General features: G+C 55.8%; 93 protein-coding genes, 1 tRNA gene and 1 pseudogene (2 of these 95 running past the window's edge). 35 read left to right on the top strand and 60 right to left on the bottom strand.

Annotation, left to right across the window (positions count from 1 at the left end):
* From mglA to ACL2XO_RS18865, 9 genes are all read right to left on the bottom strand, one after another.
* On the bottom strand, positions 1 to 322 hold the start of the coding sequence (mglA, locus tag ACL2XO_RS18825) for a galactose/methyl galactoside ABC transporter ATP-binding protein MglA (protein WP_413725073.1). Its footprint begins 1,202 nt before the window's first position; 322 of the gene's 1,524 nt are visible here — the first part of the coding sequence; its start codon is at positions 320 to 322; the stop codon falls past the left edge of the window.
* A 69-nt stretch (positions 323 to 391) separates the two neighbouring features.
* Positions 392 to 1,393, bottom strand: a complete 1,002-nt coding sequence (gene mglB / locus ACL2XO_RS18830; RefSeq protein WP_132927397.1) for a galactose/glucose ABC transporter substrate-binding protein MglB — start codon at positions 1,391 to 1,393, stop codon at positions 392 to 394.
* Between the two features lie 212 nt (positions 1,394 to 1,605).
* Positions 1,606 to 2,646, bottom strand: coding sequence for an HTH-type transcriptional regulator GalS (galS, locus tag ACL2XO_RS18835; RefSeq protein ID WP_132927395.1), 1,041 nt, complete (start codon positions 2,644 to 2,646; stop codon positions 1,606 to 1,608).
* Positions 2,647 to 2,971: 325 nt separating this feature from the next.
* Positions 2,972 to 4,024, bottom strand: a complete 1,053-nt coding sequence (gene pmrB, locus ACL2XO_RS18840; RefSeq protein WP_413726977.1) for a two-component system sensor histidine kinase PmrB — start codon at positions 4,022 to 4,024, stop codon at positions 2,972 to 2,974.
* 29 nt (positions 4,025 to 4,053) lie between these two features.
* A complete protein-coding gene (pmrA, locus tag ACL2XO_RS18845; RefSeq protein ID WP_132927393.1) occupies positions 4,054 to 4,728 on the bottom strand; it encodes a two-component system response regulator PmrA in 675 nt (224 codons plus the stop codon).
* Positions 4,725 to 6,380, bottom strand: a complete 1,656-nt coding sequence (gene eptA, locus ACL2XO_RS18850) for a phosphoethanolamine transferase EptA (RefSeq protein ID WP_413741284.1) — start codon at positions 6,378 to 6,380, stop codon at positions 4,725 to 4,727. The genes pmrA and eptA overlap by 4 nt, the downstream gene beginning before the upstream one ends.
* A gap of 54 nt (positions 6,381 to 6,434) precedes the next feature.
* Positions 6,435 to 7,595: a DUF418 domain-containing protein YeiB gene (gene yeiB, locus ACL2XO_RS18855; RefSeq protein WP_413725075.1), complete on the bottom strand. Its 1,161-nt coding sequence runs from the start codon at positions 7,593 to 7,595 to the stop codon at positions 6,435 to 6,437.
* 92 nt (positions 7,596 to 7,687) lie between these two features.
* Complete coding sequence (gene folE / locus ACL2XO_RS18860; protein ID WP_413725076.1) at positions 7,688 to 8,353, bottom strand: GTP cyclohydrolase I FolE; 666 nt, start codon at positions 8,351 to 8,353, stop codon at positions 7,688 to 7,690.
* Positions 8,354 to 8,480: 127 nt separating this feature from the next.
* Positions 8,481 to 9,605 carry a YbfB/YjiJ family MFS transporter gene (locus ACL2XO_RS18865; RefSeq protein WP_413741285.1) on the bottom strand — a complete coding sequence of 375 codons (1,125 nt, stop codon included), beginning with the start codon at positions 9,603 to 9,605 and terminating at the stop codon, positions 8,481 to 8,483.
* A 103-nt stretch (positions 9,606 to 9,708) separates the two neighbouring features.
* Between ACL2XO_RS18865 and ptrR the strand changes: the two genes are divergently transcribed.
* The 3 genes from ptrR to fghA all read left to right on the top strand — a co-directional run bounded on the left by ptrR (position 9,709) and on the right by fghA (position 12,773).
* Positions 9,709 to 10,644, top strand: a complete 936-nt coding sequence (ptrR, locus tag ACL2XO_RS18870; RefSeq protein ID WP_413741286.1) for a putrescine utilization regulator PtrR — start codon at positions 9,709 to 9,711, stop codon at positions 10,642 to 10,644.
* Positions 10,645 to 10,715: 71 nt separating this feature from the next.
* Positions 10,716 to 11,840 (top strand): S-(hydroxymethyl)glutathione dehydrogenase/class III alcohol dehydrogenase, encoded by a 1,125-nt coding sequence (locus ACL2XO_RS18875; RefSeq protein ID WP_132927381.1) that lies wholly within the window; start codon positions 10,716 to 10,718, stop codon positions 11,838 to 11,840.
* 87 nt (positions 11,841 to 11,927) lie between these two features.
* Entirely contained in the window at positions 11,928 to 12,773 is an 846-nt protein-coding gene (gene fghA, locus ACL2XO_RS18880; protein ID WP_413741287.1) for an S-formylglutathione hydrolase, read from the top strand.
* 12 nt (positions 12,774 to 12,785) lie between these two features.
* Here fghA and ACL2XO_RS18885 read toward each other — a convergent pair whose 3' ends face one another.
* Together ACL2XO_RS18885 and yieE are read right to left on the bottom strand one after the other, a co-directional pair.
* Entirely contained in the window at positions 12,786 to 14,306 is a 1,521-nt protein-coding gene (locus ACL2XO_RS18885) for an amino acid permease (protein WP_413741288.1), read from the bottom strand.
* Between the two features lie 263 nt (positions 14,307 to 14,569).
* Positions 14,570 to 15,457: a DNA-binding transcriptional regulator YeiE gene (gene yieE, locus ACL2XO_RS18890; RefSeq protein ID WP_132927375.1), complete on the bottom strand. Its 888-nt coding sequence runs from the start codon at positions 15,455 to 15,457 to the stop codon at positions 14,570 to 14,572.
* Between the two features lie 96 nt (positions 15,458 to 15,553).
* Here yieE and nfo point away from each other — a divergent pair, with 96 nt between their 5' ends.
* Complete coding sequence (gene nfo, locus ACL2XO_RS18895; RefSeq protein WP_413725081.1) at positions 15,554 to 16,411, top strand: deoxyribonuclease IV; 858 nt, start codon at positions 15,554 to 15,556, stop codon at positions 16,409 to 16,411.
* 47 nt (positions 16,412 to 16,458) lie between these two features.
* Here nfo and fruA read toward each other — a convergent pair whose 3' ends face one another.
* From fruA to fruB, 3 genes are read right to left on the bottom strand one after another with little or no spacing between them, the layout of a single operon-like run.
* A complete protein-coding gene (fruA, locus tag ACL2XO_RS18900; protein WP_132927371.1) occupies positions 16,459 to 18,159 on the bottom strand; it encodes a PTS fructose transporter subunit IIBC in 1,701 nt (566 codons plus the stop codon).
* Entirely contained in the window at positions 18,156 to 19,112 is a 957-nt protein-coding gene (gene fruK / locus ACL2XO_RS18905) for a 1-phosphofructokinase (RefSeq protein ID WP_132927369.1), read from the bottom strand. Before fruK ends, fruA begins: the two co-directional genes overlap by 4 nt.
* Positions 19,109 to 20,242 carry a fused PTS fructose transporter subunit IIA/HPr protein gene (fruB, locus tag ACL2XO_RS18910; RefSeq protein WP_132927367.1) on the bottom strand — a complete coding sequence of 378 codons (1,134 nt, stop codon included), beginning with the start codon at positions 20,240 to 20,242 and terminating at the stop codon, positions 19,109 to 19,111. The genes fruK and fruB overlap by 4 nt, the downstream gene beginning before the upstream one ends.
* Before the next feature lie 447 nt (positions 20,243 to 20,689).
* On the opposite strand from fruB, the gene ACL2XO_RS18915 reads away from it, so the two are divergent.
* The 9 genes from ACL2XO_RS18915 to yejF all read left to right on the top strand — a co-directional run bounded on the left by ACL2XO_RS18915 (position 20,690) and on the right by yejF (position 31,342).
* The gene (locus ACL2XO_RS18915) at positions 20,690 to 21,940 is read left to right on the top strand and encodes a sugar efflux transporter (RefSeq protein WP_132927365.1); all 1,251 of its coding nucleotides are present in this window, start codon (positions 20,690 to 20,692) and stop codon (positions 21,938 to 21,940) included.
* A 30-nt stretch (positions 21,941 to 21,970) separates the two neighbouring features.
* On the top strand, positions 21,971 to 22,543 hold the full coding sequence (yeiP, locus tag ACL2XO_RS18920) for an elongation factor P-like protein YeiP (RefSeq protein ID WP_132927363.1): 573 nt from the start codon (positions 21,971 to 21,973) through the stop codon (positions 22,541 to 22,543).
* A 34-nt stretch (positions 22,544 to 22,577) separates the two neighbouring features.
* Positions 22,578 to 23,558 carry a CobW family GTP-binding protein gene (locus ACL2XO_RS18925; protein ID WP_413725083.1) on the top strand — a complete coding sequence of 327 codons (981 nt, stop codon included), beginning with the start codon at positions 22,578 to 22,580 and terminating at the stop codon, positions 23,556 to 23,558.
* Positions 23,559 to 23,605: 47 nt separating this feature from the next.
* Positions 23,606 to 24,319: a phosphatase PAP2 family protein gene (locus ACL2XO_RS18930; RefSeq protein ID WP_413741289.1), complete on the top strand. Its 714-nt coding sequence runs from the start codon at positions 23,606 to 23,608 to the stop codon at positions 24,317 to 24,319.
* A gap of 403 nt (positions 24,320 to 24,722) precedes the next feature.
* Positions 24,723 to 25,295 carry a bifunctional murein DD-endopeptidase/murein LD-carboxypeptidase gene (mepS, locus tag ACL2XO_RS18935; RefSeq protein ID WP_132927358.1) on the top strand — a complete coding sequence of 191 codons (573 nt, stop codon included), beginning with the start codon at positions 24,723 to 24,725 and terminating at the stop codon, positions 25,293 to 25,295.
* 513 nt (positions 25,296 to 25,808) lie between these two features.
* Positions 25,809 to 27,617, top strand: a complete 1,809-nt coding sequence (locus ACL2XO_RS18940; RefSeq protein WP_132927356.1) for an extracellular solute-binding protein — start codon at positions 25,809 to 25,811, stop codon at positions 27,615 to 27,617.
* 13 nt (positions 27,618 to 27,630) lie between these two features.
* Entirely contained in the window at positions 27,631 to 28,728 is a 1,098-nt protein-coding gene (locus ACL2XO_RS18945; RefSeq protein ID WP_413725085.1) for a microcin C ABC transporter permease YejB, read from the top strand.
* On the top strand, positions 28,725 to 29,750 hold the full coding sequence (locus ACL2XO_RS18950; protein WP_132927352.1) for an ABC transporter permease: 1,026 nt from the start codon (positions 28,725 to 28,727) through the stop codon (positions 29,748 to 29,750). The genes ACL2XO_RS18945 and ACL2XO_RS18950 overlap by 4 nt, the downstream gene beginning before the upstream one ends.
* Before the next feature lie 2 nt (positions 29,751 to 29,752).
* On the top strand, positions 29,753 to 31,342 hold the full coding sequence (gene yejF / locus ACL2XO_RS18955) for a microcin C ABC transporter ATP-binding protein YejF (protein WP_413741290.1): 1,590 nt from the start codon (positions 29,753 to 29,755) through the stop codon (positions 31,340 to 31,342).
* Positions 31,343 to 31,374: 32 nt separating this feature from the next.
* On the opposite strand, the gene ACL2XO_RS18960 is transcribed toward yejF, so the two are convergent.
* The 3 genes from ACL2XO_RS18960 to rsuA form a co-directional block, all read right to left on the bottom strand.
* Complete coding sequence (locus ACL2XO_RS18960; protein WP_132927348.1) at positions 31,375 to 31,716, bottom strand: YejG family protein; 342 nt, start codon at positions 31,714 to 31,716, stop codon at positions 31,375 to 31,377.
* Between the two features lie 416 nt (positions 31,717 to 32,132).
* Positions 32,133 to 33,338: a Bcr/CflA family multidrug efflux MFS transporter gene (locus ACL2XO_RS18965; protein ID WP_132927346.1), complete on the bottom strand. Its 1,206-nt coding sequence runs from the start codon at positions 33,336 to 33,338 to the stop codon at positions 32,133 to 32,135.
* 42 nt (positions 33,339 to 33,380) lie between these two features.
* Positions 33,381 to 34,091 (bottom strand): 16S rRNA pseudouridine(516) synthase RsuA, encoded by a 711-nt coding sequence (gene rsuA, locus ACL2XO_RS18970; RefSeq protein ID WP_132927344.1) that lies wholly within the window; start codon positions 34,089 to 34,091, stop codon positions 33,381 to 33,383.
* A 399-nt stretch (positions 34,092 to 34,490) separates the two neighbouring features.
* On the opposite strand from rsuA, the gene ACL2XO_RS18975 reads away from it, so the two are divergent.
* Together ACL2XO_RS18975 and rplY are read left to right on the top strand one after the other, a co-directional pair.
* Positions 34,491 to 36,251, top strand: coding sequence for a DEAD/DEAH box helicase (locus ACL2XO_RS18975; protein ID WP_413725087.1), 1,761 nt, complete (start codon positions 34,491 to 34,493; stop codon positions 36,249 to 36,251).
* A gap of 126 nt (positions 36,252 to 36,377) precedes the next feature.
* Positions 36,378 to 36,662, top strand: coding sequence for a 50S ribosomal protein L25 (gene rplY / locus ACL2XO_RS18980; RefSeq protein ID WP_132927341.1), 285 nt, complete (start codon positions 36,378 to 36,380; stop codon positions 36,660 to 36,662).
* A gap of 151 nt (positions 36,663 to 36,813) precedes the next feature.
* Here rplY and yejK read toward each other — a convergent pair whose 3' ends face one another.
* Positions 36,814 to 37,821 carry a nucleoid-associated protein YejK gene (yejK, locus tag ACL2XO_RS18985; protein WP_132927340.1) on the bottom strand — a complete coding sequence of 336 codons (1,008 nt, stop codon included), beginning with the start codon at positions 37,819 to 37,821 and terminating at the stop codon, positions 36,814 to 36,816.
* Positions 37,822 to 38,044: 223 nt separating this feature from the next.
* On the opposite strand from yejK, the gene ACL2XO_RS18990 reads away from it, so the two are divergent.
* From ACL2XO_RS18990 to ACL2XO_RS19000, 3 genes are all read left to right on the top strand, one after another.
* A complete protein-coding gene (locus tag ACL2XO_RS18990) occupies positions 38,045 to 38,272 on the top strand; it encodes a YejL family protein (RefSeq protein WP_132927338.1) in 228 nt (75 codons plus the stop codon).
* Positions 38,273 to 38,291: 19 nt separating this feature from the next.
* Positions 38,292 to 40,067: an LPS biosynthesis-modulating metalloenzyme YejM gene (gene yejM / locus ACL2XO_RS18995; protein WP_203523456.1), complete on the top strand. Its 1,776-nt coding sequence runs from the start codon at positions 38,292 to 38,294 to the stop codon at positions 40,065 to 40,067.
* A 78-nt stretch (positions 40,068 to 40,145) separates the two neighbouring features.
* A tRNA-Pro gene (locus ACL2XO_RS19000) sits at positions 40,146 to 40,222 on the top strand.
* Between the two features lie 608 nt (positions 40,223 to 40,830).
* Here ACL2XO_RS19000 and ACL2XO_RS19005 read toward each other — a convergent pair.
* Positions 40,831 to 42,657 (bottom strand): hypothetical protein, encoded by a 1,827-nt coding sequence (locus ACL2XO_RS19005; protein WP_413741291.1) that lies wholly within the window; start codon positions 42,655 to 42,657, stop codon positions 40,831 to 40,833.
* A gap of 867 nt (positions 42,658 to 43,524) precedes the next feature.
* On the opposite strand from ACL2XO_RS19005, the gene ACL2XO_RS19010 reads away from it, so the two are divergent.
* A complete protein-coding gene (locus ACL2XO_RS19010; protein WP_413741292.1) occupies positions 43,525 to 44,424 on the top strand; it encodes a class I SAM-dependent methyltransferase in 900 nt (299 codons plus the stop codon).
* 100 nt (positions 44,425 to 44,524) lie between these two features.
* On the opposite strand, the gene ACL2XO_RS19015 is transcribed toward ACL2XO_RS19010, so the two are convergent.
* The 3 genes and pseudogenes from ACL2XO_RS19015 to ACL2XO_RS19025 form a co-directional block, all read right to left on the bottom strand.
* A complete protein-coding gene (locus tag ACL2XO_RS19015; protein ID WP_413741293.1) occupies positions 44,525 to 44,794 on the bottom strand; it encodes a DUF481 domain-containing protein in 270 nt (89 codons plus the stop codon).
* Positions 44,712 to 45,062 (bottom strand): annotated as a pseudogene (locus ACL2XO_RS19020) (DUF481 domain-containing protein). Before ACL2XO_RS19020 ends, ACL2XO_RS19015 begins: the two are co-directional and overlap by 83 nt.
* Positions 45,008 to 45,211 carry a hypothetical protein gene (locus ACL2XO_RS19025; protein ID WP_413725091.1) on the bottom strand — a complete coding sequence of 68 codons (204 nt, stop codon included), beginning with the start codon at positions 45,209 to 45,211 and terminating at the stop codon, positions 45,008 to 45,010. The pseudogene ACL2XO_RS19020 and the gene ACL2XO_RS19025 overlap by 55 nt, the downstream one beginning before the upstream one ends.
* Before the next feature lie 1,737 nt (positions 45,212 to 46,948).
* Between ACL2XO_RS19025 and ACL2XO_RS19030 the strand changes: the two genes are divergently transcribed.
* Together ACL2XO_RS19030 and ACL2XO_RS19035 are read left to right on the top strand one after the other, a co-directional pair.
* On the top strand, positions 46,949 to 47,797 hold the full coding sequence (locus ACL2XO_RS19030) for an oxidoreductase (protein WP_132927332.1): 849 nt from the start codon (positions 46,949 to 46,951) through the stop codon (positions 47,795 to 47,797).
* 142 nt (positions 47,798 to 47,939) lie between these two features.
* A complete protein-coding gene (locus ACL2XO_RS19035; RefSeq protein ID WP_413741294.1) occupies positions 47,940 to 49,109 on the top strand; it encodes a M20 peptidase aminoacylase family protein in 1,170 nt (389 codons plus the stop codon).
* A 216-nt stretch (positions 49,110 to 49,325) separates the two neighbouring features.
* On the opposite strand, the gene cbl is transcribed toward ACL2XO_RS19035, so the two are convergent.
* The 4 genes from cbl to ACL2XO_RS19055 all read right to left on the bottom strand — a co-directional run bounded on the left by cbl (position 49,326) and on the right by ACL2XO_RS19055 (position 53,553).
* Positions 49,326 to 50,282 carry an HTH-type transcriptional regulator Cbl gene (gene cbl / locus ACL2XO_RS19040; protein WP_132927328.1) on the bottom strand — a complete coding sequence of 319 codons (957 nt, stop codon included), beginning with the start codon at positions 50,280 to 50,282 and terminating at the stop codon, positions 49,326 to 49,328.
* A gap of 452 nt (positions 50,283 to 50,734) precedes the next feature.
* Entirely contained in the window at positions 50,735 to 51,460 is a 726-nt protein-coding gene (locus ACL2XO_RS19045) for an aspartate/glutamate racemase family protein (protein ID WP_413741295.1), read from the bottom strand.
* Positions 51,461 to 51,466: 6 nt separating this feature from the next.
* Complete coding sequence (locus ACL2XO_RS19050; RefSeq protein WP_132927324.1) at positions 51,467 to 52,468, bottom strand: D-cysteine desulfhydrase; 1,002 nt, start codon at positions 52,466 to 52,468, stop codon at positions 51,467 to 51,469.
* 53 nt (positions 52,469 to 52,521) lie between these two features.
* On the bottom strand, positions 52,522 to 53,553 hold the full coding sequence (locus ACL2XO_RS19055) for a malate/lactate/ureidoglycolate dehydrogenase (RefSeq protein ID WP_413741296.1): 1,032 nt from the start codon (positions 53,551 to 53,553) through the stop codon (positions 52,522 to 52,524).
* A 285-nt stretch (positions 53,554 to 53,838) separates the two neighbouring features.
* Here ACL2XO_RS19055 and ACL2XO_RS19060 point away from each other — a divergent pair, with 285 nt between their 5' ends.
* The 4 genes from ACL2XO_RS19060 to ACL2XO_RS19075 are packed head-to-tail and all read left to right on the top strand — an operon-like array spanning position 53,839 to position 57,813.
* On the top strand, positions 53,839 to 54,843 hold the full coding sequence (locus ACL2XO_RS19060) for an ABC transporter substrate-binding protein (protein WP_203523464.1): 1,005 nt from the start codon (positions 53,839 to 53,841) through the stop codon (positions 54,841 to 54,843).
* Between the two features lie 33 nt (positions 54,844 to 54,876).
* Positions 54,877 to 55,725, top strand: coding sequence for an ABC transporter ATP-binding protein (locus ACL2XO_RS19065; RefSeq protein ID WP_132927318.1), 849 nt, complete (start codon positions 54,877 to 54,879; stop codon positions 55,723 to 55,725).
* A 24-nt stretch (positions 55,726 to 55,749) separates the two neighbouring features.
* Entirely contained in the window at positions 55,750 to 56,616 is an 867-nt protein-coding gene (locus ACL2XO_RS19070; RefSeq protein ID WP_132927316.1) for an ABC transporter permease, read from the top strand.
* A gap of 18 nt (positions 56,617 to 56,634) precedes the next feature.
* Positions 56,635 to 57,813, top strand: a complete 1,179-nt coding sequence (locus ACL2XO_RS19075) for an iron-containing alcohol dehydrogenase family protein (protein WP_413741297.1) — start codon at positions 56,635 to 56,637, stop codon at positions 57,811 to 57,813.
* On the opposite strand, the gene ACL2XO_RS19080 is transcribed toward ACL2XO_RS19075, so the two are convergent.
* The 3 genes from ACL2XO_RS19080 to ompC (ACL2XO_RS19090) form a co-directional block, all read right to left on the bottom strand.
* Positions 57,795 to 58,796: an ABC transporter substrate-binding protein gene (locus ACL2XO_RS19080; protein ID WP_132927312.1), complete on the bottom strand. Its 1,002-nt coding sequence runs from the start codon at positions 58,794 to 58,796 to the stop codon at positions 57,795 to 57,797. The two genes, ACL2XO_RS19075 and ACL2XO_RS19080, sit on opposite strands and share 19 nt — an antisense overlap.
* Positions 58,797 to 58,961: 165 nt before the next feature.
* A complete protein-coding gene (ompC, locus tag ACL2XO_RS19085; RefSeq protein WP_413725097.1) occupies positions 58,962 to 60,065 on the bottom strand; it encodes a porin OmpC in 1,104 nt (367 codons plus the stop codon).
* A gap of 749 nt (positions 60,066 to 60,814) precedes the next feature.
* The gene (gene ompC, locus ACL2XO_RS19090) at positions 60,815 to 61,951 is read right to left on the bottom strand and encodes a porin OmpC (protein ID WP_132927308.1); all 1,137 of its coding nucleotides are present in this window, start codon (positions 61,949 to 61,951) and stop codon (positions 60,815 to 60,817) included.
* A 926-nt stretch (positions 61,952 to 62,877) separates the two neighbouring features.
* On the opposite strand from ompC (ACL2XO_RS19090), the gene ACL2XO_RS19095 reads away from it, so the two are divergent.
* From ACL2XO_RS19095 to rcsB, 4 genes are read left to right on the top strand one after another with little or no spacing between them, the layout of a single operon-like run.
* Entirely contained in the window at positions 62,878 to 63,252 is a 375-nt protein-coding gene (locus tag ACL2XO_RS19095; RefSeq protein WP_413741298.1) for a DUF4186 domain-containing protein, read from the top strand.
* Complete coding sequence (locus tag ACL2XO_RS19100; protein ID WP_413741299.1) at positions 63,249 to 64,400, top strand: MFS transporter; 1,152 nt, start codon at positions 63,249 to 63,251, stop codon at positions 64,398 to 64,400. The genes ACL2XO_RS19095 and ACL2XO_RS19100 overlap by 4 nt, the downstream gene beginning before the upstream one ends.
* A 24-nt stretch (positions 64,401 to 64,424) precedes the next feature.
* Complete coding sequence (gene rcsD, locus ACL2XO_RS19105) at positions 64,425 to 67,160, top strand: phosphotransferase RcsD (RefSeq protein WP_413741300.1); 2,736 nt, start codon at positions 64,425 to 64,427, stop codon at positions 67,158 to 67,160.
* A gap of 8 nt (positions 67,161 to 67,168) precedes the next feature.
* A complete protein-coding gene (gene rcsB, locus ACL2XO_RS19110) occupies positions 67,169 to 67,819 on the top strand; it encodes a response regulator transcription factor RcsB (RefSeq protein ID WP_132927300.1) in 651 nt (216 codons plus the stop codon).
* Between the two features lie 86 nt (positions 67,820 to 67,905).
* Here rcsB and rcsC read toward each other — a convergent pair whose 3' ends face one another.
* Together rcsC and gyrA are read right to left on the bottom strand one after the other, a co-directional pair.
* A complete protein-coding gene (rcsC, locus tag ACL2XO_RS19115) occupies positions 67,906 to 70,776 on the bottom strand; it encodes a two-component system sensor histidine kinase RcsC (RefSeq protein ID WP_413725101.1) in 2,871 nt (956 codons plus the stop codon).
* 176 nt (positions 70,777 to 70,952) lie between these two features.
* Positions 70,953 to 73,670 carry a DNA topoisomerase (ATP-hydrolyzing) subunit A gene (gene gyrA, locus ACL2XO_RS19120; protein WP_132927296.1) on the bottom strand — a complete coding sequence of 906 codons (2,718 nt, stop codon included), beginning with the start codon at positions 73,668 to 73,670 and terminating at the stop codon, positions 70,953 to 70,955.
* Between the two features lie 201 nt (positions 73,671 to 73,871).
* On the opposite strand from gyrA, the gene ubiG reads away from it, so the two are divergent.
* The 5 genes from ubiG to ACL2XO_RS19145 all read left to right on the top strand — a co-directional run bounded on the left by ubiG (position 73,872) and on the right by ACL2XO_RS19145 (position 80,754).
* Positions 73,872 to 74,603 (top strand): bifunctional 2-polyprenyl-6-hydroxyphenol methylase/3-demethylubiquinol 3-O-methyltransferase UbiG, encoded by a 732-nt coding sequence (ubiG, locus tag ACL2XO_RS19125; protein WP_203523472.1) that lies wholly within the window; start codon positions 73,872 to 73,874, stop codon positions 74,601 to 74,603.
* Positions 74,604 to 74,936: 333 nt separating this feature from the next.
* The gene (gene nrdA / locus ACL2XO_RS19130) at positions 74,937 to 77,222 is read left to right on the top strand and encodes a class 1a ribonucleoside-diphosphate reductase subunit alpha (protein WP_413741301.1); all 2,286 of its coding nucleotides are present in this window, start codon (positions 74,937 to 74,939) and stop codon (positions 77,220 to 77,222) included.
* Positions 77,223 to 77,270: 48 nt separating this feature from the next.
* Positions 77,271 to 78,401 (top strand): class Ia ribonucleoside-diphosphate reductase subunit beta, encoded by a 1,131-nt coding sequence (gene nrdB / locus ACL2XO_RS19135; protein WP_132927290.1) that lies wholly within the window; start codon positions 77,271 to 77,273, stop codon positions 78,399 to 78,401.
* A gap of 3 nt (positions 78,402 to 78,404) precedes the next feature.
* Positions 78,405 to 78,668, top strand: a complete 264-nt coding sequence (yfaE, locus tag ACL2XO_RS19140) for a class I ribonucleotide reductase maintenance protein YfaE (protein ID WP_132927288.1) — start codon at positions 78,405 to 78,407, stop codon at positions 78,666 to 78,668.
* Between the two features lie 595 nt (positions 78,669 to 79,263).
* Positions 79,264 to 80,754 carry an MFS transporter gene (locus ACL2XO_RS19145; RefSeq protein WP_413725103.1) on the top strand — a complete coding sequence of 497 codons (1,491 nt, stop codon included), beginning with the start codon at positions 79,264 to 79,266 and terminating at the stop codon, positions 80,752 to 80,754.
* A gap of 69 nt (positions 80,755 to 80,823) precedes the next feature.
* Here the strand turns inward: ACL2XO_RS19145 and ACL2XO_RS19150 are convergent, their stop codons facing one another.
* Positions 80,824 to 81,546 (bottom strand): HNH endonuclease, encoded by a 723-nt coding sequence (locus ACL2XO_RS19150; RefSeq protein ID WP_413725104.1) that lies wholly within the window; start codon positions 81,544 to 81,546, stop codon positions 80,824 to 80,826.
* Positions 81,543 to 82,844, bottom strand: a complete 1,302-nt coding sequence (locus ACL2XO_RS19155) for an AAA family ATPase (protein ID WP_413741302.1) — start codon at positions 82,842 to 82,844, stop codon at positions 81,543 to 81,545. Before ACL2XO_RS19155 ends, ACL2XO_RS19150 begins: the two co-directional genes overlap by 4 nt.
* A 536-nt stretch (positions 82,845 to 83,380) precedes the next feature.
* Between ACL2XO_RS19155 and ACL2XO_RS19160 the strand changes: the two genes are divergently transcribed.
* Positions 83,381 to 85,552, top strand: coding sequence for a glycosyltransferase (locus ACL2XO_RS19160; RefSeq protein WP_413741303.1), 2,172 nt, complete (start codon positions 83,381 to 83,383; stop codon positions 85,550 to 85,552).
* Positions 85,553 to 85,589: 37 nt separating this feature from the next.
* Here ACL2XO_RS19160 and ACL2XO_RS19165 read toward each other — a convergent pair whose 3' ends face one another.
* The 27 genes from ACL2XO_RS19165 to nuoE all read right to left on the bottom strand — a co-directional run.
* Positions 85,590 to 86,858, bottom strand: coding sequence for a nicotinamide mononucleotide deamidase-related protein YfaY (locus tag ACL2XO_RS19165; RefSeq protein WP_413741304.1), 1,269 nt, complete (start codon positions 86,856 to 86,858; stop codon positions 85,590 to 85,592).
* A 64-nt stretch (positions 86,859 to 86,922) separates the two neighbouring features.
* Positions 86,923 to 88,305 (bottom strand): o-succinylbenzoate--CoA ligase, encoded by a 1,383-nt coding sequence (menE, locus tag ACL2XO_RS19170; protein WP_413743090.1) that lies wholly within the window; start codon positions 88,303 to 88,305, stop codon positions 86,923 to 86,925.
* 38 nt (positions 88,306 to 88,343) lie between these two features.
* Entirely contained in the window at positions 88,344 to 89,348 is a 1,005-nt protein-coding gene (gene menC, locus ACL2XO_RS19175) for an o-succinylbenzoate synthase (RefSeq protein WP_413741305.1), read from the bottom strand.
* Positions 89,348 to 90,205 carry a 1,4-dihydroxy-2-naphthoyl-CoA synthase gene (menB, locus tag ACL2XO_RS19180; RefSeq protein WP_132927270.1) on the bottom strand — a complete coding sequence of 286 codons (858 nt, stop codon included), beginning with the start codon at positions 90,203 to 90,205 and terminating at the stop codon, positions 89,348 to 89,350. Before menB ends, menC begins: the two co-directional genes overlap by 1 nt.
* An 11-nt stretch (positions 90,206 to 90,216) precedes the next feature.
* Positions 90,217 to 90,987: a 2-succinyl-6-hydroxy-2,4-cyclohexadiene-1-carboxylate synthase gene (gene menH / locus ACL2XO_RS19185; protein WP_413741306.1), complete on the bottom strand. Its 771-nt coding sequence runs from the start codon at positions 90,985 to 90,987 to the stop codon at positions 90,217 to 90,219.
* Entirely contained in the window at positions 90,984 to 92,705 is a 1,722-nt protein-coding gene (menD, locus tag ACL2XO_RS19190) for a 2-succinyl-5-enolpyruvyl-6-hydroxy-3-cyclohexene-1-carboxylic-acid synthase (protein WP_413741307.1), read from the bottom strand. The genes menH and menD overlap by 4 nt, the downstream gene beginning before the upstream one ends.
* Complete coding sequence (locus tag ACL2XO_RS19195; RefSeq protein ID WP_413725112.1) at positions 92,662 to 92,850, bottom strand: hypothetical protein; 189 nt, start codon at positions 92,848 to 92,850, stop codon at positions 92,662 to 92,664. Before ACL2XO_RS19195 ends, menD begins: the two co-directional genes overlap by 44 nt.
* A 4-nt stretch (positions 92,851 to 92,854) precedes the next feature.
* Complete coding sequence (gene menF, locus ACL2XO_RS19200) at positions 92,855 to 94,198, bottom strand: isochorismate synthase MenF (protein ID WP_413743091.1); 1,344 nt, start codon at positions 94,196 to 94,198, stop codon at positions 92,855 to 92,857.
* 193 nt (positions 94,199 to 94,391) lie between these two features.
* On the bottom strand, positions 94,392 to 94,712 hold the full coding sequence (gene elaB, locus ACL2XO_RS19205; RefSeq protein WP_132927264.1) for a stress response protein ElaB: 321 nt from the start codon (positions 94,710 to 94,712) through the stop codon (positions 94,392 to 94,394).
* 115 nt (positions 94,713 to 94,827) lie between these two features.
* Complete coding sequence (locus tag ACL2XO_RS19210) at positions 94,828 to 95,130, bottom strand: c-type cytochrome (protein WP_132927262.1); 303 nt, start codon at positions 95,128 to 95,130, stop codon at positions 94,828 to 94,830.
* Entirely contained in the window at positions 95,127 to 95,639 is a 513-nt protein-coding gene (locus tag ACL2XO_RS19215; RefSeq protein ID WP_132927260.1) for a TlpA family protein disulfide reductase, read from the bottom strand. The genes ACL2XO_RS19210 and ACL2XO_RS19215 overlap by 4 nt, the downstream gene beginning before the upstream one ends.
* Entirely contained in the window at positions 95,617 to 96,342 is a 726-nt protein-coding gene (locus ACL2XO_RS19220) for an ABC transporter ATP-binding protein (protein WP_132927258.1), read from the bottom strand. Before ACL2XO_RS19220 ends, ACL2XO_RS19215 begins: the two co-directional genes overlap by 23 nt.
* Positions 96,343 to 96,345: 3 nt before the next feature.
* Positions 96,346 to 97,458: an ABC transporter permease gene (locus tag ACL2XO_RS19225; protein WP_413726978.1), complete on the bottom strand. Its 1,113-nt coding sequence runs from the start codon at positions 97,456 to 97,458 to the stop codon at positions 96,346 to 96,348.
* Positions 97,459 to 97,507: 49 nt separating this feature from the next.
* Positions 97,508 to 98,797 (bottom strand): ABC transporter permease, encoded by a 1,290-nt coding sequence (locus ACL2XO_RS19230; protein WP_132927254.1) that lies wholly within the window; start codon positions 98,795 to 98,797, stop codon positions 97,508 to 97,510.
* A gap of 3 nt (positions 98,798 to 98,800) precedes the next feature.
* Positions 98,801 to 100,192, bottom strand: a complete 1,392-nt coding sequence (locus ACL2XO_RS19235) for a Fe-S-containing protein (RefSeq protein WP_413741308.1) — start codon at positions 100,190 to 100,192, stop codon at positions 98,801 to 98,803.
* 101 nt (positions 100,193 to 100,293) lie between these two features.
* Positions 100,294 to 100,818 carry an iron transporter gene (locus ACL2XO_RS19240; protein WP_132927250.1) on the bottom strand — a complete coding sequence of 175 codons (525 nt, stop codon included), beginning with the start codon at positions 100,816 to 100,818 and terminating at the stop codon, positions 100,294 to 100,296.
* Between the two features lie 123 nt (positions 100,819 to 100,941).
* Entirely contained in the window at positions 100,942 to 102,888 is a 1,947-nt protein-coding gene (locus tag ACL2XO_RS19245) for an FTR1 family iron permease (RefSeq protein ID WP_413741309.1), read from the bottom strand.
* Between the two features lie 749 nt (positions 102,889 to 103,637).
* Positions 103,638 to 105,095 carry an NADH-quinone oxidoreductase subunit NuoN gene (gene nuoN / locus ACL2XO_RS19250; protein ID WP_132927246.1) on the bottom strand — a complete coding sequence of 486 codons (1,458 nt, stop codon included), beginning with the start codon at positions 105,093 to 105,095 and terminating at the stop codon, positions 103,638 to 103,640.
* 6 nt (positions 105,096 to 105,101) lie between these two features.
* Positions 105,102 to 106,637: an NADH-quinone oxidoreductase subunit M gene (gene nuoM / locus ACL2XO_RS19255; protein WP_132927244.1), complete on the bottom strand. Its 1,536-nt coding sequence runs from the start codon at positions 106,635 to 106,637 to the stop codon at positions 105,102 to 105,104.
* A gap of 147 nt (positions 106,638 to 106,784) precedes the next feature.
* Complete coding sequence (gene nuoL, locus ACL2XO_RS19260) at positions 106,785 to 108,629, bottom strand: NADH-quinone oxidoreductase subunit L (protein ID WP_132927242.1); 1,845 nt, start codon at positions 108,627 to 108,629, stop codon at positions 106,785 to 106,787.
* Entirely contained in the window at positions 108,626 to 108,928 is a 303-nt protein-coding gene (gene nuoK / locus ACL2XO_RS19265) for an NADH-quinone oxidoreductase subunit NuoK (RefSeq protein WP_132927240.1), read from the bottom strand. The genes nuoL and nuoK overlap by 4 nt, the downstream gene beginning before the upstream one ends.
* Positions 108,925 to 109,485, bottom strand: a complete 561-nt coding sequence (gene nuoJ / locus ACL2XO_RS19270; protein ID WP_413725118.1) for an NADH-quinone oxidoreductase subunit J — start codon at positions 109,483 to 109,485, stop codon at positions 108,925 to 108,927. Before nuoJ ends, nuoK begins: the two co-directional genes overlap by 4 nt.
* Positions 109,486 to 109,495: 10 nt before the next feature.
* On the bottom strand, positions 109,496 to 110,038 hold the full coding sequence (gene nuoI / locus ACL2XO_RS19275; protein WP_203523487.1) for an NADH-quinone oxidoreductase subunit NuoI: 543 nt from the start codon (positions 110,036 to 110,038) through the stop codon (positions 109,496 to 109,498).
* Between the two features lie 14 nt (positions 110,039 to 110,052).
* Positions 110,053 to 111,030, bottom strand: a complete 978-nt coding sequence (gene nuoH, locus ACL2XO_RS19280; RefSeq protein WP_132927234.1) for an NADH-quinone oxidoreductase subunit NuoH — start codon at positions 111,028 to 111,030, stop codon at positions 110,053 to 110,055.
* On the bottom strand, positions 111,027 to 113,756 hold the full coding sequence (nuoG, locus tag ACL2XO_RS19285; RefSeq protein ID WP_132927232.1) for an NADH-quinone oxidoreductase subunit NuoG: 2,730 nt from the start codon (positions 113,754 to 113,756) through the stop codon (positions 111,027 to 111,029). Before nuoG ends, nuoH begins: the two co-directional genes overlap by 4 nt.
* A gap of 106 nt (positions 113,757 to 113,862) precedes the next feature.
* A complete protein-coding gene (gene nuoF, locus ACL2XO_RS19290; protein WP_132927230.1) occupies positions 113,863 to 115,212 on the bottom strand; it encodes an NADH-quinone oxidoreductase subunit NuoF in 1,350 nt (449 codons plus the stop codon).
* Positions 115,209 to 115,343, bottom strand: the 3' end of a protein-coding gene (gene nuoE, locus ACL2XO_RS19295; RefSeq protein ID WP_413741310.1) for an NADH-quinone oxidoreductase subunit NuoE. It continues 399 nt past the right edge of the window; 135 of the gene's 534 nt are visible here — the last part of the coding sequence; the start codon falls outside the window, past its right edge; it ends in the stop codon at positions 115,209 to 115,211. The genes nuoF and nuoE overlap by 4 nt, the downstream gene beginning before the upstream one ends.

Below are 115,343 nucleotides of genomic sequence, written 5' to 3' on the forward strand. Positions count from 1 at the left end.
TGTCCATTACGGTGCGTTGCAATACCAGGTTCAGTTCCTGGTGCACCATGGAAACGCCATGCTCCAGCGCCTCCTTGGAATTCTTGAAATTGACTTCCTGCCCTTGAAAGACAATTGTTCCGGAATCTTTGCTGTAAATACCAAATAGGCACTTTAATAAAGTGGATTTTCCCGCACCGTTTTCTCCCATTAATGCATGAACGGAATGCGAGTGAACTTTCAGGTTCACATTATCCAATGCTTTGACGCCAGGGAATGACTTACTGATATTGGTCATTTCCAGCAGCCACTCACGGGGCTGTTCGGTCGTAATGTCGGCCATGATAATACCCGGCTAAATTTGATACAGATAAAATCCCCCGGCGCGGAATGACGCCGGGGGGAGTCAGGACTATTTCTTGGTGAATTGCGTTAAGTTATCTTTGTCGACGCCTACATAAGGGATACGGACGATTTTATCTTCCAGTTTCCATTTGGTGCCGTCGGCGGCCGGTTTGCCCGCCGCCAGATTCTTCGCCAAATCGAAGGTGGCTCTTGCCTGGTTGTTGGCGTCGTTCAGCACAGTACCCGCCATGGCGCCGGATTTAACCAATGCCAGAGCTTCAGGGAGGGCGTCCACGCCAAAGACCGGGATAGCCGTTTTGCTATGGGCTTTTAATGCTTCAACCGCACCCATGGCCATGGCATCGTTATTAGCGATAATCACTTCAATCTTGTCGGCATTGGGGCCGGACAGCCAGGCATCGGTTTTATCCTTGGCCTGCGCGGTATCCCACATGGCGGTATCCAGCTGCAGCTGCTGGGTTTTCAGCTTTTCCTGCTCATTAAGGGTTTTGACCACATAGGTGGTGCGGGCTTCAGCATCGGGATGTCCCGGTTCGCCTTTCAGCAGAACGTACTGGATGGTGCCGTCTTTATTCAAGTCCCATTGCGGGTTGGCGCGCCAATGCTTGGCGATCAGTTCGCCCTGGATAATACCGGACTCTTTGGAGTCGGTGCCGACATAATACGCCTTGTCATAGCTGTCCAGATCTTTGCGGCTCGGTTCCTTATTATAAAATACCACCGGAATACCGGCGCCGCGGGCTTTGGAAATAATCACCGGCGCAGCGGCCGGGTCAACCAGGTTTATTGCCAGCGCTTTAACGCCTTTGGCAATCAGCACGTCTACCTGGTCGTTTTGTTTGGACTGGTCGTTTTGGGAGTCATTCATCAACAGCTGAACGCCGGTGCTCTCTTTGGCGTCTTTTTCCAGGGCTTTACGAACCTCCGACATAAAGTTGTCATCGTATTTATAAATAGTTACCCCGATACGGGTGTCGGCAGCCCGCGCCACGACTGAAAATAACAGTCCGGCGGCCACGGCGGTAAGAACAAAAGCCTTTTTATTCATTAGATTCTCCGGAAATTTGTAAGGTTACGTTTTGGGTAGAACAATTTCCAAATACTCATACACCGGTAATGCCAGCAAAGAGAGCAAAGGCCGGGGTAAAAATTTTCAGGGTCCGGCTGGACAAGTGTTTTGTCCATGTCAGGCGTAAAACATGGCTAGCATAAAGGGATAAATGTTAATAAACTGTGAATATTCTCACACTTTGAAAACGGTTACATCTCATCTTGTGATGAGGAAGTGATCGCCGCCACATTTCGCAGCGGAGCCACCGAATGGCGGCGAACCACCGTCGGCATAAACAGATGGGTCTGCTTGGGATCCAGCAGCCCGGCGGTACCTTGCAGCGCCAATTCGGTGGCCGCCACCGCCATGGCGAAAATCGGGTAACGTATGGTGGTGAGGTGCGGGCTGGTATAACGGGAAATGGGGATATCGTCGAATCCCACCACCGAGAATTGATTCGGCACCGCAATGCCGTTTTCCCGCAGGGTGGCCAGCGCCCCCACCGCCATGGCGTCGTTATAGACAAACACCGCCGTCAATTGTTGATTACGGCCGAGCAGCTCCACCATGGCCGCTTCTCCTCCCTGCAAATCCGGCGAGGCCAGCACCTGCCAGCTTTGCGGCGGCGTAATGCCCTCTTCCTGCATCACTTGCAAATAGCCCTGGTGCCGCTGCGCCTCATCTTCTATGGGATGATTGGAGCCGATATAGCCAATCTGCCGATGCCCCTGTTTTATCAATGTCCGGCTGGCCATCAGGGCGCCGCTGACGTTATCCAGCCCGACACAGCGGTGTTCATAGCCCGGGATGATTCGGTTTATCAGCACCATGCCCGGCTCCCGCTCCATAAAAGGAATCAATTCCTCGTCGGAGAGGATTTTGGCATGCACCACCAGCGCGCTGCAGCGCTGGCGAATCAGAACCTCAATGGCGTGCCGCTCTTTTTCCGCCTGGTGATAGCTGTTGCTGATCAGCACATTCTTTTTATGGCGCTGCGCCACCGTATCCACCGCCTTTACCAGCGCGCCGAAAAAGGGATCGGACACATCCATCACCACCACGCCGATGGTGTCGCTGCTTTGCGTGGCCAGCGCCTGCGCGTTGGCATTGGGACGATAGCCCAACTCATTCACCGCCTTCATCACCCGGTCACGGGCTTCCTTGCTGGCGATGGCGCTGTCATTTAATACTCGTGAAACGGTCGCCACCGAGACTCCGGCCAACCGCGCCACATCACGTATGGTGATCATGTCATCCCCTGTTATTTATGACGTCCGCCCAGGATAATATTTGACCAAACGGGTGAAGCACGTTTTGTTCAGGCACCGGTGGTGTTACCCATTGCCGTCACAGGTCTGAAACATAAGGCGCTATCCTAACCGTTTTCTTGCCGCCGCAGCGTGAAACAGCTCACAGGACCGAAAGCGCTTACATAAGAAAAACGGAATCGCTTTCATCGGGGAAAAAAGAGGCGTCGCCGCAAGCGTTTATGAGCAAACGGGAAGATATCCGGAAGGTAACAGTTGCTCTGCCCGGTCAGCCAAGGCGGCTAAAAGGGGATGAAGGAGCGAGAGGTCAGAGGGACTCCGGCAGCAGCAGGCGGGCGATGGTGCCCGGGATATCCTGCCGATTGACCAGTTCAAATTTGCCGTTGTGCAGTTGGGCAATGCGCGTCACGATGCTTAAGCCCAGACCGATACCGTTAAAGCGCTGATCCATGCGGACGAATTTTTTCGTCAGCTCCACGGCCTTGGCAGGATCAATCCCCTGTCCCTGATCAATCACTTCCAGCAGAATGCTGCCATCTTCGCTGCGCGCCAGCCGGATATCGATTTGGCTCTCTTGCGGGCCGTAACGGTGGGCATTTTCCACCAGATTGCGCAGCAGCAGGCGTATAAGTATTGCATTGCCCTGCAGCAGGATTTCTTCTTCCGGCAGGATCCAGCACAGGGTTTGCCGGTGCAGCCGCGCCATTTCCTCCAGTTCCTCCCGCTGCGGCGCGATTACATCCGCCATCAGTTTCACCGTCTGGTAATGGCCGGAAGTAAAATCATGCCGGATACGGGCCAGCATCAACAACTGCTCCACGGTATAGGACATATTGTCTACCCGCTCAATCAGCGGCTGGTTATCGACGGCGGCCTGTTTTTCCTGCAATTCCAGGTGCAGCCGGATACCGGCCAGGGGCGTTCGCAGCTCATGGGCCACATCGGAGGTAAATTGGCGGTCCTGCTGCAGCGTGTCGTTGAGCCTCGCGAGCAGCTGATTAAGACTGCGGGTGACGGCAATGACTTCTTTGATGTTGCTTTGTTCCGGCAGCGGCTCGAAATTCTCGGCGCCGCGCTTTTGCAACGCATTCTGCAAGCGGGAAAGGGGCAATGTTATCCAGCTCACCGCCTGAAAACAAAACAGCAGGGTGACGATGATCATCATCAGCGCCGGCACGCTTAATGCGGCAATAGCCTCGCGGATCTCCTGGTTGACGTGTTCGTTGCGCACACTTTCCGCCAGCGTGCGGTTCACCAGCAGATCAATCTGTTCTTTGCTTTCGTGCCACAGCCAGATGACGGTAATAAACTGGCAGCATAATAAAATAATGCCCAGTACCACAATTAACCGCCAGCGCATGCTGATAAGCGGGGGCGCGGAGGAAGGCGTCACGTGTTTTCACCGTTTTCCTTGATAAGCAGATAACCGAAACCGCGCAGAGTGCGGATCCTGTCTTTGCCAATCTTTTGCCGCAGGTTGTGGATATGGACTTCCAGGGAGTTGGATGAGGGATCATCGTCCCAGTTATACAGGTCCTGATGAAGTATTTCCCGGTGGATGCGGTGCCCGGCGCGCAGCATCAGGCGGGAGAGGATGGCGAACTCCTTCGGCGTGATATCGATGGGGCTGCCGTTGACGGTAACCTCATGACTGTTTAAATCCAGCGAAATATTATCCACGCAAATATAATTGTTGCTTACGCCCTGGTGACGCCGGATAACCGCCCGCGCCCGCGCCAATAATTCGGCCAGGGCAAAGGGTTTGATAAGATAATCGTCCGCGCCGAAATTCAGCCCGCTGACCCGCTGATCCAGACCGTCCCGGGCGGTAAGAATCAATACCGGTACGTCGTTGCCTTTTTTTCGCCATTTCACCAACAGCGACATGCCATCCCCGTCCGGCAAGCCTAAATCAAGGATTACCAGGCTATAGGGGGCGGTTTCCATCAGGTTTTCCGCTTCGCGCATGCTGCCCGCGCAATCGCTGGCATAGCCTTCCTGTTGCAGCGCCAGCTGCAGACCCTCCTGCAGAAACCTGTCGTCTTCGATGATCAGAATTTTCATGATTGCGTCATCCTGCAGGGTTGCACGATATCCAGGGCCGGCTGATAGAGTTTGGTACCCACATTCATGAGTCCGAGCAGGGTGGCAAAAAGATTGTCCTGGGAGTACGCCTGCTGTTTAGCCCGGCTTCTCAAGCAATCATCCTCGATACCCTGCGCCTGGACAAAAGAGGGCGACATCCATAACAGCATCGGGATGTGGGTCTGCTGCGCCGGCGCCACGGCATAAGGCATACCGTGCAAAAACAGCCCGTTTTCACCCAGAGATTCTCCGTGATCGGATAAATACACCAGGGCGGTATTGAATTTGTCCTGATGGGCCTGTAACAGCTTTATGCTCTTGTCCAACAGGTAATCAATATAGACGATTGTATTGTCATAAGTGTTCACCAGCGCCTGATTTGAACATTTTTGTATCTCATTTGTATCGCAGGTGGGTGAAAAAGCCGCCTGGGCGGCCTGATAACGCTGATAATAGGAGGGGCCGTGGCTGCCCATGGTATGCAGGACGATGACGGTATCATTATTTTGCTCATTGATATAAGCATCAAGATTATGGAGCAGCGCCTCGTCCAGGCATACCCCATCGCTGCAAAACTGCGGCAGATCCTTCCACTTCGACAAATCTTCGGTGGCGACGCGGTTGCAGACATATTTACAGCCGCCGTCGTTTTCACGCCATAAAATATTGACGTGCGCGCGCTGCAGAATATCCAGCACATTATCTTCATGGGCCGCGGTATCGTCGTCAAAATGCGCCCGCGTCATGTTGGAGAACATGCAGGGAACCGAGACCGCCGTGGCGGTGCCGCAAGAACTGGTATTGGGGAAATAAACCACGTTATCCCGGGCCAGTCGGGGATTGGTGAGCTTGTCATATCCTCCCAGGGAGAAATCCTGCCCCCGGGAGGTCTCCCCCACCACCACAATCAGCAGGTTTTTTTTCTGATTGTCATTAATGGGCACCGTTTTATGCGCGTCCAAACCGATTTGCACGAACGGCATATTTTTAATGTAGTCATGTTTATAATAAGAATAACCGCCAACCGCCATGTCGCTGGGCACCAGATTTTTAATTAGCTGCGGATTATTCCGCATCAATGATGCGTAGTCTTTATAAAAGAACGTGGCCACCAGTGCGATAACGCACAAAGAGAGCAGTATGTTCAGAAAATAAAAACCCGCGGTGTGCCAGGAAAACGAGACGGGCTTGACTTCGATCCAAAGAATAATCAAGGACGGTAACACGCCGAGCACCAAAAAATGATAAATCAGCTGCGGCGATAATAGCGAAAAACTTTCCATCGGCGTGGTATCGAGGACATTCTGCACCATGCCGCGATCGATTAAAACGCCATAGCTAAGCATAAAGTACTGCGCCAGCGCGTCGCTGATAAAAATCAATATAATGATTGGCTTACGAATATAGGGCAGCAGCAGAAAGCTGAAAATAAAATTCAGCGCAAACAGCAGGGTAACCGGCATACTGAGGAAAAACAGCAGGTTGTTCAGCTGCGATATATCCACCAGCCCTAAGATTTTTTTAAAGAAAATAATATTTTGAAAAAAAGTAATTATTATCGCAATAATTATATTGAAGATCCAAGGATGAACAACCGGTCGTGGAAAGGCTTTAGCTGAGTGTAGCGACATGTGCTTTTTTATCTTCTGCCATACTGAAAAAAAATTAGTCAAAGAGTAGCATTGCTACATTAATTGAACCTTAAGCCCGCCGCCGGTCAAACGCGTGAGCTTACGCCATAACCACTCCATTGGTCCTTGCCTGAATATCCGCAGCCACAGGGTGGAGAAAATAATATTCACCAACCAGACGGCCGGTACAAATAACAGCAAATCGGCCCGGCCAAAGGTCATAAACAGACCGAACCGGTTAAATAGCAAGGTACACAACAAGGTTTGCAACAGATAATTGCTCAGCGCCATGCGTCCGACATTACTCAGCCAACGGCCGATGCCCAGGCGGGAGAGGGTCGGCCACCAGCCATAGCATAGCGCCACATATCCCAGCGCTTGAAAAGGCGCGCTCAATTCCCGCGGGATCTGCAGCGCAAACGCGCTCCAGCGAAAGGCCCAGTGCACATGCCATTGCAGCAGTACGCCCGGCAGGTTGATGATGATGCCCGCAACAATCAACAACCCGGCCGCTTTTCGGTAATGGGCAAGAGGCATCTCGCCGGACAACCAGCCGCAGCGCATCAGCGCGGCCCCCATCAGCATCGACCCGGCCAGCAGCCAGCCGTACTGCATGCCCAGCGAACTCAGGCTGTCATGCAGCAGTCCCAGGCGCACCCGCCAGGCCTCGGGACCGCCGGTGGTCTGCCAGTAATATTCATAAATCCGATCGGCGATATCGGGCTGCCAAAAGCGTCCCGGCGGCGCATCCGCCACCAGCCACTGAAGCAGCAGCAGAATAATGAGTCCGAACAGATAGAGCGCCGCGCCGGTTATAAACAGCATTCTCGGATTGGGCATGCGGCGTATCACCCCCAGGCAAAGCAGGCCCACCAGTCCGTAATCCAATAAAATATCGCCGTCCCAGAAAAAAACCCCGTGGATAAAACCAAAGCCCATCAGCCAGAGCAACCGCGAGGTTATCCAGCGGTTGCCGCGCGGCAGCAGCATATGCAGCCCGGCGCCGAACAGCAGGGCGAACAGGGTAAGAAATTTCACCTGCGCCACCATATCCATTACGGCCCAGGCCCAGGCGTCGGGGAGCGACGGTTCTCCGGCAAAGGCGGGATTGAGATACGCCGCCTTGGGTAGGCCAAAAGAGGTGATATTCATCAGCAGGATGCCGAGAATCGCCATTCCCCGCGCGCAATCCAGCATGAGTATGCGCTCGCGCATGTACGGTCCTTATTCAAATAAGAACGTTCAGTTAAGAACGTTCAGATAAAGAACGGCGCCGAGCGCCGTAACGCAGGCACGGGATCGGTTCGTTAGTCGTCATGGTGCCGGACGGCACGCAAAAACTCCTGCCGGGTATTCTGGCTGGATTTGAACAGTCCCCCCAGCGAGGTGGTGGTGGTGGCGCTGGTGGCATCGCGGATGCCGCGGGCTTTGACGCAATAATGCACCGCGTCGATGGATACCGCTACGTTATTGGTCCCCAGCAGGGTTTGCAATGCAATAAGGATTTGCTGGGTAAGACGCTCCTGGACCTGGGGCCGCTGGGCGAAAAACTGTACTATGCGGTTGATTTTCGACAGTCCGATGACGCTTTCCTTGGGGATATAGGCCACGGTGGCCTTGCCATCGATGATCACAAAATGGTGTTCGCAGGTGCTGGTGAGGGTGATATTGCGAACCGCCACCATTTCATCCACTTTCATTTTATTTTGAATCAGGGTTATCTTGGGAAAATTGGCGTAATCCAGGCCGGAAAAAATTTCATCCACATACATTTTGGCTATGCGGTGGGGCGTTTCCGCCAGGCTATCGTCGCTCAGATCGAGATTCAGTAACTGCATGATCCCGGTCATATGCTCGGCGATTCGGCGCTTACGGATTTCCCCATCCAGGACTTCTCCCCGCAACGGCGTTTCCAGACCGCGGGCCAGCAGGGTCTCATGCACCAGTGATGCTTCTTTTGTCAGCGATACCATTTCTTTCTCCGGCAGGAAAATCAGCTCTTGATCTCAATGCGTCAAGAGGCGTTTCCACTCTAGAGGAGCCCGCGACGATTATCCAGTGATTGTATCGCATGAGTGATGAAATTATTGCAAATTGACGTCAAGGCTGGCGCCACACCAGTCCCCCCGCCAGCAACAGCGCCGCCAGGGCCACCGTCAGCGCCGGTTCCAGCCGGCCCGTCGCCGCGCTGGACAGCGCCGACAATACCGGCCCGATCAATTGCCCGACGGCATAACCGCAGGTGAGCAAACCGGCCATATAGCGCATATGTTCCGGCGCCTGGCGACGGCTGCATTCCAGGGTCAGCTGCACTACGCTGAGAAAACCGCCGCCGGTGAGCAGCGCGCCCACCACCAGGCTGCTTACGCCGGGGAGTTCCAGCATCATCGCGACGCCCAGTCCCTGCGCCCATAGCGTCAACGCCAGCCGTTTGCCGGGGGTCAGAAAGCCGCGGGTCAGAATACCCACGGCAATACCCGCCACGCCGGCGGCGCCAAACACCGGCCAGACCCATTGCCCGAAAGCGCTGCCGGGAAAACGCTGCGCCGCCATTTGGGATAAAAACGTCGCAGGCAGGATATAACCGAAGCCCGCCAGGGAATAGCTCCACAGCAGTTTTTTCAGCGCCGGGTTGAGACCGGGCATCGCCTCCAGGGGCGTACGGCGCATAAAATCCCCGCGGCGGGGAAGATACCCGCTGATAAGGGCGATGGGCAGCAGCGCGGTGATACCGTAGACCCACCAGGCATGACCGGCGCTGACGTGGTAATGATGCATGATGAGGGCCAGCAACCCGCTGACCATGATGCCGGTGCCCGGTCCGGCGAAGACCGCCGCGCTCAGCGCCGGCCGGCGCAGGAGCAGCAGTTGATCGTGGGTCCAGGCGGAGACCAGCACCATGGCCCAGCCGCTGGCGATACCGATGACCAGCCTCAGCGCGCCGTGCATCAGGGCGTTGTGGATAACCGCCGACAGCAGCGTCAGCGCCACCGCCCCCCAAACGCCCAGCCAGATCCGGCGCTCAAGCCCTGTGGACGCCCTCATGGCATCATAGGCGCCGATAAGATAGCCAAGATAATTCGCCGCCGCCACCAGGCCGGCGCTGGTGAGAGTCAGCTGACCGGCGTGAATCATCAGCGGTACCTGAGGGGTAAAGGCAAAACGTCCGATCCCCATCGCCACCAATAATGCCAGAAAGCCGCTAAGGGCCACTTTTACCGCCATACCTTCTCCGAAAGACCATTTTTCTGTTGCTAACAGCATGCACGATCAATAAACTCACGGAAAATGAATAATACAGACGAAGTTGCTGACAAAACGAGAAGATATGGATCTGACCCAGCTCAAGATGTTTTGCACCGTCGCAGATACCGGCTCGCTGGCCCGCGCCGCCGAACTGCTGCATCGCGTACCATCCAATCTCACTACCCGCCTGCGCCAGTTGGAAAACGAGGTGGGCAGCGATCTGTTTATCCGCGAGAAACAGCGGATCCGGCTCTCTCCGTTGGGCCATAATTTTCTCTGTTATGCCGCCAAGATCCTGGCCCTGAGCGAAGAAGCGTTGCAAATGGCCCGCGCCGGCGAGCCGGTGGGAAATTTTGCCCTCGGCGCCATGGAAAGCACCGCCGCCATACGCCTGCCGGCGCTGCTGGCGAACTATCACCAGCGTTTCCCCCAGGTCGCCCTGTCGCTGATTACCGGTTCCTCGGGGGAAATGGTGGATAGCGTACGCGCCGGCACGCTGGCCGCCGCCCTGGTGGACGGTCCGGTGACCTATCCGGAAATCCATGGCTGCATCAGTTTCCGTGAAACCCTGGTGCTGATAGCCGGCCTGGATCAGCCCCCCGTGCATGACGCGAGGGACGTTGCCGGTAAAACCGTGTTCGCTTTCCGGCCCAGCTGCTCCTACCGGCGCCGGCTGGAGGCCTGGTTCAACGGTCAAGGCGTGGTCCACGGGCCGATGATGGAGATCCAGTCTTATCACACCATGCAGGCCTGCGTGGCCAGCGGCGCAGGGGTGGCCATGCTGCCCCTGTCGGTACTGCGCCAATTGCCCGGCCAGGAAAAGGTGACCTTGCACGCCCTGCCGCCGGAAACCGCCGACGTCGCCACCTGGCTGATTTGGCGCCGGGACGCGTTCAGTCCCAATGTACAAGCCCTAAAGCAACTGATTATCGAACAAGAGGACCCGGCGCCGGAGCGCCTCCCCGCCGCGGTCGGAAATAAACCCCTTCACCCAGCACTTAATATATTTACCTTATAGCTTTCACGTTGCAGGAAAGAGGCAAACGCGCCTGCAACGTGAAAGATCACGGGTATAAAAGGAGTTATTCTATGCAAATGATCAAAACCCGCGCCGCCATCGCCTGGGGCCCTAATCTTCCCCTGTCAGTGGAAGAAGTGGATTTAATGCCGCCGCAAAAAGGAGAAGTGCTGGTGCGTATTGTCGCCAGCGGCGTCTGCCATACCGATGCCTATACCCTGTCGGGCAAGGATCCGGAGGGGGTTTTTCCGGTGATTCTCGGCCATGAGGGCGGCGGCGTGGTGGAAGCGGTGGGCGAAGGCGTTACCAGTGTGGCGGCCGGCGACCATGTGATCCCCCTTTATACTCCCGAATGCGGCGAATGCGAATATTGCCGCTCAGGCAAGACCAATCTTTGCCAGGCCATCCGCGCCACCCAGGGTAAAGGGCTGATGCCGGACGGTACCACCCGGTTCTTCAAGGACGGTAAACCTATTTTTCATTATATGGGTACTTCCACCTTCTCTGAATACACCGTAGTGCCGGAGATTTCCCTGGCCAAAATCAGCAAGGAAGCGCCGCTGGAAGAAGTCTGCCTGCTGGGATGCGGCGTGACCACCGGCATGGGCGCGGTGATCAATACCGCTAAAGTGCAGCCAGGGGACAGCGTGGCGATTTTCGGCCTCGGGGGCATCGGACTGTCGGCGATTATCGGCGCCAAAATGGCCGGCGCCGGACGCATTATCGGCATTGATGTCAACACCGGTAAATTCGATTTGGCGCTGAAACTGGGGGCTACCGATCTTATCAACCCGAAGGACTATGATAAACCCATCCAGGAGGTGATTGTCGAACTTACCCAAGGCGGCGTGGATTTTTCCTTTGAGTGTATCGGCAATGTCAATGTGATGCGTTCGGCGCTGGAGTGCTGCCATAAAGGCTGGGGCGAATCGGTGATTATCGGCGTGGCCGGCGCCGGCGAAGAGATTTCCACCCGGCCGTTCCAACTGGTGACCGGGCGGGTATGGCGCGGTTCGGCCTTTGGCGGCGTTAAGGGACGCTCGCAGCTGCCCGGACTGGTGCAGCGCTATCTGGACGGCGAGTTCCAGCTGAATGATTTTATCACCCATACCATGGGCCTGGAGAAGATCAACGACGCCTTTGAACTCCTGCATGCCGGCAAATCCATTCGTTCGGTGATCCATTTCCGTCCTTGACCTCCCTCCTCCCCCCTCCCTGGCCCTGGGGCCGGGGTTTTACGGCATAGTGGATAGTGGATAGTGGATAAGCAACAGGAGCGCCCGATGGAAATGAACCCCGAATGTATCGATGAACACCGGCTGTTCGGCGGCCGGCAGTATCGCTATCGCCACCACTCCGCCAGTACCGGCGGACCGATGACCTATAGCGTTTTCCTGCCGCCGGCGGATAAGCAGCAGCCGCCCCATGCCATTTACTGGCTCTCCGGCCTGACCTGCAACGACGAGAACTTTACCCTGAAGGCCGGCGCGCAGCGCGTGGCCGCCGAACTCAATCTGGCGCTTATCATGCCCGACACCAGCCCCCGCGGCCAGGATGTGCCGGATGACGAAGCCTATGATCTGGGCCAGGGGGCCGGGTTTTATCTTAATGCCGCCCAGGCGCCCTGGGCCGGGCATTACCGGATGTTTGATTATGTGGCCGACGAACTGCCGGCCCTGGTGCATTCGCAATTTGCCTTGAGCGACCGGCAGGCGGTGATGGGTCACTCCATGGGAGGCCACGGCGCGTTAATGCTCGCGTTGCGCCTGCCGGGGCGATTCCGGTCCGTCTCGGCCTTTGCCCCCATCGTCAATCCCTGCGACGTGCCCTGGGGGCGCAAGGCCTTCAGCGCCTATCTGGGGGACGATGAAAATGCATGGAAGGCCTACGACAGCAGCCGCCTGTTGGCGGCCGAGGACGCAAGACCCCTGCCGATATTAATCGATCAGGGGGATGCGGACCCGTTCCTGGGGCTGCAGCTGCAGCCGGAAAAACTGGAGGAGCCGGCGCGGCGGAAGAACTGGCCGCTGACGCTGCGCATGCAGCCGGGTTACGATCACAGCTATTTCTTTATCGCCAGTTTTATCGAGGATCACCTGCGCTTCCATGCGGGGTATCTGAACGCCTGATCAGGGGGAGCCCTATTTCCCTTCTGTTTGGCTGCACAGCGGGACGCGTTCGTCGGCTGGGTAGTCATCGCTGCGGGCGGGGAACGTCATGTCCTGGTAGCGGATCAGATGCGTTCCGTGCCGCCATTTGTAGCCCAGCCAGATCACCAGAAACAGGGGAATGCCGATATAGGTGGCGGTGACGCCGTACCAATCGATGCGGTCCTGAAGAAAAGCCTGATAATTCTGGCCCAGCGTAATCAACAGGCATAACACAAAGGCGAAAATCGGTCCCAGGGGAAAAAAGCCCGCGCGATACGGCAATTCCGCCAGATCACGGCCCTGGATCATATAACCCCGGCGGAAACGGTAGTGACTGATGGCAATGCCCAGCCAGGCGATAAACCCGGTCATGCCGGAGGCGTTCAGCAGCCAGAGATACACTGTCTGGTTACCGTACATGGAGGTGAGGAAACACAGGCCGGCCATGACGGTGGTGAGATACAGCGCGTTGCGCGGCACGCCGCCCTTGGACAATTTGGCGAATATTTTCGGCGCGTTGCCCTGGCAGGCCAGGGTATACAGCATCCTGGTGGAGGCGTACATGCCGGAGTTGCCCGCCGACAGCACCGCCGTCAGAATGACTGCATTCATTACCGCCGCGGCGGAAAGCAGTCCGGCATTGCGGAACACCAGGGTAAAGGGGCTGACGGTGATGTCTTTAACATCGTTGCGCAGCAGATTGGGGTCGGTGTAAGGGATAATGAGGCTTATCACCAGAATAGCCAGCACATAAAACAGCAGGATCCGCCAGAATACCTGGCGTACCGCCCGGGGAATATTTTTCGCCGGGTCGGCGGATTCGCCGGCGGCGATGCCGATAAGCTCGGTGCCCTGGAAAGAGAAGCCGACAATCATCGCTACCCCGATCATGGCCGGGAAACCGCCGGCAAACGGCGCGTTGCCTACCTGCCAGTTATGCCAGCCGGCGCTTTCGCCGCCGCGCAGGATACCTACTATCATCAGTACGCCCACGGCGATAAAGATGATGACCGTCACAACCTTGATCAGCGAAAACCAGTACTCCGCTTCGCCGAAACCTTTTACCGAGATGGCGTTGAGGCTGAACATGATGGCCATGAACAGCGCGCTCCAGATCCAGCCAGGCACGGCCGGGAACCAGTAGCTCATTACCAGCTGCGAGGCCACCAGATCGACGGCGATGGTTACCGCCCAGTTGTACCAGTAGTTCCAGCCGAGGGCGAAACCGAAGCCTTCTTCCACGTAGCGGGCGCCGTAGGTGGAGAAGGATCCGGATACGGGCATGTAGGCCGCCAGTTCGCCGAGGCTGGTCATGAGGAAATAGACCATCAGGCCGATGAGGATATATGACAATAACGCCCCACCCGGACCGGCCTGGGAGATGGTGGCGCCCGAGGCGACGAACAGGCCGGTGCCGATGGAGCCGCCGATGGCGATCATTGTCAGGTGACGTGCTTTGAGTTCACGACGCAGCCCCGGAACAGGCCGGGTGTCACTGTGGGTTTCTCGCATGATGATGTTGTCTGTCCATGAAAAATTCGACGGCGGATTGTACCAAAAAGAACAGCGGTGGGGAGTTTAGCTGCCCTGTTATTAGAGAGCTTCATAATGGGGGGTGTATTATTAGCGATACTCCCTTTGGCACGCGCTCCCTTTAACATGTTCGCTGCACGATCGGTGAACGCGGGCCTACCGCGCTGTGGGGCGCTCCGGCGGGCGGTAAAACCACGCCCGCTTCGACCCCATCAGCACGGTCTCCCTTTAACACGCCCGTCTCAGGCCTCGGTGATGGCGGGCCGGCCCTGGCAGTATTGCTGGAACCGGGTCAGGGCCTGGGAGAGGTGTTTTTGCCGGTGGTGTACCAGATACAGGGTGCGCATCAGCGGCGGAAGAGGCAGGGTAAGCGTTACCAGCGTGCCCAGGGCCAAGGCTTCCGCCACTACCCGGCGGGACAGGCAGCTAATGCCCAGGCCGTGGCGCACCGCGTGTTTGATGGCTTCGGAGTTGCCGAGTTCCATGACCGACTGGAAACGGGGCAGTTGCGCCAGTAAAAGATAATCGACGATTTCACGGGTGCCCGATCCCTGTTCCCGCAGTATCCAGGGCGCGTCCGCCAGCTGTTCCAGCGTCAGGGGCCGCCCCGCCAGCGGATTGTCCGGGGCGGCGAATACCACCAGTTCATCTCGCAGCCAAGGCTGCGTCACCAGCGCCGGGTTGTGGCTGGGGCCTTCAATCAGTCCCAGATCGACCCGAAAATCCATCACCGCGTTGATCACATCCATGCTGTTCCCCACCTGTAGCGCCAGCGGGGCATCGGGAAAATCCCGCCGGTAGGCGGCGATGATCTCCGGCAGGATGTAATTGCCGATGGTGCTGCTGGCAAACAGCCGCAATGCGCCATTCCCCTGGTGAAACAGCCGGCCTATTTCTCCGGCCTGCTCAAGCAGCGCCACCGCGCGGGGGTAGAGCAGCCGGCCGTGTTCGTTTAGCACCAGCCGTTTGCCGACGCGATCGAACAGTTTCACCGCCAGCTGATTTTCCAAATCGGTGAGCGCCGCGCTCACCGCCGACTGCGAAAGCGCCATGACGGCGGAGGCCTGGGTGGTGGAGCCGCTTTTCAGCACTTCGGTAAAAATTTCCAACTGGCGCAAGGTGATATGCATGAGACGATGGGATCCTGCCATTAGGGGGTAACGCCCCTATGATGTAGTATTGCTCTTTAGAATCATGTTAACCCATCGAAATTCGGGGAGAAAGTCATGAAATATGTTGGTGCCCATGTCAGCGCCGCGGGCGGAGCGGATCAGGCGGTGATCCGTGCCCATGAACTCGATGCGACGGCGTTTGCGTTATTTACCAAGAACCAGCGGCAATGGAAAGCGGCGGATCTGGCCCAAGAGGATATTGAAAAATTCCAGGCCGCCTGCGAAAAATACCGTTTCCCGGCCGCGCATATCCTGCCTCACGACAGTTATCTGATTAATCTCGGCCACCCGGTAGAGGAAGCGCTGCAAAAGTCCCGCGACGCCTTTATTGACGAAATGACCCGCTGTCAGCAACTGGGGTTGACCTTGCTGAATTTCCATCCCGGCAGCCATTTACAGCAAATCGAAGAAGAAAAATGCCTGGCGCGCATCGCCGAATCCATTAATATCGCGCTGGATAAAACCGAGGGTGTGACGGCGGTGATTGAAAATACCGCCGGCCAGGGCAGTAACCTGGGGTTTCGTTTTGAACATCTGGCGGCGATTATTCATCATGTGGAAGACAAGAGCCGGGTGGGAGTCTGTATCGATACCTGCCACGCCTTTGCCGCCGGTTATGATTTACGCACCGAGGAGGCCTGTGCGCAGACCTTCGGGGATTTTGCCCGTATCGTCGGATTTAAGTACCTGCGCGGCATGCACCTTAACGACGCCAAAACCGCATTGAACAGCCGGGTCGATCGCCATCACAGCCTGGGGGAAGGCAATATCGGCAAAACCGCTTTTGCCTGGATTATGGGGGATAAGCGTTTTGATGACATCCCGCTTATCCTGGAGACGGTGAATCCCGCTATCTGGCCCGAGGAAATCGCCTGGCTGAAATCCATGGACGGCAAACATAATAAGGATTAGCCCCTTTGGTATCCGGCGACCCGGTATGGGCCGGGCCGCCGGGTCTGTCAGGCCAGCGCTTTGGCGAGCTCCTGATCCGAACGTTTGAGCATGGAATACAGCACGCCCAGCAGCAGGGTGCCGGCGGCAATGGCCACCAGATACAGCAGCACCGGCGTAATGGCTCCCGGTATCAGCAAGACGAACATCCCGCCGTGGGGCGCCATCAGTTTCACGCCGAAGAACATGGACAACGCTCCGGTTACCGCGCCGGAAATCATGCAGCTGGGTATAACCCGAAACGGATCTCGCGCGGCGAAAGGAATGGCGCCTTCGGTGATGAAACACAGACCGAGGACAAATGCGGCCTTGCCGGCCTCGCGTTCGGTTTTCTCAAATTTGTTGCGCGCCAGCAGCGTCGCGACGGCGATGCCCAGCGGCGGCACCATGCCCGCACCCATCACCGCCGCCATCGGCGCATAGGTCTGGGTGCTGAGCAGCGCGACGCCGAAGGCATAAGCGGCTTTATTAATCGGACCGCCCATATCGCTGCACATCATGGCGCCCAAAATCGCCCCCAGCAGCACGGCGTTGGCGGTGCCCATGGATTGCAGCCAGCCGGTCAGCGCGGCGAGAATTTTAGCCACCGGCGTACCCACCACGTAAATCATTACCAGCCCGGTTATCAAACTGGCGATGAGCGGGATGATCAAGATGGGTTTCAGCGCCGCCATGCTTTGCGGTAGCGGCAGCTTGGTACTGATGGCCTTTGCCACATAGCCCGCCAGGAAACCGGCGATGATGCCGCCGATAAAACCGGCGCCGGTGCTGACCGCCAGCATGCCGCCCACCAGACCCGGCGTCAGCCCCGGACGATCGGCGATGGAGAAGGCGATAAAGCCCGCCAGTACCGGAACCATCAGCGCAAAGGCCGACTTGCCGCCGATTTGCATCAATGCCGCGGCCAGGGTGCCCGGCTGTTCAAACGCATGGATGCCGAAAATAAAGGACAAAGCAATGCAAAGCCCCCCCGCCACCACCATCGGCAGCATATAAGAGACGCCGGTGAGCAAATGTCGATAGGGTCCGGTGGTGGTCTTCTTCTCCTGACCCGCCGCGGCCCCGCTTTTCTGGCTGTCCGGCTGGTACACCACCGCTTCCTGCACCGCTTTATCCAGTTCCTGCGCGGTCTTTTTCAGCGCCAGGCCGGTGCTGGTACGGTACATGGGTTTACCGGCGAATTTACTCAAATCCACTTCGATGTCCACGGCCACGATAACCAGATCCGCCTGCCGGATCTCTTCATCGGTAATGGCGTTGCCCGTTCCCACCGAGCCGCGCGTCTCGACCTTGACCCACCAGCCGCGTTTTTTCGCTTCCCCTTCGATGGCTTCCGCCGCCATATAGGTATGGGCCACCCCGGTGGGGCAGGCGGTCACGCCGACAATGCGCTTCGGACCGTTAGAAGAAGACAGCGGCGCCGCGCCGCTTTGGGCCGGCGCCTGGTAGATTTCGGCGGCATTTTTTGCCTGCGCCAGAAAGGCCGCGGGCCGGCTTGCGGCCTGGGCGGCCTCGCCGAAAAAGACCTTTTTCCCGTTCAGCCCGGCGTCAGCAACGGCGGGCGTGCCCACCACCACGACCAATTCCGCATCATCCGCGGAATCCACCAGGGTCAGCCCGGCATCGGCAGCGGCGGCCGCCAGTAATTTTTTCACCAGATGGCCTCGTGCCTGCCCCAGTGAGCTCTCTATTTTCAGCAGCGTTTTCATTTTGTCTCCTGCCGGTCATTAAAAGGTTTTAATTCGACCCGGGCCATCATGGCGGCCAACTGCGGACGATCGGTGATGCCGACATTACTTTGGCTTACCGCCAGCGCCGCTACGGCGGTGGCCAGGCGCAGCGTATGCTCGCTGGATTCGCGCATCAGCAAACCGTAAATCAGGCCGCCTACCATGGAATCCCCCGCGCCCACCGTGCTGACGACTTCGCAGGCCGGCGGTTTTGCCAGCCAGGCGCCGGAGGCGTTAACCCACAGCGCCCCTTCCGCCCCAAGAGAGATAACCACGTGGGCGATGCCCTGTTCCCGCAGTGCGTGAGCGGCGGTGACCACATCCGCCAGGGTGGGCAGTTTATGCCCGGCCCAGATTTCCAGTTCGCGGCGATTGGGTTTTACCAGCCAGGGCGCCGCTTTCAAACCGGCCACCAGCGCTTCGCGGCTGCTGTCGAAAATGATGCACGGACAATGGCTGCGCAGTTTTATCATCCAGTCGGTAAAAGCTTCCGGCGCAACGCCCGTGGGCAGGCTGCCGCTCACCGCCACCATATCGAACTGGCCGAGCCAGGTCAGGGAATCATTGACGAAACGTTCCCAATCCTGCGGCGTCACGTTAAAACCGGAAAAATTGAAATCGGTTACATCGCCCTGCTTTTCCGTCAGCTTGACGTTGATGCGGGTGCGCCCCTGCACCACCTGAAAGCGGTTGGCGATACCCAGATCACTGAACAATAATTGAAAACCGTCCTGGTTCTCTTTGCCCAAAAAGCCCCCTACCGTGACATCGATACCCAGGTCTTTAAGCACCTTGGCTACGTTTATCCCTTTTCCCGCCGCGTGCAGTCCGGTCGTTTGCACCAGGTTAACTTCTCCCCGCTCAATGGCGGGGCAGAATCCCACCAGATCATAGGCCGGATTCAACGTAATCGTTGCGACTCGCCTGCTCATGCCACACCCTCTCCAAGTCCGGAGGCAATTGCCTCGCCAATGGCTTTCAGCGCCTGTTCAGCATCGGCGCCGTCGGCGGTAAATCGTAATCTGTGGCCGTTTTGAACGCCAAGGGCCACGACCTTCATCAGGCTACGGCCGTTGGCCGGCTTGCCGCTGCCGTCAAGATTGGTGACGGTGACGGCGCTGTTGAATTGTTTGATGACATTCACCAGGGCGGTGCCGGGCCGGGCATGTAACCCATGCTCGTTGCGAATAACGAATTCCGCGCTCAGCAACGACCCCTGCTGCGTCGCTTCGCCGCTGAGCAAGGCCAGCAGCGCGGGCGCATCGGCGGTGAGCAGGCGTTCCGACTGCCCCGCCAGCACCAGATCGCCAAGGGTATTCAATACGCTAAGCGGCTGGTCGTCCGCCATGGCCACCGTTACCAGCAGGGCAACCGACTCTCCGTCCAGGTTAAACGCCGCCAGCGGACGACTCACCGCCACGGCGCTGGCCAGATTGCCGCGGGTGGCGTCGTTCAGCCAGATGCCCTGGCCGAGGTTCAGCGGAGCGCCGCTCACCACGTCGCTGACGAAATCAGCATCCACCGCCCCGGCCTGCTGCAGGCGGCCGGCGTTCAGCGCCTTGAGGGTCATCATATCTTCAGCGGCGATATCCAGCGCCATAAGCGAAATATCGAACAGGAAGGGGGCCGGCAGCCGTTCACCGGTCAGCACGCTGCGCAACTCTTCCGCATCGGTGGTGGTGGCCAGACGGTCCGCCATCTTTTCATCGCTTAATACGTGCGTCAGCTGACGCAGCAGCGCCAGATGTTCGTCGGAACGGGCGGCGATACCGATAACCACATGGGCTATTTGTCCATCGCCCCAGTCGATACCCTGGGGGAACTGAAATACCTGGACGCCGGTTTTCAGCACCAGGTCGCGGGTATCGGTGGTTCCGTGGGGAATGGCGATGCCGCTGCCCAAAAAAGTCGAGGTTTGTTGTTCGCGCTGCAGCATGCCGTTGAGGTAGCCCTCCCGCGCGTAGCCTGCCTGCGTCAGCGCCGCGGCCACCCGCGTAATAGCCTCTTGCTTGTTCGGGGCCTGGGCACCGAGGTGAATATCGTTCAGTGACAACTCAAACATACTTCTCCTCGCTTGCTGAAATTGAATCGATTCAGCTTTAATGGGAAATAATCGCGCCATTCTCTGGAACCGATCCCGGAAATGACGCTGAAACGTTTCAAGAAAGTTTCCGACGTTGCGGAATCGAATGCAAGCATCGGCGAATTATTCCTATTGAATCTTTGAAGCCACGCACATTTTGCTGACATGATATCAATAAATACCGGTTTTTTACCGCTAAAGCTGAAGTGCAGCTGAAGCGCCATGCTACGAACCGGGAGACCCATTCTCCGTTTATGCCATTAAGACCGGTCATACCTGGGATTGAATGACGGCCAATGGGATTTTTAGCAAAAAATGTCAGGAACGGGCCTTGATTGTATTATTTTTCGCCGGAGACTTTCGTTTTGGCATAACCGGCGTATGATGCCCGCGTCCTCCTCCGTTTTTGATTCAGACCTCATTATCATGCATACGCCTATCGCCCTTTCGCGGCGTCTACCGGATATGACCGCTTCGGCATTTCTGGTTATCGCTTTTCTTTCCGGTATCGCCGGCGCGCTGCAACTCCCGACGTTAAGCCTTTTTCTTTCCACCGATGTGCAGGCACGCCCGTTTATGGTGGGATTGTTTTACACCGGCAGCGCCGTGATAGGCATTGCGGTCAGCCAGTTCCTGGCCGGCCGTTCCGATAAAAAGGGCGACCGCAAAATGCTGATTTTCCAATGCTGCGCCCTCGGAGCGGCGGGTTGCGTGCTTTTTGCCTTCAACCGCAACTATTTTGTCCTGCTTATCTTCGGCGTACTGCTCACCAGCTTCGGTTCCACCGCCAACCCGCAATTGTTTGCCCTCGCGCGGGAGCATGCCGATCACAGCGGCCGCGAGTCGGTGATGTTCAGCTCGGTGATGCGCGCGCAGGTCTCCCTGGCCTGGGTGATTGGTCCGCCGCTGGCCTTTGCCCTGGCGCTGGGTTTTGGTTTCAAGGCCATGTATATGATGGCGGCGGCCACCTTTGTGGTATGCGGCGGCCTGGTGTGGATGCTGCTGCCCACCATGCGCAAGTCGCTGCTTACAACCGAGGCGGTGATGGAAGCCCCTCGGCGCAACCGCCGGGATACGCTGCTGCTGTTTTCCGCCTGTACCCTTATGTGGACCTGTAACTGCATGTACCTTATCAACATGCCTTTATACCTGATCCATGAACTGGGGCTGCCGGAAAAAATGGCCGGGATCATGATGGGTACCGCCGCCGGCCTGGAAATCCCCACCATGCTTATTGCCGGCTATATTTCCAAGCAATATGGCAATCGTTTATTGATGCGCATCGCCGTGGCAGCCGGCCTGCTGTTCTACCTGGGGCTTATCCTGTTTACCGATGCCACGGCGCTGCTGCTGCTGCAGCTGCTTAATGCGGTTTTCATCGGTATACTGGCGGGTATCGGCATGATCTATTTTCAGGATCTGATGCCCGGCCAGGCCGGCGCGGCCACGACGCTGTTTACCAATACCGGCCGGGTCGGCTGGATTTTCGCCGGATCGCTGGCCGGGCTGATATCTGAAATCTGGCAATTGCACGGGGTTTTTTATGTGGCATTGCTTATGATTGCCGGCGCCGGTTATTGCATGTGGCGCATCCGTGATGTAGATTCGCCGCTGCCCCGCGACACACACACTTCCCCCTTGCCTGGAACGCCCGGCAACGGTAACGTGTCGCCATAGATTCCGACACAATTATACAGGTCCATGTTAATGGCTAGAGCAAACGAAATTAAGCGCGGTATGGCGGTGAACTACAACGGCAAACTGTTGCTGGTAAAAGATATTGATATTCAAAGCCCGAGCGCACGCGGGGCCAGTACGCTTTACAAGATGCGTTTTTCCGATGTCCGCACCGGACTGAAAGTGGAAGAGCGTTTCAAGGGCGACGATATCCTCAACACCATTGATCTGGTCCGCCGGTCGGTGACCTTTTCTTACATCGACGGTGATGAATATATCTTTATGGACGACGAGGATTACACGCCTTATCCGTTCAAAAAAGATCAAATCGAAGACGAGCTGCTGTTTATTCCCGAAGGCGGCATCCCCGGCATGCAGGTGCTGACCATGGACGGACAGGTGCTGGCGCTGGAGCTGCCGCAGACGGTTGATCTTGATATTGTCGAGACCACGCCGGGCATTAAGGGAGCCTCCGCCAGCGCCCGCACCAAACCGGCGCTGATGAGCACCGGCCTGACGGTATCGGTACCGGAATATCTTAACAGCGGCGAAAAAATTCGTATTCACGTGGCCGAACGCCGCTATATGAGCCGCGCCGATTGATGTATCGACCCCGCCACCGGCGCTGCGCAACGCTATGACCGCCAAAACGACCCTGGTAACCGGTTTTCTCGGCAGCGGGAAAACCACCACCCTGCAGCACCTGCTGGCGCACAAGCCGGCTGATGAACGCTGGGCCGTGCTGGTGAACGAGTTCGGCGAAATAGGTATCGACGGCGCCCTGCTGGCCGATAGCGGCGCTCTTCTCAAAGAGATCCCCGGCGGCTGCATGTGCTGCGTCAACGGCCTGCCGATGCAGGTAGGGCTTAATAGCCTGCTGCTGCGCGGCCGCCCTGACCGATTGCTTATTGAGCCCACCGGCCTTGGCCACCCGAAAGAAATCCTCCGCCTGCTCGCCTCGCCGTTTTATGAAAGCTGGATAAACCTGCAGGCGACCCTCTGCCTGCTTGACGCGCGCCAGCTCAGCGACGCGCGTTATACCGACAACGAGAATTTTCGCGATCAGCTGGCGGCGGCGGATATCATTATCGCCAATAAGCAGGATAGCTACGCCCCGCGCGATCGGGAACTCCTCGCGGCCTGGGCCCGTGACCATGGCGGAGAAAGGCCGATTATCGGCGCCACCCGCGGCGATATTTCCCTCGCGCTGCTGGACAGTCCGCGGCGCAACCTGCGGGAACTGCCCGGGGGAACGCACCACCACGCCGTCCCCGCCGCCAAAACCGGTCTGGCCGCCCTCAGCCTGCCCGCCAATGCCGGCTGGCGCCGTGCGTTGAACCGCGGCCAGGGGTATGAATCCTGCGGCTGGATTTTTGACGGCGAAACGGTTTTTGATACCGTCCGCCTGCTGGAATGGGCGCGGTTGGCGCCGGTGGAACGGGTCAAAGGGGTTATGCGCATTGCTGAAGGGGCATTGATGGTCAATCGCCAAGGGGATTCCCTCTTTATCGAGACCCGCCCGGCGCCGCCTCCCGACAGCCGAATCGAACTGATCAACCCTGCGCCAGCCGAATGGAATATTTTACAATCGAATTTGTTGAGGGCACGTTTAAATTAGCATTATTATTATTACATTAATGTTAATTTCTGAATGGGTCCCGTGTCATGCAACGCTTACCGGCTATCATAGCCCTCAACTTAGCGGGAGTTGTGCTCTTCTTTTCCTGGTATCTCCCGCCGGACCACGGTTTCTGGTTCACCATCGATTCATCCATTTTCCTGCATTTCAACCGTCTGATGACCCAGAGCCATGCCTTTGCCCTGTTCCTGGCCGTCACCAATTACCGGGCCTTTGATGCCATTGCCCTGCTGTTCATGGGTGCAATGTATTTTTATTACTATCGCCGGTCCGGCCGGGAAGAGCGCTACCGCATGTTAAGTATCGGTATCGTGATGCTGCTTTCCGCGGTGGTGCTCAATCAGCTGGGCCATTTGCTGCCCGTCAGCCACCCCAGTCCGACGCTGTTTTTCGAAAATGACCCTCGCGTGGCGCGCGTATCGCAGCTTGTGGATATCCCCACCAAAGACGCCTCCGCGGACAGCTTTCCCGGCGACCACGGCATGATGCTGATGATTTTCGCCGTTTATATGTGGCGCTATTTCGGCCGGCGCGCGTTTATCGGCGGCCTGGCGATCCTGGTGGTTTTCTCGCTGCCCCGGCTGATGATCGGCGCCCACTGGTTTACCGATATCGCGGTGGGTTCGCTGTCGGTGCTCTTGGTGGGACTGAGCTGGTGGCTGCTTACCGACGCCTGCGATAAGCTGGTGAACCGCATTAATCATCTTCTGCCGGGCGCGCGGATCAACAGGTTTCAATAGGATTTCATTATGTCGGCGTTAATGCTTTGCACGGCCTACCTTAAAAAGCGTTAACGCCGGACGACCGCTTTCCCCTCTCCTCCAGGGCAACATTCCCCGTCCGCCGCCCTTCTCTGTTGAGATGTAATTGTTCAGATCCATTTTTTAACTTTATTTTCATCAAACTTTCACATCATGAAAAGTTATAAATTAGTCGATAAAAATTCTCGCTTTCCCTTATTCATTACGGTAACCTCGAATTCGCTGTACTCATGGACTGATATTTATGCCAATTAAAATGTGTGAGAGAAACCACACAATGCAGGAATAATAGTTGGTCGATTGGTATTTGCGCTTTATTCTCGATTCGTTTGGCATTTTATAGCGGCACCGTCGCTAAGGACTTTAAGGGATAACACTTATAATGGTCAAATCTCAACCTATTTTGAGATATGTTCTGCGGCTCATCCCCGCAGTGGCGGTAGCGGTAGTACTTTCCGCCTGTAGTTCTCAGAGTTCCAGGCAAACCGCTGAGATGCATGCAGTTAATGATAATGATCAGTCTTCACTGCAAGCCTCTCAGGATCAATTTGAAGAAATGGTCCGTAATGTCGACATTAAAACGAAAATTATGGATCAATATGCCGTCTGGAAAGGCGTGCGTTATCGGCTAGGCGGCAGTACCAAACGCGGTATTGATTGTTCAGCATTTGTCCAAATGACCTTCAAAGAGCAGTTCGGCCTTGAATTACCCCGTTCCACCACGGAACAGCAGGGAATGGGCTCTAAAATCCAGCGCACCAAGCTGCGTCCGGGTGATTTAGTGTTGTTCCATGCCGGTTCCACCGGCCGCCACGTGGGAATTTATCTGGGTAATGATCAATTCGTTCATGCTTCAACCACCAGTGGTGTGATGATTTCCAGCATGAATGAAGATTATTGGAAAAAACGCTATCGCGAAGCACGAAGGGTACTGGTCCACGGTACACAAAGCTAAATAATGGTTATTATTTAAACGCCCTGAATGCCGAACGAGAAAAAAAAGCCGCCTTAATAAGTCGGCTTTTTTATGTTCATTCTTAAAGTTTTGTAAATCTCATAATTAGATTACTTAATTAATAATTTGCTTTAAGTTAATGGAATTAACGGCCATAGACTTTAGTTAATGAACGTTCATTAATAAATGAGCCGCCTTTACTAACGGCTGCATAAGGCAAAATAAGAACAATTCAGGAAACATTTTCCCTTAAATATTTACCCTATTATTCGTTGCACTCGCCGATAAATTATGATAGAGCCGGCGCGGCGCACCGCTGGATTCTCACTGCCACTCGCCCCCTCGATTTGCCTAACGCGATAAACAAAAAAAACCGCTGATAATTTTGACATTAAAATTATTTATATCGTTATTACCGCTATTATAATAAACGCAGTCATACTGCACATTGTCGGCATGATGGCCTTGTTATTCAGCTTGAGTCAGTCAGTATCTACGCAGGAGCGTAACCTGATGTTTTTACGTTTTTGGATAGCGCTGGTTTTCAGTATCGTTAGCTACGGTCCGCACGCCGAGGCCATTAACGAAGGTTATGCGTTTGCGCTGTTGGGAGAGCCAAAGTACAGCAGTGATTTCAATCATTTCGATTACGTCAATCCCGCCGCCCCCAAAGGCGGAGCCGTGACGTTGGCCGCCATCGGCACCTTTGACAATTTCAACCGTTACGCTTTGCGTGGCTCCGCCGCCATGCGGACCGATCAGCTCTATGACTCGCTGTTCACCACCTCCGACGATGAAATGGGCAGTTATTACCCGCTGGTGGCGGAGTCCGCTCGCTACCCGGCGGATTTCAAGTGGATTGAAATCACCATCAATCCCCGGGCCCGCTATCATAATCACCAGTCCATCACCGCGCGGGATGTCGCCTTTACCTTCAACAAATTCATGACCGAAGGGGTGCCCCAGTTCAGGCTTTATTATAAAGGCGTTACCGCCACGGCCATCGCGCCGCTGACCGTGCGTTATGAATTCCCCCAGCCCGATAAAGACAAAATGCTGGGTTTGCTGGACTTGCCCATTTTGCCGGAAAGCTTCTGGCAACATCACAAACTGAGCGACCCGCTGTCCTCGCCGCCGCCGGCCAGCGGTCCTTATCGCATCACCGCCTGGCGCACGGGCCAGTACGTCACTTACTCCCGGGTCAAGGATTACTGGGGGGAGACATTGCCGGTGAATCGCGGGCGTAATAATTTCGATACTATCCGTTATGACTATTACCTGGACGACAATGTCGCGCTGGAGGCCTTTAAAGCCGGCGCCTACGATCTGCGGGTGGAAACTTCGCCGAAAAATTGGGCCACTCAGTACCACGGCGGTAATTTTGACCGTGGTTACATCGTCAAACAGGAAGTGCCCAATAACGCTCCGGTCACTACGCCCTGGCTGGCGTTTAATATCCAGCGTCCGCTGTTCGCCGACAGGCGGGTGCGCGAGGCCATCGGCCTGGCATTTGATTTCGAATGGATGAACAAGGCGCTTTTCTTTAACGGCTATGAACGGGTCAACAGCTATTTTATCAATACCGACTACGCCGCCAGAGGATATCCCGACGCCGCCGAGCTGGCCTGGCTGGCGCCGCTGAAAGGGCAGATCCCGCCGGAAGTCTTTACCGATATTTACCATCCGCCGGTCTCGGACGGCAGCGGATACGATCGGAAAAACCTGCTCAAGGCGCTCACCTTGTTAAAAGAGGCCGGTTGGGAGTTGAAAAACCAGCAATTGGTGAACAGTAAAACCGGTAAACCCTTCCAGTTTGAAATGATGCTGATGAGCGGCAACAACAGCCAATATATCCTGCCGTTCCAGCATAATCTGCAGCGGCTGGGTATTACCCTCCAGATTCGGGAAGTGGACAGCGCGCAATTCACCAACCGGCTGCGCAAGCGCGATTTTGATATGATGCCCGCCACCTACGCGCCGTTCCCCTATCCCAGCGGGGATTTGCAGATCATGTGGGGTTCGGCCTATGTGGAATCCACCTATAATCGGCCGGGGGTAAAGGATCCCGCCATCGACCGACTGATCAATGAAATCGTTCATCACCAGGGGGACGAAAAAGCCCTGCTTTCCCTTGGACGGGCCCTGGACCGGGTGCTGACCTGGAATCAATTTATGATCCCCATGTGGTTCTCCCATCAGACCCGGTTGGCCTATTGGGATAAATTCGCCATGCCGGAAATTCGTCCCACTTATGCGCTGGGTTTCGACACCTGGTGGTACGATGTCAACCGGTCGGCGAAATTGCCTGCGGAACGGCGCTAACAGAGGGGCTTGCATGACGTCATATCTATTGCGTCGATTATTACTGGTCATTCCCACGCTGTGGGCCATCATTACGCTGAATTTTTTTATCGTGCAAATTGCTCCCGGCGGCCCGGTGGATCAGGCCATTGCCGCCATTGAAACGGGTCAGCAAAGCGGTTTCTCCGGCGGCGGCCACACCGATCCCACCGCCCGCATCCAGACGCTGCACGGCGGACAAATCGGCGACAGCCAGTATCGCGGCGCCCGCGGACTGGATCCGGAGGTCATTGCTGAAATCACCAAGCGCTATGGCTTTGACAAACCGCTGCACGTGCGCTATTTCACCATGCTGTGGAATTATGTGCGGTTTGATTTCGGCGACAGCCTGTTTCGCGGCTCGTCGGTCATGGAATTGATAAAAGAGAGCCTGCCGGTTTCCATTACCCTGGGACTATGGAGCACGCTGATTATTTATTTAGTGTCCATTCCGCTGGGCATCAGGAAGGCGGTCCATAACGGCAGCGGATTCGATGTCTGGAGCAGCACGCTGATTATCGTCGGTTATGCCATTCCGGCGTTTCTGTTCGCCATATTGCTGATAGTGCTGTTTGCCGGCGGCAGCTATCTGGATTGGTTTCCGCTGCGCGGTCTGGTCTCCAGCCATTTCGACAGTCTGCCGTGGTACAAAAAAATCACGGATTACCTCTGGCATATCACGCTGCCGGTGCTGGCCACGGTCATCGGCGGATTCGCCACCCTGACCATGCTAACCAAAAACGCGTTTCTGGATGAAATCCGCAAGCAGTACGTCATCACCGCCCGGGCCAAGGGGCTGGATGAAAACCAGATTCTCTACCGCCACGTGTTCCGCAACGCCATGCTGCTGGTGATAGCCGGTTTTCCCGCGACGTTTATCAGCATGTTTTTCACCGGATCGCTGCTGATTGAAGTGATGTTTTCCCTCAACGGACTGGGGCTGCTCGGTTACGATGCCACCCTGCAGCGGGATTATCCGGTGATGTTCGGCACCCTGTATATTTTTACCCTTATCGGGCTGTTGCTGAATATTCTCAGCGACATGACCTACACATTGGTGGATCCCCGCATTGATTTCGAGGGACGGCAATGAGCGGATTAAGCCCGGTAAACCAGGCGCGTTGGGCGCGCTTTCGCCGTAATCGCCGCGGCTACTGGTCGTTATGGCTGTTTTTGCTATTGTTCGCCGTAAGCCTGGGATCGGAACTGGTGGCCAACGACAAGCCCCTGCTGGTTCGTTATGAAGGGCGGTTGTATTTTCCCCTGCTGTTCAACTATAACGAAACCACCTTCGGCGGCGAGCTGGCCACCGCGGCGGATTATCGCGATCCCTATGTCGCGCACCGGCTGGAATCCCACGGCTGGACGCTCTGGGCGCCCATTCGCTACGACTACCGCACTATCAACTTCGCCACCAAGGTCCCCTTCCCTTCGCCGCCCAATGCGCAAAACTGGCTGGGCACCGACAGTTCCGGCAAAGACGTGCTGGCGAATTTACTGTATGGCTTTCGACTGTCGATGCTGTTCGGACTGGCCCTGACCTTGTTCTCCAGCCTGATAGGCATTATCGCCGGCGCCACGCAGGGATACTACGGCGGCAGGCTGGACCTGTGGGGCCAGCGCTTTATCGAAGTCTGGTCGGGTATGCCGACGCTGTTTTTGATTATTCTGCTGTCGAGCGTGGTGCCGCCGAATTTTTGGTGGCTGCTGGGCATCACCGTGCTGTTCGGCTGGATGAGTCTGGTGGGGGTGGTGCGGGCCGAATTCCTGCGCACCCGCAACTTTGACTATATCCGCGCCGCCCAGGCCATGGGGGTCAGCGACGGGATGATTATGCTGCGCCATATGCTGCCCAACGCCATGGTGGCGACGCTGACGTTTATGCCGTTTATTCTCTGCGGCTCCATAACCACCCTGACGTCACTGGACTTCCTGGGTTTTGGTCTGCCGCTGGGTTCGCCTTCCCTGGGCAATTTGCTGCTGGAAGGCAAAAACAACCTGCAGGCGCCCTGGCTTGGCATTACCGCGTTTGTGATGCTGGCCCTGGTATTGTCGCTTTTGATTTTTATCGGCGAGGCGGTGCGCGACGCTTTCGACCCCGGCAAGGGCCATTAACCATGACCGCACCTTTACTGCAGATCCAAGCGCTGAGCGTCGCCTTTCGCCAGGGGGAAACCTGCCGTCAGGTGGTGGATGAGGTATCCCTGACCGTCAACACCGGCGAAACCCTGGCCCTGGTGGGAGAATCCGGTTCCGGCAAGAGCGTGACCGCGTTATCGGTGCTGCGCTTACTGCCGTCCCCTCCCGCCGTTTATAGCCACGGTGATATCCTGTTCCGGGGACAAAGCCTCCTCCATGCGGATGAAACCGCGCTGCGGCGGGTGCGCGGCAACGATATCGCCATGATCTTCCAGGAACCCATGTCCTCCCTTAATCCGCTGCATACCATTGAAAAGCAGCTGTTGGAAGTGTTGATTCTGCATCGGGGCATGAAGGGAGATTCCGCCCGCGCCGAAGTGCTCGCCAGTCTTGATCGGGTGGGGATTCGCCATGCCTCTTCGCGGCTAAGGGATTTTCCCCATCAGTTGTCCGGCGGCGAGCGGCAGCGGGTGATGATCGCCATGGCGTTACTGACCCGGCCGAAATTACTGATAGCCGATGAGCCCACCACCGCCCTGGATGTCACGGTCCAGGCGCAAATTCTGCAATTATTGGCCGATCTGCGCCGGGAAATGGGCATGGCGCTGCTGTTTATCACGCACAATCTGAATATCGTCCGCCGGCTGGCGGATAACGTGGCGGTGATGAAGGATGGCAAATGCGTGGAAATCAGCCCCTGCGGAACGCTTTTCAGCGCTCCGCGCCATGCCTATACCCGTAAGTTGCTGGCGGCTGAACACGGCGGCTGTCCCCTGCCGGTGGACGAAGATGCCGCCCCCTTGCTCAGGGTTAACGGCTTGGGGGTGTCGTTTTCCGTACAGCGGGGACTGCTGCGGCGCTCGGTGATGGAAAAACGGGTATTAAACAACGTTACTTTCACCTTGCGGCGCGGCGAAAGCATGGGATTGGTGGGCGAATCCGGGTCGGGCAAAAGCACAACGGCGCTGGCGGTGCTGCGCCTGCTGCAATCCGACGGGGAAATCTGGTTTGAAGACCAGCCGCTGCATCAGTTTAACCGGCGGCAGATGCTCCCCGTACGGCGCCGTATCCAGGTGGTATTCCAGGACCCGAATTCAGCCCTTAACCCGCGGCTGACGGTGGCGCAAATCGTGGTGGAGGGGCTGAGGGTTCACCATCATTATTCATCGGAGGAACAGGAACGGCGGGTGATTGTCGCCTTGCAGGAGGTGGGATTGGATCCCGACACCCGCAACCGCTATCCCGATCAGTTTTCCGGCGGCCAGCGGCAGCGCATCGCCATAGCCCGAGCGCTTATTCTGCAGCCGGAGCTGGTTATCCTGGATGAACCCACCTCTTCCCTGGACCGTTCGGTTCAGGCGCAGATCCTGCAACTGCTGAAGTCGCTGCAGGAAAAACATCAGTTGACCTATCTCTTTATCAGCCATGACTTGCAGGTTGTGAGGGCAATGTGCCATCAGGTGATTGTGTTGCGCCAAGGGGAAGTGGTGGAACAGGGAGAGTGCCGTCAAATCTTTGATTCACCGGCGGCGGACTATACTAAGCAGCTGTTGCAATCCAGCAACTAGTAGAGCCCGGCGGGCCCTTCAGGCAGCCTGTTTCAGATGATATAGGGCGCCGCGGCCGGTTCGGCAATGGCCACGCCGATGTTTTTCAGGCGGCATAGCGCGGTACATTCATCATCGCGGTGTAAAAAAAGGCAAGGCTGTCCTTCATATTCCAGCACGGAGCAGGAAATCTGGATTTCCATTAGTGAACCCGCCAGTTCCCGCATGGTTTGCCAAGCGGTGCCGCCCTCATGGTTCAGCAGCGTCAGGCCCACCAGTTCATTCTCCCCTTTGCCTACCGAGTCAATGGGCTCAACCTTGAGACCGCAAAATCCGTTTAAATAGCGATAAGATTGCGGCAGGCGATGTATGACGGATAATTGTAAATTATTCACTGCCTTTCCCCAAAGGTAATCAAATGGCTGGTAACAATTTTATCACAAAATAATAATGTTAGAATGACATATAGGACTTTATTGTTTACACAAATGTCTTTTAAACCGCAAAAATGAGAGCCAGATCTCTTTTCGGCCTATATGTACCGCGTTAGATCGACAAACACAACAACTTTTTATGCATTTGCATAACTTATCGCCAGCTTTTGGTTTACATTTATCGAACATACCCCTTGGCGCGCGCTCCCTTTAACAGGTTGTTTGTACGTTCGACGATCGCGGGCCTAGCGTGCCATGAGGCGCTCGGTCGGCCAAAAATGGCCGATTCGACCTCATTGGCGCGCTCTCCCTTTAACACGTTCGTTGCACGCTGGGCGATCGCGGGCTTGGCCCGCTGCGGTAAGTGGCTGCCTGAGTTAAGCGGTGGCCTTGGCGCTACGGCGCGGGCGGCTGGCGTAAACATAGCAGAGCATGGCGGTCAGGGTGCAAAACGCCATGGAGATGACCATTGGCCAGGCGCTGTTGAAGGTTGCCAGCGACAGAACCGCGCCGACGACGGCGCCTACGCCGAAACGCAGGGTGCCGGCCAGGGAAGAAGCGGTACCGGCCATATGGGGGAAATCATCCAGAATCACCGCCATGCCGTTGGAGGTCACCATCGCCACGCAGCCGACAAAGACCGCTACCCCGATGACCAGCGGCAAGAAGCCCAGGTTGAAAGCGCACACGATAACCATCCAGATGCCCATCAGCAGTTGGATAAGCAGCCCGAGCCGGAACATCCGCTGCGCGCCGAAGCGTCCTACGCTGCGGCTGTTTATCAGCGTCATGATAAACAGGAACACCACGTTCAGGGCGAAGTAGTAGCCGAAATGCTGCGGCGAAACGCCGTTGATATTGATATAGACAAAAGGGCCGGCACTGAGAAACGAGAACAGGCCGGCAAACGAGAAGCCGCTGGCCAGCATATAGCAAAAAACCCGTTTGTGACGGAACAGCGCGCCGAAATTGCCTATGGTGGTGCGCAGGTGAAATTTCTGCCGCCGCTCCCGGGGCAGGGTTTCCCGGATATACAGCAGCACCAGCACGCTGGCCACCAGCGCCGCCAGGCTCATGATCCAGAAGATGGCATGCCAGTTGAACAGCAGCAACAGGGCGCCGCCGAGTAGCGGCGCCAGCAGGGGCGCCACCGTCATCACCAGCACCACAAACGACATCATGCGGGAAAAATCGTCTTTGGTGAACATATCGCGCATCAGAGCGTTGATCACCACGCTGGCGGCGGCGGCGGATAAGCCATGCAATAACCGCATGTAAATCAGCTGATCAACCGAGTGGGATAACGCGCAGGCTGCGGCGGCCAGGGCGAAACAAAAGGTGCCGAACAAAATAACCGGCTTGCGCCCCAGGCTGTCCGCCAGCGGTCCGTAAAAAAGCTGGCCGACGGCGAATCCCAGGACATAAGCGCTAAGGGTCATTTGCACGCTGCCGTCGCTGACGCCGAACTCGGCGGCAATGGTGGGCATGGCCGGTAAATACATATCGATGGCCAGGGGCATCAGCATGGACAACAGACCGAGGATGACAATCAACCCGATATGGGATTTTTGTGACGCTTGCACGCTATACCACTCCTTTTGAGCCGCCCTGCCAGGCGGCAATTTTTACTTCTTCACCGGTGCGCCGATGCTGTCGATTTCTTCGCGGGTCAACGGGCGGTATTCTCCCGGCTGCAGGTCCTCATCCAGCACGATGGCGCCAATGCTCTCGCGATGCAGGGTCTCTACCCGGTTGCCGGTGGCGGCGAACATTCTTTTCACCTGGTGGTAGCGCCCTTCGCTGATGGTCAGCCGCACTTCCGTTTCCGACAGCGCTTCAAGCACCGCCGGACGGGTAGGCAGGGTTTCCCCATGCAGCATCACGCCCTCGGTTATCTGCCGCGCGGCGTCCCCGGAGAGGGGTTCCGCCAGCGTCACCCGGTAGGTTTTTTCGCAATGGTGCTTGGGAGAGGTAATCCGGTGGGACCATTGGCCGTCATCGGTCATCAGCACCAGTCCGGTGGTATCGATATCAAGGCGGCCGGCGGCATGCAGTTTATCCGGCACCGGTTCATCCATAAAATAAAGCACGGTGGGATGATCCGGATCATCGGTGGAACAAACATAGCCTTGGGGCTTATGCAGCATGAAATAGCGGAGCCCGATGATTTGTTGCAGCGGGTTGCCATCAAAACGCACTTCGTGTTGCGGCAGCAGTTGAAACGACCCTTGCTTGATGATTTCGCCGTCCACCGTAACCCGCTTCCCGCGGAGTTCCCGCAGCACCAGCGCACGGCTGATGCCTAAATGTTGAGATAGAAATTTGTCCAGTCGCATTAAGTCTGTTTTGCCTGTAATCTTTAAACGCCTGCCAATCCCACGGCCGAGCGCGTCGCCGCGTCCGGTATTCACCGGGATGCCGTGGAATTGAACAGAAAGGGCCGCATGGGCTAGAGATACATGGCAGTATAACGGGGCTTGGGTTCCAAGCCTAGCGAACAACGCCATCTATCCTTCATCTTTCAAGTTGCAGCGGTGTTGGCCGCGCTCGCTTATCCCAGTCACTTAGCTGTCTAAGCTCCTGGGATGATGAACCTCATCCCTGAGGTCCACCCTTCGGGCCGGCGCAAGCGCTGTAACTTGAAAGCTATTAGGTACATTTATTATCACCATGAAATTGATGCGCAGTCATATTGATTTCGTTATGTTTTGCCTTACCTCGGGACAGCGTTTTTGATGTCGTTTACCCTTCGACCTTATCAGCGGGAGGCGGTGGACGCCGCGGTGGATTATTTCCGCCATCATCATGAGCCGGCGGTGATTGTCCTCCCCACCGGCGCCGGCAAAAGCCTGGTCATCGCCGAACTGGCTCGATTGGCCCGCGGTCGTGTCCTGGTACTGGCCCACGTTAAAGAGCTGGTGGCGCAAAACCACGAAAAATACCGGGCGCTGGGGTTTGAGGCGGATATTTTCGCCGCCGGCTTAAAGCGGCGCGACAGCCAGGGCAAAGTGGTCTTCGGCAGCGTCCAGTCGGTTGCCCGCCACCTGCCGCTGTTCGATGGGGCCTTTTCGCTGCTGATCGTGGATGAATGCCACCGGTTAAGCGACGACGGCGACAGCCAGTACCGGCAGATTATCCAGCATCTGCGCCTGTCCCGTCCCGACCTGCGCATCCTGGGCCTGACGGCCACCCCGTTTCGCCTCGGTAAAGGCTGGATTTACCAGTACCACCACCACGGTATGGTGCGGGGTGATGAAAACTGTTTTTTCCGCGAATGCATCTATGAACTGCCGCTGCACTATATGATTAAGCATGGATTCCTGGTGCCGCCGGAACGCCTCGATATGCCGGTGCTGCAATACGATTTCAGCCGGCTCGCCCCGAGCCTGAACGGCTATTATGCCGAATCCGACCTGAACCGGGAGCTGCACCGGCAGCGCCGGGTCACGCCGTTGATAGTCAACCAGATCCGACAATACGGCGCGGATAAACGCGGTGTGATGATTTTCGCCGCCACCGTCGAGCATGCCGGCGAGATTCTCTCCCTGTTGCCGCCGGATCAGGCGGCGTTGATTAGCGCCGAAACGCCTTTTGCCGAGCGCGATAGCCTGATTAACGCCTTCCGGCAACAGGCGCTGAGGTACGTGGTGAACGTCGCGGTGCTTACTACCGGCTTCGACGCCCCTCACGTGGATATGATAGCTATCCTGCGGCCCACCGAATCCGTCGGTCTCTATCAGCAAATAGTCGGTCGCGGCCTGCGGTTATATCCGGGTAAAAGCCGCTGCGTCATTCTGGACTATGCCGGTAACGGCCATGATCTGTTTTTTCCCGAAATCGGACAGCCCAAACCCCCCGGAGCCGGCAAACCGGTACAGGTGTTTTGCCCCCTGTGCGGCTTCGCCAACACCTTCTGGGGTAAAACCGCGCCGGACGGCGCCGTGATTGAGCACTACGGCCGGCGCTGCCAGGGTTGGCAGGAAAATGACGACGGCGAACGGCGGCAGTGCGATTTCCGCTTCCGATTCAAAATTTGTCCCGAATGCGGCGCCGAAAACGACATTGCCGCCCGCCGCTGCCACCAGTGCGATCATCTGATGGTGGATCCCGATGATATGCTCAAGGCCGCCCTGCGGTTAAAAGACGCCATGGTGCTACGCTGCAGCGGCATGTCGCTGGCGGTTGGCGGCGATGAGCACGGCGAATGGCTGCGGGTGACCTATCATGATGAAGACGGCGCCGAAGTGGACGAACGTTTTCGCCTCGCCACCCCGCCGCAGCGGCGGCTGTTCGATTACCGGTTTTTGCGGCCGCACCAGAGGGCGCCGGGCGTTCCGCTGCCCTGGCGCACCGCGGCGGATATCTGCGCCGCCGCGCCGCTGCTACGCCACCCGGATTTTGTCGTCGCCCGCCGGCAGGGCCGTTTCTGGCGGATACGGGAAAAACTTTTTGACTACCAGGGCCGTTACCGACTGGCCCATGAGTTGCGTCCGTGACCGGGTTTTATTTGCCCCCGGGCGCATAATCCGGTAGAATTCCGCCCGCTTTACTCTAAAGCAAGACTATCCAGCCCGCTGCTGGGTCGCCTGTAGCGGGAATACTTGTCAGTATCGAGAATATAAATGCTAATTATTAATGCAGAAACGCGTAAAGAGCAGGGTAAGGGTGCGAGCCGCCGCCTGCGTATCGCCAACAAATTCCCCGCCATCGTGTATGGTGGCCCGGAAGCGCCGGTTGCCATTGAAATGGAACACGAAGTTGTCCTGAATACCCAGACCAAACCGGGTTTTTACAGCGATGTCCTATCGCTGGTCATCGACGGTAAAGAAACCCAGGTCAAGGTCCAGGCAGTGCAGCGTCATCCGTTCAAACCCAAGCTGACGCATATCGACTTTGTTCGCGTTTAATCGCGTGTAAGTGATACTACGTGCAAAAACGCCGCTGAATGAAGCGGCGTTTTTTTTGCTTTTGCGAAAATCACTCCGGCCGGTACCGGATAACAGATGCCCCCCCATCCCTTGGCATCATGCTTAACCTAAACATGATGCCTAAACTCAATTAATTGCCGCCGCCCAGCCGACGCTGCAACTGATCGCGCAGATTCGGCGGCGTGCCCTTGATGGTCAGGGTATCGGTGGCGGGATCCCAGAAAATCCGTTCGCCCATCAGCGGCGCGTCAAAACTCAGGGTGATACCGCCGCCGCTGCCGGCATACTTGGTCAGCTGACGCAGCGTGCCGCGATCGGCGGGGAAGCTCTCCTCCAGGGCATAACCCTCGCCGCTGGAGAACGCCTGGAAGGACTTATCACCCACCGGCGGCAGGGCCTCGGATAATTCCACCAGCGCAATCTCTTCACCGGATTGCAACTGCTCTTTGCAGTAGCTGTATACCTGCTCGCGAACGGTTTGCCGCTCCTGTTTATCCAGTTGACCTTCGGCGCAGTATTCATCCACCGCCTGCAACAGGCCGCGATTTTGCGCCTTGGTATCCAGCCCTTCGGCGGCGCCCAGGAAATCCATGAAAAAGTCCGACACCTTCCGCCCTACCCGCCCTTTCAAAAAGGTCAGATAGCGGGTAGATGAGGGATTGGCCTCCCATTCGGTAAGATCAATGCGCGCCACTATATCCGCATGATTGATATCAAGATAATGGGTACTGCTGATATCCAGCTGTTCATTGACCCGCATACTGCTGCAACTGGAGAGAACCGCAATCAGCAGATATTCCACCGCCAGATAGCGGTATTGGCAAAACAGGACAATACCGCCCTCGGCAAACGGATACTTAGCCAGCTCATCACGCAGCCGGCCGGTGGCGGCCCGGGTGAAGGCCAGAAAGTCCTCATCTCCCCGGCGGCAATGGCGCAACGCCTCGGCCAGTTCGCTGCCGGCGTTGAACAGACCGTAGGCTTTGGTCTTGGCGCTGTAGACCCGATGCAGCTCCGCCATCATCTCATCCACCGCCGCGTTCGGCTGCAGCAGCGAATCCCGCAATATCAGCTCCAGCGTTTGCTCATCGCGTTTAATGAGTTGATGTAACGCAATCTGGTCAATATCCAGACTCATGATTTATTCTCCTTTTGGTGAGAGGCGTATTCAAACACCGAATTGCCTTCGGCCGCAACCGGTGTTGCAAAGGGCGACGGCACTCCGCGGGCTTAAGGCAGAAAAATGGGACCTAATTCCAGGCGCAAAGGTCGAGGTTTTACGGCACGGTGGATAAAAATGCGGAAAAAGAGGAGTTGATACGGTAAGATAGCGGGTTTTAAGAGCTTATGAAGATTATATTATGCCGCAAGCATCCCGTTACAGCGACGAGCAGATTGAGACATTATTAAACGAACTCTCGGCGGTGCTGGCAAAGCATCATACGCCGACGGATTTATCATTGATGGTTTTGGGTAATATGATTACCCATGTAATCAATACCAGCGTATCGCCGGAGCAACGGAAAACCCTGGCCCGCTCGTTTAGCGAGGCCTTGCTGTCTTCCATACGCGAACCCGACACGCATTAAACAGCTGCCTAAACTTCATATGGTGACAAATAGCCAGCGCTACCGTGACAAAGTTTCCCAAATGATCGGTTGGGGTCACTGGTTCGCACTCTTCAATATTCTGCTCAGCCTCGGGCTGGGCAGCCGCTATTTGCTTGTCGCCGACTGGCCGGGGTCGCTCGCCGGCCGCACCTATGCGTTTGTCAGCTGGCTCGGCCATTTCAGCTTCATCGGCTTCACGCTGTATTTGCTGGTAATCTTCCCGCTAACCTTTGTGGTTATGTCCCAGCGTCTGCTGCGGTTTTTATCGGCAATCATCGCCACCGCCGGCTTAACGCTGCTGCTGGTGGATACGGAGGTCTTTACCCGCTTCCACCTGCATCTTAATCCGGTGGTCTGGGAATTGGTGGTCAACCCGGACGAAGGGGAACTGGCGCGTGACTGGCAGCTGATGTTTATCGGCATCCCGGTGATATTTCTTATGGAAATGCTGTACGCCACCTGGAGCTGGCAGAAATTACGCAGCCTCAACCGGCATAAAATCGGCAAGCCCATCGCCATCCTGCTGATCTGCGCTTTTTTCGCTTCCCATATCCTTTATATCTGGGCGGATGCCAACTTTTACCGCCCCATCACCATGCAGCGTTCCAATCTGCCCTTATCCTACCCCATGACCGCCCGCCGTTTCCTGGAACGCCATGGTTTGCTGGACGCGCAGGAGTATGAACGCCGCCTGGTGCGACAAGGAAATCCCGAAGCGGTGGCGGTGGAGTATCCGCTCAGTCCCTTAAAATTCCAAAAGACCGGCAGCGGCTTCAACCTGCTGATCATCACCACCGGCGCATTGCGCGACGATACCCTGGCGCAGCGGATGCCGGCGCTAAAGCAGTTTGCCGATGAAAACGCATTTTTCGCCAACCATTTCAGCACCGGGAATCGTTCCGATACCGGACTGTTCGGCCTGTTCTACGGTATATCCTCTTCTTATCTGGACGGGATCCTGGCATCGCGCAAAACCTCGGTATTGCTGGATGCCCTGGGCAAACAGGGCTATCAGTTAAGCCTGTTCTCGTCCAACGGTTTCAGCAGTCCGTTAGACCGGCAGGCGCTGCTTACCGATTTCAGCCTGCCGGAGCCGGTAGGACAGTCCGACGGGCAGACCGCCCAGCAATGGCAGAAATGGCGTTCGGCCTATACCGGCGCGGCGCCCTGGTTCTCCTTTGTCGAGTTCAACGGTACCGATATCAACGCCGGCCAAGATAATACGCCGGCCCTGGCCCGCCAATACCAGCAGAGCGCGCAGCGCCTTGACGGCTACATTGGACAAATCCTCGCAACGCTGCGGGAGAAAGGCGACCTGGAACATACCGTGGTTATCATCACCGCCACCAACGGCCTGGAGCTGAACGATGCCGGTAACGGGCATTGGGAGGCCGGTACCAGGCTTAACCGCGTCCAACTGCAGGTTCCCCTGGTTGTCCACTGGCCGGGCACCCCGCCGCAGCGCATCGAGAAACTGACCAATCATAATGACGTCACCGCAACCTTGATGCAGCGTTTACTGCACAGCACCACCGATCCCAGCGATTACACCCAGGGCGAAGACCTGTTCGCCCCGCAGCGGCATAACGATTGGGTGGCCAGCGGTGATAACGGCACGCTGGTCATCAACACGCCGACCCAGACCATTGTGTTGCAAAGCGACGGCGATTACCGCACCTATGACCTGAAAGGTGAACGGATCCGCCATGCGAAACCACAGTTAGCGCTGCTGTTGCAGGTGCTGACGGACGAAAAACGCTTTATTGCCAACTAACCGCTTAAATCTAACGCAGTCAATTCAATGGGCTATTGCAATCGACGCAGGAAAAGGTAGTATAGGCCCCCATGAAGTCGGCATGTAGCGCAGCATGGTAGCGCACCGTCATGGGGTGTCGGGGGTCGGAGGTTCGAATCCTCTCATGCCGACCAATCCATCCCAAGAAAACCAACCCGTTAGGGTTGGTTTTTTTATGCCTGGCATTTGTTAGGGAAAAAACAGTGAATCCCCGTTAGGATTTCCATAATGTAGAGGACCATCGTTTATAATCCCTTGTTCTCGTCGTTCAGCACATATGTAACCACATCCCAGGAGACCAGATTATCGTTACCAAGTGCTATCCGGTACTGGCATTATTTGCCCTGGTAAATCCAGATAATCTCATTCACGCGCCGGGAACGCTTGAATCTGAGCTCAGCGAACTATCGGCAAGCTGCTGTTGTCCGCGTTCACCGTTGTTATTCTGGTGACGCGTTTTAGAACGCCACGTATAAGGTTCTGCTTCATAGAGATTAAGTTACCTTGCAGCTTGAGCCACACCGATAGTATCGGCCAGTACCAACGCTTGCTCGAGAAACTCTGGCGTGTATTGATTACGTGGCTTATTTTTAATAGCTGTCGATTTCGTCATGGATCAACTCCGCTAATGAGTTTACCTCAGTTAGCAGTGTGTCCGTCAAATCTGGGTAGGATCAGCCCGACGATGCCCGCTTTTTTTACTCATCTGCTGTGATAAATGCATGCCTGGACCTTACTCCATTCATACGTTACAGTTGTCTTTTACTCTTAGTAAATTTAAATTACCATTATCAAATGGTTTGATTAAATCAGTACATTCCATAACATAGTTATTTATATTATCATATCCCCAAGAATTTATTTTTCTAAAAATAAAATATTTTATATTTTTTTGTTCTATATATTTTTTGATGTCATGCTGGCTCATGCGATAAAGATTGAGGTTGATGGCATGAAGTGGGTTTAGGTTATAAAACGGAGGATTTACAAATAAGATCGTATGTTCATTGACGGCAACTGCTTCTCCATTTTTTCTTATTGCATTAAGGTACTTATACGGTTTTTCATAACTATCAAGATCAGATAATTTTTGTTTTTGCATTTCAGTAACATTTAAAATTTTAGCAATATCATTTAATCTCCGAGCGTTATCTTTATTGAAAGAACAATAAGCGATCAAACTACATAAAAAAAATATAAGTATATTTTTATATTTACCTGCTAATTGTTCTAGATAAGATATTGCATATATTATAAATATTGATAGCGGTGCGATTATATATCTCGAAAGAAATCTATTATCGTATCTCATTATATAAAAAATGAAAAACCATATCATCACTGATATTAAAATTATCGAATTCATATTAAATTCTTTTAAATATATGACACGCATTATATATAAAAGAGATACAACTATTGATAATAAGGAGAAAACACCAATACTATCATTTCCAGATATTTTATAAGAATTCATCAGTATTGGTTCGAAATAATTTATAGCCGTAATCATCCCATGAGGCAGGCCATTAGCATTTCGGACCCCCCACCAGTAGTTTATTTCTGGAGGAAGTTTTATCAATTCAGGCGAAATTAGACTTCCTGTTCCATGGTACGCATATAACATCCAGGGAAGTAATGGCAACATGCCTGTCAATATACTAATAAATATATACTTTTTACTAAAAAAACCGATTAGATATAAATAAAAAAACGGAAGTACTAAAATTATAGCATTAGTCAATTTTACACTTACAGCCCAACCAGCAATAAATGAAGCGAGGAAAAGAATTTTATGATCTTTTGTTTTGCTGGCAATTAGAATGAAGCATAAAGATGAAATCCCTATTGCGGATGAGAAAATATCATTTTTTATCTCCCCCCAATTGTTAATACTTCCAATAGTTAAGATTGCGAAAGAAGCTAACAGAGACGCTTTTTCCGAAATTTCAAGTCGTCTTGATAACATGTAGATTGATAATGGAAGTAAAAAAGCTGCATTCGAGTCAAAAAGCTTTATTTTATCGATTAAATCAGGCCGATAAAGCAGATCTCTCAAGTCTCCTATGCTTAGATACAATATATCAAAAGAAATATATGTCCCATTATGCAATAAAGTATCATTATTAACCAAATGGCCTGTTACAGACATTAACCAAGGGAAAGCTAAATTATACTGTTTCGCATCACCGTGTATCAATACATTACTCACTGTACTTAACGTAAAAAATAAAAATAAAGTAAAAAATGATAAGATCACAAACTTTTTTTTATACATCATATTTTTTATTTTACCGAAATTTTTAATAAAAATTTTCAAAAATATGACAAAACCTACTATTTTTAGATAAAACACAAAGTCATAGCGAAAAACTTTCAATGTTGATAAGAAAAATATGTAAAATGAAAATAAAGCCATCCCAGCAAAAATTGATGACATAAATAATTCAAAGACTGACATTTTTTTAATTGAAAGCTTTAAAATAAAGAATGCCCCTACCCCAACGATTGATAGCATGGTAATTAATGTGGATAATATCATCCAAGTAATGGTAAGATAATCTTGCATTTTCCAATAGGCCTTTAGATTAATACTATAAGGTATAAATTTTTCAATAGTTCAAAAAATTAAAGCCGAGAAATTTCGTTTTACTAGGTCATTCTTAATATTTTTAATCAACAACCAGTTGAAAAAAATTAACTGAATCCGAATTAAATATTAAGATATATTAACCATTCGGCGCTGCACCAGCATTATAGTCCATGCTTATTTTATATGAATTACCCCTGGCCAATTTCAGGACAAACTCACCCTGCGGCATCCGTCGCGGGTGGAATTGTGAAACCGTTTATTATCGAATAATTCTAATCAATCCAGACCGCGGAATTACCGTGGATTACACTCAACATGATGTCTGCGCCAGTTTAAATGGCTTTGCGCAAACATAAGCATTGATAATATTTTATCCTGAACCATCACATAATGTTACCTGTAAATCCAGATACATAAACGCCCCCGGCGCCATATCCGTTCCACTTAGACCTAATTCATTCACTGATCGAGCCCCAACACCGGCCCTAGTGAGAACTTCGTTGATAGCTACCGTGATTTCAGGCCCACGTCACAGGGTTTTACGGAAAATAACTCGCTGTATTTGGGATTGTAAGTTCAAATACTCTCATACCGACCAATCCATTTCAAGAAAAAAAATCCATCAGGGTTGATTTTTTTATGCCTTGGATTTGGATAGGAAAAGCCACTCAGCATTTTTAGTGCGTCCCCTTTAATTACTGAATTTTCCCCAAGTCGGAATTTTCAAAGCAGAGAGCCTGATCACTACATTCCCAGCCTAAAAGTGCATCCTGTTTATCAATAAACTGACAGTCAAAATATCCAGGCCTTATTACTTTCAACCCCCTTGCAAAAGGTTTATATATGACCAATAAAGCCAAACCTTTTTTCTCCACCACCGCCGAGATGGTATGCCTTCTACGAGCAAAATCCTTCAATGAAAAAAGAGAATTTTTTAAAAGTGACGACTATGTTTCCGTTCTGATAAGCCACTCACTGAATTCTTTTTTATCAATCATGCATAAGTCTTTTGTCCTGGGATTTGATGGTTTCAATCCCATGCTGCCGGCCGGAATTTATGAATATGTTGTCGCCCGAACCCGCTATATCGATAATTTATTCTGTACTCTGCCAGCCGGAACATCCCGTGTGTTTATATTGGGCGCCGGTTATGACTCACGGGCGTTTCGCTTTCAAGAAGCGCTAAAAAATTGTCTGGTGTATGAATGCGATCATCCGGATATGCAGTACAACAAACGACGGCTTCTGAAAAAAATTAATATTGATTATCCCGAGAACGTCAACTTTGTTCCCATCAATTTTTCAGACTACTCTTTTGCTGAATGGATACAAGCCATTGATTTATCTATTAAAGATAGATGTTTTTTTCTACTTGAGGGACTCACCATGTACCTTGCCCCACAACAGATGAAAAGCATTTTGCACACCATCAGCCAAGTTGCAGCCGGGCAATGCCGGCTTTTTTTCGATTATGCCTATGCTGAAGTCATTAGTGGTGAGTATGGCAGTTATAACGAGGCTGAATGCATCGCTGAGGTAAGAACCGTGGGGGAACCCTGGCGATTTGGTATCGAAAAAGACACGCTGGCTGTATTTTTACAGCCCTACCGGCTAAAGGTGCTCGATGAAATGACTTCACGGGATATGGAGCTCAACCAATTCACCGACCGGGACGGTGTATGCCATGGGAATGTTATGAATTCCGTGGCCTGGGTACTTGCGGAAAGAATAAATGAAGCATGATTGTTGCCATCGCAAAGGGCGAAGCTTTCCAATGTTCAAATCGCACCTTGCTACCGTTCTTGGTGGGCAGACACAGCGAGTACCGCCGCGTTTTAATCGCTTACCATATTACGCCAAGGCCGGTGGTGAGGGTCCGCTCGTTAAGACTGTCTCTTGTGCCGGTGACCTGATCATGGCCATAGGAGAGATTCAGCGTGGCGCGATCGGTGAGTTTATACCGTATACCTGTGTCGGCATCCAGGCTCGACGTATCGCCGGACAATGAGTGGGCGAATTCGCCGCGAGCATTAAACTCCAAGCGCTTGCCGAAGATAAAACGGCCATAATCCCAGCGAATACCGACGGCGGAAAATGATCCTTTCACCATCATTATAAAGGTAGTTAACCCGGCCAAGCAGGGCCGTTAAAGAAAAGGCCCCCAGTTCATTGTCCCAAAACTGATAGCCGGGACCGGTACCGACGAGAAATTACCGTGAAAGATCTTCAACCCAGTCACGTTTGAATACCACTCGGCCTTGCCAGAACATTTGCTGATTAATAAAATGGTCGAGGGAGTAACGCGCACTATAATTGCTTGTATTTACTATAGAATTCTCCGTTTCGCGATTACAGGCGCCGCCGAAATCATGGCGCCACATGCGTGGCTCAGTTTGCCGTTAAAATCCAGTGCATAGTTCTGGCTGCGCGTTGAAGATTTTTGCAGATTAGCGCCGATATGGGCATTGCCATTCCACACCAGGTCGGTAACGTGCGCCTTGGGTTTGACGAACTGACGGATTGTTGCCATGGGCACGTCTTTATTCGTTCTCTTATCCGATCGCCATTTTTGAGAAAGACGGTATCGGCAAATGCCGATACCACAGGTATCATGATAAAGAACAGGCAAACCATGAGTACGGTTACGGGCCAAAATCGGGCAAAGAGGTTCATAATCGTGCTTAATATTATTCAACTGATAATAATAATAGATAAATTTATCATGAACATAATCAACAGGATTGTGTAAGCGGTGGAGACGTTACTCGTCAACAATGCCTGTGCGAGAGTATAGAGCCCGTATATTAAATTTTTTTCTCACGAGTAACTCCTGCAGGATAATGGGCGTTTTTTTACAAATTGCTTTGGCTGTCACAGCCACCGACGCGAATCCAGGCCATGATTAAAGCATGGAATGGAGGTGACATATGCTGCGAACCAACGACATTGCATTTCTAGCCGCACTGGTTTTGGTGATCATCGGCTTTGTAACATTTATGTACGCATGACAAAAATACATGCTGCCTGACGGCAGGATAACTTTATTGGTGCGATGACAGAATTGGTGCGTTGACAGAGAAGCGCACCGACAACCTTTGCTGTACTCCCTCTTTCGAGGAGGTAAGTAGCCGATGCGCTTTTCTGAGGAAAAAAAGCCCCATCAATGAACAGGGCTTGGCTAAAAGGGATTATCCTTTCCGGCGCTTATCTCCGGCGCTCTTGATTATGTTCAAGGCGGTAGCTCTGTGAAGGATGGTATTATAATAAGATTATTCTTAATAAAAGTCAGTGATAATTATCACAGTTCCGAATTGTCTGTCATCGGAATGTTTAGCGTTATATGTCCTTTTCGGAAATCACTTTCGAACTTTTTTGACCGTTGGGACCAAAACCCCCCTGATTAGGCTTCTTGTTGCTATCCAGAAGATACTCCGCCTCAATGCATTGATGCCCGTCCCCTTTTTCTCATTACTGTTATCCTAATATTTATCTTTTCTGCCTGATTATCTACTTGGATGTAGCAGTTATGTACACCTAACTTTATAGCGTAGCGCCCAAAGATTGTTATCACGCCGTAGACCCTCACTAAAATGGAGTATGTGCATATGAATAACTTCTCTTCCATTAACTCAGGCACTTTTAGTGACCCTTACAATTGCAACGGAGCTCATCACCACACATCCATCAACGCCCCTCACGGGTTCAGTTCGGCTACCAATTCATCGATACCCCTGTCCGGCGCTTCGCGGTCATCCATTAACTCTTCTCATCTGCCTTCCGTGCCGCATGCTGACGATGCGCAAACGCGACCCCTCGCGACCTCAAATAATCTGCCGGTCAGGGCTTTCTTCCAGCTGCATAAAGCGGCTCCATCGATGAACCTGGCGTTGGATTCTAAACCCGTCGCAACTCAAGGGGATCACCAGCCATCGGCAAAAGGCCCCACTGCCCCAAAACAGCTCGGTTAACCCACTCTTCACAACAGACTGAAAAGCGGTAGCGTGGCAAACCAAGGCAATAATGAATCATGACAATTAGTAAATAAAATTGCGTTTCATTTTTCCCCACACCCTATTCTCCGCAGGTTTGATATGAAAATATTTTATAATTAATTCAATAAATTATATAAAATTGACATGCCAGCATGCTCATGGTCTAAATACCTTGCCGCGACGGGTTTCTCCAGTGCTGACCGGTTGCAACTCCTGTCGGCTTAATACACTATGCTTTACAGTTATTATTACCTTGAGCGACCTGGAGAATGAAAATGACACAACAAAAACCAGTATGGTTCATTACCGGCTGTTCCACCGGCTTTGGCCGTGAGCTGGCCGGACTTACCTTGTCGTTGGGCTATCCTACCGTGGTGACGGCGCGTAATACCGATCAGGTACAGGATGTCATCGCCGGCCATGAGGAAAGTGCCCTGGTGCTGAAGCTGGACGTGACGCAGCAGGATCAGATTGACGAAGCCGTCAGCGCCGCGCTGAAGCATTTTGGCCGGATCGACGTTTTGGTGAATAACGCCGGCATCGGTTATTTCGGTTCGTTTGAAGAGAGCCGGATGGAAGACGTACACCGGATGTTCGATATCAATGTCTGGGGCCTGACCGCCATGAGCCGGGCGGTATTGCCGACCCTGCGCAAGCAGCGCAGCGGTACGATAGTGAATATTTCCTCCATCGGCGGCATCACCACCTTCCCGTCGCTGAGTTTCTACCACGCCACCAAATTCGCGGTGGAAGCGCTTTCCGAGTCGCTGTCGCAGGAAGTGGCGCCGCTGGGCATCAATGTCCTCATCGTCGAGCCCGGTCCTTTTCGTACCGATTGGGCCGGCCGATCGGCCAGCGAAGCGCCGCAGACCATTGCCGATTATGCCGAGACCGCCCATAGCAGGGCGCGGGCAAGCCGCGGCGGCAGCGGTAAGCAGATGGGAGATCCGGTGCGCGCCGCGAAAGCCATCGTCAAGGCGGTGGAAGCCAAACAACCGCCGCTGCGGTTGCTGCTGGGTAAACCGGCATTGGAGAATGCCTATAAAAAGATTCAGCTGCTGCAGCGGGATTTTGACGGCTGGGCCGAGGTCACCAAAGGGGCGGATTTTCCGCCGGAAGCATAAGCTAAATCACCGGCCCGCCCCGCAACGGGCCGATTCTCGATAGTCATACCCGATGGCTATGTAATATAACCGAACAGTATTTACCGACTTTTAATATTACCCGCTAAGATAAATTCTCATTCTGATAAAACGGTCCTGGCCCATGTCTGGCGAACTTGCTGAAAAACTCATTTATTGTCGACGCGAACTGCATACCCATCCTGAGCTCTCAAACCAGGAATTCGCCACCACTGAAAAAATTACCCGTTGGTTACAAGAGGCGGGCATCCGTATTTTGCCGCTGGGACTGACCACCGGGGTCGTAGCGGAAATCGGGCCGGCTACCGGTCCCATTATCGCGTTACGGGCCGATATCGATGCGTTACCGATTCAGGAGATCTCCGGCGTGCCGTTCAGTTCGCACCATGACGGGGTGATGCATGCCTGCGGCCATGATGTTCATACCTCGGTGATGCTCGGCGCGGCATTGCTGCTAAAAGAGCGGGAAGCGACCTTGCCCGGTACGGTGCGGATTTTCTTCCAGCCGGCGGAGGAGAACTTCAATGGCGCCTGCCATTTGATTGAAGCCGGAGCATTGGCCAACGTCTCTGCGGTATTCGGTATGCATAATGCCCCGGAGTTACCGGTGGGCACCTTTGCCACCCGCAGCGGCGCTTTTTATGCGCATATCGATCGTTTTCAAATCACGGTGACCGGCAAAGGCGCCCATGCGGCCAAACCCGAGCAGGGTATCGACACCATTGTTACCGCCAGTCAGATTGTCAATGCACTGCAAACCCTGCCCAGCCGCAATTTCAGCTCGCTGGAATCCCTGGTGGTCAGCGTGACGCGTATCCAGGGCGGCAATACCTGGAACGTTCTGCCGCAAACGGTAGAGCTGGAGGGTACGGTACGGACCCATAATGCGAAAATTCGCGAGCGGGTGCCGGATATACTCAACCGGGTGATTGGCGGCGTCGCCAGCGCCATGGGCGCCGAAGCGGAGCTCAGCTGGTATCCGGGACCGCCGGCGGTGGTCAATACCGCCTATTGGGCACAGTTCAGCCAGCAGGTGGCCGCCGAGGCGGGCTATCAGGTACAGGAGGCGGAATTGCAGATGGGCGGCGAAGATTTTTCACTGTATTTGCAGCAGGTGCCGGGCACCTTTGTCAGCATAGGGTCGGCCAGTGAATACGGTCTGCACCATCCCCGCTTCAATCCTTCCGAACAGTTGATTTATCCGGCGGCGGCCTATTTCGCCCGCCTGGCGGATCGGGCGCTGACGACGCTGATATCGCAGCCGACCGCCCTGCAGGCCGCATCGATAGCCTAAGAAGGATGCCCGGTAAAACCGGGCATGAGCTTGTTGACAAAGTGCCTGGTCGGGACAGGCTGCCAGATCGTAAACACGCCGTGAACCCGTCCCTGGGGGCTCGATCCGCGCCATCCTTGGCGCGGACGGTTTACTCTTCTGGCAACCGGTCCCCTTTTTGACTCCGAGTACGTTTGTCAGCAGTCTGATGGCCGGTTTTACCGGGCATTTTGATTGTCAGATCTGATAATCTAATGCCGGCTCGCTACTGTAGGGCGCCAGGATTTGTTCTTCAATTTCGGTCAGGGTCAGCTGCGGATTACACAGCTGGATAAAGCGCCAGGCGTATTTACGCTGCAGCTGGCCGCGTTTGACCCCCAGCCAGACGGTATTGGCTTCAAATAGATGTTCAGCGTTGATGCTCACCAATCCGGTATCACGTTCGCGGTTATAGGACATATCCGCCAACAGGCCCACCCCCAAACCCAGCTCGACATAGGTTTTAATCACATCGGAATCCTGGGCGCTTAAGACCACTTCCGGTTTGAGTCCGGCGGCCTGAAAGGCGATATCCAGCCGGGAGCGACCGGTAATGCCGCGCCGGTAGGTTACCAGCGGATATTGGCTCAAGGTTTCCAGCGTAATTTCCGCTTCTTTGGTCAGAGGATGCCCCTCAGGCACCAAAATCGTATGATGCCAGCGATAATAAGGAAACGCCGCCAGTTGCTCCTCGCTCATCAGCTTTTCACTGGCGATGCCCACATCCGCTTCACCGGATTGCAGCATGGCGACGATTTCCTCCGGACTGCCTTGATTTAACACCAGCCGCACCCTGGGATAAAGCTCGCGGAATTCTTTAATGACCGCCGGCAAACTATAGCGTGCCTGGGTATGGGTAGTGACGATAGATAATTCGCCGGAGTCTTTATTGGCGAAAACATCCGCAATGCGGCGAATATTATTGGCATCGCTAAGGATACGTTCCGCCACCGTCAACAAGGCTTTGCCCGGCTCGGTCATACCGATTAAACGTTTACCACGGCGGATAAAAATCTCCACCCCCAACTCTTCTTCCAACTCACGAATATGACGGCTGACACCGGATTGGGAGGTAAATAACATACTGGCCACATCGGTCAGATTATAATTGCACCGGGCAGATTCCCGAATTATGCGTAGCTGTTGAAAGTTCACCCGTCGCCCCTCCGTTATCTTAAATTTAACTATATTCATACCGGGGAAGTGATAAAGGGACAAATAAGAAAAATAGGTAACTTATAGTTTTTTATACTAAGGGAAAATTAAAATTTCCATTAGGAAGCTATTTAATTAAAACATGCCAGATTTCAAGTAATTAAAATCAACATCGTCAAAAATGAAAAAAGAATCTCATTCAGCAGCCCTTAACCCTGAAGAATAAGCCAAAACTTATCTAAGCTATTGCTCTTTTTATCTAAACCACGAAAACCCTGAAACCCGCTATCACCGTGGCATAAACCATCCATACGAAAGGGAATGCGTGTTAAAGGGAAACCGTGCTGATGGGGCCGAAGCGGGCGTGGTTTTCCCGCCCGCCGGAGCGCCCCACAGCGCGGTAAGCCCGCTATCACCGTAGCATGAACCGTCCATACGAAAGGGAATGCGTATTAAAGGGAAACCGCGCCGGCACCATCCCGGTAGTCCACCCACAAACGCACCGCGGCTTGGGCCAGAGCGCGGGTAGGATCAATACTGAGCCGTTGCAAAGGGGAATCAATAGCCGCCAGCGCCGGCGGCACCTCGGTACAGGCCAGAACCAATCGCTCGGCCCCCCGCGCTATCAGCGCCTGCGCCAGCAAGGACAACAACTCGCCGCCCCGCCGCAATTCACCACGCTTCACCGCATAACAGCCGGGTACGAACCAATCGGTCATCTCCTGCGGCAGCGGCTCCAGCGTAGCAATCCCCATATCCGCAAATCTCTGCTGGAACAAACCGGCATTAAGGGTGCCCTGAGTGGCAATCAACCCCACCCGCGCCACCGCCCCCTGCGTCAGGCTCGCCACCGTAGCGTCGGCAATATGCACTATGGGCGCCGCGCTGGCCTCGGCCAACTGCGGATACCAGAAATGAGCGGTATTGCAGGGTATCAGGATATGGCTGGCGCCCGCCCGGTTAAGCTGCGCCAGCGCCGGCAGCAAATCCGGCAGCGGCGACGGCCCGGTACCGGCCAGCGCCCGCTGCCGGTCCGCGATTTGCGGCACGCTCCAGGCCACCACCGGCGCGTGCTCCTGATCCCGCCGCGCCGGGGTCTCCTCGATGATTTTCTGCAACAGATCGACGGTAGCCAAAGGCCCCATACCGCCCAGCACACCCAACAGGAATCCGCTCATATCAGCCTATTGTTCCAGTACCTGGCGATAGCCGAACAGCCCGGCCGAACCGCCGGTATGGATAAACACCACGTTTTCATCTTTGCCGAATTGACCTTTGCGGATCAAATCGATAAGACCGGCCATGCCTTTACCGGTATAAACCGGATCGAGCAAAATGCCTTCTAGCTGCGCCAACAAGCGCAGGGCTTCCAGGGTGCCTTCGGTGGGCAATCCGTAGCCTTCCCCCACGTAGTCGCTATTGACGCTGACCTGTTCGCGGGGCAATTCACCGCGGGCGCCGAGCAGTTGCCAGGTGGCCCGTGCCAACGCATAAACATTCTCTTCCTGCTTGGCCTTAGGCGCGCGCACGCTGATGCCCAATACCGGTATGCCGCTGTTGCTGGCGTTCAAACCCGCCACCAGACCGGCCTGGGTCCCGGTGCTGCCGGTGGCGTGCACCACCCGATCGATGCGCAGCCGCTGCTGGCTGGACTGATACAGCAGTTCTTCGGCACAGGCCACATAACCCAGGGCGCCGATGGGGTTGGAACCGCCGCCCGGGATAACATAAGGGGTATGGCCCTGTTCACGCAGGGTTGACGCCAACCGTTCCATGGCCTGCTGCATATCGGTGCCGGCCGGCAGGTGATCAACGATAACGCCGCCCAGCAGGTTATCCAGCAGCACGTTGCCGGAGCGTTGATAGTCCTCACCGAACCGCTCTACCCGTTTTTCCAGCAGTATCTGGGTCTTCAGGCCGATTTTCGCCGCGCCGGCAATAGTCTGGCGCACATGGTTGGATTGGGTGGCGCCCTGGGTTATTACCACATCGGCGCCTTGCTGCAGCGCATCGGCCAGCAGGAACTCCAGTTTGCGCGTTTTGTTGCCGCCGGTGGCAAGGCCGGTGCTGTCGTCACGTTTGATATACAGGTTGGGGCCGCCGAGATAGCGGCTCAGATTGGGCAACGCCTCCAACGGCGTCGGGAACTGTCCAAGGGAAAGTCGGGGAAAACGGGCCAGATGCATAATCTTATTGTCCTGATAAAGGGGTGAAATAAATTCTCATTCGTCGGTTGGGATTAATGGCCGGCCGGTATGTCCGCCAGCGCCGCCAATTGTCGCCAACTGGTGTCGTCGACCTCAATCCCCAGCGCCAGCCGCTGTTGATATTTTTCATGTTCCGCGTCGCCGGGCAGCAAAAGCGAGGCATCATCGCGGGAACTGCGGACCCAGTCCAGCAATTCGGCGATCTCCTGTTGATAATTCGCCGCCCCGCCCAGCTTGTGGGGATCGATCAAAATCGACAGCATACTATTCAGTATACGTTGCGTATCGCGGTTATCATGCCTCTCGGTCAGGCCGCCGGTCAAGGCCGCTCCCAGCAATGAGCACACGACCGACAGGCCGGAACCTTTATGCTTGCCGAACGGCAGCAATGCGCCGAAAGGTTCTTCCATCAGCCAGCGCGGATCAACGGCGGGCCGGCCCTGGTCATCCACAATACAACCGGGCGCCAACTCCTGGCCGGCATTCCAGGCGATGCGGGCTTTATTGCCGGCGATAATGCTGGTGGCGAAATCCAGGACCAACGGATGACTGGCGCCGTCCACCGGTATGCCGACGCAGAACGGGTTGGTTCCCAGCCGCGGCTTCTGCCCTTGCCACGGCATCACCGGCGAGCGGCTGTTGACGTTGGCGAAATGAATGGAGACCAGACCGGCTTTGGCCGCTTGCTCCGCCCAGGCGCCGATCCGGCCGAGATGATGGGCGTTGGCCAGCCCCACCACCGCTACGCCGTACTGTTTAGCCCGTTCGATGCCCTGCGCCATGGCCTGGCGGCCTACCACCTGTCCAAAACCCTGCCCACCGTCAAAGGAGAGCAATGCCCCGGCATCAAGAGTGAGCACAGCGTCGGCATGGGGATGCAATCCACCTTCCCTAATGGCGGCGATATAGCGCGGCAGCATGCTGACACCGTGGGAATCATGTCCTTTTAAACAGGCTTCCACCAAATTATCCGCCACCTGAGTGGCGATGTCGTGATCCACCTGAATATCCGTCAGGCGGGCGGTCAGAAACTTCCGCAAAAATTGGTGCTGAAAAATGGGCACAAGTTTTACTCCGATGATTAAGGCTAATGAGGCCATATCTAATAACCGAAGAACTTTAATGCCGAAGAACTTTCCGCCAAAAGACAATAAGATGCTAAGGATAGTAAAATTAATGCTAAGCAGCGATCGCTTTCGCGCAAATTACCTTTAGCTAAAACATCGCTAAGTAAATCCAAATATTATCTAAGAATTTACTTCTAATTTATTCCAAAAAACACTTTAGGAAGAAGTACCATTGGACTTTATGATGGGCCAAACAGATCTTCTTTATCTTAGGAAAAATCGATGAATTCACTTTTTAAACGAGCCGGCCTTGTCGTCGCGCTCGGTTTATCATTGGGTACGATAAATGCCCACGCTGAAGGGACCATCAGCATTGCGCAGCAGTTCGGTATCGGTTATCTGATTTTGGATGTGGTGCAGGATCAGCATCTGATTGAAAAATACGGTAAGCAGGAAGGGCTGGATATCAAGGTGGATTGGCACAGCATTTCCGGCGCCACCGCCATGAACGAGGCGCTGCTGACCGGTTCGCTGGATGTGGTGAGCGCCGGGGTACCGCCGGCCCTGACGGTATGGGATCGTACCCGCGGTAAGCAAAATGTCAAAGCTATCGCCTCTCTGGGTTCCATGCCCAACTATTTGCTCAGCAATAATCCGGCGGTGAAAAGCATCAAGGACTTGACCGATAAGGATCGTATCGCCGTACCGGCGGCGGGTGTGGGTTTCCAATCGCGTACCCTGCAAATTGAAACCGCCCGTATTTATGGGAACGCGGATTATAAACGCTTTGACAATATCACGCTCAGTCTGCCTCATCCGGATGCCACCGCCGCCCTTATCTCCGGCGGCTCCGAAATCACCGCGCATTTTTCCAGCCCCCCGTTCCAATATCAGGCGCTGGAGCATCCCAATATTCATAAGATCCTGAGCTCTTATGATGTTCTGGGCGGTAAAGGCACTTTCAATCTGCTTTATACCACTGAAAAATTCCATGACGCCAACCCGAAGACATACAAAGCCTTTTTTGATGCGTTGGCGGAAGCCGCAGAATTTATCAAGGCAAATAAACATGAGGCGGCCGAAACCTATATTCGGGTAGAGAAATCCCATTTGCCGCTGGAGCTTATTGAGAAAATCATCAGCGACCCGGAAAATGACTTCACTATCACGCCGCAAAAGACTTTTGTTTATGCTGATAAATTACATGAATTAGGCGTTTTGAAAAATCAGGCCGGTTCCTGGAAGGATTACTTTTTCCCTGAAGCCTACGCGCTGCCCGGCAGCTGATTTTTCGCTTTTAACGGTTACAGGACCTGCATAATGGCACATAACGTTCAGCACATCCCGGCGGCGCCGTTGCTTCGGGTCGACGCATTGAATCTCGAATACCATACCCATCAGCGGGTAATTCGCGCCACGCATAATGTCGGCTTTGAGGTGTTTGCCGCAGACAGGTTTGTGCTGCTGGGCCCTTCCGGCTGCGGCAAATCCAGCCTGCTGAAAGCCATAGGCGGCTTTTTACCGGCGGTAAGCGGGCGAATCGAACTGGAAGGCCAGAGCGTTACCCAGCCCGGACCGGACCGTTTGATGGTATTTCAGGAGTTCGATCAGTTGCCCCCCTGGAAAACCGTGCTGGAGAACGTGATGTTCCCGCTGTTGGCCAGCGGCAAGGCGCACCGTGCCGAAGCCCGGGAACATGCGCGCTATTTTCTGGATAAAGTCGGCCTGTCGGCTTTCGCCGATGCCTATCCCCATACCTTATCCGGCGGCATGAAACAGCGGGTGGCCATTGCGCGCGCGTTGGCGATGCAGCCGAAGGTGCTGCTGATGGATGAGCCTTTCGCCGCGCTGGACGCACTGACCCGGCGCAAAATGCAGGAAGAGCTGTTGGCTCTGTGGGAAGAGGTGCGTTTTACCCTGCTGTTCGTTACCCATTCCATTGAAGAGGCCTTGGTGGTGGGCAGCCGGATTTTGTTGCTGTCCCCCCATCCCGGCCGGGTCAGAGCGGAAATCAACAGCCATCAGTATGGCATTAATGATTTCGGCAGCAGCGACTTCCAGCAGACAGCGCAGCGGATCCATGAGCTGTTGTTCAGCGATCCGGAAAGCGGCCCCGCCACGGCCCCTGCCGAGACGGCCAAACCCCGTTTCAAGGTCGTGGGTAAATGACCGGACCGTATGGGAGAAAATAGTATGAGTATTCAGCCGCCGGTCCGTCCGGAATATATTTATGATCTGCCTCCCCTGGGGAAAATGACCCTGGTAAAGCCCTTGCCGTTGATGACGCGTCTGTGGAACCAGGCCTGGCTGCGCAAGTCGGTAATCATCCTGGTGTTGATACTGCTCTGGGAAGGGGCGGCGCGTTGGCAAAACAACGACCTGTTATTGCCGGGATTCATCCAGACCCTGAAGGCCTTTATGCAGGACATGGCCAGCGGGGAGCTGCCGACCAAAATAGGCTTTTCACTGGGCACGCTTATCAAGGGCTATATCATCGGTACCGTGCTGGCGCTGGTGCTGAGCTCGCTGGCGGTATCGACCCGCATCGGCCGCGATCTGCTGAGCACCCTGACCTCAATGTTCAATCCGCTGCCCGCCATTGCCCTGCTGCCGTTATCGCTATTGTGGTTCGGCCTGGGGGAAAATAGTCTGATTTTTGTGCTGGTGCATTCGGTGATGTGGCCCATGGCGCTGAATACCTATGCCGGTTTCCTCGGGGTATCCGATACGCTGCGCATGACCGGCAGAAATTACGGGCTGCGCGGATTGCGCTACGTTTGGTACATTCTGATCCCCGCCGCCCTGCCTTCCATTCTCTCCGGCCTGAAAATCGGCTGGGCATTCGCCTGGCGGACCCTTATCGCCGCTGAACTGGTATTCGGCGCCTCCAGCGGTAAAGGGGGATTGGGCTGGTATATCTTCCAAAACCGCAACGAACTTTTTACCGACCGGGTATTTGCCGGTCTGATATCGGTCATCATTATCGGGCTGTTGGTGGAAGGGCTGATATTTACCACCCTCGAACGGGTGACGGTAAAACGCTGGGGTATGCAGAAATAATTTTAAGAGAGGCAAAGCGTGATTGGAGTTAAAGCACCGCAAAATTACCTGAACGAGCCGGGGCTTATCGCCCGTATCGGCGATTATGTCGCGCCCATCAGCCGCGACAAGGTCATGATTATCACCAGCCCCAAGGCGTGGCTGGCGACGCAACGGGCCGTGGAGGCAAGCTTCGCCCCCCATGGTATCCAGTATCAGCGCTACTTCCTGCAGGGCGAATGTACCGCGGCGACTATCGCCGCCTTTACTAAACAGGCGGCGGCCGAGGATATCAGGCTTATCATCGGCATCGGCGGCGGGAAAGTGCTGGACACGGCAAAAGGAATAGCGGAATCCGGCGGACGTTTGCCGCTGATTACCGTGCCTACCGTTGCCGCTACTTGCGCCGCCTGGTCGCCGATTTCGGTACTTTATACCGAGGCCGGCGCGCACCTGAACTCCATGCCGCTGCAACGCACCCCTGAATGGGTGCTGGTAGACAGTCAAATCATCGCCCAAACGCCGGTTCGTTATCTGAAAGCCGGCATCGTGGATGCCCTGGCGAAATGGTATGAGTTCGAACCCTATCTGCGCCAGGATGACAGCAGTCTTTCCTTGATATTAAAAGCCCAGGCCGCGAAGCTGGCGCTGGACATATTCGAACAGCTTGGCGAACAGGCCGTCGCCGACAACCAGGCCCGCCAGGTTACACCGGCATTAATAAAAGTGGTGGATGCCGTTATTGCCCTGGCCGGCATGGCCAATAGCATGCGTGATGAAATCACGCGTATCGGCGTCGCACATGGGATTCACAACAGCATCACCCGCCAGCCCGACCTGCATGGATTCCTGCATGGCGAACTGGTGGGCTTTGGATTGGTAATACAATCCTTGCTGGATACCACCGGCGCGCCGTCGCGGGCGCGGTTATTAAATTTACTGAAAGCGTTTTCAACGCCGTTAACGCTGCGCGAGCTGGGCGTTACCGAATCGGTGGCACGCCGCGCCGCGCAAATCGCCCAGGGCGTGCAGATTGCCCCGGCCATTGCCGCCCGCCTGCCCTTCGCGCTGAACGCCGAACGAATAGAGCAGGCGTTGCTTAGTGCTGCCGGGGATGACTCAGCGGATGAGAGCCCGGCCGGTGACAAGGAAAACGTCGCCCCGGCGTTGACTGAAAGACCATTGCAACCGCAAGCCGCTTACTCCAGTGGCAAATAATCGTTAGTGTAATACTGTGCGGGCGGTAACGCCTGCTTCACGATGCCCAGCCCGGTAATCGCAGTGATGAGTTCGCTCCAGGCGCGATCGTTAAGTTTTAGCTGCTCGCTGTCCGGTTTACCCAGCACCGCCATGGTATCCTGCCATTGCCGTTTAACAAAATCGGCATCGAAGGACTTGCTGTATTGCGCGGCAAACGCGGCGACGGCCTCATCCGGATGGGCGATGGCATAACGTATGCTCCTGCTGGTGGCACGCATGAACGCCTTGGCCAGGGCCGGATTCTTATCCAGCCACTGCTGGTTGCCGGCGAACATGAAGATGGGAGTATCGGGCACGCCGTAGGCGGTGGCGGGCATAAAGACCGGTGTCTGCTTTCCAGTCACCGCCAGTTCGGTGCCCTCGGCGTTGGTAATGCCGGTGGTGGCGTCAACGCGGTTTTGCAGCAGCAGCGGTACGGTATCATCCGCGGCCGCCACCATCTGCACATCGTCCAGCGTCATGCCGGCGCTTTTCAAGACCAGTGAGAGCTGCGCTTTCGTCCAGGCATCGTTGTAGATGCCGATCTTTTTGCCCTTCAATTCGCTGACGGTAAGCGGATGCCCTTCCTGAGTGAAAATACCCCAGTTGTTGCCGATGCCATAACGTCCGATGGCAATAACCGGCGCACCCTGCTCCTTGGCGAAGATGATGTCCATTACCGTGGTGAAGGCTACTTCAGCCCGGCCGGTGCCGAGAAATTTCATGGTATCGGCCACGGTGGGCGGCGCGACGATATTCAGATCAATACCCTCGTCAAGATAGAAACCCTTCGCTTTGCCCAGCGTCCAGGGTATCCAGAAACCATCCGCCACCGGCCACTCTTGCACAAAGGTGACTTTTACCGGTGCGGGTGCGCCCTGCGCCGGCAGGGTAATAAACATTGAACTCAGCATTGCGCAGGCAGCAAAAGCCGCACCGGTAAACCATGCTCGTTTTTTCATGAGACGTTGCCTTGTACCGTTTTGGGGATTTTAATCATACCCAATTAAAGCTGGTATTCCTGAACAATGCGAGTGCTTATCCCCGCCATACTTCAAGTCTCATGTGTGTTGGCTTTATTACTCGGCTCATCCATGAGTCGCGCCCCGCGTCGGACGACCCGTTCCTCAGAACTGGTAGGTCATGCCCACGGCAACGATATTATCGTGATGTATTCCGGCGGCACGGGAAAACGTATTCTCTCTCAACAGATTAATTTGATAATCGACATAGGCCAGCATGTTTTTGTTAAAGTTGTAGGAAGTGCTGATATCAATATATTTCCGCAGATCCCGGCTGCCGTAACCTTCGATGTCGTCTCCACGGGCCTGTACATAGGCCAGAGAGGGCTTTAAGCCTAAATCAAACGTATATTGCGCCACCAGTTCAATGTTTCGCGCTTTATTGGCAAATCCATGCACCGTTTTCTTGGTGTCGCCAAAACGCATCAGGTTATAACTCTGGGTGTACATGGCCGCCAGATAAACCGCCTCTTTTTCGAATTTCAATGCGCCGGAATAGGCATTGGCCCTGTCGCCACCGTGGCCATAGGCCAGATTCCGCTGTCCCAGGGTGCGATGGGCACTGCTAAAGGCACCGGCGGCGCTGATGCCCGCGCCGAAATCATAGGACAGCGACATGCCGTAGCCGTCCCCGTTTGCCGCCATCACTTCGCGGCCCTCGCCTGCCTTACCGCTCTCCGGGTTCTTGCCCTGGTATTGGAGCGCGAAGTGAAGCCCCTCCGCAAGGCCGAAAAAATGCCGGTTGCGATAGGTGAGCATGCCGTTGCCGCGGTTGGACATCATATCGTCGACGCCGTAGGTATCGCCGCCGAGCTCCGGCAATACATCCGTCCAGGCAAGAACGTCGTACAGGACGCCAAAGTTACGGCCGTAGTCAAGGGAGCCGAATTTGCCGTATTTTAACCCGGCATAACCCAGCAGGGTCGAGCCTTGCTGGTCTTTTTCCTCTTCGGACTTATTCAGGTCCCCTTGGTACTTCCAGTGGCCATAGCCGGTCAGCTCGTCGCTTATTTGGGTTTCGCCGCGAAAACCCAAGCGCATGTAGGAGAGATCGCCATTCGCTTTCTCATTAGAGGAAAAATAATGCACGCCGACAACCGAACCGAATAAATCTAATTTATTGCCATCACAATTGTATATTTCAGCGGCAGCGGCCACTCCTGAAATAAGCGCTACCGGCGCCATAATTGAAATAAGTCGTAGTTTCATTATTACCTCTCTATAAATATTTTTTGCCATCGCTTTAATAAACAGGTATTCCCCCGGCATTATTTACCTGATTAAACCGGCCTCTGCGCACTGGTGCAAAGACTTGGCAACCTATTTATTAGTAGTAGATCTTCCTTTTTGTCGACCAATCATAAAACAGAATTAAATCATTGATAAATAATGACTATTTATTTATCTTACACTCCGTTTTTTTATGGATAGCATATTTTTATATCAACTCAATATTATTGATCATTATGCTTTTTTTATTGGCTTAATTAGACGGCAAAAAAGGAGAATATTCTTTGAGGGGATAGTAAACGGTCAAACCTAAACGCACAGGCAATGAGTTATTCATTTTGACGCCGGACATATTTAACCCGCTGGGCTGCGATTGTCTAACGTTCATCAGCACGCTTATAAATATGCATTGCGGATCTATTAAAAGAGGGGTACGGCTATTGGCGGGAAAATTTCGTTCTATAAAGGTTAATAAATATTATGGCATTATTTAATGTGATACAGATAAATTTTGCAGTGAGTTTCATTGGACGATAACGAGGTAATGCGGTACCCGCATGCCATAATGCAGAGGGATAGGGGATAAGGGATAAGGATTGTCAGTACAGAGAGAAAAACTGGAGTTTGTCAGGATAGCTTGAAACGAAGGGGGGTAGGACAGCGCGAAATACCGGCCATCAAACCTGAACGGGCAACCCTCCCTGTTGCCCATAGCATGGAAATGCTGATCAGAACTGGTAAACCAAACCGAGGGCAACGATGTCGTCGGTATTGATACCGGTTGCATCGGTGAACTGGCTGCTATCGATCAGGTTGATTCTGTAGTCAACATAGGTCGATATATTTTTGTTGAAGTAGTAAGTCGCACCCACGTCGACAAATTTAACCAGATCCTGGTTATCATAGGTATTGCCGTCGCCGGCAGCGCCGATGTTTTTGCCGCGAGTCTGGTTATACCCGACGAACGGAACCAGACCGAAGTCGAAAGTATAGCCTGCATAAGCTTCAAAGCCCTGGGCCTTGTTGGCATAACCGTATACGTCCGAATCACTGGAACCGAACGGAGCAGCATTATAAGACTGGGTAAATTCCGTCGCTACATAAAAACCGTTGGCGTTATATTTCAAGCCGCCGGTATAAGCTTCGGCTCTGTCGCCACGACCGGAGATGCCCGGTTGACCAACGCCATTTTGTTCGTCGGTACGTTTGGAGCTCATGAACGCGCCGCCGACGGAAAAGCCCAGGCCGAGATCGTAACTCAACGACATACCGTAACCGTCGCCATTTTGACCCAGCACATCACGCCCGTTGGCGGTTTCACCGGGAGCGCCATTCTCACCTTGGTATTGAACAGCGAACTTCAGGCCGTCGACCAGGCCGAAGAAGTTATTATTGCGGTAGGTGGCGACGCCGGTAGAACGACCAAACATAAACTGGTCGGCGCTATAGGTGGAGCCGTCGAATTCAGGCTGCATATCGGTCCATGCGGTGATATCGTAAAGGATACCGTCATTACGACCGTAATCGATTGAACCGTAGTCGCCGAATTTCAAGCCGGCAAAAGCATAACGGGTAAAATTGCCGCCGTCAGAGGTACCGGACGCTTCAGTCACATGGCCGTTTATCTGGTATTCCCAGTCGCCATAACCGGTCAATTGATCGTTGATCTGAGTTTGACCTTTGAAACCGATACGGGTGTAGGTCTGATCGCCGTTAGCACTATCGTTGTTAGAAAAATAGTGCAATCCATGAAGGGATCCAAACAAATCAAGCTGATTACCGTCTTTATTATATACTTCTGCAGCACCAGCCGTACCAGCAGCTAACATCGCTGGAATCAACAGGGCAAGAACCTGTAGTTTCATTTTCTTTTCCTCGGTATATTTATTATCTTTGGCCACTATTTTACTTTGTGTGCTGTATCAATGCTGTCTATCTGACACGCAATCTTATTCTGCAATAAATGCAGTTTTATACTAGCGTTAAAATGATACGAATTGGCTTACAATGTTTCAAAATGAAAATTTTATATTCGATTATGTTTCCGTCATGGAACTAACCTGATAATCACCATACATAGACAATTAAAACTTTGAGGTGAGTCTTGTTTTTGACATTATTAAAAATAATCAATAAAAACAATTATTTAAAATAAAGTTATAAAATAGCACGATGTGCTAAAAAGGCCTTTTTTTTTCCTCTATCATTTTAAGCGCTATCATCATTAAATTGTCATTATTACTCTCATTTGGTTTAACGTCTTTATTAGCCGGCCTTGTGCCGGCTTTTTTATGCGTGATTTTTAAATATGAATAAAGAGAGGATTATATATTAACAAATGTTAATATTATATACTGAATATTGCCATATTAATATTTTAAATTATTTCTACATTTAAATTATAAATATCTGTCTTAATTTTTCGCATTATGAAACATTGGTTTCATTAAACTTTTATTTAAATGTAAATATACGGCATACGTCACATTAATTATTCAATATTCATAAAATAATTTTGTGCGGAATTTGTCCGATCCTATGGCTTCCTGGGTATTTAACCGCTTATCTCGTTTCGATTTATATTCAAAACCCCAATTTTCGCCCGTCCCCTGGTCTTGTTCGTGCGGCCGGCTCAGCCCGGCATGCCACCCTGATCTCCCCATCCATCTGCACGGCGGCCTTCGTTCTGGCCCTCGGGTCGTGTTACACTTTGCGGCACTATTCGCCGGAAAACAGGTCGCCGGAAAACTGGCCGTGAGACGCTCGCTGTTCCTACGGAAACCCTAATGCCATGCAGCAATATCAGAATTTGGAAGACATCTGGAGCCGTTTGCAGCAATCGGCATTCCGTTCAAAATTTCGACTTAACCAGAAAGATCTGGCCTATCTGCGCAGCAAAGGTATGCCGGTCATACTTTCCCATGCCCGCGACTTCATCTCAGGAAGGCTGGCGCCCGCCTTGCCCGCCAAGGACGGTAAGCAAACCCCTTGGCGGGGACATCCGGTATTTGTGGCTCAGCATGCCACCGCGACCTGCTGCCGGGGCTGTCTGGAGAAATGGCATGGCATCGCCAAAGGGCAACCCCTTAACGATGTCCAGCAGGAATATATAGTGCAGATGATTGCGTTATGGCTCAGCCGACAGGAGATGCCGAGAGTTTTATGACTGAAACGCTGAGTACGGAACAGCACGCCGCCTTACCGGTACGCATAGCCACCCGCATTGTCTTTTTTATAGCCGGTTTCGGGATGTCGTCCTGGGCACCGTTGGTTCCCTTCGCCAGACAGCGGCTGGGCATCAATGATGCCTCTTTGGGAATGCTGTTGCTTTGCCTGGGCATCGGATCGCTGCTGGCAATGCCGCTGGCGGCGCCCATGGCCGCCCGGCTGGGCTGCAGGCCGCTGATTATCGCATCGGCCGTCATGCTGGGGCTGGCGCTTCCCGCGCTGGCCGTTGCCGGCGGCACCTATACCCTGGCCCTCTCATTATTGCTATTCGGCATGGGGCTCGGCGCGATGGACATTACCATGAACATCCAGGCGGTGGTGGTGGAAAGAGCCAGCGGCCGGGCCATGATGTCGGGCTTCCATGGTTTTTTCAGCATCGGCGGCATCATCGGGGCGGGATTGGTGAGCCTGCTGCTCTGGCTGGGTTTGAATCCGCTGTGGTCGGTCGTCGTCGTCGTCCTGATTATCCTGGCTTTGATGCTGTACGCCGCCGAGAATTTATTATCCGATCGCCCCGAAGACGATGCCGGCCCTCTCTTTGTCAGACCACGCGGCAAGGTTCTGTTCATCGGAGCGCTCTGTTTTATTCTCTTTTTAACCGAAGGCGCTATGCTGGACTGGAGCGCGCTGTTCCTCACGCTGGAACGCGGCCTTGACAGCGCCATGGGCGGACTGGGTTATGCCCTGTTCTCCATTGCCATGACCGCAGGACGCTTGAACGGCGATCGATTGATCAATGCCATCGGCCGTTACCACACCCTGCTGGCGGGCAGTTTATGCGCCTCGGCGGGGATCGGACTGGCGATAACGGTAAATCAGCCCTATGTCACCCTGCTGGGTTTTTTGCTGGTGGGGCTAGGAGCATCGAATCTGGTTCCGTTGCTGTTCAGCGTGGTCGGCAATCAGAAGGATATGCCGCCTAACCTGGCGCTGGCGGCGATTTCCGGCGTAGGGTATGCCGGCATATTGGCCGGCCCGGCATTAATTGGCTTTATTGCCCATTTGACCAGTCTGTTTGTCGCGTTCGGCTGTGTCGCAATACTTCTTTTGGTTGTAAGCTTGAGCGCACGCCGTGCGACTCAATAAACAACGATTGGCGAAACCCGCTTTATGCAAATTAAGAACCTGAAGTTAACCTCGGCGGCGTTAACCCGCAGCCTGATACTGTTTATCCTGCTGCTGCTGCTGTCGTTATGGCTGTTTGGTTTTCATGCATTCAATGCTTATCTCATCGAAAAGAAGCACAGCATGTCCACCCTCACCGCCGGGCTGCAAAAACGGATCGACACGTACCGCTTTGTGACGGATCAGCTGTACGATCTGTCGTTGGCGACGAACGGCGGCCCCAAGGATAACGACGGCACAAGCCTGAAAGAAACGCGCCTGCGCCCGGATGTGTTTTATGTCGATAAACCCCATAAAAAAACCGATGCCCTGATCTTTGGCGTTCATGACGCCGCTACTTTGTCCATTGCTGCCGATATGTCGGCTTATCTTGATATCCTTTGGGGCTCGGAAGGCAACACCTACTCCTTATATTACCTGAACGGCGCCGACAACAGCCTGACTCTGATTTCCACCCAGCCGCTTCGGGAAACCGCCGCTCGCTTTGAAGACAGCTACATCAGCGCCCTGATAAAATCGCGCCGCACCGAAATGCTCCAGCAGGCCAATATCCTGGATCAACGGGAGAGTTTCTCGCCGCTGCGCAAGCTCCGCCTGCAGAATGATTACTATTTTACCCAGCGGTTCATCTTCAACCAGCCCGGTCATCTGGCCACCATTATGGCGGTTGATTTGCCCATCGGCGATCTTATCCCGCTGAATATGGCGCGGGCCAACTTCTCACTGGTAGCCTCCGACGATGCCGATATGGATACGGACAGCGCTGAGGCCGGCAACGGCGATGCCGATCGGGACAATACCCAAAGAGTGACCAGCCATATCAAGGGCTCAACCCTTGAAATCGGCACGCGCCTTGTTGATGCGCCGTTAAAGCTGTTGTATCTGGTGCCGCTGACCAGTTTAACGGTGGATTTACTGCGCAATAATCTGTGGCCCGTCGTGATACATCTTTTGCTGATCGCCTTGTCCATTTTTGGTATTTACCTGATCCGGCAGCATTTTTTGCGACCCAGGGAGAATATGGCCCTGGCCTTGCGATCCCGTCAGATACTCAGTGAGGAAGTGATAGCCAACCTGCCGCTGGGTTTGCTGGTGTATGATTTCAGCAGCAATAATCTGGTGGCCAGTAATAAAATAGCCGATCATCTGCTGCCTCACCTGAGCCTGCAAAAAATAGCCAACCTCGCGCAGGCCCATCAGGGAATTATCCAGGCCACGGTGAATAATGAAGTCTATGAAATCAGGATGTTCAAAAGCCGCCTTTCGCCGGACACCTACCTGTTCCAATTACTGGATCATGATAAGGAAGTTCTGGTCAATAAAAAGCTGCAGCAGGCGCAGCAGGAACTGAACAAAAACCATCAGGCCCGGCGGACAATCCTCACCAATTTTCAGCATGAGCTGAATCAGCCGCTCATGGAGATCACCACACTGCTTGACGGGTTGCTGCATGCCGAAGCCGAGGAGAAACGCCTGCGCCTGATGTTCAACCTTAAAACCGAAGTAGGCCGTCTGGGGGCGCTGTTCGACAACCTGCGCCTGCTGACTCAGTTGGAGCTGCAAGACTGGCGGCCGAAGCAAGAGGCATTTTCCCTGTCCGCCCTGGTGGATGAACTGCTGGCGGAACGCATGCCCGCCCTGAACCAAAAGGGCCTTAGCCTGTTCAATCACTACCGGCTGCCCTTTAATCAGCAGCATACCGGCGATAGGGAGGCGGTGAAAAAAATCCTTTCGCTGCTGCTGGATTACAGCATTATCAGCACCCAGTATGGCAAAATTGTTCTTTCCGTGGACCAGGATCCCTCCCGTCCGGATACGGTCATATTAAGCCTTAGCGATACGGGTAACGGCATTGACGCCAAGGAATTGGCCAATCTGCAGCAGCCCTTTGTCACCCAGGCGCAAAAAGATCATTATCAGCGCGGCTCCGGCCTCTCCTGGTTCCTGTGCAACCAGTTGGCAAGGAAAATGGGCGGCAACCTGGATATTCACAGCAAGATCGATATCGGCACCCGTTATCGGGTACGTTTGACGTTGCCTTATGTGGATATCACGCAACAGGATGATAATGAAAAAATTCTTGGAGGAACGGTGGCTATGCTGGATATCGCCAATGAAGAAATACAGGAGATAATCAGCGATATGCTGCAGCAGTGGGGGGTGGAGTGTATCCATCCCGAAGAACATACCCTGGTGCAGGAACACGATCTCCTGCTGACGGACGATCCGTCTCATCTGGAGGATTTCGCTATCCTGGTTCAATCGAATGAGAGCGGAATAACGCCTTTGACGCCCTGCCGTTTAAAGGTGAATTATAATCTTGCCGCTTCTTTGCTCGACGCGATGCTACAATTGATGGAACTGAGACTGGCGCAAACGGACATTATACCACCGGATGAGAGGGAATCCGCCGGCGCAGCGGACGACTCCGCCGCCCTGCTGAGCGGGGACTATCTTCCGCTCTTTGTCGAGACAGTACCCGTTGACATCAAGAGGCTGTATACTGAAGCCGAGAGCGGCGATTTACCCGCTTTGGCCCAGACTGCGCACCGCCTGAAAGGTGTTTTTGCCATGCTGAATCTACTTCCCGGCAAGCTGTTATGTGAAACGCTGGAACAACATATCAAACAAGCTATTATAGACAATGATAATTCTAAAATCGGCAACGATATCCGCCAAATTGATGTTTTTGTCATTAAACTGCTACAGCATGCAAGGTAGTCAACTTTATGAATAATCTCAACGTCATCATTGCAGATGACCATCCTATCGTCCTGTTCGGTATTCGAAAATCTTTGGAACAAATCGAATGGGTAAAAGTGGTCGGTGAATTCGAAGACTCCACGTCGCTCATCAATAGCCTCGGCAAGCTGGATGCAAATGTACTCGTGACCGATCTTTCGATGCCCGGCGAAAAGTATGGCGACGGCATTACTCTTATCAAATACATCAAGCGCCATTATCCCCAGTTGGCGATTATCGTATTAACCATGAATAACAACCCGGCAATCCTCAGCGCCGTGTTGGAATTGGATATCGACGGTATTGTCCTTAAACAAGGCGCACCCACCGATTTACCCAAGGCATTGGCCTCGCTGCAAAAAGGCAAAAAATACACGCCGGACAGCGTGGCTAAACTGCTGGAGAGAATAAGCGCCGGCGGTTACGGCGATAAACGCCTGTCGCCGAAAGAGAGTGAAGTGCTGCGTTTATTCGCGGAGGGTTTTCTGGTGACGGAAATCGCCAAAAAGCTGAATCGCAGTATTAAAACCATCAGCAGCCAGAAAAAATCCGCCATGCTGAAGCTTGGCGTGGAAAATGATATTGCTCTGCTGAATTATCTGTCGTCGGTAAGTATGGCGCCGGTAGATAAAGAGTAATGCTCCGATTTCGATAACAAAGCCTGGCGCCGGTGGAAACACGCGGTTATCCCATACCTGAGCGGTTAACCAGGCCGCTCAGGTATTCAGGAGTGTTCCTCAAGCTCGCCGCGTTGCTCTCTGGCCCTGCGACTGAACAGGGCCAGAGCGGGTTGCAATACACTCACTGTAACCGGCTTGGACAGGCAGCTGTCCATCCCCGCATCAAGACAGCGTTGCTTCTCTTCCGCCAGCGCGTTGGCGGTCACCCCGATAACCGGCAATACCCTGCCCTGTTGCCGTAAACGGCGGGTCAGTTCATACCCATCCATCTTCGGCATATTCACATCGCTCAGGATGATATCCACCGACTGCTTGTTAAGAAAGCTCAGCGCATCCACGCCGTCGTTCGCCGTCATTACCTGATATCCCAAGGAACCCAGTTGATCCGCCAACAGCCGGCGGTTAATGGGATGATCATCCACCACCAGGATTCTGATGTCATTGTTTTCGCCATTCGCCGTCGGCGACGGCTGAGGCAGCAGCGGCGCCGATGAAGCAGTGGATTCACCACGATAGATTTTCAACAGTAACAGCGGCAATTCTTCAGTAAAGGCCGGGCTGAGCAACCAGTGGCCGGGGTTGATTTCCAGTGCCGGGCCGATATGCGCGATGCAAAAGCGGATCCAAGCACGATAACAGCCACCGGGGGGAATATCATCGTCACTGATAAATACCTCGTCGCCGCCGATGACCTGATCGGTATGCCGCTTGGCCATGAGGCCGTTTTCTTTCAGCAGGCGGGTCAGATAGTGTTCAAGGGCGGTGTTGCGCAACGCCAGCCAGCACACCCGCCCGTACAAATCGCTGTTAAGCACCGTATAGGAGCGGGACGCCTCATACAGCGGCAGCCGGATAGTGAACTGGCTACCCAACCCGCTCTCCGATTCAACGGCGATGTCGCCGTCCATCAGATTGACCAGCTTCTCGCAAATCGCCAATCCCAGCCCGGTTCCCTGGAACTGCTGGTGACCGTCACTGCCCAACTGCACGAAGGGATCAAACAGTTTGATTAATTCCCGCTGCTGAATGCCGACCCCCGTATCCCTGATGCATAACTGCAGGTAGCCGTCATGGCAAAAGACATAAATGGAGATACAGCCGCTATGGGTGAATTTAATGGCGTTATTTAATATGTTCGATAACACCTGTTGCAGCCGCACCGGATCCCCTCGCATGCTGTTCGGCACGCCGGGATCGACGAAGCAGTAGAGGCCCAGGCGTTTTTTCACTACCAGCGACAGGTAATTGCCGGCGATGTGGCTCACCACTTCGCGGGGAGAATAGCTGCGGGGCTCAATTTTCAGCTGCTCGGATTCGATTTTGGAAAAATCCAGGATATCGCTGATAATGTTGAGCAATAACGCCGACGAGTTATTCATTGCCATCACCAGCCGGTCGACGCCTTCCGGCAAATCCTGGGTTTTAAGCAGATCCAGGTTGCCGATAATGCCGTATAACGGCGTCCGTAATTCATGGCTGACGGTGGCCAGAAACATGGATTTCGCCTGGCTGGCCTGCTCGGCCGCCGTCGCCATTTCCTGTAAAGACTCTTCCATCCGCACCCGGGCGCTGATATCCACCAGCACGCAGATGGCGACGTTTTCATTGAGGTAGCGGGAATGGACAAAGCTTATTTGCAGATTATTGTTATTGCTGGTCATGACATCGACAAAATTCACCTGCTGCCCGCAGATGATATGGATGATGCGTTCCCGGTCTTCAAAGGTCAGCAGGCTCAGATAATTATGGGCCAGCTCGTTGCTGATGAGGTTGGCGCCGTCGCTGATGCGCAGGATGCAAATACCCACCGGTGCGGAAGCGACGATTTTGCGGTTGAACTGTTCGTTTTCCTCCAGCTGCAACGCATTTTTTTCCGCCGGGGCAAACATTTTGCGCTCAAACAGCCAGGTCAGGATAAACAGCAGCAATGCCGTGAGTACATTCAGCAAAAGAGCATTGATGAAGACCGCTTTAAAATTCTCGATAATAGTGGATAAAGACAGCGAATAGACAATGCTCAGGGACGTGGGCGCCAGGCTCCTTTTCATCACCAGATTCTTGTAGCCTTCCGTATAACCGTAAAATCCGGCCGCTTCGGGATAGGAGCTTAGTTCGGAGACCCGCCGTATCCCGCCGGACAGTGACATCATCGGAGCGTTATTCTGATCCAGCAGCGTGATGCCGATGGGCAAAGTACTGTTGGTGATGAAATCCTCCAGCCGGATATTGAGCTCGATTCCCAGCAGGGCTTCCAGCTTATTGGCCGCGTAAATCGGCGTTAACATATACAAATAGCCGCGGTCGCCCCGCTGGCCGGGAGCCACCCAATAAATGTCATCCTCCCGATCGTTTTGCCGGGCGTTGCGGTATTTGACCACTTGCTGCTGCAGGCTTTTCGGCAACGTGTTGTCAACGCCGTTATCAGCGCGCAGATTGAAGTTCGCCATACACAGGCTTTCACCGCTGATATAAAAAACCCGGTTCAAATCGTAGGTTTCGGTAAAACTGTCTTTCCAGTAGCTGAGAAAATAGCTCAGCGAATCCACGGAGTGGCGGTATTCGGTTTCCACGCGGCCGCAGTCGGGATTGGGGGAAAGGGGCGTATATTCCGGCCGGCTCACCTTGCCGGCCAACAGGCCGGTCATCATATCCGGGCCGGGCAAACTGGTGTTGAGGCGGTTTTCCGCCACGTATTTGATTTCCCGCATCATATCGGCAGAGCGGGTGAAATAGCTTTGGGCCTGGGCGAAGCTGGTATTGTATTCCTGACGGAGATCGGATTCGCGCTGATGCAGGAGGCTGATAATGTAAAAAGTGGATAACAGCGCCCCCAGCGCCCAGAGCAATAGGGCCAGCGTCCGAAACAGGTAGCGGGATATTTTGACCGTTGTGCGAAAGGATGAGAAGTATTTCAAAACTATACCGTTCCAGTGCTAGAACTGATTAATGCGGGCCTGCCCAGCCGATACACTACCGACCCAGTAAAAAAAAAGCCAGCGCAACGCGCTGGCCTGGTTGATTGAGACTCGCCGACCGGTAACCCTGGGCATCCGAGGGCTGACAACGGTGCCCGGCCTGGACAGGCAGTGCCTCAGCTGTTCGGGTAGTCTTCACCCTCGTCTTCGCCGTCTTCGTCATCCGCATCGTCGGCATCATCCGCGTCGTCGGCGTCATCAAGGGCGATATCGTCCGCGGCGTCGTCGTCGATATCGGCGTCGTCTCCCGCGTCATTCACTTCGCCTTCCGCCAGCCCTTCGACGGTGTCGAGATCTTCATCGTCCACCGGTTCCACCACGCGCTGCAGGCCGACCACATGTTCGCCTTCAGCGGTCCGGATCAGGGTAACACCCTGGGTGTTGCGCCCGACGATGCTGACTTCGGACACACGGGTGCGCACCAGGGTGCCGGCATCGGTGATCATCATGATCTGATCGCTGTCTTCCACCTGCACGGCGCCCACCACTTCGCCATTGCGTTCGCTCACTTTTATCGATATCACGCCGAGAGTGGCGCGGGATTTGGTGGGATATTCAGCCTGGGCGGTACGCTTGCCGTAACCGTGCTGCGTCACGGTCAGGATCGGACCGTCGCCGCGCGGAATGATCAGGGAAACCACCCGATCCTTGTCGGCCAGATTGATGCCGCGCACGCCGGTGGCGGTACGGCCCATGGAACGCACCTGGCTTTCAGGGAAACGCACTACCTTGCCGTAGGCGGAGAACAGCATAACCTCGTTCTGCCCGTCGGTAAGATCGACGCCGATAAGCTCATCCCCGTCATTCAGATTGACGGCGATAATGCCGGCGCTGCGCGGACGGCTGAACTCGGTCAGCGCGGTCTTTTTCACCGTGCCGCTGGCGGTGGCCATGAAGACATGGCGTCCTTCTTCGTATTCACGCACCGGCAGGATGGCGGTGATACGCTCGTTCGGTTCAAGGGGCAGCAGATTGACGATAGGCCGGCCGCGGGCGCCGCGGCTGGCTTCCGGCAGTTGGTAAACCTTCATCCAGTACAGGCGCCCCCGGCTGGAGAACAGCAGGATGGTGTCATGGGTGTTGGCCACCAGCAGGCGGTCGATAAAGTCCTCTTCCTTGATCCTGGCCGCCGATTTGCCTTTTCCGCCGCGGCGCTGGGCTTCATAGTCGGTGAGCGGCTGGTATTTCACATACCCTTCATGGGACAGGGTCACCACCACGTCTTCCTGATTAATCAGGTCCTCGATATTGATATCGGAGGTATTGGCGGTGATCTCGGTGCGGCGGGCATCGTTGTACTGCTCTTTCATCGCGTTGAGTTCTTCGCGAATCACTTCCATCAGCCGATCCGGGTTTTCCAGGATGATGATGAGTTCGGCGATTTGGGTCAGCAGTTCTTTATATTCGTCCAGCAGCTTTTCATGTTCCAGCCCGGTCAGTTTCTGCAAGCGCAGATCCAGGATGGCTTGCGCCTGCTGTTCGGTGAGATAATAACGTCCGTCGCGGATGCCGTATTGCTCTTCCAGCCATTCCGGCCGGGCGGCGTTGTCGCCGGCGCGTTCCAGCATGGCCGCTACCGTGCCCAGTTCCCAGGAACGGGCGATAAGTCCGCTTTTCGCTTCGGCCGGGCTCGGCGCATGGCGGATTAATTCGATAATGGGTTCGATATTGGCCAGCGCCACTGCCAGGGCTTCAAGGATGTGGGCGCGATCCCGCGCTTTGCGCAGTTCGAAAATCGTGCGGCGGGTGACCACTTCACGACGGTGGCGCACGAAGGCGGAGAGAATATCCTTCAGCGACATGATCTTGGGCTGGCCCTGATGCAGCGCCACCATATTGATGCCGAAGGAGACCTGCAGCTGCGTTTGGGAGTAGAGGTTGTTGAGCACCACTTCCCCTACCGCGTCGCGCTTGATCTCGATGACGATGCGCATGCCGTCTTTGTCGGATTCATCGCGCAGGGCGCTGATACCTTCAATGCGCTTGTCTTTCACCAGCTCGGCGATTTTTTCAATCAAACGCGCTTTGTTCACCTGATAAGGGATTTCATGCACGATGATGGTTTCACGACCGCTTTTGGCATCCGCTTCCACTTCCGCGCGGGCGCGGATCAGGATTTTACCGCGTCCGGTGCGGTAGGCCTCTTCGATACCGCGCCGGCCGTTGATGATGGCGGCGGTGGGAAAGTCAGGGCCGGGAATATGTTCCATCAGGCCTTCAACGCTGATATTCTCGTCGTCGATATAGGCCAGGCAACCGTTGATCACTTCCGTCAGGTTATGCGGCGGAATGTTGGTGGCCATACCTACGGCAATGCCGGAAGAGCCATTGATCAACAGGTTGGGGATCTTGGTGGGCATGACGTCGGGGATCTGTTCGGTGCCGTCGTAGTTCGGCACATAATCCACGGTGTCTTTTTCGAGGTCCGCCAGCAATTCATGGGCGATTTTCGACATGCGGACTTCGGTGTAACGCATTGCCGCGGCGGAGTCACCGTCGACGGAACCGAAATTACCCTGGCCATCCACCAGCATATAGCGTAGCGAGAACGGCTGGGCCATACGCACGATGGTGTCGTAGACCGCGGTATCACCATGGGGGTGATATTTACCGATGACGTCCCCGACCACACGGGCCGATTTTTTGTAAGGTTTATTCCAGTCATTACCGAGTACGCTCATCGCAAACAATACGCGGCGGTGTACCGGTTTCAACCCATCCCGTACATCCGGCAGCGCACGTCCGACAATAACGGACATGGCGTAATCCAGATAAGAGCTTTTTAACTCTTCTTCGATGTTGACCGGTGTTATTTCTCTGGCAAGGTCACTCATTGAGCCGCTATCCCTCTACTAATTGAAGCATCCACCCGGATTTAAAGGTGCCAAAGTATACCATAGATAGGTGATTCTGGGAAAATTGTCGGCGACGAAAAGCCGTGGTTATAGTTGTTTCCGCTACCGAATCACTGACCGGACGGCCGGTTGCAGGTATACTGGCTTCATTTCGCTATGCAAATACTCAGGAAGGCCGTTATGAATCGGGAATCTCAGACCGCTGCCGCCGGCGATAATGTGGATCGGCGGGAAATCGCCAAATTCGACGCGGTGGCCTCCCGCTGGTGGGATAAGGAAGGGGAATTCAAACCCCTGCACCGCATTAACCCCCTGCGCCTGGACTATATTCTGCGCCATGCCGACGGCCTGTTCGGCAAAACGGTGCTGGACGTGGGCTGCGGCGGGGGAATATTGACTGAAAGCATGGCCTTGGAAGGGGCGACGGCCACCGGGCTGGACATGGGCGCCGAACCGTTGGCGGTGGCGCGGCTGCACGCGCTGGAAAGCCGGCTGAATATTGATTATATCCAGCAGACGGTGGAAGAGCACGCGGCGGAAAACCCGGAGCGCTATGATGTAGTGACCTGTATGGAAATGCTGGAACACGTCCCGGATCCCGCGTCCATCGTCCGCGCCTGCGCACGGCTGGTGAAACCCGGCGGCGACGTGTTCTTCTCCACCCTGAACCGCAATCCCAAGGCGTGGCTGATGGCCATCGTCGGGGCCGAGTACCTGCTGCGTCTGGTGCCTCGGGGCACCCATAGCATTACCAAATTCATCAAGCCGGCGGAGCTACTGCACTGGCTCGACGACACCCCGCTGCAGGAGCGGCATATCACCGGCCTGCATTATAACCCGCTCAGGGATCGTTTTAGCCTGGGGGGCAATGTTGACGTTAATTACATGCTGCATACCCGCCACCGCCTGTAACCCTGACGGGTGTAATCTCGCCGGCCGGCCCTGGCCGGCGTGATCAATGTTTAATAATTCGACAAATAATATCTTTTTGAATTTTTTATCTACAGCAGTTGACATCCTTCAAGGGCAGAGGGAATAGCGCTTTAGTCGGCCTGTTAACATTTTGCCCCCAAGTTATCCACAAAAAGCTTTATTTTCGTCCCTTGCAATAACGACGTTAAGTCACTATCTTGTTATCAAATTAACAAAAAACCCTATATGTAGTGTTTATCCCATAGATCAGACACTAATTTCGCTTATGTCCGACATAAGGCATAGGGATCACTCAGACAGGTATTAAGCCCCATGAACCAGAGTCTGCTTGTTACAAAACGCGACGGCAGTAAAGAAAAAATCAATCTGGACAAGATCCACCGCGTCATCGACTGGGCGGCGGAAGGTCTCGAGAATGTTTCGGTCTCGCAGGTTGAACTGCGCTCGCATATCCAATTTTATGAGGGCATTAAAACCGCCGACATCCATGAAACCATTATCAAGGCCGCGGCGGATCTGATTTCCCGCGACGCGCCGGATTATCAATATCTGGCGGCGCGCCTGGCGGTTTTTCATTTGCGTAAAAAAGCCTATGGCCAGTTCGAGCCGCCCAAGCTTTATGACCACGTGTCGCGGCTGGTGGCCATGGGCAAATACGACAAGCATTTGCTGGACGATTATAGCGCCGAAGAATTCGCGCTGATGGACGGCTTTATCGATCACTGGCGGGATATGAACTTCTCCTACGCCGCGGTGAAGCAGCTGGAAGGCAAGTATCTGGCGCAGAACCGGGTCACCGGGGAAATTTACGAAAGCGCGCAATTCCTTTATATGCTGGTGGCGGCCTGCCTGTTCTCCGGTTATCCGCGGGAAACCCGGCTGGATTATGTCAAGCGTTTCTATGACGCCGTTTCCACTTTCAAGATTTCCCTGCCCACGCCCATTATGTCCGGGGTGCGCACGCCTACGCGCCAGTTCAGTTCCTGCGTGCTGATTGAATGCGGCGACAGTCTCGACTCCATTAACGCCACCTCCAGCGCCATCGTCAAATATGTATCGCAGCGGGCCGGCATCGGCATCAACGCCGGCCGTATCCGGGCCCTGGGCAGCCCGATCCGCGGCGGCGAGGCTTTTCATACCGGCTGCATTCCCTTTTACAAGCATTTCCAGACCGCGGTGAAATCCTGTTCCCAGGGCGGCGTGCGCGGCGGCGCGGCCACCCTGTTCTACCCGCTTTGGCATCTGGAAGTGGAAAGCCTGCTGGTGCTGAAAAACAACCGCGGCGTAGAGGGCAACCGCGTCCGCCATATGGATTACGGCGTACAGATCAACAAACTGATGTATCAGCGCCTGGTGAAGGGAGAAGAGATTACGCTGTTCAGCCCGTCTGATGTGCCGGGGCTGTATGATGCGTTCTTCGCCGACCAGGATGAATTCGAGCGGCTGTATACCCGTTATGAACAGGACGCCTCTATTCGTAAAAGCCGGGTCAAGGCGGTGGAGCTGTTCTCCCTGATGATGCAGGAGCGCGCATCCACCGGGCGTATTTATATCCAGCATGTGGACCATTGCAACACCCATAGTCCATTCGATCCGGCCGTAGCGCCTATCCGCCAGTCCAATCTGTGCCTGGAAGTGGCTCTGCCCACCAAACCGCTGGAAGACGTGAACGACGAAAACGGCGAAATCGCCTTGTGTACGCTTTCGGCCTTTAATCTTGGAGCGCTGGAGAGCCTGGACGATCTGCAGGAACTGGCGACCCTGGCGGTGCGTGCGCTGGACGCGCTGCTGGATTACCAGGACTACCCGATCCCGGCGGCGAAACGCGGCGCCATGGGACGGCGGACCCTTGGCGTGGGCGTGATAAATTATGCTTATTATCTGGCTAAAAACGGCGTACGGTACTCCGACGGCAGCGCCAACAACCTGACGCACCGGACGTTCGAGGCCATTCAGTACTATTTATTAAAAGCTTCCAACGAGCTGGCCAAAGAACGGGGCGCCTGCCCGTGGTTCAATGAAACCACCTATGCCAAGGGCATCCTGCCCATTGATACTTATAAAAAGGATCTGGACGGGATTTGCAGTGAGCCGCTGCATTACGATTGGGAGGCTTTGCGCGCAGACATCAAACGGCACGGCCTGCGTAATTCAACCCTGTCGGCGCTGATGCCGTCGGAAACGTCGTCGCAAATCTCCAATGCCACCAACGGTATCGAGCCGCCCCGGGGCTACGTCAGTATCAAGGCGTCTAAAGACGGCATTCTGCGCCAGGTGGTGCCGGAATCCAACCGGCTGAAAGGCGCCTATGAGCTATTGTGGGAAATGCCGAACAACGACGGTTATCTGCAGTTGGTGGGGTTGATGCAGAAATTCGTCGATCAGGCCATTTCGTCCAATACCAATTACGATCCGACCCGTTTCCCGGCCGGCAAGGTGCCGATGAAGCAGTTGCTGAAGGACTTGCTCACCGCCTACAAGTTCGGGGTCAAGACGCTGTATTATCAGAATACCCGCGACGGCGCGGAAGATGCCCAGGAAGATATGGAAGCCGCCGCCGAGACTGATGATTGCGAGAGCGGAGCCTGCAAGATTTAACATGGCCGCGGGCGGCGCCATTGCCGTCCGCGTGTAACGGGAGAGACCATGGCCTATACCACATTTTCACAGAATAAAAACAACCAATTGCTGGAGCCGATGTTTTTCGGCCAGTCGGTGAACGTTGCGCGCTACGATCAGCAAAAATACGATATCTTTGAAAAATTAATCGAAAAACAGCTCTCTTTTTTCTGGCGGCCGGAAGAAGTGGACGTGTCGCGTGACCGCATTGATTTCCAGGCGCTGCCGGAACACGAGAAGCATATTTTCCTCAGCAATCTGAAATACCAGACCCTGCTGGACTCCATCCAGGGCCGTAGCCCCAATATCGCCCTGTTGCCGCTGATTTCCATTCCGGAGCTGGAAACCTGGGTGGAAACCTGGGCCTTTTCGGAAACCATTCATTCCCGGTCTTATACCCATATCATCCGCAATATCGTTAACGACCCCTCGCTGGTATTCGACGATATCGTGACCAATGAAGAGATTCTGAAGCGGGCCAAGGATATTTCGGGCTATTACGACAAGCTTATCGAACTGACCGGCTACTACCATTTGCTCGGCGTTGGGACCCATCAGGTAAAGGGCGCCCAGGTAGTGGTGAATCTGCATGAGCTGAAAAAATGCCTCTACCTTTGTCTGATGAGCGTCAATGCCCTGGAAGCCATCCGTTTTTATGTCAGCTTCGCCTGCTCGTTCGCGTTCGCCGAGCGCGAACTGATGGAGGGCAACGCTAAAATCATCCGCCTGATCGCTCGCGACGAGGCGCTGCATCTTACCGGCACCCAGCATATGCTGAATTTGATGCGTTCCGGCGAGGACGATCCGGAAATGGCCGAGATTGCCAAGGAGTGCGAGCGGGAGTGTTATGACCTGTTCGTGCTGGCGGCGGAGCAGGAAAAAGAGTGGGCAAGTTATCTGTTCCGCGACGGTTCCATGATTGGCCTGAATAAAGATATTCTGTGCCAGTATGTGGATTATATTACCAATATCCGCATGCAGGCGGTGGGTCTGGATCTGCCTTTTGCCGCCCGCTCCAATCCTATTCCGTGGATTAATACCTGGCTGGTGTCGGACAATGTTCAGGTGGCGCCGCAGGAGGTGGAGGTGAGTTCCTACCTGGTAGGCCAAATCGACTCCGAGATGAATTCGGGCGATTTGAGCGATTTCGAGCTGTAAGCCATGGACCCATCGGCCAAGGTCACGCTGCGCCATATCGGGGCGCAGCTTCAGTGCGAATCCGGCCACCGCTCCCTGCTGGATGCCCTGGAAGCCAATCATATCGACGTCGAATTCCAGTGCCGGTCCGGCTATTGCGGCGCCTGCCGTATGCGGCTGCTGCGGGGCCGGGTCGCTTATACCCAGTCCCCCCTGGCCTGTATCCGGCCGGGCGATATTCTGCCCTGTTGCTGCCTGCCGGCGGGGGATATCGAGCTGGAGCTATAGCCGAGTAGTATCCGGTCGAGGCGGGAAAAATCGCTTTCATCGGCTCGTTGTACGTTACGTGATCGCGGGCCTACCCCGGCATGGGGCGCTCCGGCCGCCGCCAGACGGCGGCTTCGACCCCATTGCCGCGGTCTCCCTTCAACATGCGCCCGCTTTCACCGGAGTGTCATTACCGGCTCGTTGTACGTTACGTGATCGCGGGCCTACCCCGGCATGGGGCGCTCCGGCCGCCGCCAGACGGCGGCTTCGACCCCATTGCCGCGGTCTCCCTTCAACACGCGCCCGCTTTCACCGGAGTGTCATTACCGGCTCGTTGCACGTCACGTGATCGCGGGCCTACCCCGGCATGGGGCGCTCCGGCCGCCGCCAGACGGCGGCTTCGACCCCATTGCCGCGGTCTCCCTTCAACACGCGCCCGCTTTCACCGAAGTGTCATTACCGGCTCGTTGCACGTCACGTGATCGCGGGCCTACCCCGGCATGGGGCGCTCTGATCTTTTAGTTGTAAGTTATAGCGATTCGGAATTGGTTTTCATGGCCCTGCCCGGTATGCTCATGTTACCTAGATCACACTTTTTATAAGCCTGCTTAATACCATGTCCGAACTCCTCAAAATGGCGCATGTCGCCGCTCTTGACCGAGACAAGCCGTACGAGAGCGAAACCGTTTTTATCCGTAGCGCCGCCGATGTATCCCATTTAGTGAATTCCGGTGGGGAAAAGCGCAGTCATGCCGGTATTATCATCGGCATCGCATTGGGGGGCGTTTTCCTGGATGCCTATGACCTGGGAGCCCTGGCGTTCGGGGTGAAGGATATTACCCGCGAGTTCAACCTTACCCCGGCGGGCACCGGCATGGTGGCCTCCGCCATTACCTTCGGCGCTATTGTCGGCGCATTTTTCGGCGGCTACCTCACCGACAAGATTGGCCGCTATCGCGTTTTCATGGCCGATATGTTTTTCTTCGTCTTCGCCGCCATCGCCTGCGCGTTCGCCCCTAACGAATGGGTGCTGGCCGGTGCGCGTTTTGTCATGGGATTGGGGGTCGGTATCGATTTGCCGGTGGCCATGGCCTTTCTGGCGGAGTTCTCGCGGCTGAAGGGACGCGGTAATAAAGCGGCCAGCGTCGCCATGTGGTGTCCCACCTGGTATGCCGCCATCAGTATCTCCTATTTGCTGGTGCTGTTGCTGTATGCCGTATTGCCCGCTGAACAAACCCACTGGCTATGGCGTTTAATCCTGGGCTTCGGCGCGGTGCCGGCGCTGGCGATTATCGCCATTCGTAGCCGGTATATCAGCGAGTCGCCGGTCTGGGCGGCTAATCAGGGCGATTTAACCGGCGCGGCGCAAATTCTGCGGCGCTCCTACGGTATCAATGCCCAGGCGGCGCCGGTGGCGGAACAACAGCCCGCGCCCAAGGCGCTGCGCGCCCGCTGGAGTAATTACGGCCGGTTATTGCGGGGGGTTTATCTGCGGCGTACCGTGCTGGCGACGGTTATCGCCGTGGCGTCGTCCTTTGCCTATAACGCCGTGGCATTCGGTTTGCCGGTGATTATCAGCAGTTTTCTGGCGCAGTCCATGCTGACCACTATTTTGGCCTCCCTGGGGCTTAACCTGTTATTTGCCTTTGTGGGCGGCCTGATAGGCGTCCGCTGGGTACCCCGCTTCGGTGCCTGGCGGATGACGGTGCTGGGTTATGCCTGCCAACTGGTCGCCTTGATCGGACTGGCGCTCATCGGCCGGCCGGCGGACGGCGCCCATGCCGCCCTGGCCATCGCCATGCTGGCGTTGTTCCTGTTCGGCCAGGGTTTCGGCCCGGGTTCCCACAGCATGACCTTTGCCTCGCTGAGCTATCCCACCTCGCTGCGAGGCGTGGGTGTCGGATTTAACCAGACGCTGATGCGCGCCAGCTCCACGCTTTCGCTGTTTCTGTTTCCGGTGCTGGTGGCTTGGCTTAAGACCGGCGTGTTTTGGGTGATTGCCGCAGCCCCCGTGGCGGGGTTGCTGGCGCTGCTGCTGATTCGCTGGGAGCCGTCGGGCTATGATGTGGATGCGGAGGATTTTGGCGCTGCGGCCCCTGAGCGCTGAAAAATGATATACAGGCTCCGGGTGCGGCGGGTATGGCCTGCCAGGAGTTTCCATGGCCGATCCACTACTTCATAGCGGATCGGCCTGGCCCTGATTGCGGGGCAGCGGCGCAAGGGCGGCGCTGAACCAGGCAGTCCGGTTCTGGCAAAACGGTCTGGCATCCAGCAATGCCTCCATCACTTCCCGATAATCGCTGAAAATAACCATCCACAGGCTGAAAAATCCCCTGCTGACCGCCAGGTCAACGATGGCTGCCGCCGTCGCACGATTGTCGGCATACTCTTCCAGGCGTTCAAGGGCCATGCTGATGGTTAGCTGGCGCTCAAGATAGCGCCGGTCGCTGTCCCCGGTTACCGTCGTGGTCTTGTCCAGCGCATACAGTTTTATGGTGGCATCGGCTTTTTGCTTCTGCGACGGCGATAGCGATGGATGAGCGTTGACCACCATGGCATTGTCTCCGGTCAGCGGCGTATGGAAGGCCAGCAGAGTGTTATTTATATGGGGCCAGTAATAATGATGCCGGTAAGGAACGGCAAGGAGCGATTTGCTCTTGCGGGAATTGCACGGGGTGCAGATCAGTAAAAAATTGGTCCAGCAGGCGGAAAGGCGCGGATAGCTGTCCTTGGGTTTGATATGCTCGACGGCCAGGGCATTATTCACCCGCATTTCACACAAATGGCAATAGCAGCCGGTACGCTCCTCAAGATACTGTTTAGCGTTTCGCCAATGATTGAAACAGGCTTTGGCGCCCTTTTTGTTTAGCGGCCATGTTCCCTTATCTATGGGCCTCATTTATCAGTTCCTTGATCTTTGGCTAACAAGTAGGCTTTATATTCCGGATCGTCGGTTTCATTAATCAGCGACGAATTCACTACCCGGCGTATGTTTAAATAGTCATCAAGCGTTAATTTCCCACCTTGGGTTTTTATCTGTGCCAGTTGTTCCCGGGCTGATTTGACGCGCCGCTCAAAATTATCGCTGCGGATATTTTCAACGCCCATGATCTGCGTCGCCACTTTGCCAAGGGGCAGTTCATTGGGCACCGACTCATTACCCGGCCGGTCGACATTGATGAGCTCACCCACCCCCAGGCTCTGCACGATAAAGGGGGAATGGGTGGTGGCGATAAACTGCAGCTTGGGAAATGCGTCTTTGAAATCCTGTATAATGCTCTTTTGCCAGATGGGGTGCAGATGCAGGTCGATTTCATCAATAAGCACCACGCCGGGGGTCTCCACAACGGCATTGATGCCCAGATGCGGATTGAGCTGAATACATCGGTAGGCCATATCCGCCGCGATGCCGATAATATTGCGCAAACCGTCGCTCAACTGGTTGAAGGCCAGGCGGTGATTGTGGCCGCGCCCATCGCTATAAGTCCCCACCAATGTATTGAGCTTATAGTCAAATTCCGTATCGACCCAGCGTTTATCGGGGATCAGCTTGAGAACCGCGGCCTTGAGCGCTTTCAGATGGATGATATCCAAAGGATCGCCGAATTTCTTGATGCTGTCGTCCTGGGTCTTGTACCAGGAAAGAAAATCCCGGCTTGAGGATTTGGCGGATAGGCAATGCGTATAGGCCTTCGTTATCCCTTCCGCCTGCTTCTGGTAGCCAATCTCTTCATTTTCCGCCCACAGTCGTCCGGTGCCGTGGTAGGCGATAAGCGGGAAGATCACCTCTTTGTTATTGCGTTCGGATTTGGGTCTGCGGCTTTGCTCAAGCTTGCGGGCGGCGATATTGCTTAAGGCTCTCGCGCCCTTGACAGTGGTTTTCTGTCGGATGATTTCTCTTGACCAGGCAACATGCCGTTGGCCGTCAATCATGCCCTTAGCCTCTATGGATACGGGAAACTGTGGCCTGGGCTGTCCGTCAACGTTGACCGTCCGGATTTCATCGGCACGTATCGGCCTTGAGCTGATAGCGTCAAGTCCGAGGAAAAAGCTTCCCAGCGCCACCGCCAGGGCATCCAGGATGGTGGTTTTACCGGTGGCGTTATCACCAATGAATACGGTGAACCGCGAACGGAAGGAGAAGGTCTCATGTCGGATACCTTTGAAATTCTTGATTGAAATTTCTTGGATATTCAATGGGCCGCTTCCTGTCCTGGGCAAGATAGAGTAGGCATTTTGTCGCGAAGATCGGGGCTCGTAAAGGATAGATATCGGTTTGTTTAGCCTTGGGATAGGCACGCTCTTGAAGTGGTCGTTTATGGTCAGGGCGGCGGACCCGCCGAAAGTCAGCTGGCATATCTAGAATTAATATATTAAGCAGTTCTACATTATATCTTCAGGCCACGTTTAAATGGGAAATTTGAATGTGATAGCAGAAAGAGTTTATTACATACTTAAATAATATTTATCAATATAAGTAATAATAGCAATGGATTTCATTTTTATAAAAATAGTGGCCGAATTGTAAGCTTAGCATGAAAGTGCAAAATGACATTGACACCACCCGGGAGGTATTTTATAAGTATCACGGACCTTGTTCGAGGTGTGTTGATAAAAGAATGATTATCATTAACGATAGATAGATAACTAAAATAAAATCGTAATTTAACTATTTCTGCCGCTGAGTTTTTAAACGGCGTACTTAAGTCAATTTTTTGGTTTACCTCTAAATTATGCCAACACAAAATGTGATTCTTAGCATTATTATCGCCGCCCATAACAGCGATGAATATCTTCAAGACACACTGCAAAGCCTGCTTGCGGCATTGGGCGCCGACATCGGACGCTGTGAAATCATCTTGGTCAACGATGCCTCAAGTGATGGCACCGCTTCAATTCTCAGGGCTTTCGCCCAATCAACGCCGCAAGCACATTATTATGCGGTTGAATTCACCAACCTTGGCAAGGTGCGTAGCTTTGCCTTGGCTCACAGCCAGGGTGAATACGTCACTATGTTTGACAGTGATGACCTCTTGAAAAGCGGCTCTCTTGGGGAGATCCTCACTTTCCTGGCCCAGAAAAAACCCAGCTTGCTATTGACCAAGCTACAGGAGGTGCGTGATCTCGGTACCGCCGATAAAACCTGGAAGGGGTTGAAAACCAAGACCCTGCTCGCGGATGAAGCGATAACGCGTTTCCTGATTCACAAAGATTTCCAGGCGCACTTGATTGGACAATTCATCCATCGGGACCTGCTGTTGTCATCCCCTATGCCGGATTTTACCTGCTATGAAGATTTTTACATCTTTCCGGAAATTCTGACCAAGGCCACAACCATCGTGTTTTCATCTGAGAGCCATTATCTTTATATAAAACGCGCCGACAGCCTGTCGAACTCCCCATCGGAAAAAAAAATACATAATCTCTTCGTATGCACGGAAAAAATGGATGCGCTTTTTGGCAAAAAATTTCATGATTTAGTCTTGTGTCATTGGCTGGATATTCAGCTGAAAAGGAAAAAATGGATTACGGATAGAGAGCAATTAAATACGCTGCAGGAGAAAGTGCAGGAAACTCGCCGCATCCGTTTTTTTATAAACCCGTCGGTAAGATTCAGTTATAAAAAAAAGGCAGCAGTATCGCTTTATAGGGACAAAATAGGACAAGGGTTGTATTTAGCCAGTTTTTTATTGGCTATTTTATCGGTTGTATTTACCTTGATTTCAACGAGTATACAGCGGGAATTATTCTATTTCTCTGGTTACGCTGCCCTGCTCGGGCTGTTCGCCGAGCGAAAAAACCTCAAATGGCCCAAAAAGGATCTTTCGTATGCCATCATGTTAATTGGCGTGGTCAAAATTATCTGGACACTGATCCTGTATCGCCATGAGCACACCTACGGGTTGGGATTTATACAGCTGAATTCGGGTAAGAAACTCATTTTCGGCGGCGCGCTGATTTTTTATATCACCCAGTTTTCCCACTATCTGGCAAGTTTCAATTACCGTAAATACCTGTTGTCCGGATTTGCGTTAGCCTTTGTGCTGGCTACCGGTTATGGTCTTTATCAGATTCATCACGGTATGGACCGCATTGCCCTAAGCACCAATCGCGCAACCATTGCGGCCTATATTTACTCTGCATTGTCTATTCTTCTTATTTATCTGCTTCTGATATTCAAGAAAACCGTCAATCACCATATAACATTAATGGCGGTGATCACCATCTCCTTCCTGGTTATCATCATGATGGGCACCCGCGCCGCAATACTTGCGCACCTGTTAATGATTTCGCTGATGATGTTGTTCCATTTCCGCAAGATTTACCTCAAACCCCTGCTGATCGTCATGGTGCTGCTGGGGTTTGGTGTGGGTATGTCTTATGGAAAATACATCAAGCCGAAGATTGAACAAACCGACAGTGAAATAGCGCTTTACCAAAACGGTAACGACCAATCATCACTGGGCTCCAGGTTCTCGTTATGGTATGTCGGCCTGAATATATTCTCTCAGCATCCTTTTGGCAATACCGTTGAGGGGCGCCACATGCAAGCCGCGGAGATCATCGTCCACGATCCGGGTAACAGAACCGCGATGGAATATATCGACACGCACCTGCACAATGAACTGCTTGAAGCCGCCTCGCTGCAAGGTATCGTCGGCCTGCTGACCGTGGTGCTTTTTTATGTTTATATCATCAGCCAGTCGCTGGTGAGAAAGAATACGCCAATGCTGCTGATTGGCTGCTGCATAATCGTTTACGGTCTGTCGGATGTCTTGTTAGTCAGCTCAGAATCGATACTGTTTTTCATGGTGTGCATTGCCCTATTTACAAAAATGCCGCCGGTGAAAGCAAGCGCGGCACCCAACCCCGTCGGCAGCAGATTGATTCGGCACGCCAACTGACGGGGTTATGGCATCTAGAATTGAATACAGAAAAAAATTAAGCCAGGGTATCGGTCGTTCGTATCCAGCCGTGATCGGCGTAGACCGGCCAGCCATTGAGCCAGCGGCGCAGCATGTTCAGCGCCATCAGCGAGACCACTTCCTGCCGGGTTTTGAGACCGTGCCGCTGTATATTGATGGTAAAAGTGACCGTTTGGGCATAACTGCGATCGGGAGTGTGCAGCGCCAGGCTAAGCCGTTCCTGTTCCAGGTTACCTACCGCCAGCGCCAGCTGCGCGCCATGTCGGGCGGCCAGGTCTTGCGCCTGCCGGGCCAGTTTTTGCAAAGGAGAAGCTTCTTCTGCGGAAGATTGCCGCGCCCCGGCCAGATTCCTATCCGCACTCTTATCGGCGCTACCGGCGCCCAGGGAGGACAGCCATTCACCGCTGACCACCGGCATGCCGGCGCTTTGGCACTGCCAGGTCAATAAGCCGGCGGTGAAATGTTCGCCGATGGCCAGAGTCAGTCCGAGCTGGCGCAGCCGTCCGGCCAACTGGGTGGGTAAATCGTCGGTGCCTTCGTATATCGCGCTTTCACCGGCCACCGCCCTGACCTGTTGCCAGGCCAGCTCCATTGCTTCCCGCTCGTGGGCCGGGCCGGTGAGTTTCAGTTCGATGATCGGCATGGAGGAACGGTAGCCCAGAACTACCTCTTCCGGTAGCGGCATGCCGTCGAGCTGGCTGGCCAGCTCGCTTTCCGCGCGCCCGAAAGTGGTTAGCCGCAGGCACAGCGGCGGATCGGGCAGGTCGAAACGCTCACGCAGCCGCGGCACAATCTCTTGCGCCACCATCACTTTGAATTCAGACGGCACGCCGGGGGTGAAAAACATCAGGCAGCGATTCAGCTGCAACGCAAACCCGCATGCGGTGCCCACCGGGTTGTCGATCATCTCCGCATTGGCGGGGATCAGCGCCTGCTTGCGGTTGCTGGGGGCCATGACCCGTCCCCGTTCGGCAAAATAGGCTTCTATTTTCGCCAGCCATTCGGGATGCTCCACCAGTTCTTCCCCGGCCGCCGTGGAGGCGGCCAGCGCGCTCAGATCGTCGCTGGTGGGACCCAGGCCGCCGTTGACAATGAGAATATCCGCCCGCAGGCTGCGTTCGGTCAAGGCCGCCACCAGTGCGGACAGATTGTCGCCCACGGTCATGCGTGCACTCATCGGCAGGCCCTGTTCAAACAGATAATTCGCCAGCCACGCCGCATTGGTATCGACAATCTGTCCATGCAGAACTTCATCGCCGGTGCACAGCATTTCTACCCTAAGCATTATCTTCTCCTGTAAACCCCATACCGTCACTTTAGAAAGCCGCACCGATAAACACAACCTTTCTTTAGGGATTTATGGTGAATTGCGCCGCGACCCAATCCATGATACTGCGGCGGGAAATTTTAATGCCGCCGCCGCCGAGGGTGTCAGGCAGCGTAAAATAAGCCGCCGGTCGCTGCCAGGGCGCCAGTTGCGGATCCAGCCAGGCGCGCAATTGTTCAAAGGGCGTATCTCCTTCCACCACCGCTACCGGGCGCTGGCCGAATTCCTCGTCCGCCACCGGCACCACAAAGGCCTGGCGCACATCGGGATGAATAGCCAGTACGCGTTCAATGTCCTCCGGCTGGATACCCTCTCCGCCGCAGATAAATAAATTGTCCAGCCGGCCGGAAATATGCAGCTCGCCGTCCACAAACCTGCCCCGATCCCGCGTATGGAACCAGCCGTCGCTGTCGGTAAAGGGAATCAGCCGTCCCTGCTGCCAGTAACCCGACGCTATGCTGCCGCCGCGCAGCCACACTTCGTCATCCACCAGCCGCAGCTCCCGTCCCGTCAGAGGCATGCCTACACCCGGCGAGGCGTCGGCGCGTTTGGCGCAGACCGTCGAGGCGAACTCGGTGAGTCCGTAGCCGCACCAGCAGCGGATCCCCAACGCTTCGGCCTGCCGGGTAAGGTCCGGCGGGATCATCGCTCCGCCCAGCAAGACGTCTTGCAGGCTGAGGCCGGCCATGTCGCCCTTTAACAGGCGCCACAGCTGGGTAGGTACCAGAGAGGCGTGACTGCAGCCCGCCAGCGCCTGCTCCAAAGGCATATCGTCCGCCACTACCAGCGTGGCGCCGGCCGCCAGGGCGCGCCAGACGATACCCTGGCCGGAAACATGGTACAGGGGCAGCGAGAGCAGCCAGCTGTGGCGATGCTGAAAATTCATCAATGACAGGACACCCTCCGCGCTGGCCAGATGGGCGGCGAAGGTGTGGGCCGCCGCTTTCGGCAGGCCGCTGGAGCCGGATGTGAGAGTCAGCGTGGCCAGGCGGTTGATCTGCCAGGGGATCCTGGCGGGGGAGGAGCCCACGGACGACGGGCTTATGGCCAAAGGAGTGATACCGTCCGGCCAGGAAAAATCCGCCCCGCACCAGCCAAAATCAATGTTCAGGCCGGGCAGCAGCCGGACCAGCAGATCCGGCGGCAGCTGTGGGCTGAGGGGAATGACCCGGGCGCCGCACTGCAGAACGGCCAGATAAGCCAGCACCAGCTCCAGCCGGTTTTTTCCCCGCAGGGCCACGCCGCAGCCGGCCGTGACGCCGGCCTGCTGCCAGGCGGCGGCCAGTTCATTGATCCGTTGCGCCAGTACGCGCCAGCTCCATTGAGCGGCAGGGGTACGCAAAGCGATGCTGTGCGGAGTATGGTGCGCCCAGTAATGCCAGGGCCAGTTATCAAAGCTTTTCATGGTGTTATTCATCTTGATTCATGAAGAAAACCGCTTCCTCAGGATGCGCGGGCGATAGTGTGCAATTGCGCGGGGGACTGCAACGGCAGCAGGCTGCCGGGCCAGCGGCGCAGCAGTTGCGCTCCCAGCAGCGACAGCGTATCAAGCCCAGGGGGGACGCCGGGAGTCAGAACTTGCGACAGACGGGCCAACTGGGTCAGGCCCAGGCTTGATTCAATGGAAGAACTTATCACCGCCGTTAAACCCGCCTGCCGGGCCTGGTGGATTAAACGTTCGCATCGCCGCAGGCTGCCTGTGAGAGTGGGTTTGATGATAATCGCCGCCACGCCCGGCTGCGGCCGCAAAGAAAAATCCCCTTCGCGCACCGTCTCGTCCCAGGCGATAGGGATGCCGCTGTCGCGGGCAAACACCAGAGATGCGGCGGGAGTGGCACAGGGCTCCTCGATGAAATCAATCCGCCCCCGTAATGACGGGTCCAATCCTGCGGCAAAGGCGGCGGCGGCGGCGGCGGTCCAGCTGCGGTTGGCATCCAGGCGTAAATGCAGCCCGGGCAGCGCCGCCAGCATGCCGTTCACCTGGCGGCTCTCTGCACCGCCGTCCGTCAGGCCCACCTTGACCTTGGCCAGCCGGCTGTCCGGCAAAGCGGTCAAACGGCGGATGAATTCATCGCTGTCGCCGCTGCATAAAGGCACCGCAATAGAGGGAGCCTGCGGGGGAAGGCGGTCTTCCAGCTCCGCCAGGGCACAGCTGAGGCCGAATGCCACCGAGGGCGCGATGCGCTGCGCGATGTCTTCGCCGCCTGAGAGATCCGCCAGGATGGAGGCGCCGGCAACCCAGCGCCGCATCAGCAATAGCGCCGCCTCGGCGGCCTGAGGGAGGCTCTCCCGGCTAAAGCCGGGCAGCGGCGCTATCTCTCCTTCGCCGGTGCGGTGATCCTCCTCAAGGCGCACCACCAGACCGTTGCGCTGTCGCTGATGCTGTCCGCGCAGCACCACGCCGGCATGCAGCGGCAGGCTATAAGCCAGCAGCGTCCCGCGGCGCATCAAGGGTTCCGTTTGAACCTGGAGAAATCCGGCTGCCGCTTTTCCACAAAGGCATTACGGCCTTCCTGGCCCTCTTCCGTCATATAAAACAGCATGGTGGCGTTGCCCGCCAGTTCCTGCAGCCCTGCCTGTCCGTCGCAATCCGCATTGAGGGCGGCCTTCAGGCAGCGCAGCGCCATGGGACTGTTTTGCAGCATTTCACGGCACCAGCGCACAGTTTCCTTCTCCAGTGAAGCCAGCGGCACCACGGTATTCACCAGCCCCATGTCCAGCGCCTGCTGAGCGTCGTACTGGCGGCACAAAAACCAGATTTCCCGAGCCTTTTTCTGGCCGACGATGCGGGCCATATAGGCCGCGCCCCAGCCGCCGTCAAATGATCCCACCCGGGGGCCGGTCTGGCCGAAAACAGCATTATCCGCCGCCAGGGTGAGATCGCACATCATATGCAGCACATGGCCGCCGCCGATGGCATAGCCCGCCACCATCGCCACCACCGGCTTCGGGCAGGTGCGTATTTGCCGTTGGAAATCCAGCACGTTCAGGTGATGCACGCCGCTGTCATCTTTATAACCGCCATAATCCCCCCGCACTTTCTGGTCGCCGCCGGAGCAAAACGCCAAATCCCCTTCTCCGGTGAGGATAATCACCCCGATCCCGTCATCATAGCGGGCGTCCGCCAGGGCCTGGAGCATCTCCTTGACCGTCAGCGGGCGGAAGGCGTTACGCACCTGGGGACGGTTTATCGTGATTTTGGCGATGCCGTCGGCGGATTTCTGATAACGGATATCCACGAAGTCACCGCTGCAATCGCGCCAGTCCACCGGGGCATACCATTGTTCTTCACTGGGTTTAAGCATAAAGCGTTCCTTTAGTATAACGGGGCAAGCAGGGATAAAAGTTTTTCGGCAAAAGCCGCCGGCTCGGCCCGGTGGGCATTATGACCCGCACCGGGCACCAGGGAACAGGGCAGGCCGCCCTGCCGTGCCAGCGTGGAAAATTTGGCGTCCCGTTCGCCGCACAGATAGCCGAAGGGCAAACTCAGGGTCTGGAGCGACGGCAGTAAATCGGGCTGGCGCGCCAGCGAAGTGGCGTCCAGCATGGCCGCGATGGCGGTTCCCTGGTTATGGCGGCGCAGCGCCACCAGTTCCCGGCGCTGCGCGTCGGATAAATCGGCGAATACCGGCTGTCGGTACCAGTCGTCCAATACCTGCCCCAGGGGCTGCTGGGCAAAACGCTGCGCCCAGGCGCGATCGTGTCGCAGACGGTCTGCCCGGGCTTCCGGGCTGGCCAATCCCGGATGCGCCCCTTCCACAAACACTCCGCGCAACCCCGCCGGACGATCCCGACAGGCATGGTAAAGGGCGATACGGCCGCCGAGAGAGTAGCCGATAAGAATATAGCGTTCGATGTCCAGGGAAGCCAGCGTCTGCGCCAGCCCCTGCGTGACCTCGGCGAAACCTTCCGGCGACATGGAACAGGACGCGCCATGGCCCGGTAAATCCGGCGCCGCCATCGGCCAGCCATCAAAATAGGGTAACACCGGCGCCCAATCATCGCCACTGCCCAGCAGACCGTGCAGCCAAACCAACCAGGGCCGCCCGGCCTCACCGGGCCGCAGGCGATTCACGGCCCACTTCATACCGCCGCCATCCCGGCCACCAGGCTCCGGAACCGGTCGGCTCCCTCATGGGGCGGCACCGCCAGTTCAATCAGCGTGGCGGCGCTCCCGGCCGGCTGCCGCCAGGCATCGGCCAGGCAGCTTTGCAGCGTGGAGAAATCCGGCGGGCTGGCATAATTCAGGCCGAACAATGCCGCGGCGTGGCGGAACTCCACCTGCTGCGGCATGACGTAATAGTGTTCCCGTACCGCTTCAGGGGTCGGCAATAGGGAGAATATCTGGCCGCCGTTATTGTTGACCACCAGGATGGCCGCCGGCGCGGTGGTGTGGCGAAACAGCGCCAGGGCATTCAGATCGTAAAGCGCCGATAAATCCCCCACCACGGCCAGCAGCGGCCCGTCGCCGCCCCGCAATACGCCGGCGGCGGTGGAGAGCAAACCGTCGATACCGCTGGCGCCGCGGTTGCCGAATACCGGATAGCACGCAGGCAATTGCCCCAGGGCGTCCACCAGCCGAACCGCCAGGCTGTTGCCGATAAACAGCCGGCCGCCGGCGGGCAGCAGCTCCGCCAGACGGTGCGCCAGCTGAATTTCCCCCAGGGCTCCGGTCATCGCCGCCCGGATATGGCGGTGCGCCCGGCGGCTTAACGCTTCCAGCGGCGCGGCCCAGTTCTTGTTGTCCCGTGAGGACGGGGACGGGGAAGGATGGCAGTCGAGCCAGGCGCCGACGGGCGTATGAAAACGCCGGCCGCGGTGATGCGCCGGATCCAGACGGCCCGGCAGCGGATCCACCAGCCAATACTCCCGCGGCCGGCACTGCGCCTGCCACTGCAGCAGGCGCTTGCCGGTCAGGCTGCCGCCGAACTGAATCACCAGTTCCGCCTGTTGCAGGCACTCTCCGGCGGCCGGGTCGGCCAGCCACAAATCGGCAAACGGCAGCGGCTGCCCGGTTTGCGACAGGACATCGCCAATCAGCGGCCAGCCCAGCTCAGCGGCCCAGGTCGCCAGACGCCCCCCCTCCTCCGCCGGTATACGCCCGGCGATAATGACCCCTTTGCGCCGGCGCCAGCCTTCCCAGTCATCCTCAGGCAAGGTCCGGGCCTGCGCCGGGAGCGGCACCGACAGCCAGGGCCGGTCATCCTGCCACCACTCCCCCAGCGCCGACGACCAGGGATCCTCATCGTTCTCTTCAGGCCCGTACAGAGGTTCGGCAAACGGACAGTTGACATGGACCGTTTCGCGGGCGGACAAGGCCTGATCGAGGGTGGATGCCAGCCAGCCCGCCGGAATATCCGGCGTCGGACGGGGCAGGTTTACCGACCGGCCGGCAAATCCGGCAAACAGGCCGGGTTGGCGGATGGCCTGGTTGGCGCCGCAATCAATCAGTTCCGGCGGCCGATCGGCGGTGAGCATAATCAGCCGTTCGCCGGTGAGGCTGGCTTCGATCAGCGCCGGGTAGAGATTGGCCGCCGCGGTGCCGGAAGTGACGATAACCGCCACCGGCTGGCCCGTGGACTTGGCCAGTCCCAAAGCCAGATGTCCCAATCCGCGCTCATCGAAATGAGTGTGGCGGACAAGCCGCGGATGCCCGGCGGCGGCAAGGGTCAGCGGGGTTGAACGGGAACCGGGCGCAATGCAGATATGCCGCACGCCGTGGCGGGTCAGGGTTTCCAGCACTACTCTGGCCCAGCGCCGGTTAAATTCGGTTGATGACGCTGCGGGCATCGCATTTTTTGTCATGAAAGAAAACCGTCTCAAGGGAATGAAAAACCCGTCCCGCCGAGGTGGTCAGGACATAAGGGGGACAGGATTGGTATTCCCGGCCCCCCGGCAAGCCGCCATTATAAGCACGTACCGCCGGCGGGATGTTGATATAAAACGGCATAACCTCATCCCGCCGGTTCAGCGGACTCGGCGGCGAACAGGGAGCGCATGCCCGCGGCTTTATTTTCAATTTCCCGCCACTCTTGATCCGCATCGGATCCTTCCACGATACCGGCGCCGGCATAGAGCATGACGGATTGGTTCTCCACCTGAGCGCAGCGCAGGGAGACGCAGAACTCCGATTGCGCCAGGGAAAGATAGCCCGCCGAGCCCGCGTACCACTCCCGCCCGAACGGCTCATGGCGGGCAATAAAGCGCCGGGCGGCGTCACGGGGCAGCCCGGCCACCGCGGCGGTGGGCTGCAGCATGGACAGGCAGCGGACATCGTCCCGGCAGTTGAGCTGCGCCATAATGGTCCGCCGCAGGTGCTGCACGGTGCGCAGGCTGATGATCTCCGGCGGCGTGACGTCAAGGGAAAGAGCGGCCGGATGCAGCCGTTGGCAGATATCATCCACCACCAGCAGATTTTCCCGTTGATTTTTATCGTCGTTCATCAGCCAGTCCGCCAATTCGGCGGCGGATGACGAAGGCCCGCCGGCGGCGACGGTGCCCGCCAGCGCTTCGGTATCAAGCCGGTTTTCCCGCCGGCGGTAGAGCCGCTCCGGGCTTGACCCCAAGAACGCCCGCCCGGGAGACCAGCACAGCATGTAGTGATAGCAGTGATGGTTAACCGCCTTGCTGGCGGCCATCAGGGCGGCGGAGCGAAGCTTGCCGCTCAGCACCAGACGGGTGCGGCGCGCCAGCACCACTTTGGCGAATTGCTGCTCCCGCAGAGCCGCCAGCGCCCGGGCGATCATCTGCCGCCACTGGGGACGTTCAGGCTGATGAGCGGCGCTGATTTCACCGGCGGCAAAGGGGTCCAGTGGCCCGGCGCCAGGCAATCGGGCCAATTGGGCCAATTGGGCGGCACACAGCCGGGCATCCTCCAGCAGGGAGCCGTCGCTGGCCAGATTGAGGATTAACTGATGGGATTGCCGCTCGCGCTGCCAGGTAATCCGGGGCAAAAACAGATAGCTCTCCGGTTCGCCTTCTCCATGACCGAAGGCGTTCAGGCCCCAAAGGCGCAGCGTATCGCGGGCCGGATGGGCGGCTAAAAAGGCCTGTGCCGACGCCAGGCGGTTGAATATCTTCACGCCGCCGCACGCCGCCGCCTCCAGCTCGCCGTCGCGATGCTGCCAATAGCATTGGGGATAAAGGGGCACGGCGTTCAGCCAGTCCAGCATGGGCACGTGCACGCCGGGCGTCCAGGGCAGGCTGATGGAATAGACCCCCGGTACCTCGGGTATGGTCCCCGCATCCATATGCTGTTGAAGAGCTGATTGAAGTAACGGCAGCATAAGCACCCGCATAATTATTCCCATTATCCCTCACGTTGCGGCCGTGCCGGCGGCAACCCGAAAGCTATTGGGTTTATTAGCTAATTATATGAGTATGGATTATACGGTCGGTCATGCCAAAAACGAAAGGAATGCTGGTAGATATGCATCGATTAGCAGGTATTTACATGAGAGCGGCTGGCTCTTTCAGCCAGCCGGCGGAACGTTAGCGGCGGGCCAGCAGCAAACCGAACACCAGACCTATCGACGCGCCGATGCCCACGCCACGCCAGGGATTTTCCTGCACGTATTCATCGGCGCGGTAGACCGCCTGTCGGGCCCGATAATAATAATTATCCGACGCGCGGCTGATGCGCTTCTTGACCTCGTCCAGCGCCGCTTCGGCGCGGGTCTTCAACTCAACATATTTTTGGTCCGCCTTATCGCCGGAATAAGCCAAAACCTCTTCCAGGGTATCGGACAACAATTGCACGTCGTCGTCCACATGTGTTTCATGTGGTTGAGTGGGATCTGTTGGGTTAACCATAACTGTTCTCCGTGTTCTGATGAAAGACCGATGCTATAACTATAGTCAAGTATTTCAATAACCGAGGAACATTTCCTGCCGGATCATTCTTAAAATCAACCCGCTATGGCCGCCGTCAATGTTTAAGGGTTTGAATGTAATCAGCCAGCCCCTGGATATCCTCATCGGTCAGGGTGGTTTTGGCCTGATGTTCGGCGCCGCTGGTTTCGATTTTGCCGTCCCGGCGGTCGGTCAAGCCGGATACCAGCTGGTCGCGGGATAAGGAAATCAGCGGCGGCGCCTTGCCGAATGCCTGCCGGTCAGCCTTGCGGCCATGGCAATCGGCGCAGCTCTGGCTGTATTTCAGCGCCCCGTCGACGGCTGAGAAGGCCGGCGCCGCCGCGCAGCACAGCAGCGCGACAGTAATGATTTTTTTCATGATTTTCCTTGTTGCGCCTGCCGGAACATGGCCGCCAGCGCCGGTTCACCCTGCATGCCCTGGTGTACTTCCACCACCTTGCCCTGCCCATCGATAAGATACGAGGTGGGCGTACCAATCACCTGATAACGTTCTTTGGTAATGCCGAGCTGGTCGCGCACCACCGGATAGCTCAGATGCAGCTGGCCGAGAAAAGGGGCGATGTCCGTCTGCTGCGGATCGGTATTCACCGCCACCACCACCAGGCCGCTGCCGTTGCCATAGCTGTCGGTCAGCTTTTGCAAAGCCGCCAAATCCGCCGCGCATCCGCCGCAGTCTGCCGCCCAGAAGGTTAAATATACCTGCTTCCCGTGCCATTTTTCCAGTGCCGCCGGCTGCCCGCGTAAATCAAACGCCGCCAGGGACGGGGCTTTGGCGCCAATGGCCACCTGCTGTTGGTCTTTGCAGCCGCCCAGGGCCGCCGCCAGCGCCAGCAGGCAAAACAGATTAACCGCGCGACGCCAATTCATGATGATTATTCTCCTCGCCAAGATATTTACCGTGCTGCAAGCGGATGATGCGATCGGCGAAACGTCCCAGTTCCGGATTATGGGTCACCATGACGATGGTCCGGCCCTGACGGTGCAAATCCGTCAGCAAATCCAGCACCCGCTGTTCATTTTCTTCATCCAGGTTGCCGGTGGGCTCATCGGCGAAAATAACCGGCGGCTCATTAACCAGAGCCCGGGCGATACAGACCCGCTGCTGCTCGCCGCCGGAGAGCTGGCTGGGCAGATGATCCACCCGCGCCCCCAGGCCCACTTGCTCCAGCACCGCCCGGGCGGCGGGTTCGTCCACCACGCTGTGGTAGTGCTGCGCGAGCATGACGTTTTCCAATGCGGTGAGAAACGGAATCAGGTGAAACTGCTGGAATACCAGGCCTATCTTGTCGGCGCGGAAATTGCGCCGCCCTTCTTCGTCCAGCGCGGCGGCATCCACGCCGTCCAGCAGCACCTGCCCTTCGCTGGCGGTATCCAGGCAGGTCAGGATATTCATCAGCGTGGTTTTGCCGGAGCCCGAGGCCCCCATAAAGGCGACAAATTCACCCCGGCGGATGCGGATATTGATATCTTCCAGCGCCGTGACCTTGCCAAAGCGCTTAAAGAGATGCCGCGTCTCGATAACATAATCCGCCGCGGGCTGAGGTTGTATCAACCGGATGGTTGAAGCCATGTTCTATTCTCCTTTCAGGACCAGAGCCGGGACGACATGCAAAGCACGCCGCACCGGGACAATGGCCGCAACAGCCGCCACCAGCAGGGACAATACCAGGGTCAGCGGAAAAACCGGGGCGCGCAGGGCAATGGATGCGTTGAATACCGCATGGCCCAGGATCTGCGCCAGCACAAAGCCGATAACCACGCCGCATATCACCGCCGCCAGCGCGATAATGCCGGTTTCCGCCAGCATTTGCAGGGTAATATCCCGGGCGCTGGCGCCCAGGGCCTTTTGCAGGGCGAATTCACGGGAGCGTTCCCCCACAATGGCCATCAGCGTGGTATTGACGCATAACGACGACAGAATCAGGATCACCGCCGATACCAATCCCATCAAGCCTTTGATCTTATCCAGCACCTGGCCTTCGGACGCCGAGACCTTCAGGATCGGCCGCACGTCCAGCTCCGGGTGCTGCCGTTGCAGCCGGCGCGCGAAAACATCCACCTGGCCGAGATCGTTGTTGACGCTGAACATGGCATCGCTGATGGCTCCCGGCTGGTGCAGCCACTCCTGCGCCAGATCCAGATTTAAAATCAGCATATTGTCGGTGGCGTCGCCGGCTTCAACGATGCCTTTGATTTGCAGGCTCTTGCGCTTATTGCCTTCCACCAGGGTCACGGTATCGCCGAGCTTGACGTGCAAAATATCCGCCAGTTTGATACCGATCATGGCATGGCGATCGTCAAAATCGACGCCAATCCAGTCCCCTTTGACCTGCCAGTAGGGCACCAGCTGCTGTAGGGAATCGAACCAGACCCCCATCAGCACCACTTTTTGCAGTTCGGTGCGCGCCATGCCGTACAAATAGGGGCTGGCGGCATTAATCAGCCCCGGCGGCGCACCGTCGATAACCGGTTGCAGTATCGACGCCGGCAGGCTGTCGCCGTGACCGGGGCCAAGATAAAAATTCGCGCCGAAGGTGCGCAGTTCCTGGCTCATTTTGGCGTTGATATCAAAATACACCGATGCCATGGCGGTAACGATGGCCGCCCCTACCGTCAGGGCGGCGAACACCACCGCCACCCGCTGCAGGCGAAGCCTCAGGGCACGCAGCACCAGCAGCCAGAACATGGAACCGCCCAAGGCGGATTTGCGCGCCGCCGGCCTGGCGAGGGCGGAATCAATTGCCATACAGCACCTCCACCGGATACATCTTGCCGATGCGCCGCGCCGGGAACCAGGTGCCGATGACCGCGATCAGAATGGCGATCACCAGCACGCACGGCACCACCACCCAGGCAAAGCTCAGCGGGACGCCGAACAGCATCAAGCCGATGGCTTTCGCCAGTCCCCAGCCGGCAACGCAGCCCAGCAGGCCGCCCAAGGCGCCGCTCATCACCGCCTCCAAATAGAACAGCAGCATAATCTGCCATTGATGCGCGCCAAGCGCCTTCATCAGGCCGATTTCCCGGGCGCGCTCCATGATGGTGCTGGTCATCAGCGAGGCAATGCCCATCGCCGAGGCCGCCAGCGCCGCCAGCGTCACCACCGCCAGCAGCAGTTGGATTTTTTCGATAACCACCCCTTCCGAGGCCGCCACCTGCCAAATGGGATGCACCACCGAGCCGGAAATCGCCTCTTCCAGCTGATGAGCGATGGAGGAGACGAAGGCGGTGCAATACCAGCGGTCATAATCCGCCGCCGACAAACCGTCAAGATTGTCCCGCGCCCGCCGGGAGAGCGCGTTCTCCGGCACCGTCAGCGCCGACACCCGCACCGCCTGCACCTTGCCCGGTAATCCCAGCAACTGCTGGACCACCGCCAGCGGCATGACCAGGCGGCCCTCTTCATCGCCGCCGCTGGTCAATACGCCGCTGATGCGCACCGTCACTGCCCCGTGACTGCCCTTGAGGGATAAGACGTCGCCGGTTTTCCAGCCGCTGCGCTGAGCCAGCTGTTTGCCTATCAAGGCTTCCGGCTGCCGCCCCGCCGCCACCGGTTCGTGGGGATACTGCCCCGCCACCCGCCAGTAGGGACTGATGACTTCCTGTCCGGTATGGTAATCCGTCTCATCCGGCACGTTTACCGGCTGTGAGAAGAAGGTGCCCAGCACCGGCACCGCGGTATCGTTAACCGTCACTTCGCCGTTGAGCAGCGGCGCGAAGCCGACGATATTGTTACGCCAGAAAATATCCTTGATACTGGGCAGTTCGGACTCATCGATCAGGTCCTCCCCGGACAGCGGCACGGCGCGCTGGCCGAACATTACCGGCAGCGCCGCCTGGCCCGCCGGTTCGATCAGGATATTGGCGCCATAGGATTTCAATTCCCGCGCCATCTTGTCGCCGATATCAATGGAGACCGCCAGCAGCGCCGAAATCAGCCCGGCGGCGAGGAATACCGTCAAAACCGCCAGCGATTTGCGCCGGATATTTTTACACCACGACTGCCGCAACATACGCCACAACATAGGCTAATCCTCCGCCGCGCCGCTGCCGGTGGCCGCCGGCACGAATAGGGTCGGTTGCCCACGGAAACGGTTGTAGTTCGCTTCGCTGGCGAAGAAGTACATTTTCCCGCCGTAACTGTATTTGTATTCAGCCTGAGTATTGGTCAGTTTGCTGCCGTCCACCGGGTCGGACACATGCAGCGTCATCACGGTGGTGAAGTAATTCACCCCCGCCACCAGCGCCGGTTTGCCGATGGTCAGTTCTTTATCGTCATTACGCCAGTCGGCGATGGGAATAGGATTGCAGCCCCCCGATTTACCGATGGAGGGAATGAAGATATGCACGCCGCAGGCGACGCACACCACCTGGTTGCCTTCCATCACATACCCCTGATCGCCGCACAATAGGCAGGCGTCAAAGACGACCCCGAGCCGCAGCCTGTCGGGATAACGGTTAATGACCAAAAAGCGCACCGCTTTCCCGTCGTCCGCCACCCAGACAAAACGGTGCAGTTTGCCGTCCCGTACCTGTTGCAGGGGGATATGCACCAGCCCGTCGGCGGCCAGCGTCACCGGCACCGCTTCCGATAAACGCGGCGGCTGGGAGGCCACAAGATCCCAGTACAGCTGGCCGGCCACCACCAGCACAGCCGCCGCCAGCAGGCTGCCGGCGGTGCGGCGGGCGTTGCGGTAGCGGGCAATCCCCTTGCGGCGAAGAATAGGCCCGACCTGACGGCGGTATTCACCACGCAGGCGCACCAGGATCGGCAGGTAGCCGGCCATCAGCACCGCCATCGCCGCCGCGCTGAGATAATTCAGCCAGGGCGCGCCGTTGGTGACATGGGCGACAAAGCTCAGACGGGGTTTCGTCAAGCCGATGGTTTCCAGCTTCATCAACAGCAGAACGCACTCGCCGCTCAGGGGCAGCAGCAGCAGCAGCGATAATATTACCAGCAGCGGCCAGCGCCAGGCCGCCAGCCGCCGTACCACCATGGCGGTCATGATGGCGCTCAGGGCCAATACCACCACGGCGCACGCCACCGCGCTGAGATTCAACAGCAAATCAGTATTGATGACCCCTGAAGACGTCAATGCGCTGAGATTGGGATCGGCGCCCCAATTCAATGCCGCACCGGCCGGCAGCAGAAACTGCCAACCGTAGCCGATACGGGCGGAATAGGTGAACTGACTCGCCAGGAACAGCAGCAGTAAAATAAATTGCAGCACGGCGAGGGTCAGTTGCAGCGGCTGGCCGGCGCGCAGGTAAATCCCCGCCAGGGTCCCGGCCGCCAGGGCCAGTAAATTTACCCATACCAGCCCGCGCAGGGAAGGCGTCGGCCGACGGACCCAGTTCAAACCGCAGAGCAGCGCCACCGGCAGGAAAGCTTGTAATACGGTAACGAAAAAATAGTTCATGAAGCCTACTCAGAACCGGTAATCATTGTGCGGTGGTCCGGCAGGCCACTGCGACAGCGAAAACAGAACACGACCGCCAAGGCGGTCGTGGCTGGAGAGTATTATTTCAAGCCGACGTATTTAAACGTATAACTCACGTCGAACGGTTTCCACCACGGACCGACACCGGTTTCAGCGTCGGTATGGCGGTACATGCCGGCCTTCGGCGGCGGCTCGATATGGAAAGTCACTTTATAATTACCCACGCCCATCATTTTGACATTTTGGCCGTAATGCGGGCCATCATTGGCCACCATTGCCATAAATGTACCGTCTTGTTTCGCACCGGTATCGGTGTTCACCAAAGAGTAGCCAATGGTCAGGTAAGGCATCCATTCACCGGCGCCAAAACCGTTCTGATTGCCTTTCACCGCGTGGATATCGGTTTCAAGATGGACATCGGCCTTGGCCGCGGGCAAGCCCATGCCGCGAGGCTCCATCTCGATGGGCTGTAAATAAACCGCTGCGATTTCCATGCCGTTCATGGTGATAGGTTCACCGGCCGGATGCTCGGCGGCCATAACTGCCGGGGCGACTGTAAAACCGGTAATAACCATCGCGGTTATCAACCCTTTGTTCATCATCATCTATCTCATCCTCAAGTCATATCCGCCATATTCCTGGTTGCAGCTGCGTTGGCTTTCCTGCAACTCGAAGTATTTAGGGTAAATACCCGTTACTTCAATTGGGTATAATTGTTATAAATTGCTCTACACTGCTTCATGCCCGGGTATCTCGGTACGGGAACGGCGACGCATCACCCAGAGGGCGAACAGCGCGGCCAGTACCAAAACTGCTTGCGGAGCCAGAGTCTCCAGATAGGGGTAAATCCCCAACAGACTAATTTGCGGCATATTCTTTAATAGGGTCGGTTCGAATAATTTTCCTTCGATCAGCTCCAGAACCCCCTGGCCGGCAAATACGAACGCCATCAGATACATAAAACCGCCGGTAAACATAAAAAACGGCTTAAGCGGCAGTTTCACCACCGTATAACGCATCAGCACATATACCAGCAGCAACACGACGCATCCCACCAGGAATCCGGCCAGTATGGACATATGGCCCGCCACGCCGGCGGAGTCACCAATCAGCGCGTAATAGAACAGTACGGTTTCCGCTCCTTCACGGTACACCGCCAGAAAACTGGTAAACCACAGGCCGGCCAGTGAGCCGCTGGTGAGAGACAGGGAAAGCTTGCCTTCCAGATAGGCCTTCCAGTGCCGCGCCTCCACCTTGGAGAGCAGCCAATAACTCATAAAGAACAGGGTCACCACCGCCACCATCATGGTGCCGCCTTCCAGCAGTTCCCGATTGGCGCCGGAATTGGCGAACATCCACTGGAAAAGACCCGCGGTGACGAGGCTTGCCAGCAATGCCACCCAGACCGATTGATTGATCATCGGCAGTTTGTCCTGATGTTTGTTTTTCACCAGGTAAGCAATAATTGCCGTTACGATTAACAGCGCCTCCAGCCCTTCCCGCACGATAATCAGCAGGCTGTAGATAAACAGGCCCCAATGGCTTTCCTGCCCGGCCCCCAGCATATCCACTGCCTTGGACAGGTCCTGGCCCAAGGCATCGGCCTGCTGTTGCACCTGATCCAACGGCGCTCCGGCCTTCATCAGGCTGACCAGACGGGTAAAATAGCCTTCCAGGGCGGTTTTGAACGCCGTATCGCGGGAGCCGATTTTATTTTCCATGCCGCTGGCTTCGAAGTGATCGAAGTACGCGTCCTGAATCGCCATCATGCCCTCTTTGCCTTGCCCCGCCCGGTATTGGGCGATGGCGGCGGCTACCGCGGAATTGATATCATCGCTCACCTGCCGCCAGTTGGCATCCGGCGCCGCGTCCGCGCTTGCCGCCGCGCTGCCGGCGGCGGCCGGTACCGGCGCCGTTACCGGCTGATCCGGACGGGTGGTGGGCAGGCCCGGCAGCAGATCTTCGATATTCTGCAGCAGCGTGGTGTCGGCGTAGGCCATGGCGGTCATCTGATCAGGCTGGGTCGCCAGGGTGATCAGCGCGGAAAATTGCTGGTTGATATCGGCGGCCTGCTGCGATGAGCGGTTATTACGCACCGACATTTCCATTTCCGAGTTTTTAAAGCCCTGGAAAAAGGCTTGCTGCACGCTTTGACTGGCGGCGTCATACTGACCCTGCTGGTACTGCGTCACCGCGTTCGCCAGAAAATCGTCAATGACCTTGAATTTTTGCTGCCAGTAAAGGGCAATCTTGTCGTTACCGTAGACCGAGTTCTGCGCCGTGGCCACCAAGGGTTTCCCGCCGGTCAATATGGGCAATACATCCGCCAGCTCGCCTTTAAGGGTCTCGATTTTCCCCTGCACGTCGGACAGTGGCTTGCCGTCGCTGATCATCTGGCGGATTTCGCCAAACTGGCTTTCCATTTGATAGCTTTTCTGCGCTGAGGTATTAATGCGAATCGGCCCTTCCAGGTTTTCGAAAACCTCGAAATAGGCCATCTGCACTTCACGGCGCGCGGCATCTTTCTGCTGCTGCTGATAAAGTTGGACGGTAGTATCCAGACGACCCTGGATATCGGTTATCCAGGCTTTGTAATCATCCGCCGACCAGGCGCACGTAACACCGAGCAGCCAGATCAGGGCACACAGCAAAAATTTCGGCAAGGAGGTGAACATTGAACCAATACCAAACGTCAATGAGATTTATTTGCATTATCACCGAACCGCACGAATAAACAATGATTAGGGTCAAGAAAGGTTTTTTTAACAAAAATTTTTTGAAGGGAATTGTATCTGAATGCGGCAGGCCCGCCGCACGCCGGGCTGACAGCGCAATTCACTACAGCTGAACCGGGCGTGTTAAAGGGAAACCGTGCCGATGGGGTCGAAGCGGGCGTGGTTTTACCGCCCGCCCGAGCGCCCCATGGCGCGGTAAGCCCGCTATCACCGCACGTGCAGCAAGCCTGTTAAAGGGAAACCGTGCCGATGGGGTCGAAGCGGGCGTGGTTTTACCGCCCGCCCGAGCGCCCCATGGCGCGGTAAGCCCGCTATCACCGGACGTGCAGCAAGCCTGTTAAAGGGAAACCGTGCCGATGGGGTCGAAGCGGGCGTGGTTTTACCGCCCGCCCGAGCGCCCCATGGCGCGGTAAGCCCGCTATCACCGCACGTGCAGCAAGCCTGTTAAAGGGAAACCGTGCCGATGGGGTCGAAGCGGGCGTGGTTTTACCGCCCGTCGGAGCGCCCCACAGCGCGGTAAGCCCGCTATCACCGCACGTGCAGCAAGCCTGTTAAAGGGAAACCGTGCCGATGGGGTCGAAGCGGGCGTGGTTTTACCGCCCGCCCGAGCGCCCCACAGCGCGGTAAGCCCGCTATCACCGGACGCGCAGCGAGCGAAAAGCAATCCCGCGCCGCAGGCGCGGAACTCATCACATAATCGGCTGCGCCAGCCGCACAATGGCAATCAGCGGCTGCGGGTAGATCCCCAACAGCAGCACCAGCAGCGAGGAGATCAACACCACTACCCCACCGGCGGTCAACGCCCAGTTGCTCGGAGTATCGCGGCGTAATCTTTCCGGCGGGCTCAGATACAGACTGACCATCACCCGCAGATAGTAGTAAAGGCCGATGGCGCTCCCCACCACCACGGTGCCGGTCAGCCACCATAAGTGGGCGCTGACGCCGGCGGCGATAATATAGAACTTGCCGATAAATCCCAGCGTCATCGGAATCCCCGCCAATGACAGCATCATCACGGTCATCACCGCCGACAGGATGGGCTTATGCCAGAACAGCCCGCGATAGGAGAAAAGCGAATCGGCATCCGGCCCGGTGTAAGGACTGGACATCAGGCTGACCACGCCGAAGGCGCCCAGGCTGCTAAAGAGATACCCCGCCAAATAGACCCCGATGGCCTCCATGGAAAGCAGATGCGCGTTGACCGCAATCAGCCCCACCACCATATAGCCCAGGTGGGCAATGGAGGAATACCCCAACAGCCGTTTGATATTGCTTTGACCCAGGGCCATCAGGTTACCGAACAGGATGGAGAAAAAGGCGATAATGCCCAGCACCAGCCGCAGCGCGCTGCTGTCGGTGACCGGCGCGTACAGGAACAGCCGCATCAGCACCGCAAAAATCGCCACTTTGCTGGCGGTGGCGAGAAACGTGGACACCGGCGCCGGCGCCCCCTGATACACATCCGGCGTCCACAGATGAAACGGCACCAGCGAGAGCTTAAAGCCGATACCCACGATCATCATGCCCAGACCCGCCAGCAGCAGCGGCTGTTGCAGCATGGCGGCGTTGAGCTGATGGCCCAGGGCGACGAACGACAGGTTGCCGGTATCGGCATACACCAGCGCCATGCCGAATAACAGAAAGGACGAGGCCGCAGCGGACAGCAATGTGTATTTGATACTGGCTTCAAACGGCCGTTTTTGCTGATAGGCATAGCCAATCAGGCCGAACAGCGGCAGCGAAAGCAGTTCAATGCCCAAGAACATGGACGCCAGATGGGTGGCGCCCGCCAGCAGTATGCCCCCCATGGCGGCGATCAATACCAGCAGATAGAACTCGTCGCGGTTACCGGGATAACCCGCCAGCCAGGGATAGGCAAAGGTGCTGGTGGCCAGGCTGGAAAACAGCACCAGCGCGGTATAGAACACCGAATAGCCGTCCGAGCGAATCAGCGGCGTGACGTCCATGGCGCCGGCATAACCGACGAAAAAGAGTGAAAGCAATGCCACGTTGAGGCCGATGACCGTCAGGGTGGCGTTGACGAAATGGTTGCGTCGCCACGCAATGCACAGCATCACAACCACCACCGTCAATCCGACGATCAACAGCGGCAACAGTGCGATCAGTTGTTGAGGAGTTATTGTCATGGCGAATTACGGCCTTGTTGTTGTAAAAGTTGAACCAGCTTCGTTTATCGAGAACCAGTGCTGTACGTTGCCCATTGCCGCCTGAGAGGTTTGCAGCACCGCCTGCGGGAATATTCCCAGCAGCACCAGCAACACCGCCAGCAGCAGGATGATCGACAGCTCGCGCACCGTCATTCCCGGCAGAATGTCGGTGGATTTGGCCGGACCGTAATAAGCGCGCTGCATCATAATCAGCGAATAAACCGACGCGAACACCAGGCCGAAGGTGGAAATCACCGTGATAACCGGTACCACCGGGAAGCTGCCGAAAAGAATCAGGAACTCGCCGACAAAGTTACCGGTTCCCGGCATACCCAGGGTGGCCACCGCGAAGAACAGCGACAAGGCGGGAATCAGCTTCAGGCGGCCCCACAACCCGCCCATTTGCCGCATATCGCGGGTATGCAGGCGTTCATAAAGCTGTCCACAGATGATAAACATCCCGGCGGCGGAGAGGCCATGGGCAATCATCTGCACCACCGCCCCCTGATAAGCCAATTGGCTGCCGCTGTAAATCGCTATCAGCACGAAACCCATATGGGACACGCTGGTATAGGCAATCAGGCGTTTGATGTCGGTCTGGATAAATGCCATCCAGGCACCGTAGAAAATACCTATCACCCCGAGCCACATGGCGATGGGGGCGAATTCATGGGAAGCATGGGGAAACAGCGGCAGGCTGAAGCGCAGCAGACCGTAGGCCGCGGTTTTCAGCAGTATGCCCGCCAGGTCGACGGAGCCGGCGGTGGGCGCCTGGCTATGCGCGTCCGGCAGCCAGCCGTGCAGCGGCACCACCGGCATCTTTACCGCGAAAGCCAGGAAGAATCCCAGCATCAGCAAATATTCCACCTGGGAAGACATGGGGGTATGCAGCAGATCTTCGTAATTGAAGGTCCAGACGCCGGTGGCGTTGTAATGAACGAACACCAGCCCGATGATGGCCACCAGCATGACCAGTCCGCTGGCCTGGGTATAGATAAAGAATTTGGTGGCGGCGGCGATACGGGTTTTGCCGTCCGATGCCCGATGTCCCCACAGGGCTATCAGGAAATACATCGGCACCAGCATCATTTCCCAGAAGAAGAAAAACAGGAACATGTCGATAGCCAGGAACACACCGATAACGCCGCCGAGGATCCACAGCAGGTTAAGGTGGAAGAACCCCTGGTAACGCTGGATTTCACGCCAGGAACAGAGAATGGCCAGCACCCCCAGCAGCGCGGTCAGCACCACCATCAGCAGGGACAATCCGTCCAGCGCCAGATGGATGGAAATACCGAAGCGCGGTATCCACGGCAGCACATATTCAGATTGCCACTGGGGCAGCCCCTGCGCTGAAACCAGTGAATAATTGCCTTGCAGCCACAGCTGCAGGGAGAGCGCCAGTGTCAGCCCCATGGAGATCACGGCAATCCAGCGCGGTACCTTGGTACCGAATCGCTCGCTTTGCCAACACAGCAGACCGCCAATGAAGGGGAAAAGTATTAGCCAAGGTAGTAGCATGGCGTTATGCGTCCCTAAATTGAAAAAAACCCGAAAACTTGCTGTCGAACGAGAAGGTGTTCTCCCCTCCCGCTCCGCGCATGTCGTCATCACCATTTATTTGTCAGACGACTTTCCGTTAACCGATAAAGCGTTATCCGGACAGCATCAAACGAAAATCAACAGTGCCACCACAATCACGGCGCCTAAACTCATCGAGGCCGCATACCAGCGAACCTGGCCGTTTTCACTCAGCGTCAGGCCGCGGCCGCCCCAGCGCGCCAGCACCGCCGGGGTATTCATCAAGGCGTTCAGCGGATCGCGCTGCAGCAGTCTGGCAATGCCCAGATAGGTTTGCACAAACACTTTGTCGTACAGCCAGTCGAAGCCCCAGGCGTTAAACCACCACAGGGTGAGCAAGCGCCCCGGCGCGCTGGCGGCGATGGACTTCACCAGCCGGCGCTCGCCGAGATACAGCCAGGCGGCAATGAGTATACCGACGATCACCAGCAGACCGGAGACGATTTCCAGCGTCATTTTGCCGTCCTCGCCGCCGCGGATATCCGGCAGAACCCCCGCCAGCGGCGGCGTAATCAGCGCGCCGATAAAGGTGGACAGCACCAGCAGCACCAGCAGCGGCAGATGGTGGCTAATGCCTTTGCCGGCATGGGCCTTGATTTGCTCTTTACCGTGAAAGACGATGAAAATCATGCGGAAGGTATAAATGGAGGTCAGAAACGCCCCCACCAGGCCCGCCAGCATCAGGTTGTTATTGCCGTTGAGCAGGGCGCCCCAAAGGATTTCATCCTTACTGTAGAAACCCGCGGTGACGATGGGCAGCGCCGACAGCGCCGCGCCCCCCACCAGGAAGCAGATATACACCAGCGGAATGGATTTGCGCAGCCCGCCCATCTTGAAAATATTCTGCTCGTGGTGACAGGCCAGGATAACCGAGCCCGACGAGAGGAACAGCAGGGCTTTGAAAAACGCGTGCGTCATCAGGTGGAAAATAGCCGCATCCCAGGCATGTACCCCAAGAGCCAGGAACATGTAGCCTATCTGGCTCATGGTGGAATAGGCCAGGACGCGCTTGATGTCGGTTTGCACCAGGGCGGCGAACCCCGCCAGCACCAGGGTGATGGCGCCGACGATGCCCACCAGGTGCAGCACCTCGGGGGCCATCAGGAACAGGCCGTGGGTGCGGGCAATGAGATAAACCCCGGCGGTGACCATGGTGGCGGCGTGGATCAGCGCTGAGACCGGGGTCGGACCGGCCATGGCATCCGCCAGCCAGGTCTGTAACGGCAGCTGCGCCGATTTACCCACCGCGCCCCCGAGCAGCATCAATGTCGCCAAGGTGATGGCGGTTGAACCCGCCGCCATATGCTGCGGCGCCAAGACCACCATTTCGCGGAAATTCAGCGTGCCCAGCTGGGTAAACAGGATAAACAGGGCAAAGGCCAGCAGCACATCGCCCACGCGGGTGACGATAAAGGCTTTCATCGCCGCCGCGCCGTTTTTCGATTCGGTGTAATAGAAGCCGATGAGCAGATAACTGCACAGCCCCACCCCTTCCCAGCCGAGATACATCAGCAGCAGGTTATCCGCCAGCACCAGCAGCACCATGCTGGCGATAAACAGGTTGGTATAGGCAAAAAAACGCGAATACCCCTCTTCCCCGCGCATATACCAGGCGGCGAACAGATGGATAAGAAAGCCGACGCCGGTAACCACCGACAGCATGGTGAGGGACAATCCGTCCAGGCTCAGGGTGACGGCGATATTGAAGTTATCCACCGACATCCAGGTCCAGAGCGGCTGGTTAAACACCGCCGCGCCGTCGCTGCGGGTGCCGAGGAAATCAATGGCCACCCAGAGTGTGGTCAGCGCGGCCAGCAGTATGGTGCCGACCCCCACGATAGCCGAAGCGTTTTCTCCCCAGCGTCCCCGGGAAAACGCCAGCAGCAGGAATCCCAGCAGGGGAAACAGAATGGTTAAGTAAAGTAGGTTCATCCGTGCATCTCGCTGACTTTATCAATATTCAGGTTTTGACGGCGGCGATGCAGCTGCAGCAGCAGTGCCAGGCCGATGCTGGCCTCGGCCGCGCCAAGACTGATGGCCAGAATGTACATCACCTGTCCGTCGGCCTGTCCCCAATAGCTGCCCGCCACCACAAACGCCAGGGCGGAAGCGTTGATCATGATTTCAAGCCCCAGCAGCATAAACAGCAGGTTACGGCGAATCAGCATGCCCGTTAAACCGAGAACAAACAGAATGGCGGCCAGAATGAGTCCGTGGGAAAGCGGGATCATGCTTGTTCCTCCGATTTTCTTTTTATGGCGTCGGTGATTTTCGGACCCTTGTACAGGGCATCCACGTCACGGTCTTCGCGTCCCAGATGGAAGGCCACCACCAAACCGGCCAACAGCAGCATGGAAGCCAGTTCCACCGCCAGGACGTAAGGCCCGAACAGCGTGATGCCGACGTTTTTCGCACTGATCATCTCGCCGCTGATGCCGTGATCGGCAGCGCCGTAAATACCCCGGATGAGGGTCCACAGCAGCAGCAGCGACAGGATTCCCGGTCCGATCCAGGCCGAGGGCGCCAGCCAATCGCGCTCCTGCCGCGCCGTGGACGCCCCGAGATTGAGCATCATCACCACGAACACGAACAGCACCATGATGGCGCCGGCGTAGACAATAATTTCCAGCGCCCCGGCAAAGTAGGCGCCCAGCGTAAAAAACACGCAGGCGATAGCCAGCAGCGATACGATCAGATACAGCAGTGCGCGTACCGGATGGGTGTGGGTAATCACCCGCAGCGTGGCCAATATGGCCACCAGACCGGCTACATAAAAAGCGACTTCCATGCTTAACTCCTTAGGGCAGCAAACCTTTGACGTCGATGGGTTTGGCTTCGTTTTCCGCGTCGCCTTTATCTTTCCCGCCAATCGCCATGCCGGCCATCCGGTAAAAATTATATTCCGGATACTTACCCGGCCCCGAAATCAGCAGATTTTCTTTTTCATACACTAAATCCTGACGCTTGAACTCGCCCATTTCAAAATCCGGCGTCAGCTGGATTGCCGTGGTGGGGCAGGCTTCTTCACACAAACCGCAGAAAATGCAGCGGGAGAAATTGATACGGAAAAATTCCGGATACCAGCGTCCGTCCGCGGTTTCCGCCTTTTGCAGCGAAATACAGGCCACGGGACAGGCCACGGCGCACAGGTTACAGGCGACGCAGCGCTCCTCGCCGTCGGGATCGCGGGTCAATACGATGCGGCCGCGGAAACGGGGCGGCGGATTGACCGGCACGTCGGGATACATTTGGGTTTCGCGTTTGCTGAACGCTTGCATGCCAATCATCCAGATACTGCGTAACTGGGTGCCGCAACCAAAGACCAGCTCTTTTAATGTCATGGTTTTTTCACCCCTTATTGAGCGTTGTACAAGATGACCGCCGCCGTCGCCAGCAGGTTCAGCAGCGTTAACGGCAGGCAGAATCTCCAGCCGAAAGCCATCACCTGGTCATAACGCGGACGGGGTAGCGCCGCGCGGATCAGGATGAACATCATCATAAAGAAGCCGGTTTTAATGGCGAACCAGATAAAGGAGGGTAAAAACGGTCCCTGCCAGCCGCCGAAAAACAGCGTGACTATCAGGGCCGACACCGTCACGATACCGATGTATTCCCCGACAAAGAATAAACCGAACTTCATGCCGGAATATTCAATGTGATAACCGTCCGCCAGTTCCTGTTCGGCTTCCGGCTGGTCGAAGGGATGACGGTGGCACACCGCAATCCCGGCCAGCACGAAGGTGGCGAAACCGAAAAACTGCGGAATGATATTCCACAAATGCGCCTGGGAGGCGACGATGTCCCCCAGTTTGAAGGAACCGGCCCGCGCCACCACGCCCATGAGCGACAGTCCGAGGAAAACCTCATAGCTCAGGGTCTGCGCCGAAGCGCGCATGGCTCCCAGCAGAGAGTATTTGTTATTGCTCGACCAGCCGGCGAACAGCACCGCGTATACCGCCAGACCGCCCATCATCAGAAAGAACAGCACGCCGATATTGAGATCCGCCACCACCCAGCTGGAACTCACCGGCACGATGGCGAAGGAGAGCAGCAGCGCGGTAAAGGCAATCACCGGCGCCAAAGTGAATATCATCCGGTCGGCGAAGGGCGGGATCCAGTCCTCTTTAAAGAACATTTTCACCATGTCCGCCACCAGCTGCAGCGAGCCGCCCCACCCTACCCGGTTCGGTCCGTAGCGGTTCTGGAACAGCCCAAGTAGCCGGCGTTCGCCAAAGCTCATGAACGCGCCGCAGGACACCACCACCAGTAAAATCACAATCGCTTTCAGCACGGCAATAATGGCGTCAATCACATCCGGTGTTAACCAACTCATAGTGCGGCCTCCCGCAGATTTTCAACGGTTTGTCCCAACCACACCGGCGGTATGCCCGGCAAACCCAGCGGCAGGCCAATCTGACCGACGGTCAGGCCTTCGCTGAATCGTACCGGCAGACGCACAGACTGGCCGGCGCAGGTAAACTCAAGCAGCGTGCCGCTGTTGACCCCCAGATGCTCGGCGTCTCGACGGTTGAGCGCCACATAAGGCGCCGGCATCCGCTCCTGGATAACGGCCGACCGCTGCGAGGTTTCTTCGCTGCCGAACAGATGATAATAAGGCGCGATACGCCACCGTCCGTCGGATGGCGGGGAGAATGCCGCCGGAACGTCAGTGAAGTAAGCCAACGCGCCGTCGCCGGGTTCCAGCAAACGCACGCCGGGATCGCCGTGGCGCAAATGGCCGCCCACTTCATCCTGGAATTTATTCCAGGCCTGCGGCGAGTTCCAGCCCGGCGCCCAGGCGAAGGCCACCTGTTTGCTGTTGCTGTTCGGGCCGCTGTTGCCTTCCATGGAGAAGGCAAACATGGTGTCCTGATCCTGCGGCTGACGGGGTTCGTGCACGTCGATATTGGCGCGCATGGCGGTCCGTCCGCTGTAGCGGTGAGGCTCGCGGGCCAGTTTTTGGCCCCTGACGCGGAAACCGGCGTCCGGCGCGGCCTGGACGATGCCCGCCAGCTGCGGCAGCGCTTCGGCGCAGGCGGCGATGATGTGGTCGAACTGAGTCCAGTCCACGTGGCGATTCAGATAAGTGGAGTGCAGAGAGTGCAGCCAGCGCCAGCTTTCCAGCATCACCGTCTGGCTGTCATAATAAGCCGGGTCAAACACCTGGAAGAAGCGCTGAGCCCGGCCCTCCTGATTCACCAGCGTCCCGTCGCTTTCGGCGAAACTGGCCGCCGGCAGGATCAGATCCGCCTTATCCATAATGGCGGTACGCTGGTGGTCCACCACAATCAGGTTAATGGCCTTCTCCAGCGCGGCGTCGATACGCGAGGCCGCCCCGTGGCGATAGAGATCGTTTTCCAGCACGATAACGCTGTCCGCCCCACCGCTTTCCAACTGCTCCAGCGCGTCGTCCAGGGAACCGCCGCCCATCATCGCCAGTCCCATACTGTTGGCGCTTGGGGCGACAAAGGTAATGCCGACATCGGCGCCGCGGCCTTTCAATGCACGGGCGATATTGGCGGCGGCGGCGATTACCGCTTCGCTGCCGGCGCTGCCGCCGGAAATAATCAGCGGCTTACGGGCGCCGGCCAGGGCCTGCACCGCAATGTCGATTTTGGATTTCAGTCCGTCGGCGAGATCGGTCACCGCCGGCGCGCCGTCATCCAGGGCATGGGCAATGGCGAAACCGAGCCGGGCCTGATCTTCCGCCGGCGCGCAGTAGGTCCAGGCAGAGAGATCGTCGAGCTTGGTGCTGTCGACATTGGTGACGAACAGCGGATAGCCGGCGCGCTGACCGATGGTTTGGATAGCGGCAATCTGCCAGTCGGCGACTTTCTGCGCCGCAGCCATCTCGCGGGACTTGCCCTTTACCGCCTGGCGCACGGCCAGGGCGATGCGGGCGCCGGTCTGGGTCAGGTCTTCCCCGAGCACCAGCACCGCGTCGTAGCTCTCGATTTCACGCAGCGCGGGAGTACGGATGCCGCTGTCGCGCAGCACCTTGAGCATCAGCGCCAGGCGGCCCTGTTCAGCGGCGGAAACGCCGCTGTAAAAATTCTCGGCCCCCACCAGTTCGCGCAAGGCGAAATTGCTCTCTACGCTGGCACGCGGCGACCCGATACCGATCATCTTTTTGGCCTGCCGCAGCGCGTCGGCCGCACCTTGCATCGCCTGCTCGGCGTTCAGGGCGATCCAATCCTCGCCGCGGCGCTGCAGCGGCTGGCGGGGACGATCTTTCAGATTAACGTAACCGTAGCCGAAACGGCCGCGATCGCAGAGGAAATAGTGATTGACGCTGCCGTTATAGCGGTTTTCGATACGGCGCAATTCGCCGTAGCGTTCACCGGGGCTGGTGTTGCAGCCGACGCTGCATTGCTGGCAGATGCTGGGAGCGAACTGCATATCCCATTTGCGGTTGTAGCGTTCGGAATGGGTCTTGTCGGTAAATACCCCGGTCGGACAGACTTCCACCAGATTGCCGGAGAATTCGCTTTCCAGCGCCCCATCCTGGGTACGGCCGAAATAGACGTTGTCATGGGCGCCATAGACCCCGAGATCCGTACCGTCGGCATAATCTTTATAAAAGCGGACACAGCGGTAACAGGCGATACAGCGGTTCATCTCATGGGAAATAAACGGCCCGAGATACTGGTTGCGATGGGTCCGTTTGGTAAAACGGTAGCGGCGGAAATTCTGCCCGGTCATCACCGTCATGTCCTGCAGGTGGCAGTTGCCGCCCTCCTCGCACACCGGACAGTCGTGGGGATGATTAATCATCAGCCACTCCACCACGCTCTGGCGGAAATTTTTCGCTTCGTCATCGGCAATGGAGATAAAGGTGCCGTCAGACGCCGGCGTCATACAAGACATCACCAGCCGGCCGCGGGTGTCTTCGGCGTTTTGGTATTGCTTGACCGCGCACTGGCGGCAAGCTCCGACGCTGCCCAGCGCCGGATGCCAGCAAAAATAGGGAATATCAAGGCCAAGCGACAGACAGGCTTCCAGCAGGTTGTCCGCCCCGTTAACCTCATATTCCTTGCCGTCTACATGAATGGTAGCCATAGTCAGCATGCTTCCGTGTGGCCCGTAAAACCGCGGGCGTTAATCAAAAATGCGTCTTGTGCATAACAGGGTCGCCCATGCCCTTTGGCGGACAACCTCTGCAGGGTTACCAACGCGCTTTCAGCAAATTTGGCTGTACACCGGCAATAGCGCGGGTATTACCGATATGCTGCGGTGCAATTCCCGCTTCGAATTCTTCCCGGAAATATTTAATGGCGCTTTGCAACGGTTCCACCGCACCCGGCGCATGGGCGCAGAAGGTCTTGCCCGGGCCGAGGAAACGGCAAAGCTGCTCCAGGGTTTCGATATCCCCCGGCTGCCCCCGGCCGTTTTCCAGCGCCTGCAGCAGTTTCACGCTCCAGGGCAGGCCGTCGCGACAGGGCGTGCACCAGCCGCAGGATTCGCGGGCGAAGAACTCTTCCAGGTTGCGCGTCAGGGACACCATATTGATTTCATTGTCCACCGCCATGGCCAGCGCCGTACCCAGGCGGCTGCCCGCTTTACCGATATGCTCGAAGTCCATGGGCAGATCAAGATGATCCCCGGTGAGAAAATCGGTGCCGGCGCCGCCGGGCTGCCAGGCTTTCAGGGTCAGGCCGTCGCGCATGCCGCCGGCATAGTCTTCCAGGATTTCCCGCGCCGTAATGCCGAAGGGCAGTTCCCACACGCCGGGATTTTTAACCCGGCCGGAAAAGCCCATCATCTTGGTGCCGGTATCGCTGCTTTTGCCCGCCGTAATGCCCTTGTACCATTCAACGCCGTCGGCAACGATGGCCGGCACATTGCACAGGGTTTCCACGTTATTGACGCAGGTGGGTTTACCCCAGGCGCCGGACGTGGCCGGGAACGGCGGCTTGGAACGCGGATTGGCGCGACGGCCTTCAAGCGAGCTTATCAATGCGGTTTCTTCTCCGCAGATATAGCGGCCGGCGCCGGTATGCACCATCAGCTCGAAATCAAACCCGCTGCCCAGAATATTCTTGCCAAGATAGCCGGCCTCGGTGGCCTCGGCGATGGCGCGGCGCAGATTGGCCGCCGCTTCGATATATTCGCCGCGCAGGAAAATATAGCCGCGATAGGATTTCAGGGCGAAGGCGGCAATGAGCATGCCTTCCACCAGCAGATGGGGCAGTTGTTCCATCAGCAGCCGGTCTTTATAGGTACCGGGTTCCATTTCATCCGCATTGCACAGCAGATAGCGGATATTCATGGAAGGGTCTTTGGGCATCAGGCTCCATTTCAGCCCGGTGGAGAAGCCGGCGCCGCCGCGCCCTTTCAGGCCCGAATCCTTTACCAGGGCGACAAGATCGTCCGGCGATATCCCCTTCAGCGCCTTTTCCGCGCCGGCATAGCCGTTCTTGCCGCGGTATTCGTCCAGCCAGACCGGCTGGTGGTCGTCCCGCAGGCGCCAGGTCAGCGGATGCGTTTCAGCAGTTCGTATAATCTGTTTGGTCATCGATACTGCTCCAATAGCGAACCGATACCTTCCGGCGTCAGATGAACGTGCGTATCATCGTCGATCATCATGGTCGGCCCCTTATCGCAATTCCCCAGGCAGCAGGTGGGCAGCAGGGTAAAACGCCCGTC

Origin of the sequence: Sodalis sp. RH15, assembly GCF_047324255.1 — a bacterium.
Classification (GTDB): Bacteria; Pseudomonadota; Gammaproteobacteria; order Enterobacterales; family Enterobacteriaceae; genus Acerihabitans; species Acerihabitans ligni.

Coding starts and splice junctions, on each gene's coding strand:
- mglB (WP_132927397.1), bottom strand. CDS start 1,393: ATGAATAAAAAGGCTTTTGTTCTTACCGCCGTGGCCGCCGGACTGTTA.
- ACL2XO_RS19160 (WP_413741303.1), top strand. CDS start 83,381: ATGCCAACACAAAATGTGATTCTTAGCATTATTATCGCCGCCCATAAC.
- ACL2XO_RS19060 (WP_203523464.1), top strand. CDS start 53,839: ATGAATTCACTTTTTAAACGAGCCGGCCTTGTCGTCGCGCTCGGTTTA.
- ACL2XO_RS19150 (WP_413725104.1), bottom strand. CDS start 81,546: ATGAGGCCCATAGATAAGGGAACATGGCCGCTAAACAAAAAGGGCGCC.
- ACL2XO_RS19215 (WP_132927260.1), bottom strand. CDS start 95,639: ATGAATTGGCGTCGCGCGGTTAATCTGTTTTGCCTGCTGGCGCTGGCG.
- nuoK (WP_132927240.1), bottom strand. CDS start 108,928: ATGATCCCGCTTTCCCACGGACTCATTCTGGCCGCCATTCTGTTTGTT.
- ACL2XO_RS19230 (WP_132927254.1), bottom strand. CDS start 98,797: ATGTTGTGGCGTATGTTGCGGCAGTCGTGGTGTAAAAATATCCGGCGC.
- mepS (WP_132927358.1), top strand. CDS start 24,723: ATGGTCAAATCTCAACCTATTTTGAGATATGTTCTGCGGCTCATCCCC.
- rcsD (WP_413741300.1), top strand. CDS start 64,425: ATGCAAATTAAGAACCTGAAGTTAACCTCGGCGGCGTTAACCCGCAGC.
- ACL2XO_RS19165 (WP_413741304.1), bottom strand. CDS start 86,858: ATGCTTAGGGTAGAAATGCTGTGCACCGGCGATGAAGTTCTGCATGGA.
- nuoN (WP_132927246.1), bottom strand. CDS start 105,095: ATGACAATAACTCCTCAACAACTGATCGCACTGTTGCCGCTGTTGATC.
- nuoI (WP_203523487.1), bottom strand. CDS start 110,038: ATGACATTAAAAGAGCTGGTCTTTGGTTGCGGCACCCAGTTACGCAGT.
- elaB (WP_132927264.1), bottom strand. CDS start 94,712: ATGGTTAACCCAACAGATCCCACTCAACCACATGAAACACATGTGGAC.
- yieE (WP_132927375.1), bottom strand. CDS start 15,457: ATGCATATCACCTTGCGCCAGTTGGAAATTTTTACCGAAGTGCTGAAA.
- yejK (WP_132927340.1), bottom strand. CDS start 37,821: ATGAGTCTGGATATTGACCAGATTGCGTTACATCAACTCATTAAACGC.
- nrdB (WP_132927290.1), top strand. CDS start 77,271: ATGGCCTATACCACATTTTCACAGAATAAAAACAACCAATTGCTGGAG.
- ACL2XO_RS19100 (WP_413741299.1), top strand. CDS start 63,249: ATGACTGAAACGCTGAGTACGGAACAGCACGCCGCCTTACCGGTACGC.
- nrdA (WP_413741301.1), top strand. CDS start 74,937: ATGAACCAGAGTCTGCTTGTTACAAAACGCGACGGCAGTAAAGAAAAA.
- ACL2XO_RS19220 (WP_132927258.1), bottom strand. CDS start 96,342: ATGGCTTCAACCATCCGGTTGATACAACCTCAGCCCGCGGCGGATTAT.
- eptA (WP_413741284.1), bottom strand. CDS start 6,380: ATGTCGCTACACTCAGCTAAAGCCTTTCCACGACCGGTTGTTCATCCT.
- ACL2XO_RS19005 (WP_413741291.1), bottom strand. CDS start 42,657: ATGCAAGATTATCTTACCATTACTTGGATGATATTATCCACATTAATT.
- ACL2XO_RS18885 (WP_413741288.1), bottom strand. CDS start 14,306: ATGCGAGAAACCCACAGTGACACCCGGCCTGTTCCGGGGCTGCGTCGT.
- nuoL (WP_132927242.1), bottom strand. CDS start 108,629: ATGAACCTACTTTACTTAACCATTCTGTTTCCCCTGCTGGGATTCCTG.
- ACL2XO_RS18930 (WP_413741289.1), top strand. CDS start 23,606: ATGCAACGCTTACCGGCTATCATAGCCCTCAACTTAGCGGGAGTTGTG.
- fruA (WP_132927371.1), bottom strand. CDS start 18,159: ATGAAAACGCTGCTGAAAATAGAGAGCTCACTGGGGCAGGCACGAGGC.
- pmrA (WP_132927393.1), bottom strand. CDS start 4,728: ATGAAAATTCTGATCATCGAAGACGACAGGTTTCTGCAGGAGGGTCTG.
- ACL2XO_RS18865 (WP_413741285.1), bottom strand. CDS start 9,605: ATGGCGGTAAAAGTGGCCCTTAGCGGCTTTCTGGCATTATTGGTGGCG.
- rplY (WP_132927341.1), top strand. CDS start 36,378: ATGCTAATTATTAATGCAGAAACGCGTAAAGAGCAGGGTAAGGGTGCG.
- yejM (WP_203523456.1), top strand. CDS start 38,292: ATGGTGACAAATAGCCAGCGCTACCGTGACAAAGTTTCCCAAATGATC.
- menC (WP_413741305.1), bottom strand. CDS start 89,348: ATGCGCCGCGGGACGCTGCTGGCTTATAGCCTGCCGCTGCATGCCGGC.
- gyrA (WP_132927296.1), bottom strand. CDS start 73,670: ATGAGTGACCTTGCCAGAGAAATAACACCGGTCAACATCGAAGAAGAG.
- yeiP (WP_132927363.1), top strand. CDS start 21,971: ATGGCTAGAGCAAACGAAATTAAGCGCGGTATGGCGGTGAACTACAAC.
- ACL2XO_RS19195 (WP_413725112.1), bottom strand. CDS start 92,850: ATGCCGTTTTATATCAACATCCCGCCGGCGGTACGTGCTTATAATGGC.
- menE (WP_413743090.1), bottom strand. CDS start 88,305: ATGAAAAGCTTTGATAACTGGCCCTGGCATTACTGGGCGCACCATACT.
- nuoG (WP_132927232.1), bottom strand. CDS start 113,756: ATGGCTACCATTCATGTAGACGGCAAGGAATATGAGGTTAACGGGGCG.
- menD (WP_413741307.1), bottom strand. CDS start 92,705: ATGACAAAAAATGCGATGCCCGCAGCGTCATCAACCGAATTTAACCGG.
- fghA (WP_413741287.1), top strand. CDS start 11,928: ATGGAAATGAACCCCGAATGTATCGATGAACACCGGCTGTTCGGCGGC.
- ACL2XO_RS19210 (WP_132927262.1), bottom strand. CDS start 95,130: ATGAAAAAAATCATTACTGTCGCGCTGCTGTGCTGCGCGGCGGCGCCG.
- ompC (WP_413725097.1), bottom strand. CDS start 60,065: ATGAAACTACGACTTATTTCAATTATGGCGCCGGTAGCGCTTATTTCA.
- ptrR (WP_413741286.1), top strand. CDS start 9,709: ATGGATCTGACCCAGCTCAAGATGTTTTGCACCGTCGCAGATACCGGC.
- rsuA (WP_132927344.1), bottom strand. CDS start 34,091: ATGCGACTGGACAAATTTCTATCTCAACATTTAGGCATCAGCCGTGCG.
- ACL2XO_RS19145 (WP_413725103.1), top strand. CDS start 79,264: ATGTCCGAACTCCTCAAAATGGCGCATGTCGCCGCTCTTGACCGAGAC.
- fruK (WP_132927369.1), bottom strand. CDS start 19,112: ATGAGCAGGCGAGTCGCAACGATTACGTTGAATCCGGCCTATGATCTG.
- ACL2XO_RS19095 (WP_413741298.1), top strand. CDS start 62,878: ATGCAGCAATATCAGAATTTGGAAGACATCTGGAGCCGTTTGCAGCAA.
- ACL2XO_RS19015 (WP_413741293.1), bottom strand. CDS start 44,794: ATGATGGTGAAAGGATCATTTTCCGCCGTCGGTATTCGCTGGGATTAT.
- nuoM (WP_132927244.1), bottom strand. CDS start 106,637: ATGCTACTACCTTGGCTAATACTTTTCCCCTTCATTGGCGGTCTGCTG.
- ACL2XO_RS18925 (WP_413725083.1), top strand. CDS start 22,578: ATGACCGCCAAAACGACCCTGGTAACCGGTTTTCTCGGCAGCGGGAAA.
- yeiB (WP_413725075.1), bottom strand. CDS start 7,595: ATGCGCGAGCGCATACTCATGCTGGATTGCGCGCGGGGAATGGCGATT.
- ACL2XO_RS18990 (WP_132927338.1), top strand. CDS start 38,045: ATGCCGCAAGCATCCCGTTACAGCGACGAGCAGATTGAGACATTATTA.
- nfo (WP_413725081.1), top strand. CDS start 15,554: ATGAAATATGTTGGTGCCCATGTCAGCGCCGCGGGCGGAGCGGATCAG.
- pmrB (WP_413726977.1), bottom strand. CDS start 4,024: ATGCGCTGGCGGTTAATTGTGGTACTGGGCATTATTTTATTATGCTGC.
- ACL2XO_RS19010 (WP_413741292.1), top strand. CDS start 43,525: ATGACCAATAAAGCCAAACCTTTTTTCTCCACCACCGCCGAGATGGTA.
- nuoF (WP_132927230.1), bottom strand. CDS start 115,212: ATGACCAAACAGATTATACGAACTGCTGAAACGCATCCGCTGACCTGG.
- menB (WP_132927270.1), bottom strand. CDS start 90,205: ATGCTTAAACCCAGTGAAGAACAATGGTATGCCCCGGTGGACTGGCGC.
- rcsB (WP_132927300.1), top strand. CDS start 67,169: ATGAATAATCTCAACGTCATCATTGCAGATGACCATCCTATCGTCCTG.
- ACL2XO_RS19240 (WP_132927250.1), bottom strand. CDS start 100,818: ATGATGATGAACAAAGGGTTGATAACCGCGATGGTTATTACCGGTTTT.
- ACL2XO_RS19035 (WP_413741294.1), top strand. CDS start 47,940: ATGTCTGGCGAACTTGCTGAAAAACTCATTTATTGTCGACGCGAACTG.
- nuoH (WP_132927234.1), bottom strand. CDS start 111,030: ATGAGTTGGTTAACACCGGATGTGATTGACGCCATTATTGCCGTGCTG.
- ACL2XO_RS19235 (WP_413741308.1), bottom strand. CDS start 100,192: ATGAACTATTTTTTCGTTACCGTATTACAAGCTTTCCTGCCGGTGGCG.
- ACL2XO_RS18975 (WP_413725087.1), top strand. CDS start 34,491: ATGTCGTTTACCCTTCGACCTTATCAGCGGGAGGCGGTGGACGCCGCG.
- ubiG (WP_203523472.1), top strand. CDS start 73,872: ATGAATCGGGAATCTCAGACCGCTGCCGCCGGCGATAATGTGGATCGG.
- menF (WP_413743091.1), bottom strand. CDS start 94,198: ATGCGGGTGCTTATGCTGCCGTTACTTCAATCAGCTCTTCAACAGCAT.
- yejF (WP_413741290.1), top strand. CDS start 29,753: ATGACCGCACCTTTACTGCAGATCCAAGCGCTGAGCGTCGCCTTTCGC.
- ompC (WP_132927308.1), bottom strand. CDS start 61,951: ATGAAACTACAGGTTCTTGCCCTGTTGATTCCAGCGATGTTAGCTGCT.
- ACL2XO_RS19080 (WP_132927312.1), bottom strand. CDS start 58,796: ATGAAAAAACGAGCATGGTTTACCGGTGCGGCTTTTGCTGCCTGCGCA.
- ACL2XO_RS19065 (WP_132927318.1), top strand. CDS start 54,877: ATGGCACATAACGTTCAGCACATCCCGGCGGCGCCGTTGCTTCGGGTC.
- nuoJ (WP_413725118.1), bottom strand. CDS start 109,485: ATGGAAGTCGCTTTTTATGTAGCCGGTCTGGTGGCCATATTGGCCACG.
- menH (WP_413741306.1), bottom strand. CDS start 90,987: ATGAAGTGGGCCGTGAATCGCCTGCGGCCCGGTGAGGCCGGGCGGCCC.
- ACL2XO_RS18915 (WP_132927365.1), top strand. CDS start 20,690: ATGCATACGCCTATCGCCCTTTCGCGGCGTCTACCGGATATGACCGCT.
- ACL2XO_RS19050 (WP_132927324.1), bottom strand. CDS start 52,468: ATGCATCTGGCCCGTTTTCCCCGACTTTCCCTTGGACAGTTCCCGACG.
- ACL2XO_RS19025 (WP_413725091.1), bottom strand. CDS start 45,211: ATGGCAACAATCCGTCAGTTCGTCAAACCCAAGGCGCACGTTACCGAC.
- fruB (WP_132927367.1), bottom strand. CDS start 20,242: ATGTTTGAGTTGTCACTGAACGATATTCACCTCGGTGCCCAGGCCCCG.
- ACL2XO_RS18950 (WP_132927352.1), top strand. CDS start 28,725: ATGAGCGGATTAAGCCCGGTAAACCAGGCGCGTTGGGCGCGCTTTCGC.
- ACL2XO_RS19225 (WP_413726978.1), bottom strand. CDS start 97,458: ATGTTCTGGCTGCTGGTGCTGCGTGCCCTGAGGCTTCGCCTGCAGCGG.
- folE (WP_413725076.1), bottom strand. CDS start 8,353: ATGGTATCGCTGACAAAAGAAGCATCACTGGTGCATGAGACCCTGCTG.
- ACL2XO_RS19070 (WP_132927316.1), top strand. CDS start 55,750: ATGAGTATTCAGCCGCCGGTCCGTCCGGAATATATTTATGATCTGCCT.
- ACL2XO_RS19030 (WP_132927332.1), top strand. CDS start 46,949: ATGACACAACAAAAACCAGTATGGTTCATTACCGGCTGTTCCACCGGC.
- ACL2XO_RS18875 (WP_132927381.1), top strand. CDS start 10,716: ATGCAAATGATCAAAACCCGCGCCGCCATCGCCTGGGGCCCTAATCTT.
- ACL2XO_RS19045 (WP_413741295.1), bottom strand. CDS start 51,460: ATGAGCGGATTCCTGTTGGGTGTGCTGGGCGGTATGGGGCCTTTGGCT.
- yfaE (WP_132927288.1), top strand. CDS start 78,405: ATGGACCCATCGGCCAAGGTCACGCTGCGCCATATCGGGGCGCAGCTT.
- ACL2XO_RS18945 (WP_413725085.1), top strand. CDS start 27,631: ATGACGTCATATCTATTGCGTCGATTATTACTGGTCATTCCCACGCTG.
- ACL2XO_RS18940 (WP_132927356.1), top strand. CDS start 25,809: ATGTTTTTACGTTTTTGGATAGCGCTGGTTTTCAGTATCGTTAGCTAC.
- galS (WP_132927395.1), bottom strand. CDS start 2,646: ATGATCACCATACGTGATGTGGCGCGGTTGGCCGGAGTCTCGGTGGCG.
- ACL2XO_RS19245 (WP_413741309.1), bottom strand. CDS start 102,888: ATGTTCACCTCCTTGCCGAAATTTTTGCTGTGTGCCCTGATCTGGCTG.